General features: G+C 68.7%; 90 protein-coding genes and 4 pseudogenes. 46 read left to right on the top strand and 48 right to left on the bottom strand.

Going from position 1 to position 94449, the window contains the following annotated elements:
• Positions 1 to 100: 100 nt before the first annotated feature.
• Positions 101 to 511 (bottom strand): annotated as a pseudogene (locus ON30_RS33825) (heavy metal-responsive transcriptional regulator); the annotation flags it as partial.
• A gap of 99 nt (positions 512 to 610) precedes the next feature.
• Between ON30_RS33825 and ON30_RS33820 the strand changes: the two are divergent.
• The 6 genes from ON30_RS33820 (at position 611) to ON30_RS33795 (ending at position 6303) form a co-directional block, all read left to right on the top strand.
• Entirely contained in the window at positions 611 to 817 is a 207-nt protein-coding gene (locus ON30_RS33820; RefSeq protein WP_040714345.1) for a heavy-metal-associated domain-containing protein, read from the top strand.
• A gap of 709 nt (positions 818 to 1526) precedes the next feature.
• Positions 1527 to 3992: a heavy metal translocating P-type ATPase gene (locus ON30_RS33815; protein ID WP_082393596.1), complete on the top strand. Its 2466-nt coding sequence runs from the start codon at positions 1527 to 1529 to the stop codon at positions 3990 to 3992.
• On the top strand, positions 3989 to 4405 hold the full coding sequence (locus ON30_RS33810) for a DUF2752 domain-containing protein (RefSeq protein WP_051030372.1): 417 nt from the start codon (positions 3989 to 3991) through the stop codon (positions 4403 to 4405). The genes ON30_RS33815 and ON30_RS33810 overlap by 4 nt, the downstream gene beginning before the upstream one ends.
• Before the next feature lie 32 nt (positions 4406 to 4437).
• Positions 4438 to 5238 (top strand): cytochrome c biogenesis CcdA family protein, encoded by an 801-nt coding sequence (locus ON30_RS33805; RefSeq protein WP_204249190.1) that lies wholly within the window; start codon positions 4438 to 4440, stop codon positions 5236 to 5238.
• Positions 5239 to 5404: 166 nt separating this feature from the next.
• The gene (locus ON30_RS33800) at positions 5405 to 6043 is read left to right on the top strand and encodes a peroxiredoxin family protein (protein WP_204249189.1); all 639 of its coding nucleotides are present in this window, start codon (positions 5405 to 5407) and stop codon (positions 6041 to 6043) included.
• Positions 6040 to 6303, top strand: a complete 264-nt coding sequence (locus ON30_RS33795) for a glutaredoxin family protein (RefSeq protein WP_040714342.1) — start codon at positions 6040 to 6042, stop codon at positions 6301 to 6303. The genes ON30_RS33800 and ON30_RS33795 overlap by 4 nt, the downstream gene beginning before the upstream one ends.
• A gap of 171 nt (positions 6304 to 6474) precedes the next feature.
• On the opposite strand, the gene ON30_RS42480 is transcribed toward ON30_RS33795, so the two are convergent.
• A complete protein-coding gene (locus tag ON30_RS42480; RefSeq protein WP_371852309.1) occupies positions 6475 to 7272 on the bottom strand; it encodes a sterol desaturase family protein in 798 nt (265 codons plus the stop codon).
• Between the two features lie 405 nt (positions 7273 to 7677).
• Between ON30_RS42480 and ON30_RS42645 the strand changes: the two genes are divergently transcribed.
• The 3 genes from ON30_RS42645 (at position 7678) to ON30_RS33780 (ending at position 10610) form a co-directional block, all read left to right on the top strand.
• Positions 7678 to 8115, top strand: coding sequence for a hypothetical protein (locus ON30_RS42645; protein WP_476739090.1), 438 nt, complete (start codon positions 7678 to 7680; stop codon positions 8113 to 8115).
• Positions 8116 to 8202: 87 nt separating this feature from the next.
• Positions 8203 to 9345 (top strand): PLP-dependent cysteine synthase family protein, encoded by a 1143-nt coding sequence (locus ON30_RS33785; protein WP_040714341.1) that lies wholly within the window; start codon positions 8203 to 8205, stop codon positions 9343 to 9345.
• Positions 9342 to 10610, top strand: coding sequence for an MFS transporter (locus ON30_RS33780; RefSeq protein WP_040714340.1), 1269 nt, complete (start codon positions 9342 to 9344; stop codon positions 10608 to 10610). Before ON30_RS33785 ends, ON30_RS33780 begins: the two co-directional genes overlap by 4 nt.
• A 15-nt stretch (positions 10611 to 10625) precedes the next feature.
• Here ON30_RS33780 and ON30_RS36805 read toward each other — a convergent pair whose 3' ends face one another.
• From ON30_RS36805 to ON30_RS33760, 4 genes are all read right to left on the bottom strand, one after another.
• A complete protein-coding gene (locus tag ON30_RS36805) occupies positions 10626 to 11354 on the bottom strand; it encodes a hypothetical protein (protein WP_157184053.1) in 729 nt (242 codons plus the stop codon).
• 418 nt (positions 11355 to 11772) lie between these two features.
• A complete protein-coding gene (locus tag ON30_RS33770) occupies positions 11773 to 12297 on the bottom strand; it encodes a signal peptidase II (RefSeq protein WP_040714338.1) in 525 nt (174 codons plus the stop codon).
• On the bottom strand, positions 12294 to 14258 hold the full coding sequence (locus ON30_RS33765; protein ID WP_040714337.1) for a heavy metal translocating P-type ATPase: 1965 nt from the start codon (positions 14256 to 14258) through the stop codon (positions 12294 to 12296). The genes ON30_RS33770 and ON30_RS33765 overlap by 4 nt, the downstream gene beginning before the upstream one ends.
• Entirely contained in the window at positions 14255 to 14653 is a 399-nt protein-coding gene (locus ON30_RS33760) for an ArsR/SmtB family transcription factor (protein WP_051030369.1), read from the bottom strand. Before ON30_RS33760 ends, ON30_RS33765 begins: the two co-directional genes overlap by 4 nt.
• Positions 14654 to 14815: 162 nt before the next feature.
• Here ON30_RS33760 and ON30_RS38290 point away from each other — a divergent pair.
• Positions 14816 to 15055, top strand: a pseudogene (locus ON30_RS38290) (MMPL family transporter); the annotation flags it as partial.
• A gap of 18 nt (positions 15056 to 15073) precedes the next feature.
• On the opposite strand, the gene ON30_RS42155 reads toward ON30_RS38290, so the two are convergent.
• Entirely contained in the window at positions 15074 to 16195 is a 1122-nt protein-coding gene (locus ON30_RS42155) for an alkylmercury lyase family protein (RefSeq protein ID WP_306307404.1), read from the bottom strand.
• The gene (locus ON30_RS33750) at positions 16192 to 16596 is read right to left on the bottom strand and encodes a MerR family transcriptional regulator (protein WP_040714379.1); all 405 of its coding nucleotides are present in this window, start codon (positions 16594 to 16596) and stop codon (positions 16192 to 16194) included. The genes ON30_RS42155 and ON30_RS33750 overlap by 4 nt, the downstream gene beginning before the upstream one ends.
• A 234-nt stretch (positions 16597 to 16830) precedes the next feature.
• Between ON30_RS33750 and ON30_RS33745 the strand changes: the two genes are divergently transcribed.
• The 5 genes from ON30_RS33745 to ON30_RS39905 all read left to right on the top strand — a co-directional run bounded on the left by ON30_RS33745 (position 16831) and on the right by ON30_RS39905 (position 19252).
• Entirely contained in the window at positions 16831 to 17298 is a 468-nt protein-coding gene (locus ON30_RS33745; RefSeq protein WP_156371420.1) for a hypothetical protein, read from the top strand.
• A gap of 120 nt (positions 17299 to 17418) precedes the next feature.
• Positions 17419 to 18471 (top strand): urease accessory protein UreH domain-containing protein, encoded by a 1053-nt coding sequence (locus ON30_RS33740; protein ID WP_040714332.1) that lies wholly within the window; start codon positions 17419 to 17421, stop codon positions 18469 to 18471.
• Positions 18472 to 18489: 18 nt separating this feature from the next.
• The gene (locus ON30_RS33735) at positions 18490 to 18702 is read left to right on the top strand and encodes a heavy-metal-associated domain-containing protein (RefSeq protein WP_040714331.1); all 213 of its coding nucleotides are present in this window, start codon (positions 18490 to 18492) and stop codon (positions 18700 to 18702) included.
• A gap of 119 nt (positions 18703 to 18821) precedes the next feature.
• Positions 18822 to 19019 (top strand): hypothetical protein, encoded by a 198-nt coding sequence (locus ON30_RS33730; RefSeq protein WP_040714330.1) that lies wholly within the window; start codon positions 18822 to 18824, stop codon positions 19017 to 19019.
• Positions 19016 to 19252, top strand: a complete 237-nt coding sequence (locus ON30_RS39905) for a hypothetical protein (protein WP_054816786.1) — start codon at positions 19016 to 19018, stop codon at positions 19250 to 19252. The genes ON30_RS33730 and ON30_RS39905 overlap by 4 nt, the downstream gene beginning before the upstream one ends.
• Before the next feature lie 410 nt (positions 19253 to 19662).
• Here ON30_RS39905 and ON30_RS41600 read toward each other — a convergent pair whose 3' ends face one another.
• The gene (locus ON30_RS41600; protein WP_239476949.1) at positions 19663 to 21246 is read right to left on the bottom strand and encodes a Tn3 family transposase; all 1584 of its coding nucleotides are present in this window, start codon (positions 21244 to 21246) and stop codon (positions 19663 to 19665) included.
• Complete coding sequence (locus tag ON30_RS41595; protein WP_239476937.1) at positions 21141 to 22712, bottom strand: DUF4158 domain-containing protein; 1572 nt, start codon at positions 22710 to 22712, stop codon at positions 21141 to 21143. The genes ON30_RS41600 and ON30_RS41595 overlap by 106 nt, the downstream gene beginning before the upstream one ends.
• Before the next feature lie 216 nt (positions 22713 to 22928).
• Between ON30_RS41595 and ON30_RS33720 the strand changes: the two are divergent.
• From ON30_RS33720 to ON30_RS33710, 3 genes and pseudogenes are all read left to right on the top strand, one after another.
• A pseudogene (locus ON30_RS33720) lies at positions 22929 to 23312 on the top strand (cadmium-transporting ATPase); the annotation flags it as partial.
• Positions 23313 to 23439: 127 nt separating this feature from the next.
• A complete protein-coding gene (locus ON30_RS33715; protein WP_040714328.1) occupies positions 23440 to 24102 on the top strand; it encodes a class I SAM-dependent methyltransferase in 663 nt (220 codons plus the stop codon).
• Positions 24103 to 24746: 644 nt separating this feature from the next.
• Entirely contained in the window at positions 24747 to 25385 is a 639-nt protein-coding gene (locus tag ON30_RS33710) for a M23 family metallopeptidase (protein ID WP_040714327.1), read from the top strand.
• Positions 25386 to 25450: 65 nt separating this feature from the next.
• Here ON30_RS33710 and ON30_RS33705 read toward each other — a convergent pair whose 3' ends face one another.
• From ON30_RS33705 to ON30_RS33690, 4 genes are all read right to left on the bottom strand, one after another.
• On the bottom strand, positions 25451 to 27475 hold the full coding sequence (locus ON30_RS33705; RefSeq protein ID WP_040714325.1) for a cytochrome c oxidase assembly protein: 2025 nt from the start codon (positions 27473 to 27475) through the stop codon (positions 25451 to 25453).
• A 127-nt stretch (positions 27476 to 27602) separates the two neighbouring features.
• Positions 27603 to 28856, bottom strand: coding sequence for an MFS transporter (locus ON30_RS33700; protein WP_082393594.1), 1254 nt, complete (start codon positions 28854 to 28856; stop codon positions 27603 to 27605).
• Positions 28853 to 29962 carry a PLP-dependent cysteine synthase family protein gene (locus tag ON30_RS33695; RefSeq protein ID WP_051030367.1) on the bottom strand — a complete coding sequence of 370 codons (1110 nt, stop codon included), beginning with the start codon at positions 29960 to 29962 and terminating at the stop codon, positions 28853 to 28855. Before ON30_RS33695 ends, ON30_RS33700 begins: the two co-directional genes overlap by 4 nt.
• Positions 29963 to 30074: 112 nt before the next feature.
• On the bottom strand, positions 30075 to 30500 hold the full coding sequence (locus ON30_RS33690) for a hypothetical protein (protein ID WP_040714323.1): 426 nt from the start codon (positions 30498 to 30500) through the stop codon (positions 30075 to 30077).
• A gap of 692 nt (positions 30501 to 31192) precedes the next feature.
• On the opposite strand from ON30_RS33690, the gene ON30_RS33685 reads away from it, so the two are divergent.
• The gene (locus ON30_RS33685; protein WP_306307403.1) at positions 31193 to 31792 is read left to right on the top strand and encodes a thioredoxin-like domain-containing protein; all 600 of its coding nucleotides are present in this window, start codon (positions 31193 to 31195) and stop codon (positions 31790 to 31792) included.
• Between the two features lie 10 nt (positions 31793 to 31802).
• Positions 31803 to 32531 (top strand): DUF305 domain-containing protein, encoded by a 729-nt coding sequence (locus ON30_RS33680; RefSeq protein WP_040714320.1) that lies wholly within the window; start codon positions 31803 to 31805, stop codon positions 32529 to 32531.
• A gap of 95 nt (positions 32532 to 32626) precedes the next feature.
• On the opposite strand, the gene ON30_RS33675 is transcribed toward ON30_RS33680, so the two are convergent.
• Positions 32627 to 33568 carry a M56 family metallopeptidase gene (locus tag ON30_RS33675; RefSeq protein WP_040714319.1) on the bottom strand — a complete coding sequence of 314 codons (942 nt, stop codon included), beginning with the start codon at positions 33566 to 33568 and terminating at the stop codon, positions 32627 to 32629.
• Positions 33565 to 33930, bottom strand: coding sequence for a BlaI/MecI/CopY family transcriptional regulator (locus tag ON30_RS33670; RefSeq protein ID WP_040714318.1), 366 nt, complete (start codon positions 33928 to 33930; stop codon positions 33565 to 33567). The genes ON30_RS33675 and ON30_RS33670 overlap by 4 nt, the downstream gene beginning before the upstream one ends.
• A 203-nt stretch (positions 33931 to 34133) precedes the next feature.
• Here ON30_RS33670 and ON30_RS33665 point away from each other — a divergent pair, with 203 nt between their 5' ends.
• From ON30_RS33665 to ON30_RS33645, 5 genes are all read left to right on the top strand, one after another.
• On the top strand, positions 34134 to 34700 hold the full coding sequence (locus ON30_RS33665) for a copper resistance CopC family protein (protein WP_040714317.1): 567 nt from the start codon (positions 34134 to 34136) through the stop codon (positions 34698 to 34700).
• 4 nt (positions 34701 to 34704) lie between these two features.
• On the top strand, positions 34705 to 35706 hold the full coding sequence (locus ON30_RS33660) for a cytochrome c oxidase assembly protein (protein WP_040714316.1): 1002 nt from the start codon (positions 34705 to 34707) through the stop codon (positions 35704 to 35706).
• A gap of 81 nt (positions 35707 to 35787) precedes the next feature.
• Positions 35788 to 36702: a cation diffusion facilitator family transporter gene (locus ON30_RS33655; RefSeq protein WP_040714315.1), complete on the top strand. Its 915-nt coding sequence runs from the start codon at positions 35788 to 35790 to the stop codon at positions 36700 to 36702.
• Between the two features lie 239 nt (positions 36703 to 36941).
• Positions 36942 to 39197 carry a SulP family inorganic anion transporter gene (locus tag ON30_RS33650; RefSeq protein ID WP_082393593.1) on the top strand — a complete coding sequence of 752 codons (2256 nt, stop codon included), beginning with the start codon at positions 36942 to 36944 and terminating at the stop codon, positions 39195 to 39197.
• A 122-nt stretch (positions 39198 to 39319) separates the two neighbouring features.
• A complete protein-coding gene (locus tag ON30_RS33645; RefSeq protein WP_040714314.1) occupies positions 39320 to 40606 on the top strand; it encodes an alpha/beta hydrolase in 1287 nt (428 codons plus the stop codon).
• 107 nt (positions 40607 to 40713) lie between these two features.
• On the opposite strand, the gene ON30_RS33640 is transcribed toward ON30_RS33645, so the two are convergent.
• Genes ON30_RS33640 through ON30_RS33630 form a run of 3 tightly spaced genes read right to left on the bottom strand, consistent with a single transcriptional unit; the run spans position 40714 to position 43351 of the window.
• Complete coding sequence (locus ON30_RS33640) at positions 40714 to 41112, bottom strand: QcrA and Rieske domain-containing protein (protein WP_040714313.1); 399 nt, start codon at positions 41110 to 41112, stop codon at positions 40714 to 40716.
• Positions 41109 to 42293, bottom strand: coding sequence for a ZIP family metal transporter (locus ON30_RS33635; protein ID WP_051030365.1), 1185 nt, complete (start codon positions 42291 to 42293; stop codon positions 41109 to 41111). Before ON30_RS33635 ends, ON30_RS33640 begins: the two co-directional genes overlap by 4 nt.
• The gene (locus ON30_RS33630) at positions 42290 to 43351 is read right to left on the bottom strand and encodes a multicopper oxidase domain-containing protein (RefSeq protein ID WP_040714312.1); all 1062 of its coding nucleotides are present in this window, start codon (positions 43349 to 43351) and stop codon (positions 42290 to 42292) included. Before ON30_RS33630 ends, ON30_RS33635 begins: the two co-directional genes overlap by 4 nt.
• 334 nt (positions 43352 to 43685) lie before the next feature.
• Between ON30_RS33630 and ON30_RS33625 the strand changes: the two genes are divergently transcribed.
• The 3 genes from ON30_RS33625 to ON30_RS33615 are packed head-to-tail and all read left to right on the top strand — an operon-like array spanning position 43686 to position 46182.
• The gene (locus ON30_RS33625) at positions 43686 to 44603 is read left to right on the top strand and encodes a cation diffusion facilitator family transporter (RefSeq protein ID WP_239476931.1); all 918 of its coding nucleotides are present in this window, start codon (positions 43686 to 43688) and stop codon (positions 44601 to 44603) included.
• A 32-nt stretch (positions 44604 to 44635) separates the two neighbouring features.
• The gene (locus tag ON30_RS33620; protein ID WP_040714311.1) at positions 44636 to 45289 is read left to right on the top strand and encodes a methyltransferase family protein; all 654 of its coding nucleotides are present in this window, start codon (positions 44636 to 44638) and stop codon (positions 45287 to 45289) included.
• Positions 45286 to 46182, top strand: a complete 897-nt coding sequence (locus ON30_RS33615) for an alpha/beta fold hydrolase (protein ID WP_040714310.1) — start codon at positions 45286 to 45288, stop codon at positions 46180 to 46182. Before ON30_RS33620 ends, ON30_RS33615 begins: the two co-directional genes overlap by 4 nt.
• A 392-nt stretch (positions 46183 to 46574) precedes the next feature.
• On the opposite strand, the gene ON30_RS33610 is transcribed toward ON30_RS33615, so the two are convergent.
• A complete protein-coding gene (locus ON30_RS33610) occupies positions 46575 to 47105 on the bottom strand; it encodes an ArsI/CadI family heavy metal resistance metalloenzyme (protein ID WP_040714309.1) in 531 nt (176 codons plus the stop codon).
• A gap of 98 nt (positions 47106 to 47203) precedes the next feature.
• Between ON30_RS33610 and ON30_RS33605 the strand changes: the two genes are divergently transcribed.
• The gene (locus tag ON30_RS33605; protein WP_040714307.1) at positions 47204 to 47563 is read left to right on the top strand and encodes an Rv2640c family ArsR-like transcriptional regulator; all 360 of its coding nucleotides are present in this window, start codon (positions 47204 to 47206) and stop codon (positions 47561 to 47563) included.
• A gap of 61 nt (positions 47564 to 47624) precedes the next feature.
• On the opposite strand, the gene ON30_RS36800 is transcribed toward ON30_RS33605, so the two are convergent.
• Positions 47625 to 48164, bottom strand: coding sequence for a GNAT family N-acetyltransferase (locus ON30_RS36800; protein ID WP_051030364.1), 540 nt, complete (start codon positions 48162 to 48164; stop codon positions 47625 to 47627).
• Positions 48165 to 48490: 326 nt separating this feature from the next.
• On the opposite strand from ON30_RS36800, the gene ON30_RS33595 reads away from it, so the two are divergent.
• Positions 48491 to 49726 carry an RNA-binding domain-containing protein gene (locus tag ON30_RS33595; RefSeq protein WP_040714305.1) on the top strand — a complete coding sequence of 412 codons (1236 nt, stop codon included), beginning with the start codon at positions 48491 to 48493 and terminating at the stop codon, positions 49724 to 49726.
• 117 nt (positions 49727 to 49843) lie between these two features.
• Here the strand turns inward: ON30_RS33595 and ON30_RS36795 are convergent, their stop codons facing one another.
• The 3 genes from ON30_RS36795 to ON30_RS33580 all read right to left on the bottom strand — a co-directional run bounded on the left by ON30_RS36795 (position 49844) and on the right by ON30_RS33580 (position 54203).
• On the bottom strand, positions 49844 to 51433 hold the full coding sequence (locus tag ON30_RS36795) for a DnaB-like helicase C-terminal domain-containing protein (RefSeq protein WP_063125128.1): 1590 nt from the start codon (positions 51431 to 51433) through the stop codon (positions 49844 to 49846).
• A gap of 193 nt (positions 51434 to 51626) precedes the next feature.
• Positions 51627 to 52835, bottom strand: a complete 1209-nt coding sequence (locus ON30_RS33585) for an MFS transporter (protein ID WP_051030362.1) — start codon at positions 52833 to 52835, stop codon at positions 51627 to 51629.
• Positions 52836 to 52841: 6 nt separating this feature from the next.
• On the bottom strand, positions 52842 to 54203 hold the full coding sequence (locus ON30_RS33580) for an FAD-dependent oxidoreductase (RefSeq protein ID WP_040714303.1): 1362 nt from the start codon (positions 54201 to 54203) through the stop codon (positions 52842 to 52844).
• Between the two features lie 101 nt (positions 54204 to 54304).
• Here ON30_RS33580 and ON30_RS33575 point away from each other — a divergent pair, with 101 nt between their 5' ends.
• Complete coding sequence (locus tag ON30_RS33575; protein WP_040714301.1) at positions 54305 to 55162, top strand: helix-turn-helix domain-containing GNAT family N-acetyltransferase; 858 nt, start codon at positions 54305 to 54307, stop codon at positions 55160 to 55162.
• 75 nt (positions 55163 to 55237) lie between these two features.
• Here ON30_RS33575 and ON30_RS33570 read toward each other — a convergent pair whose 3' ends face one another.
• On the bottom strand, positions 55238 to 55579 hold the full coding sequence (locus tag ON30_RS33570) for a DUF3349 domain-containing protein (protein WP_051030361.1): 342 nt from the start codon (positions 55577 to 55579) through the stop codon (positions 55238 to 55240).
• Between the two features lie 314 nt (positions 55580 to 55893).
• On the opposite strand from ON30_RS33570, the gene ON30_RS33565 reads away from it, so the two are divergent.
• From ON30_RS33565 to ON30_RS33540, 6 genes are all read left to right on the top strand, one after another.
• Positions 55894 to 56262, top strand: a complete 369-nt coding sequence (locus tag ON30_RS33565; RefSeq protein WP_040714300.1) for an ArsR/SmtB family transcription factor — start codon at positions 55894 to 55896, stop codon at positions 56260 to 56262.
• Positions 56259 to 57011 (top strand): aquaporin, encoded by a 753-nt coding sequence (locus tag ON30_RS33560; RefSeq protein WP_040714298.1) that lies wholly within the window; start codon positions 56259 to 56261, stop codon positions 57009 to 57011. The genes ON30_RS33565 and ON30_RS33560 overlap by 4 nt, the downstream gene beginning before the upstream one ends.
• Positions 57012 to 57026: 15 nt before the next feature.
• Positions 57027 to 57437, top strand: a complete 411-nt coding sequence (locus ON30_RS33555; protein ID WP_040714296.1) for an arsenate reductase ArsC — start codon at positions 57027 to 57029, stop codon at positions 57435 to 57437.
• A gap of 121 nt (positions 57438 to 57558) precedes the next feature.
• Positions 57559 to 57915 carry a hypothetical protein gene (locus ON30_RS33550; RefSeq protein ID WP_239476929.1) on the top strand — a complete coding sequence of 119 codons (357 nt, stop codon included), beginning with the start codon at positions 57559 to 57561 and terminating at the stop codon, positions 57913 to 57915.
• The gene (locus tag ON30_RS33545) at positions 57912 to 58376 is read left to right on the top strand and encodes a MerR family transcriptional regulator (protein WP_040714295.1); all 465 of its coding nucleotides are present in this window, start codon (positions 57912 to 57914) and stop codon (positions 58374 to 58376) included. The genes ON30_RS33550 and ON30_RS33545 overlap by 4 nt, the downstream gene beginning before the upstream one ends.
• A 318-nt stretch (positions 58377 to 58694) precedes the next feature.
• The gene (locus ON30_RS33540) at positions 58695 to 59027 is read left to right on the top strand and encodes a YnfA family protein (RefSeq protein WP_040714366.1); all 333 of its coding nucleotides are present in this window, start codon (positions 58695 to 58697) and stop codon (positions 59025 to 59027) included.
• A 51-nt stretch (positions 59028 to 59078) separates the two neighbouring features.
• Here the strand turns inward: ON30_RS33540 and ON30_RS33535 are convergent, their stop codons facing one another.
• Genes ON30_RS33535 through ON30_RS33525 form a run of 3 tightly spaced genes read right to left on the bottom strand, consistent with a single transcriptional unit; the run spans position 59079 to position 61951 of the window.
• On the bottom strand, positions 59079 to 60497 hold the full coding sequence (locus ON30_RS33535; RefSeq protein ID WP_040714294.1) for an FAD-dependent oxidoreductase: 1419 nt from the start codon (positions 60495 to 60497) through the stop codon (positions 59079 to 59081).
• 45 nt (positions 60498 to 60542) lie between these two features.
• Positions 60543 to 61217: an arsenate reductase ArsC gene (locus ON30_RS33530; RefSeq protein ID WP_040714293.1), complete on the bottom strand. Its 675-nt coding sequence runs from the start codon at positions 61215 to 61217 to the stop codon at positions 60543 to 60545.
• Between the two features lie 50 nt (positions 61218 to 61267).
• Entirely contained in the window at positions 61268 to 61951 is a 684-nt protein-coding gene (locus ON30_RS33525) for an arsenate reductase/protein-tyrosine-phosphatase family protein (protein WP_040714292.1), read from the bottom strand.
• A 319-nt stretch (positions 61952 to 62270) separates the two neighbouring features.
• On the opposite strand from ON30_RS33525, the gene ON30_RS33520 reads away from it, so the two are divergent.
• Positions 62271 to 63230, top strand: a complete 960-nt coding sequence (locus tag ON30_RS33520) for a PstS family phosphate ABC transporter substrate-binding protein (RefSeq protein WP_040714290.1) — start codon at positions 62271 to 62273, stop codon at positions 63228 to 63230.
• A gap of 144 nt (positions 63231 to 63374) precedes the next feature.
• A complete protein-coding gene (locus ON30_RS33515; protein WP_275426236.1) occupies positions 63375 to 63791 on the top strand; it encodes an arsenate-mycothiol transferase ArsC in 417 nt (138 codons plus the stop codon).
• Positions 63792 to 64179: 388 nt separating this feature from the next.
• Here ON30_RS33515 and ON30_RS39895 read toward each other — a convergent pair whose 3' ends face one another.
• Positions 64180 to 64581 (bottom strand): hypothetical protein, encoded by a 402-nt coding sequence (locus ON30_RS39895; RefSeq protein ID WP_156371418.1) that lies wholly within the window; start codon positions 64579 to 64581, stop codon positions 64180 to 64182.
• A 93-nt stretch (positions 64582 to 64674) separates the two neighbouring features.
• Here ON30_RS39895 and ON30_RS38280 point away from each other — a divergent pair.
• The 3 genes and pseudogenes from ON30_RS38280 to ON30_RS33495 all read left to right on the top strand — a co-directional run bounded on the left by ON30_RS38280 (position 64675) and on the right by ON30_RS33495 (position 66915).
• Positions 64675 to 65548, top strand: a pseudogene (locus ON30_RS38280) (IS5 family transposase).
• 134 nt (positions 65549 to 65682) lie between these two features.
• Positions 65683 to 66156, top strand: a complete 474-nt coding sequence (locus tag ON30_RS36790; RefSeq protein WP_156371417.1) for a DUF6153 family protein — start codon at positions 65683 to 65685, stop codon at positions 66154 to 66156.
• A gap of 90 nt (positions 66157 to 66246) precedes the next feature.
• On the top strand, positions 66247 to 66915 hold the full coding sequence (locus ON30_RS33495; protein WP_040714288.1) for a DUF305 domain-containing protein: 669 nt from the start codon (positions 66247 to 66249) through the stop codon (positions 66913 to 66915).
• A 70-nt stretch (positions 66916 to 66985) separates the two neighbouring features.
• On the opposite strand, the gene ON30_RS33490 is transcribed toward ON30_RS33495, so the two are convergent.
• Positions 66986 to 67579 carry a TetR/AcrR family transcriptional regulator gene (locus tag ON30_RS33490; RefSeq protein WP_040714287.1) on the bottom strand — a complete coding sequence of 198 codons (594 nt, stop codon included), beginning with the start codon at positions 67577 to 67579 and terminating at the stop codon, positions 66986 to 66988.
• Positions 67580 to 67672: 93 nt separating this feature from the next.
• On the opposite strand from ON30_RS33490, the gene ON30_RS33485 reads away from it, so the two are divergent.
• Positions 67673 to 69091 carry an MFS transporter gene (locus ON30_RS33485; RefSeq protein WP_040714285.1) on the top strand — a complete coding sequence of 473 codons (1419 nt, stop codon included), beginning with the start codon at positions 67673 to 67675 and terminating at the stop codon, positions 69089 to 69091.
• Between the two features lie 149 nt (positions 69092 to 69240).
• Here ON30_RS33485 and ON30_RS33480 read toward each other — a convergent pair whose 3' ends face one another.
• Entirely contained in the window at positions 69241 to 70740 is a 1500-nt protein-coding gene (locus tag ON30_RS33480) for a multicopper oxidase family protein (RefSeq protein ID WP_051030358.1), read from the bottom strand.
• A 164-nt stretch (positions 70741 to 70904) separates the two neighbouring features.
• Here ON30_RS33480 and ON30_RS33475 point away from each other — a divergent pair, with 164 nt between their 5' ends.
• Positions 70905 to 73058 carry a copper-translocating P-type ATPase gene (locus ON30_RS33475; protein WP_082393588.1) on the top strand — a complete coding sequence of 718 codons (2154 nt, stop codon included), beginning with the start codon at positions 70905 to 70907 and terminating at the stop codon, positions 73056 to 73058.
• A gap of 216 nt (positions 73059 to 73274) precedes the next feature.
• Here the strand turns inward: ON30_RS33475 and ON30_RS36785 are convergent, their stop codons facing one another.
• The 3 genes from ON30_RS36785 to ON30_RS33460 all read right to left on the bottom strand — a co-directional run bounded on the left by ON30_RS36785 (position 73275) and on the right by ON30_RS33460 (position 75054).
• A complete protein-coding gene (locus ON30_RS36785) occupies positions 73275 to 73541 on the bottom strand; it encodes an SHOCT domain-containing protein (protein WP_306307402.1) in 267 nt (88 codons plus the stop codon).
• 484 nt (positions 73542 to 74025) lie between these two features.
• Positions 74026 to 74463, bottom strand: coding sequence for a DUF2218 domain-containing protein (locus ON30_RS33465; protein ID WP_082393587.1), 438 nt, complete (start codon positions 74461 to 74463; stop codon positions 74026 to 74028).
• 39 nt (positions 74464 to 74502) lie between these two features.
• Positions 74503 to 75054 carry a hypothetical protein gene (locus ON30_RS33460; protein ID WP_040714282.1) on the bottom strand — a complete coding sequence of 184 codons (552 nt, stop codon included), beginning with the start codon at positions 75052 to 75054 and terminating at the stop codon, positions 74503 to 74505.
• Between the two features lie 259 nt (positions 75055 to 75313).
• On the opposite strand from ON30_RS33460, the gene ON30_RS33455 reads away from it, so the two are divergent.
• On the top strand, positions 75314 to 75889 hold the full coding sequence (locus ON30_RS33455; protein ID WP_040714281.1) for a TetR/AcrR family transcriptional regulator: 576 nt from the start codon (positions 75314 to 75316) through the stop codon (positions 75887 to 75889).
• Between the two features lie 59 nt (positions 75890 to 75948).
• Here the strand turns inward: ON30_RS33455 and ON30_RS36780 are convergent, their stop codons facing one another.
• Entirely contained in the window at positions 75949 to 76254 is a 306-nt protein-coding gene (locus tag ON30_RS36780) for a hypothetical protein (RefSeq protein WP_051030356.1), read from the bottom strand.
• A 102-nt stretch (positions 76255 to 76356) separates the two neighbouring features.
• On the opposite strand from ON30_RS36780, the gene ON30_RS33445 reads away from it, so the two are divergent.
• The gene (locus ON30_RS33445) at positions 76357 to 76953 is read left to right on the top strand and encodes a TetR/AcrR family transcriptional regulator (RefSeq protein WP_040714280.1); all 597 of its coding nucleotides are present in this window, start codon (positions 76357 to 76359) and stop codon (positions 76951 to 76953) included.
• A gap of 27 nt (positions 76954 to 76980) precedes the next feature.
• Here ON30_RS33445 and ON30_RS33440 read toward each other — a convergent pair whose 3' ends face one another.
• From ON30_RS33440 to ON30_RS41910, 13 genes are read right to left on the bottom strand one after another with little or no spacing between them, the layout of a single operon-like run.
• The gene (locus ON30_RS33440) at positions 76981 to 78471 is read right to left on the bottom strand and encodes a class-II fumarase/aspartase family protein (protein ID WP_244892351.1); all 1491 of its coding nucleotides are present in this window, start codon (positions 78469 to 78471) and stop codon (positions 76981 to 76983) included.
• Positions 78459 to 80435, bottom strand: a complete 1977-nt coding sequence (locus ON30_RS33435; RefSeq protein WP_239476925.1) for an FAD/NAD(P)-binding protein — start codon at positions 80433 to 80435, stop codon at positions 78459 to 78461. Before ON30_RS33435 ends, ON30_RS33440 begins: the two co-directional genes overlap by 13 nt.
• Complete coding sequence (locus tag ON30_RS33430; protein ID WP_040714277.1) at positions 80432 to 81046, bottom strand: GNAT family N-acetyltransferase; 615 nt, start codon at positions 81044 to 81046, stop codon at positions 80432 to 80434. Before ON30_RS33430 ends, ON30_RS33435 begins: the two co-directional genes overlap by 4 nt.
• Entirely contained in the window at positions 81043 to 82344 is a 1302-nt protein-coding gene (purB, locus tag ON30_RS33425; protein WP_239476923.1) for an adenylosuccinate lyase, read from the bottom strand. The genes ON30_RS33430 and purB overlap by 4 nt, the downstream gene beginning before the upstream one ends.
• The gene (locus ON30_RS33420) at positions 82341 to 84545 is read right to left on the bottom strand and encodes a penicillin acylase family protein (protein WP_204249188.1); all 2205 of its coding nucleotides are present in this window, start codon (positions 84543 to 84545) and stop codon (positions 82341 to 82343) included. The genes purB and ON30_RS33420 overlap by 4 nt, the downstream gene beginning before the upstream one ends.
• 11 nt (positions 84546 to 84556) lie before the next feature.
• Positions 84557 to 85951, bottom strand: a complete 1395-nt coding sequence (locus ON30_RS33415; RefSeq protein WP_082393586.1) for a cation:proton antiporter domain-containing protein — start codon at positions 85949 to 85951, stop codon at positions 84557 to 84559.
• A gap of 19 nt (positions 85952 to 85970) precedes the next feature.
• Positions 85971 to 87287 carry an NAD(P)/FAD-dependent oxidoreductase gene (locus ON30_RS33410; RefSeq protein ID WP_051030354.1) on the bottom strand — a complete coding sequence of 439 codons (1317 nt, stop codon included), beginning with the start codon at positions 87285 to 87287 and terminating at the stop codon, positions 85971 to 85973.
• On the bottom strand, positions 87284 to 87568 hold the full coding sequence (locus ON30_RS33405; RefSeq protein WP_054816782.1) for a phosphopantetheine-binding protein: 285 nt from the start codon (positions 87566 to 87568) through the stop codon (positions 87284 to 87286). Before ON30_RS33405 ends, ON30_RS33410 begins: the two co-directional genes overlap by 4 nt.
• 34 nt (positions 87569 to 87602) lie before the next feature.
• Entirely contained in the window at positions 87603 to 89204 is a 1602-nt protein-coding gene (locus ON30_RS33400) for a (2,3-dihydroxybenzoyl)adenylate synthase (protein ID WP_040714274.1), read from the bottom strand.
• A gap of 44 nt (positions 89205 to 89248) precedes the next feature.
• Positions 89249 to 90598, bottom strand: coding sequence for a salicylate synthase (locus ON30_RS33395; protein WP_040714273.1), 1350 nt, complete (start codon positions 90596 to 90598; stop codon positions 89249 to 89251).
• A 45-nt stretch (positions 90599 to 90643) separates the two neighbouring features.
• A complete protein-coding gene (locus ON30_RS33390) occupies positions 90644 to 91855 on the bottom strand; it encodes a 3-deoxy-7-phosphoheptulonate synthase (protein ID WP_051030352.1) in 1212 nt (403 codons plus the stop codon).
• An 18-nt stretch (positions 91856 to 91873) separates the two neighbouring features.
• Positions 91874 to 93760 (bottom strand): hypothetical protein, encoded by a 1887-nt coding sequence (locus tag ON30_RS33385; RefSeq protein WP_040714272.1) that lies wholly within the window; start codon positions 93758 to 93760, stop codon positions 91874 to 91876.
• Positions 93757 to 94092, bottom strand: a complete 336-nt coding sequence (locus tag ON30_RS41910) for a 4Fe-4S dicluster domain-containing protein (protein WP_040714271.1) — start codon at positions 94090 to 94092, stop codon at positions 93757 to 93759. The genes ON30_RS33385 and ON30_RS41910 overlap by 4 nt, the downstream gene beginning before the upstream one ends.
• Positions 94093 to 94449: the final 357 nt, after the last annotated feature.

Here is a 94449-nt window from a genome sequence, read left to right as displayed (position 1 = left end):
GTGGTCCATCGCCATCTCGGTTCTCCCGGACAACGGCGTCGACGCCTACGATCGCGGCTTCCATGCCGCGACCTGGCCTTTCAGTGCCGGGCGGCAAGTGGCTCGGGGCCGGGATGTCGGATTCGATGATCCAGCAGACGGCGGAGTCGTCGTGGCTGGTGGGCTGGTCGGCGCGAGCGGTGTCGAGCAGTGTTTGCAGATGGGTTTCGAGGGTGATGAGTTCGGCGATCTGGGCGCGGACCTGGTCCAGGCGCTGGCCGAGCATGGCTCGGACGTGGCCGCAGGGTTGTTCGCCGCGGTCGTGGACCGACAGGATCTGACCGGCTTCGCGCAGGCTCAACCCAGCGGCTTGGGCGCGGCGGATGAACTGCAACCGGGCCAGGTGCTCGGGACCGTAGTCGCGGTAGCCGGTGGGGGTGCGCTCGGGGTCGGGCATCAGGCCCTCGTTCTCGTAGAACCTGATCGTTTTCGCGGTGACCCCGCCGGCTGCGGCCAGTTCGCCGATCTTCACCCAGTCCTCCTCGCACTCTCTCCTTGACATTCCATCGTACTGGAAGGTTCATGCTGGGGTCATCGCGCGGGAAGCGTGTGGATCGACGGAGGTTCTCAGGTGAGCGAGTTCGTGTACACGGTGCGCGGGATGTCATGCGGGCATTGCGCCGACGCGGTCACCCGCGAGGTGGAGGGCATCGAAGGCGTCAAAAGCGTCGCGGTGGACGTCGCGTCCGGTCGGGTGGTGGTCGACGCCGCGCGAGTGCTGACAGTCGAGGAGGTCGCGGCGGCGGTCACCGACGCCGGATACGAGCTGGTCCGATGAGGGTCGCAGCACGGTTGGCCGGCTACGCGCTCATGCTGGCTGCGGTGGCGGCGGCGGGTTGGGTCGGCGGTCGAACCCTCGGACCGGTAGATGCGAATTCGCCCTCACACGAACCCGGACGCCGCGAGTCGTCCGAGCACACCACCGCGATCGGGCCTGCACCGGCGACCGATGATGCGCCGACCTGGACCGCACCCGCGCCAGCCACGGGTGGCCAGACAGTCACCGCGCTCATCGAGGCTGCGTCGGGGCCGGTATCCGGGGTGCCTGTGATGGCTGCGGCGCCAGGACCGGTCCCCTTCGAGAGCGTACTGGCCGACCCGACACGGGACACTCGCTCGGCTGACCCTCGTCGCCTCGCCGATACCGGGCTGCCGATGCCCGCACAAGCGGTCACCGTGGCGACTATGCCCAGCGGCGGTGCGATGGGCTCCCCGACAACTCCCGGCGCCGTGACCACAGGCACCGGTGGCAACGACGCAGGTGCGGCACATCCGGTGGGCGGCACGGTCCCTGCCGAGCGGCCGGACGCCCACGACGATCGGCCCGGACCCGGTGGGCCGGGCAAACCGGGAGGTTCAGCCGGTCAGGCCGGCCTGCCTACCGGAGGAGGCGACACGGGGTCGAAGGCTCCCGGCGGGCCGCCTGCCGCTGCCGGGGAGCACGGAGCGGATACCCACGGTGACAAGCACGGCGGGAAGGTTGGCCGATGAGTGACACCGTCGAGGGTGTGCAGGCGATAGCGTCGCGGCAGTTGGAGCTCGCGATCGGCGGGATGAAGTGCGCGTCGTGCGCGGCCCGGATCGAGCGTCGGCTCAACAAAATGGATGGCGTTGTGGCCACGGTCAATTTCGCCACGGAGAAGGCGCGCGTCGAACTCGATTCCGACACTGCGGATTCGGCAGTGATCCGGGTGATCGAGGACACCGGATACACCGCGCGGATACCACAATCGGAGCGCGCACCCGACAGTGAAACACCCTCCGAGCCTGAGGAATACGACGAACACACCCGCTCGCTGCGCCAACGCATGCGAGTGTCGGTGGCATTGGCGATTCCGGTCGTGTTGCTGGCGATGGTGCCACCGCTGCAGTTCACGAACTGGCAGTGGCTGTCGCTGACCCTGGCCGCGCCGGTGGTGGTATGGGGCGCCTGGCCCTTCCACACGGCAGCGTGGACGAACCTGCGCCACGCCGCCGCGACCATGGACACCCTGATCTCGGTGGGTGCCGGGGCCGCATTCGGGTGGTCGCTGTATGCGCTGTTCTTCGGTGACGCGGGTAAACCCGGTCTGCACCACGGGTTCTCGCTGACCGTCGAACGCGGGATGGCGGGCAGCAACATCTACCTCGAGGTCGCCGCGGTGCTGACCGCAGCGATCCTGGCCGGACGGTTCTTCGAGGCCCGCGCCAAACGCCGCGCCGGCGCGGCCCTTCGAGCACTGCTGGAACTCGGCGCCAAGGACGTCGCCGTGCTACTCAACGGCCGCGAGCAACGCATCCCGATCGACGAGCTGATCGTCGGTGACCTGTTCATGGTGCGCCCGGGAGAGAAGATCGCCACCGACGGTGTTGTCACCGAGGGCAGTTCGGCGGTCGATGCGAGCATGCTGACCGGTGAATCGGTCCCGGTCGAGGTCAGTCCCGGTGACGCGGTGGTCGGTGCCACGGTCAATGCCGGTGGCCGCCTGATAGTGCGTGCCAGCCGGGTCGGCGCCGACACTCAGCTCGCGCAGATGGCACGCCTGGTCGAGGACGCGCAGACCGGCAAGGCGGAAATTCAGCGGCTCGCCGACCGGGTGTCGGCGGTGTTCGTACCGGTGGTGATCGCGTTCGCGGTCGGCACCCTCGCGTTCTGGCTCGGTGCCAGCGTGGGTGCAGCATTCGCGTTCAGCACCGCGGTCGCGGTGCTGATCATCGCCTGCCCGTGCGGGCTCGGATTGGCCACCCCGACAGCGCTTCTGGTCGGCACCGGACGCGGCGCCCAGTTGGGCATCCTGATCAAAGGCCCCGAAGTCCTCGAGTCGACCCGCCGCATCGACACCGTCGTGCTCGACAAGACCGGCACGGTGACCACCGGCAAGATGGCTCTGCTCGGTGTTCAGACCGGCATCGAGGTCGACGAACACACGGTGTTGCGGCTGGCCGGGGCGCTCGAGGACGCCTCCGAACACCCCATCGCCCGCGCGATCACCATCGGCGCGATCGAACGCGTCGGCGATCTCCCCGCGGTTGGGGACTTTCAGAACCTGGAAGGCCTCGGCGTGCGTGGAGTCGTCGAAGGGCGCACGGTGCTGGTGGGCCGCACCTCGCTGCTCACCGAGCACGGCATCGACCTCCCCACCGGACTGCAAGAGCACAAACAACGGGCCGAATCACTGGGCCGCACCGCGGTCGTCGTCGCTTGGGACGGGGTCGCACGCGCGGTAATGGTGGTCGCCGACACCGTGAAACCCACATCGGCGCAAGCGATTCGACACCTGCGTGAGCTCGGCCTGCGTCCGGTACTGCTGACCGGGGACAACGACACCGCCGCCCGCGCGATCGCCGCCGAGGTCGGCATCGACGAGGTCATCGCCGAAGTGCTGCCCAAGGACAAGGTCGAGGTCATCACCCGGTTGCAAGGTGAGGGCCGGGTAGTGGCGATGGTCGGCGACGGCGTCAACGACGCGGCCGCGCTCGCCCAGGCCGACCTCGGATTGGCGATGGGCACCGGTACCGACGTCGCGATCGAAGCCTCCGACCTGACCCTGGTGCGCGGGGATCTGATGGCCGCGATCGACGCGATCCGTTTGGCGCGCCGCACGTTACGCACGATCAAGGGCAACCTGTTCTGGGCCTTCGCCTACAATATCGCGGCCCTGCCCCTGGCAGCGCTCGGGCTGCTGAACCCGCTCATCGCGGGGACCGCGATGGCGTTCTCGAGTGTGTTCGTGGTGTCCAACAGTCTGCGGCTGCGCGGATTCAAGGCGACGCCCGTCACCGAACCGGCCTCCGAGCCCGGCACGGTAGCGGCCGGCGCACCGTTGCGCGGTGTATCCGGCGGGAGTGGGCTCGACGACGGCGAACGCGCCGAACTCGAGCGCCTGCGGGCGGAGAACGCGACGCTGGCCGAGGAACGTGATGCGCTCGAACGCAGCGTCGCGCACTGGGTACGCAAGGCCCACCGCGAATGAACCACATGGGTTTCCGGCACACCGACAGCGTCGTCTGGGCGACCTGGACCGCGGCGGCGCTGCTCGCGGTCGTGGTCGTCCTGGCGGTAGCCGGGGTACCGTCGGCGGATCTGCACGGACCGTTGCACCGGTTCGGGATCATGGACCCTGCGTGCGGTGGCACCCGCTCGGTGTATCTGTTCAGCCATGGCGACCTTGTCCGCGCGCTGCGCTACAACCCGGCCGGGCCGATCGTCGTCCTCGCCGCCGCGCTGCTCGCCGTGCGGGCGGTGGCCGGGCGGCTGACCGGCCGTTGGCTCACCGTCGCAGCACCACGCCACCTGGTACTACTCGTCGCGGGGATCGGGTTGCTGGCGTTGGAGGTCAACCAGCAGGCGCACGCCGATCTGCTCACCAGCTCATGGACCGGATGAGGGCTGGCGATGCGCGAAGGAGGTGAGCGGTCATGAGCGAATTGCTGGTCGGGACAACGTTATTGGCGTCGTTCCTCGGCGGCGTCGTGGCCTTGCTGGCACCGTGTTGCGTGTCTGTGATGCTACCCGCGTACCTGGCCACCGGATTCCGTCATCGGGGAGGGGTCGTCCCAGCGACGCTGGTGTTCGGCGCCGGAGTCGCGACGCTGATCCTGCCGATCGGGCTCGGCGCCAGCGTGTTGAGCCGCCTGTTGTTCGGCGGGCACGCGTGGGTGTTCTCCATCGGTGGCGTGTTGACCATCGTGGGCGGGATCGCGGTGCTGGCCGGGTGGCGCCCGAACCTGCCGATGCCCGGTGCGCGCGCGGCGACCCAGGGCAGTTACCGGTCTGCGTATCTGCTGGGCGTGTTCTCCGGGGCGGCCTCGGCGTGCTGCGCGCCGGTGCTCGCCGGGGTGGCGGTGCTCTCGGGGGCGGCCGCGTCTTTCCCGGTCGCGTTGTCGGTCGGGCTGGCCTACGTCGCGGGCATGGTCGCCCCACTCGCGGTGATCGCCGTGATCTGGGACAGCCGCCACGAACACGCCTCCCGGCTCCTCGGCGACCACACCCTCACCGTGGGATGGCACAAGCATCGGCGCACCCTGTCGCTGGGAACCGCGGCCAGCGGCGCGCTGATGATCGCGATGGGTGCACTGGCGATCGTGCTCGCGTTCACCGGGCCCGGTATGCCCAGCGGCGGCTGGCAAACCGAACTGTCGGCGTGGCTACAACACCTCAGCGCCCTGTGGCACAGGCACTGTCGTGGCTGCCCGGCTGGGGACTCGCCCTCATCCTGATCGGCGCAACCGTCCTCCTCGGCCGGCGCGCGATGCGACCGACCGTTACTCGGACCTCGCGAGATGCAGTGGGCTCCAACGATATCGAGGAGGAATCATGAGCAAACCTCGATCACAGGATTCGGCGCACCGAACCACCGGCTCGAACCGGACTCGAAGGCAATCGGTGACAGGGCCGCGAGGGTCTCACCCGCCTGCGGCCACCGTCGCGGCCGTCGCGCTTGTCGTGGTCGTGGTCGTCGCGGTCCTGTACGTGGTGTTTCGAACCGGTTCGCCTGCCACCGATCCCGGGGCGGGCGCCAGTGGCTACCCGCACGTGGCCGGGGACCCCGGCACCGGAGAAATGGCCCCCGATTTCACCCTGGCATCCGGGGCCGGAACGCCGGTGAGCCTGACCGCCTACCGCGGCCGCAGCGTGCTCCTGTATTTCCAGGAGGGGCTGACCTGTCAGCCGTGCTGGGATCAGATCCGTGACCTCGAACGAAACACAGACGCCTTGACCAGCGCCGGGGTGGACGCGGTCGTCTCGATCACCACCGACCCGGCCGCGCTGATCGGACGCAAGGCCGCCGACGAACACCTCACCACCGTCGTGGCGTCGGATCCAGACCTGAAGGTCTCCCGCGCCTACGACGCCAACTCCTACGGGATGATGGGCCAGATGCGCGACGGGCACAGCTTCGTGCTGGTCGGCCCGGACGGGGTAATCGCCTGGCGCGCCGACTACGATGGCGCACCCCAACACACGATGTACCTGCCGACCGCGAAACTCCTCGCCGACCTGCGCACCGAACGCCGACCATGACCATCGCCATCACCTTGCTCACCCGATCCGACTGCGGGCTGTGCGAGCACGCCAAGCAGGTCCTGGCCCGGGTCGGTCAGGACTATCCGCTGACCGTGACCGAGATCGACCTGCGCACCGAGGACGGACAACGCCTGGCCGCCACCGCCGGGGTATTGTTCGCCCCCGGCGTCCTCGTCGACGGCGAACCGTTCTCCCATGGGAGGGTTTCCGAACGCAAACTGCGCCGCACCTTGGCCCGGCACACCGGACCGGGATGATCACCGGACCCCGTAGCGATGTCGCCCCAGCCCGGCAGCACCAACACCAACCAATACCGACACATCTGTCCCCTCGAGTCCGCGTCCTTCCTGCGCCCCCTCCTCATCGGGGCACCGGAGTAGCTACCGCACCGTCCTCGCACGCAGATCGGTGCCGTTCGCGCAGGAGGTTTACCGGGTTCGGGATTCGGTGGGCGCTGTGTCCGCTGTTTGTGTCGGGAGCTGGAGGGCGGTGGCGGTGAACTGGCAGCCCCCGTGAGCTGTGAACGGTTCGGCGAGTTGGGCCAGGTAGCCGACCGGATAGTCGGGTTTGGCGGCCATGCCGATGTCCTCGCTGCTGAAACGGCGTGCGGGGTCGTAGCTGTAGGTGCGCAGCAGGTGATCCCAGACGAGGGTGAACAGTCCGAAGTTGACGTCGCCGATGCCTGCCCATTTGAGGTGGTGGAAGCGATGGCCTTCGTTGAGGGCCAGCACATATTTGAGCGGACCCACGCGGTAGTCGGCATTGGAATGCTGAAGCAGCAGCTGCACGGCCACGGCGAGCGACAGCGCGGCAGCGACCGGAACGGGGATGCCGAGCAGCAGCAGCGGGGTGACGCCGGCAGTCATCTCGATGGTTTGGTGCAGCGGGTGTTTCATCAGTCCGTCAAGCCGCCATCCGGCGTGGGCGGCCCGGCCTCGATCACGTCGCCCGAACGGGGTGGGCGAGATCAGCGTCGCTGCCGTGAAGGACATCCCGCGCAGCGTGCTCACTGCCTGCCGATCCAGGACCACCAGCGTGTAGGCGTTGACGATCCACTGCAACTCGGTGGTGCTCGCGCCCAAGTCACCCGCCAGCGTCGGCAGCGCGACATTGAGCACCATCAGGTCCAGCCCGACGGTGAGCAGCGCGATGACCAGCGCCGCCAGGCCCGACCAGCGGCGAGTCGCGGACAGCCCGGCCATCGCGTGAGAGTTGATCTCGGACATGGGATCTCCCGAACCAGTGAAACAGGGCGCGAGGTGAACGTGCGTTGCGGCGACTACCATCACCAATCAATCGTGCACAGACGATGTTATCAAAAAATAGTTCTACAATCGGTTTCTATCGATGATTATTCGAGATCCTCCGCTCGCCGCGCAGCACCGTCGGCTGCGCTCTCGAACACGTGACGACACGCCGGCTCTGCATACGCCCTTCGAAGTGTTTCTCCGCGAGGGATTGTGGGGCGCGATTCCTACGGCGGGGCTCGCTCGCCGACTCCCGTCGGCGCTTCGAGACGTCGCCTGGACCGCGTTCCGCATCGTCGTGCGCGCCGACTCCGATGGCTCCGGGCGACGCGTAAGTTGACTGAGAGACATATAAGCGCAGTTCAGTGGGGCTTCGGGTAGAGCGTGCGGGCGCGAACCGGGTATTGCGTGGGCGGCGTACGATCGGCTGCCGTGGCCAGTGGTGTGCGGACATCGAACGTGTGGCCGGTCCTGGTGGCGGCGCTGGCGGGTGTGGTGTTGACGCTCGGTGTCACCGACTGCCGGGTGTTCGGTCCCGGCTCCCCGGTCGCCGCGCCGACCGCGGGTACCACGGTGGTGGCAGGGGCCGCGGGCCCTGCGAATCCAGCCGATAGTTGCACGCACCCGGCCCATGAGGCCGTCTTTGCCGCGACGATCACCTCCCACCGAGACGTCCAGACTCCCGCACATTCCTCGGGTGTCCTGATCCTGGTCGGCGTCACGGGGTGGGCGGCGGCGCGGCCGCGAAGCCCTCCGTCCCGCGCTCTTCGCACCGAGAGCGGTAGCGCTCTTCTCATCCGTTTCGGCATCTGCCGACGCTGACCGGTCAGCGCCAGGCCGACGTGAGCTGCCCGTCTGCCGGTGACCGCTGCCCGGGTCATCGCTGTGCCGAACGGAACGGAGTCCGCCATGAACGACGCTGTGCTCGACACCCTGTGCACCACCCCTACCTCGTCGGTGACCACCGCATACCGCTGTCTGCGGCCCAACGCGCTGGTCGGCAATACACCAGTCCTGCGGATCGGTGCCCCGTTCGCGCCGGGGAACCGGGGATTCTGGGCCAAACTCGAAGCAGCCAATCCCGGCGGGATGAAGGATCGACTCGCCCTGCACATGGTCGAACGCGCTCGCGCGCGGGGCGAGCTGAGGCCGGGTGCCCGGATCGTCGAATCCACCAGCGGCACACTCGGTCTCGGGCTGGCACTGGCCGCATCGGTGTACAGGCATCCGGTCACCCTGGTCACCGACCCGGGCATGGAATCACTGATGCTGCACCTGCTGGCCGCCTACGGCGCGCACGTGGAGCTGGTCACCGAGCCCCATCGCTGCGGCGGCTGGCAGCAGGCCCGCCGTGACCGGGTCGCCCAACTGCTTGCCGCCGACCCGACGGCATGGTGCCCGGACCAGTACAGCAATCCCGACAATGTCGATGCCTACGATCGGCTGGCGTTCGAGTTGCTGGCCCAGCTGGGCCGCGTCGATGTCCTGGTGTGCTCGGTCGGCACCGGCGGGCATTCGGGCGGAATCGCCCGAGTGCTTCGGCGGTTCCATCCCAGGATGCGGTTGATCGGCGTCGACACCGTCGCCTCCACCATCTTCGGTCAACCGGCCGGCACCCGTCTCATGCGCGGCCTGGGATCGAGCATCCACCCCCGCAACGTCGACCATGCCGCCTTCGACGAGGTGCACTGGGTCGCCCCGGCCGAGGCGGTGTGGGCGGCGCGCACCCTGGCCCGCACCCACTACACCACCGGCGGGTGGAGCGTGGGCGCGGTGGCCTTGGTAGCCGGATGGGCTGCCGGGCAGTACCCCGGGCACGCGCGGATCGCCGCGGTATTCCCCGACGGCCCTCACCGCTATTTCGACACCGTCTTCAATGACGACTACTGCGATCGCCATGGCCTGCTGGGCGTCGCAGCACCCATCGAACCCGAGAACATCGCCCATCCGACCGAACACGTGGTGCGGACCTGGACTCGCTGCACGACCGTCGTCGACCCACGAAACCCGCAGGCGCACAACAGGACCACCGCAGCGACGGTCGCACGATGATCGCGGTGGTCACCGCCTACCGCGGCTACACCCTGCCCGCCCGGATATTGATGCTCAACCAGTTCGGCATCAACCTGGGCTTCTACATGCTCATGCCCTATTTGGCCGGATACGTGTCCGGCTCGCTCGGTGTGGCGGGCCTGACAACCGGGATCGTGCTGGGTGTGCGGAATTTCGCCCAGCAGGGCATGTTCCTGCTGGGCGGCACCCTCGCCGACCGGCTCGGCTACAAGCCGCTGATCGTGGCCGGATGCCTGCTGCGCACCGTGGGCTTCGCGCTGCTGGCACTGGCGGACGCCCTGCCGGCGCTACTGATCGCCTCGGCCGCAACAGGGTTCGCGGGGGCGTTGTTCAATCCCGCGGTGCGGGCATATCTCGCCGCCGAGGCCACCGATCGCCGGGTGGAAGCTTTCGCCTTGTTCAACGTCTTCTACCAGGCGGGCATGCTGGCGGGGCCGCTGGTCGGACTCGCGATGATGGCCGTCGATTTCCGGGCGACCGCCGCGGTCGCGGCCACGGTTTTCGCGGTCCTCACCCTCGCCCAACTTGCCGCGCTCCCACCGCACGACCCCGGCCAGGTCTCCAGACGGAGCTCGGTGCTGCACGACTGGCGCACGGTGGTGACCAACCGGCCGTTCGTGTCCTTCTCCGTCGCGATGATCGGTTCGTACGTGTTGTCGTTCCAGGTGTATCTGGCCCTGCCGTTGCAGGCTGCCCGCGTAGCCGGCAAGGCTGACGCCACTGCGACGGTGACCATGCTGTTCATCGTGTACGGCGTCCTCGCGGTCGCCGGGCAGCTGCGCATCACCGACTGGTTCACCCGCCGGTTGGGACGCGACCGTGGTCTGGTTACCGGCGTGGCGATCCTGGCGGCGGCCTTCCTGCCACTGCTGCTGATACCCGGCTCCGGGCCCTTCAGCACCGCAGCCATGTCGGTATCGGCGGCGCTCCTGGCTGTCGGGAGCGCGGCGGTGTTCCCGTTCGAGATGGACACCATCATCGCGTTGACCGGCGAGCGTCTGGTAGCGACCCACTACGGTTTCTACAACACCGTGGTCGGTGTCGGAATCCTGCTCGGCAATCTCGGCACCGGCGCGGCGCTCGACGCCGCCGCCCGCACCGGGCTCGACGGCCTCGCCTGGGCCGCACTGCTCGCCGTCGGAGCGGCCTCGGCCACGGCCTTGTTCGTTTTGCGGCGATCGGGAAAGCTGGGTGACACCGTCGAATCTCCGGCAGCGGCAGCGAACACCCGCCCCGCCCGATGACGGTGACGCCCCTGATCACGAAATGCTTTGCACACCAGCAGAAACGGGCGAGCGTGACACCGTGCCGGGTCGAGCCCCGCTCGGCGGGCGACGTCGGCGGGCGAGGTGCGCAGCAGCCCGCAGTGCCGCAGCGCCGACGATGGTGACGGCCGCGCCGACGCTCGCGCCGACGGCCAGGCTGACCAGGCCGCTGATCGGGTAGGCGGTACCCACATACACACGCGAGAACGCCAACCCGATCGACCAGATCACCGCGAACACCGCCAGGCGCCGGTTCATCGGCATCACCACCGCCGCCACGGCCGCAACGACCGCGATACGGGGATCGGGCATCGTATGGGTTTCACCGGCCATACAGCGCTCGAGAACATACGCTCCCGCCACCGTGCTGCACGGCGGCGGGAGCGCGATCGCCTCGGCAGCGACGCGCGAGACCACAAATGCCAGACCGGCAGCAATCGACACGGTGACCAGCCCACCGATCGCACGACGGTCCGGCCCCGCTCGCCACCACGCCGCCGCGAGAACGGCGGCAAGCACCACGACACCGAAACGTGCATAGACCAGCATGATCGGATGCAACCACGGCGTCTCCGAGGCAATCCGCGTCACCGCCCGGTATATCGTCCCGTCGGCACCCGCCTCGGTCAGCACATGGTGGATCAGGCTGACGACGCGTTGCTCGAATTCCGGTTCGTCACCGCCCCCGCTACTCGCACGCATGAACTCGATGTTCCCAGCCACCCCCACGATTGTCACCGGGTACCACCCGATTCGCCGTTCGACCTCACCTTCCACTGGTTCGCATATCCTTGCAGGCATCGTGATCGCCCCGGTATGCGTTCGGCACGGCCATCACCTGCGGCTCGGCTGGGAGGTCGACCGGGCGCGATCGCCGCCGGGCTCATCGGATCAGCCCCATTCGTCGTGTCAGCCAATCCATTTCGATCCGCAGTCCCGTGGACCAGACTGCCCAGGTGTGTCCGCCGGGTAGCTCGTGGGCATCCTCCTTGCCCTTGCCACCGTGCCGTCCCCGGTGGTCGCGAAGACGCGAGCCGATCATGACCAGAGCGACGGGCCGCCGCGGAGGGTCGCAGTCGACCCCCGGCGGGACCGTGCTCCATTCCCATCAGCATCGCCGCAGGTTCCGGGCCGAGAGTGCTCAGGCGTCGTCGTCGGTTCGGCGCCCATCGGGGCTGCTGCCGAACACGGTGAGAACGCACAGGCCGATGGCGCCGACGACGATGAGGGAGTCGGCGAGGTTGAACGTCGGCCACCAGCCGGTGCGCAGGTAGTCGGTGACCACACCGTCGGGCGCGCGGTCGACGACGTTGGCGATCGCGCCGCCGAGAATCGCGGCGAAACCGGTGCGCCACCACGTGTTGGCCGTGGGTGCCCACCGCCACACGGCCACAGCCATGCAGGCGGTAATCAGGCCCGTCACGGCCAGGACCACCCCGGTGGGCGCGCCCGCTCCCATCGAGAACGCGACACCGGGGTTGAACGCCAGCCGCAGGTCCACGGGCCCCAGTTCGATCGGATTGCCCGCCAATCGGCGCTGGGCCCACACCTTGGCCGCCAGATCGATGCCCGCCATCCCGGCGGCGATCACATACACCGTGACACGGTGCCGGATCGCCGCCCGACCGGTGGCCGGGGAGGGCGTCACTACGGGGTCGATACTCATGATCCGGTGCCGGCCAGCGCGCCGACCTGCGGGGCGGCTCCGACCGGTGCCGGTGCCAGCGGCGTGGTGCGACCGGCGCGCACGCCATTGGCGATGACGACGATCTCGGCGACTTCGTGCACCAGCACGACCGCGGCCAAACCGAGCACCCCGAACAGCGCGAGCGGGATCAGCGCCGTGACGATGGCCAGCGAGAGCCCCACGTTCTGCAGCATGATCGCCCGCGCGCGCCGCGCGTGGTCGAGGGTTTGCGGCAGGTGCCGCAGGTCCTCGCCCATCAGGGCGACATCGGCGGTCTCGATGGCCACGTCGGTGCCCATCGCGCCCATCGCGACGCCCAGGTCGGCGGTGGCCAGGGCAGGCGCGTCGTTCACGCCGTCACCGACCATGGCGGTGAATCGTCGCGTGCGCAGCTCGGCGACGATGCGGGACTTGTCCTCCGGGCGCAGGTCGGCGTGCACGGTGTCGATGCCCGCCTGCGCGGCCAGCGCGGCGGCGGTGCGCTCGTTGTCGCCGGTGAGCATGGCCACCTGGCAACCACTCGCATGCAGCCGCGCCACCACTTCGGCGGCCTCGGGCCGCAACTCGTCACGAACCGCGACAGCGCCGATCAACGCGCCGTCGTCCTCGATCAGCACCGCGGTCGCGCCCGCCTGCTGCATGCGTTCGACCTCACCGGCGAGCGGACCCGCCTCGATCCAGCCGGGTCGGCCCAAACGGACCGGTCGACCCTCGATCCGGCCGGTGAGCCCGGCGCCGGTGACCGCTTCCACCTCGGTGGCCGGTTGCACCGTATCGACGGCGGCGAGAATCGCACGCGCCAAGGGGTGTTCGCTGCGCGCCTCCAACGCGGCGGCCACCGCCAACACCTCGGCCTCGGTCGCACCGTTGATCACGGCGACCTCCACCACGGCGGGCTGGTTGCGGGTGAGGGTGCCGGTCTTGTCCAACGCCACAGCCCGCACCTTGCCCAGCGCCTCGAGCGCCGCACCACCCTTGACCAGCGCGCCGAGCTTGCTGGCCGCGCCGACGGCGGCCACCACCGTGACCGGCACCGCAATCGCCAGCGCGCACGGCGACGCGGCGACCAGCACCACCAGCGCCCGCTCGATCCAGGTCTTCGGATCCCCCAGAATGCTGCCGAGAACGGCGATGACCGCCGCCGCGATCATGATGGCGGGCACCATCGGTTTCGCGATCTTGTCGGCCAGGCGCTGCGCCTCACCCTTGCGGGTCTGCTCGGCCTCCACGATCCGCACGATCCGGGCGAGGGAATTGTCCTGCGCGGTCGTGGTGACCTCGACCTCGAGGACGCCGTTGCCGTTGATCGAACCGGCGAACACCTCGGCGCCGGGACCGACCTCGATCGGCACCGATTCACCGGTGATCGCCGAGGTATCCAGGGCGGTGCGCCCGAAGCGAATGACACCATCGGTGGCGATCCGCTCACCGGGCTTGACCACCATCGTGTCCCCGACCGCCAATTCCGCCGGGGACACTTCGGTCTCCACGCCGTCACGCCATACAGTGGCGCGATCGGGCACCAGCGACAGCAGCGCACGCAACCCGCGACGGGTGCGCGCGATCGAGTACTCCTCGAGTCCTTCGCTGATGGAGAACAGGAACGCCAGCATCGCGGCCTCGCCGACCTCACCGAGGATCACCGCACCGACCGCGGCGATCGTCATCAGCGTCCCGACCCCGATCTTGCCCTTGACCAGGCGCTTCAGCGTCGACGGCACGAAGGTGTACGCGCCGACCGCCAACGCCGCCACCTCGAGCGTCAGCACCACCGGGCGCGACATAGCGGCCCACCCCGCGATCAGCGCCGCGAGCAGCAGCACGCCCGCGACCGCCGCGGCCCGCAGCTCACCGACCTCCCACAGGCGCTGCGGTGCCTGCTCCTCGCCCTCTTCTCCTGTCGTCGGCTCGTCGTGGCCACAACCGCACGCGTCGCTCATCGCCGCCCCTTCCGTCCTGTCGCTTCGCCCGCGGCCGGTGCCTCGGTGCCGTAGTTCGGGCACAGCGCTACCGCGTTACCCGTCGCCGCCAACAGCGTCTCCGCCGAGGCCAGCAGGTCCATCAGTTCCGGGCGGGTCAGGCTGTAGAAGACCTGACGCCCTTCGGGGCGCCCCACCACCAGCCCGCAGTCCCGCAAACACGCCACGTGCGCCGACACCGTCGACTGCGCCAAGCCCAACCCGCTCATCAGGTCGACCACACGCGCCTCCCCGCCCGCCAGCCGCTGCACGATCGCCAACCGCGTCGCATCCGACAGGCTGTGGAACAGCGCCACCGCCGGCTCGAGAGCCCCCTCCCCGGAGGGTGGGCAATCACCCCTACTATTAATCGTCATCAAGCGATGCTAACACCATCAACCGTTGACATCGCGTGAAGACGGTCACCCAGGAGCGGGGCCGGCAACCATCAGTGCTGCGCGTTGTCATCGCCGAATGCCTATGCTGTCGAGGACAGTCGGACCGCAAATGATCACCACCGCACGGTGAGGAACCTGTCGATGGACTACGAGGTGTTCCTCATCCGCCGCATCCGCGAACACTGGGAAACCCACGGCGACAACCGACTCGCCGTCGCCTCCGGTCTCACCCGCACCGCACGACCCATCACCGCGGCGGCCGCCATCATGGTCGTCATCTTCGGCAGCTTCCTCACCGCCAGCACGCTCGAACTCAAACAACTCGGCCTGGCTCTCGGTGCCGCGGTCGCCATCGACGCGATCATCGTGCGACTCGTGCTGGTTCCGGCCCTGATGCAGTTACTGGGCCGATGGAACTGGTGGTTCCCCCGCCGGCGTGGGGGGCGAGTTGTGTCCTTGAAGCAGAATGGGGTCGGGACCACGCGAGCCAACCCCGATCGTCGGCAGCGCAGTCAGACGCGCAGTTGGTTCCCGAAGATGCGGGTGCCCAGCTGCTGGGCGTCGGTGAGGTCCAGGATGATCCCAGCGAGCTGTTGGGTGGGTGTCTGCCCAGTTTTGCGCGGTCTGCCGGTCGCTGAAGAAATTGAGGTAGCCGCAGCAGGTGTCGGCGGACGGGCCGGCAGTTGCCCGTGCGCCGACGAACACAACCGTTGTCTGAGGCTGCGCCGCCACGACCGCGTCGCGGACGGTCACCGTGATCGGTTCGCCCGTCGACGGGTCGACCGATTCGATCAGGACATCGGTGTCGAGCATGGCAGCGATACCCAGGGCATCGACGGCGCACATCGCATAAACCTGCGCCCCGGCCGCGATCCGCACCCGGTGCGGTGTCGGTGAGGCAGAGAACGGGTAAGCCGACTCGACGCTGCCGGACATGCCGAGGCGGATCACATCGGCTGTGTGCAGACGCTCGAGGACCTGCTCCGCCGAAGTATCGTGCTCGGCGGCGACCGCGGTCAGCTCCGCCGCCGCCGGTGCCCGGCCCTCGCTGGCGAAACCACGCAGGATCGCGTGATGAACTGCCCGTTCGGCGGGGTCGGTGGGCTGCGCTGCCGCGCGCCACGCGCTCAACGTCCCCGCCGCCGAAGACTCACCCGATGCCCGAGCGCAGCAATCCACAGCAACACCCGGTGCGTTGCCCGATGTAGTGGAGGAGTCCCCCAAGTGCAGCGCCTCGCGCAGCGCTACCACCGACGGCGCCCCGCTCACCGACCCGGTCTCGGACCGATACAGACGGCACGACACGCTCGGCGCCTGACCCGGTACGGCGAAAGGATCCATGCCGTCGACGAGCAGCGTCGGCGAGCCGGTCATTCCCGCAGCGGCAGCTCCGGCCGCGGTATCGAGCACGCGGTGCACGACCTCCACATCGACCGGCTCGCTGCCGATCGCCTGCCGGATCCGTTGCTCCAACACCGAAACGTTGGGGCAGTCGGGGACCTGCAGAATCTCCAGCTTCATCGTTCGCCTTCCTCATCGTGGAGGGTGTGCAGAAGCGGACAGCTCCGGTCGCTACGCGGGCGTTCACAGGTGGCAACCAGCTCCGAGAGCGACTGCTGCATCCGCTGCAGATCCACGATCCGCTCGGCGAGCTGAACCATCCTGGCTTCGGCCAGCTCCCGGGCCACGTCGCAATCATCCGGTCCGCCATCGGCAAGATCGAGAAGTTCACCGATCTCCTCCAGAGTGAACCCAAGATCCTGGGCGCGCTTGACGAACCTGACCACCGCCACAGCCTCGCTCGGATACGCCCGATACCCCGACGCTGAACGCGGCGGCGACGCCAACAGACCCCGGCGTTCGTAGTACCGAAGCGTCTGCACGTTCACCCCGGCGCAGGTGGCCAGCTCACTGCTACGCATACCAACATTCTCAACCCTGTACTCGAGTACAGAGTCAAGGCCGATCACACAGCGCAACGGCCACAGGGATCGGCCCCGGCCCACCGCTCGGCCACAGAGACTCGGCGGATGCCCTGCAACAGCTCGGTCTTGCGCACCCCTCGAGGGTTCAGCCCTCACCTCTGGCTACCTATCCCCGAACACGTACCCGCCCACACCCGCCGGTGCACGGATGTGACCAGTAGGCTCACTGTCGTGACCAGCGCTACGCCCGCAGTGCGGCGAGCCGGACTTCTCCGGCTCGTCGTCGTGCTGGCGGCGCTGGTCGGGATCGCGCTGATCGGGAGTGGGCACTGCCGGGCCGCTGCGCCGATGGACATGTCCATGACGGCCTCGGCCACGGCGGCCGGTCACTGCGGTCCGGCGCAAACCGGTGCCGACCAGAGCATGAACCACGCCGATCACGATCAGGGTGCGGTGATGGTTAAGGCCAGCGCCGCGTCGGTGACGGCCGGATCGGATCATTCACAGCCCGTGGCCCCGGCCGCAATCGTGATGGCCTGTCTGGCGGTGTTCCTCGCGTTGCTGGCCGGTGTGGCGTTGCTGCGCCACCACGGGCGCGCCCACGCGATCCGTATTCCCCTTCCGCTGGCGGGGCCCGAGCCGCGCACGGTGCTGCTGCGCCCGCCCAGCCTCGCTGAACTCTGCGTGCTGCGGACATAAACCGCAGATGCCGCGGGTCTGTCGCACTGCGACCGACCCGTCCCCCGTCGTGCGTTCGATAAACGCCGCGGGAGCCGTCTGTGTATGTCTCCGTACTTACCTCACGCAGGAGTTCGTTTCGTGAATCTCGTTCCTGTCCTGGCCACCGGCCTGTTCGCTGGCGGCGTCTCGTGTGCCGCCGTCCAAGGCGGTCTGCTGACCGGCGTCATCACCCGTCAGCGCACCGCGACCGCCACAACCAGCAAGACCGCAGCCGTGCAATCCCCGCCGCGGGTGTGGGCCCGCCTCGGTGACGATCTGGCACCGGTCGGTGGTTTCCTCGCCGGAAAACTGCTCTCCCACACCCTGCTCGGTGCCGCGCTCGGCGCCCTCGGCGGCGCCGTGCAGCTGTCGATCGGTACCCGCACCTGGCTCCAGATCGGGGCCGGGCTGCTGATCATCGTGTTCGGCCTCGCCCAACTCGGCGTGCCCGGGTTCCGCGGGATCGTCGTGGAACCACCCGCCTCGTGGATGCGGATCGTGCGCAGCGGCGCCCGCCTGCACACCGCATTCGCGCCCGCGGTGCTCGGTGTGCTGACGATCCTGCTCCCCTGCGGGATCACCCTGTCGGTGGAAGCGCTCGCTCTCGCGTCCGGGTCCCCGTTGTGGGGTGCGGCGGCCATGGCGGTGTTTGTGCTCGGTACCGGACCGTTGTTCGCCGTCCTCGGGTACGCCGCCCGGGTCGCGGCCACCGTCTGGCGCGGCCGGCTGGCCGTGGCGACCGGACTGGTCGTGCTCGGCATGGGCTTCTACACCCTCAACGGCGGTCTCGAACTTGCCGGCTCCCCGTTGGCTGCCGGACGCATCGCCGAAGCATTCGGTGCCAGTCAACCCCCCGCTGACGCCACGGCCGCGACCGTCACCGACGGCGTGCAGCTGGTGACGATCACCGCCCGCACCGGTGCCTACACCCCCGGCAACGTCGAAGCCAAAGCCGGTGTCCCGACCACCCTGGTGGTCAAGACCAACGGCGTCCAGGGCTGCATCCGGTCGCTGGTCATCCCCAGCCTCGGCATCCAGAAGGTCCTGCCGAGCACCGGGGAGACCCGCATCGACCTCGGGGTCCTGCAACCCGGCCGCCTGGATTACACCTGCGGCATGGGCATGTATTCCGGCCTGCTCACCATCGCCTGACGAAAGGATCGAAAACCTATGGCCACACACACTTTTCGGGTCCAGGGCATGCACTGCGGCAGCTGCGCGCTGCTCATCGACGACACCCTGGCCGACCTCCCCGGCGTCCGCAACACCCAAACGTCGATGAAAAGAGCGCGCACCACCGTCGACCTCGACACCGCCACCACCCCCGACGATGTCATCGCGGCCGTCGCTGAACTCGGCTACACCGCCACCGTCGACTCGTAACGACCTGCCCTGTCTGGTGGGTCGGCCGCCCAGCGCAGCCGACCCACCGGGCAGCAGCCCCACAACCTTTGGTGAACCCGGGATTCCTGGTTCACCTCGAGTCGGAAACGGAACGAGAAATGAACTCCGTACTACTCACCCTCGCGGTCCTCGCCTGCCCCATCGGGATGGGCGCGATGATGTTCATGATGATGCGCGGCAACCGCCACGACACCGGCGACGACACCCGCCAGATCGAACTCGACACGCTGCGCGCCGAAATCGAGCGCCTCAAAGCCGACCGCCAACCTGAGCACCGGCCCGGGAATTCGTCGTGACATCCACCTGGTACGCCGCGATCCTGGCCACGGCCGCGGCGACCGTCACCTACGTCACCTGTATCCGGCCGATGCGCCGCCACCGGCGTGCCGAGACCGGCGTCGATGAACAAATCGCGGCACTGACCCGCGAACTAAACACCCTCCGAGCAGGCGATAGGGCCGCCGCCAGGGAAGACCACAGCGCTGGTCCGGTCCAGCGCCGCACCGATGCAGACACAAACAATCAGTGACCCCCGATCTGCCTGGTCAACCGATCACCGGCAACTTACGCGGTTTGACCTTCCATTCGAATGGAAGGTCTAGCATCGCTGCGGTTCACCGGTCAGCCGAGATGCCCTCGGCGGCTCCGCGAACCATGGTGCCGGCGTCAGCAGCAAGTCGCCGATCGCGCCGCTGACGCGTCCCGAACACACCACTGCAAGGGAGGTGATTTACGTGAACCCGCTGAAGATGATCTGCGACTGGATGTGCAGCATGATGGGCCCCTGCTGTCCGGGCATGTGACAGCAAGACAAACCGCGAGCCGGCGGGCGGATCGACCCGCGGAATCACAGCGTCGGTCAGCCCGCCCGCCCCCCGGACTGAGCTTCCCCCGCTTTGCCGGAAGCCCTCCGTGAAAGCGGGGGAAGCTCAGACGGTGTCAGTCGTCATCGTCTGGGACGTCGGGATCCCGCAGCGCCCGGTGGCCTTCGCCGAGCTCGGGCAGGTGGAAGCTGTAATGGCCTTCCAGACGGAGGTGTTTGCGGATGAACGCTGACAACCGGGTGGCATCCTCATCGCGGACCGGGTAGTCCTGGGCGCGCAGCTCATCCAGCGCGCGGTCCAGGTACACCGAATTCCACAGCACGACACAGTTCAAGATCAGGCCGAGTGCTGAGAGCTGGTCTTCCATGCCGTCGAGGTAGGCGCGAGTGATCTCGCCCTTCTTGCCGTGAAAGATGCTGCGGCCCAGGTCGTGACGTCCCTCCTGAAGATTCGCCTGCGCCTTGGCCTCGCGCCGATACGGCTCGTCGTCAGCCAGGCGCAGGATGTGCAGGGTCTTGAAGATGCGCCCGTAGTGTGCGATGGCCAGCCCCAGTGACGTGGGGTTACCGTCGCGGGAGATCATGCGCGTGACCTCGTGCCCGGACACCTCACCACGATGCATCGACACCGCGATCCGGCACATGTCCTGCCAATGCTCACCGATCTTGTCCAGGTCGATGCGGCCGCGCGCGGCCTTGTCCAGGGGCCCGTAGTCGGCGGCCGGGTCGATACGCCACAGCCGCTGGTCAGGCAGGTTCGCCAGCTGCGGCCGATACTTGCGATCCAAGAGATGCAGGATTCCGAACACGATGTCGGAATAGGACCCGCTATCGGTGATGATGTCGTCGGGCACCTTGCTGCCTTCAGGTTGGCGCAGCACCACATCGACGGCGTTGAGCGAATCACGCGGAGTACCCGAAACGACCATCCCGTTCAGTCCGGCGGCCTGGTCGTTGAGCATATTCAGCCAGGTAGCGCCCCGTTTCGGGCCGAAATATTTTCGATTCGGGCGGGCATGGATCGAGCGGACCGGGACGACGAACCGCATCCCGTCCACGCTGGCAACCAGCCCGCCGCCCCACAGCTGCGCCAACGGCAGGTTCGCTTGAGCATTGACCAGCACCGTGTTGGCCGCGGCCATGGTGTCGGCGCGAATGTAGTGCTGGTCGACGTGGCGCGACCGATCCCGCGTCAACGCGTCCGCGCCGGGCGAAACCACCGGTGCCAGACCGACGTTCATCGCCTGCGAGCACAACACCGCAGCGACAGAGACGCCGAGGTCGGCGACTCGGGCGCTGGTGCCGGCGACGTGAGTGAAGGATTCGCCGAACTCCGGAAGCCACGACATCACCTCGAGGACCAGCTCCGGCAGATCCACCCGCGGAATCATCGCCGCCGCGCGGCGCCGCAGATCGGTCAGGCCGGGCGGATCCGGGATCGCGGTCAACGCGGCCACGTGCAGCTTGCCGTCGGAATCCACGGTGGCGGGGGTGTCGTCGCCCAGACGCGCGGCCAGCTCCCGGTAGGCGGCGTCTACGCTCCCGGCCAGCTCGCCCAGCATCGGCCGCGGGTTGTCCGGCAGCCCGAGCGCGTTCATGCCTGAATCACGGGCGGTCTCCCACGCCATCCCCGACAGCAGATGTGCTCGCGGGTCGCGCCATTTGGCGGATTCCTCGGCGAAGATGTTGCGGTAGCGCAGATGCCGCCGGAATTGCTCGAGCACGCACAGCGTGTACGCGGCCCCGTCCACGGTTTCTCCGGCCGCTCCGCCGGATAGACCAGGCGCTGCCAGCCCCCGCCCACCAGATCGTGATCGACACGGCGGGCGTCGAGCCAGCGGGCAGGCCGCCCGCGGTTGCGTTGCGGGGAGATCAGATCGGCCAGGGTGTGCATGGCTTTGAGGACCGGCCCGGCGCCGCCGGTGGCACCGAACTCGATGGTGCGCATCATCGCGGGCAGAAACGCCCGCACCGTGGCGAACCGGCCCGCCAGCTCCTCGAGGCGCTGGGAGTCGAACTCCGGATCCGCCTGCGGCACGAGCTCGTCGATCGCGGCCAGCGCGGCCCACAACTCGGCCTTGGACACGGCGTTCTCGATCAGATCCCACACCAGTTCCAGCGACAGGCCCGGGTCGGCCTCGCTCATCTCCAGCAGCACCCGCACCGCCCGCGCGAGCTTCCCGGCGTTACGCGTCACCCGCGGGTATCGGCGCAGCTTCTCGTCCTTGGACTGGCGTTCGGCCTTCGCCATCAGGTCGGTGACCATGAGCAGGTCGAACAGTTCGAGCACGTCGTCGACCGCTTTGGCCCGCAACGTGAACGCCGTCGCGGTCAACAACGCCAGCAACCGTTCCCGCTGCGACTTCATACGCCGCAGATGCGAGGTCTTGCCGGTGATCCCGTGCGCGGCGAGGGCGATCAACCGTCGCGGCGGCACCTCGGCGATGTCCACCGACGCCGGGACCACCGCGTTCAAGTCCCGCACCCGTGCCAGCGCGTGACGCATGCCCGTCACCGACGGGGTGAAAGCGCCCTTGCGCAGGCGCTCGAGCTCCACCACCTTGCGTCGGCCCTCTTCACGGGTTTCCAGCAGCTCCAATAGGATTCCGGCTTCCCGGCCGGTCAGTTGGGAGGCCAGATGTGTCCACAACCGCGCATCGGTGGCCTGCTTGCCCTCGGCAACGAGGCGTTCCAGGGTCGAGACGCCCGGGAGCAGGGCGGCGCGTTCGCGCAGCCAGCGCACCGCGCCCGCGGTCAGCGCCTTGGGGCCGTCACCGGTCATCCACGCCTGATCGGCGACCCACGCCACCAACTCGGCCTCGATCTGCGCGAACTCGGTCAACCCGTCCGCGCGGACGATCTCGTCCTGATGGTCGTAGCGGGTCTGCTTGCGCTCTGTGTAGGACTTCACGCACGTCGGATCGGCGATCTTGAGCTGTTCGGCCAGGTAGGCGACCACATCGTCGGGGACATCGAGCGGGTCGGGCAGAAACGTGCCCAGGTAGCGCACGGTCACCAGTTGGACAGCGAAGCCGAGGCGATTGCTGTCACGACGCCGCTGCGCGATCAGTTTGCGATCCTCATCGTCGAGATAGAAAAACCGCTCCAAATCGGCCCGCGTCAACACACCGAACCGGCCGTACTCCACGGCCCCCTCATCACGCACAGCCGCACATGAAACCACCAGCGGCACAACCGCGCTCGCTGTTCGACCGAATCAACCAGAATCAAACGCCTCGGTCGGATCCACCGCCTCGACACCCGGCCCGCTCACCTCGATCGGGTCGGATTCCGACGGCAGCCTGGTCTCACGTCACACCTCAGCCCGAGCAGGGAAAATACCGCTAAGCGCGACTTTTCGCGTCACTGGACCCCATATGCCGAAACCGCCGACATCGCCCTCATGGGCACCGACCTGCGACATCTTCCCCAGGCGTTGGCCCATGCGCGCCGCGCCCGGCGCATCATGGTCCAGAACATCGCCCTCTCGGCCGCGATCGTCGCCTCGCTGGTACCACTGGCCGCCTTCGGAGTCCTCGGCCTGGCCACGGTCGTCCTCGTCCACGAAGTCGCCGAGGTCTTCGTCATCGCCAACGGCGTGCGCGCCGGACGACTGCGCGCACTGCCCGGCACACCCGAACCCGAACCCGTATCCCTTCGACAACTCCCGCCCGCCGCGCCGACCGAGTCCGCCGACTGCGCCTGCTGCGCGCCCACCACAATCGGACTGCCCGTCGTCCGCACCGAAACCACCAACCGGTCATGACCGGTCTCGCTGGCCGCGACATCGGCTCACCCACCGGGGGCGCGGGTCACGATATGGGCAGTGCGGGCACAGGTTTCGGGGTTGTCCCTGATGTGGCGGCACGAGCGCGCTGGTTGAGTGGACCGGTGTGACGAGTACACACGCGACCAGCAGGGTCGAACGAGTCTTCGACCGGGTCGCCGCCGGGTACGACCGCCAGATCGCGTGGTCGGAGAAGTTGCTCCTGGGCAACGCCCGCGCCTGGGCAGTGGCGCAGGCATCGGGCACCGTCGTCGAGATCGGCGTCGCCACCGGACTGAACCTGCCCCTCTACGACTCCCAGGTCACCCACGTCACCGCCGTCGACTTATCCCAGCAGATGCTCGATATCGCACGCGACCGAATCCCGGCCACCGACACCGACCGGTTCACCCTGCGCCACGGCGACGTCGAACACCTCGACCTGCCCGACGCCTGCGTCGACACCGTCGTCTCGACCTACACCTTCTGCACCATCCCCGACCCACTCGCCGCCGCCCGCGAAGCGTTCCGGGTCCTACGCCCCGGCGGGCGGTTCGTCCTCGCCGAACACGGCCCCGCCCGAAACCGCCTGGCCAACACCATCATGCGCGCGGCCGAAACGATCACTGTGCGCTTCGCCGCCGACCACCTGACCCGCGACCCCGGCCCCTACCTCAGCGACGCGGGATTCACGCTGGAATCGGTCAACCGCACCGGCCGCGGCGCGATCACATTCCGCATACTGGCGCGAAAACCAGCTACTTCCCTCGCAGTCCAGCCCCAGCCATGATCCTGATGTAGCGATCGGGATCAGATCCTGGACGAGATACAGGCCGATGATGAATCGCTGACGCGCGAGCGATCCCGGCGAACAGATGTCCGGTGGCCGCGCGCGTGGTCCCTGTTCACCGGTGGGTGCCCGACTTGGTCGGCCGGGTCCGGGCAGGTCTGGCCGACGCGGCATCCCGGTCCGACAGTCGCGGCGGCTGGTGGCGCGCACGGGGCAGACCCACGATCCCCGCCGCGCGGCCTGTTCGCAGGGCCGACTCCCGGGTTGTTCAGGCGACACCAAAAAACTATGTTGCATAGTAATATGCTTGTGATCTGCTTCGGCGGGTCCGATATTCACCGGCTGTCACTCTCGATGGAGGATCTCGATTGGCGCGACACCGCAGGCCCGAAGAGCTGGCCGACGAGCATTCCTTCCGAAGGACCATGTCCGAACCTCGCCCGATCGAGCAGTCGCAATGGCCGGTAGCGGGGCCGCCGAGCCCACATCCGCGGCCGGATCGATACCCACCGCCGTATGTCGCCCCACCCGTGTGCGATCCACCGACCGACAGATATCCCGCAGTGACGGTGACTGTGCCTACGCCGAGTCCGGTTCGGAGGCCACGCAGTCATCGGGCTCCGACGAATATTCGCGGACGCGCGATGCTGGCGTCGGTGGCGGCCGGAGCGATCCTCGCCGGGGGAACCTCTACCGCGCACGCCGTGTCCGGTAAAGAGCAGGGTCATGTGCGGGTCACCGACGACGACGGGTCCACGGGCGCCGCGGGCGGCTCGGAAACGGCGATGTTGCTCGAACTTCCGTCGATACCCGACCTCGCCGATTTCGCCGATCGGCTCGCGGGTGCCCGTGATCGTGAGGAGGTGCGCGTCAAGCGTGAGGCCGAGGCCAGGCGGCCTCGAACTCTCGCACCGGTCGCTGGCACCTTGACCTCGAGTTACGGCCCTCGGTGGGGTACGAACCACGACGGACTCGACATCGCCAACGCGATCGGTACACCCATCGTCGCCGTCACCGACGGCACCGTGATCGAAGCAGGCCCCGCGCAAGGATTCGGTCTCTGGATCAGGGTGCTCCAGGACGATGGGACGATCGGCGTCTACGGGCACATGAACGAGATCTTCGTCGCTGCGGGACAACGACTGCGCGCCGGGGAGACCATCGCCACCGTCGGCAACCGCGGCCAATCCACCGGCCCGCATCTGCACTACGAGGTCTGGCGGACCGGCGGCGGCAAGGCCGACCCGCTGGCGTGGTTGCGGGCACGCGGCATCGACATGTGATCGAGGCGGACCCAGCGCGCGTGATCGTCATGGATTCCGCGACAGAGTCTGGCGCAGTGCGGGATTCACGTGCTCGAAGCATGCTGGGCTCGCCGCATTGCGGCGCCGATGTCGGTGCCGGGATCGTGTCCGCTGCGCCTGTCGGTCGGCTCGGCGGGGCGAGCGCGGCCGCGCGCCCATCGGCCGAGAAGCACGAAGACCACGATCACCAGCGGTATCTCCCCCACCGCCCAGGCCGCTCCGCCGCGCACGGTTTGGTCGCCGAGCAGATCGTCGTTCCAGCCCAGCGCGAGGCTGCCGAAGAACCATCCGCCCATCACGGTCGTCGTGGTGATCACGGCCAGACCGGACACCGCGTGTGAGGGCAGCGCGGCCAGAGCCATCGCGAGCCGGGTCGAGGGTGTGATCGGGCGTGGCGTCTCATCGATGCCGACCAGGACCCAGAAGAACAGATACCCGCCGATCAGGAAGTACAGGTTCATCAGCAGGTGCGCGGCGTGCGAATCCACGAAGGCGTGGTAGATCCCGCCGGGGTAGAGAGCGTAGAGCCCTGCGGCGAGAACGACCGAGGCCACGACCGGATGGGTGAGCGCGCGCGAGATCGGGCTACCCATCGCGGCGAGTATCCACTCCCGCGCTCCGGGCACGTCTTGGTGCGCGGCCGGTGCCACTGCCCGCAGGGCCAGGGTGAGCGGTCCGCCGAGGGTCAGCAGGATCGGTGCGAGCGCCGACAACGCCATGATCTGGCCCATGTGCACGCTGAACACCGCGTGCGCGTAGCGGCCCACGCCGGAACTGGTCGCGAGCAACACCACCACGCACCCCGCCAGCCAGGCGATCGTGCGCGCCGAGGGCCATCTCTGTCCACGTGCTCGCAGCCGCCGCACGCCCAGCAGATACACGAGCGCGAGCACCAGCGCCGAGGTCCCGAAGATCAGATCGAAACGCCACTCCACCAGCAGCCGGGCCGCCGACGGGGCTCCGGACAGGGTGTAGCCGAGTTCCACCTCGGCCGGTGTCGGCTCCGCGGTCGGTGGCGGTGGCGGGGTGCGGCCGAGTCCGACCGCCAGGCCCACGGTCACGGCGAATATCAGCACCTCGATGCCGCCGAAACGGATCAGCGCACCGCGGTCGCGCGGATCGGCGGCCAGTGCCGGTAGAGCGGCGCGGCGTTGGACGACGCCGAGGACTCCCGCGAGGGTCAGCGCGGCGATCTTGGCGAGGACCAGTCGCCCGTAGGTCGTGGTGAACAGTTCACCCGGCGCGACTCTGACCCAGGAATTGATCACTCCGCTGCCCGCGACGATCACGAACGCGACGGTCGCGATCGAGGAGAACCGGCGCGCGGCGAGGTCGGTGTGCGCGCCGCCGCGCAGCGCGTGGACCAGGACCGCGAACAGCCCACCCACCCATAGCGCGGCCGAAATCAGGTGCAGGACAAGGCTGTTGGTAGCGAGATCGTGGGCGCCGCCGGAGGAGGAATGCCCGCTCAGCGCCAACGGCATCATGGTCGCCACCGCCGCACCCAGCAACAGCGGCGTCCATCGCCACCGCAGTATCAGTCGAGCGCTCACGGCGAGGAGCGCCGCGAGCACCGCCGTGGTGGCCCACGCCTGCGCCAGCGGGATCTGGCCGGTCGCACGCCACAACACTTCCGGACGCCACACCCGACCGAGTGGCTGGCCGACCGTGTCCGACACCGTCGAGGGCACCAGCAATGCCGCGCAACACGCCCACGTCATCGCCGAGAGCGAGGCGCGTTGCATCGCGCGATATCCGCCGGTATCGAGAAGCCCGCCGGGTTGTGGCGGTGTCAGGAATGCCGCGAACAGCAATGAGCCGATCGTCGCGGCCGCTGACAGGTCGGCGAGCGCGCGCAGGGCGGGCAGCCCGTAGGTCGTCGCCGGTCCCGGATCGGGAAGCCCGAGCAGACTCAACGCCCGCGCCGCCGACACCCCGACGACCAGCGCCGCGACCGTGCCCGCCACGCTCGCGCAGAGGAATGCGAGCGTGGCCGAGCCCGGCGCCGGACGCGATAGGTGTGAGCTCGAGACCTCACGCTCACGGGAAGGCTTCCGGTACCACGACATACTATGCAGCGTAGTTATTCGCGGTGGTGGTGGGCCGATCGGGTGCGACGGCGCCTGCCGCGACCCCGCCCGGTGCGTTGGTCAGGGGGGATGGAGCCACAGCTCGCGGTCGGCGATCGATCACCGGTCAGACCGGGACTCGGTGCGTGTGTGGTGTGTGCGGCTGTGAATGTCGATGCAGCCGTGCGAGTCCGAGGGCGACCAGTGCTCCGGTCGCGCTCAGGCCGATCCATATCCAGCGGGTCGCCCCGTGGGCGGTCGCGGTGCCGAAGACCGCGCCGGTGGCGAGGTTACCGATCAGGATGCCGATACCGACGACGGTGTTGTAGAACCCGTAGTGGGTGGCCACGAGCCTTCCGTCGGTCAGTGAGACGACGGTGTCCATTTCGAAGGGGAACACCGCGGCGGTGCCGATCGCGAGCACGACGGCGGTGAGCAGCAGCGCCGCACACGCCGCGACGAACCCGAACGGTTCGGCGGTGGGTACCAAGGCCAGGGGCACGAACGCCACCGCCATCACCGACATCCCCGCGACCAGCGCCGTGCCGGTGGTGAACCGGGCGGCCAATGCGGCGGTGATGCGCAGTTGCCCGGCGATGGCGACGACGCCGGAGACCACGAAGATCGCCGAGACCAGCCACTTCTCGTCGCTGCCCGCCAGGGTCCGGGCGTGCAGGGGCAGGGCCAGATACACCTGGAACGACAGCACGTAGGAGCCGGTCATCGCGACGGCGAACCACACGAAGCGCCGGTTGCCCAGGACGGCGCGCCAGTCCTGGGCGACCGAGGTCGCCTCGGTGACGGCCTCGCGCGGCCTGCCCGGCAGGGCGAACAACTGCGCCACGGTCAGCGCGGCGAACACGACCGCGGCGACACCGGCGGCGAGCCGGAAGTCCACGGCCATCAGGGCCAGACCGGCCAGCGGTCCGGCCAGGATGCCCGCCTGGTAGAAGATGTTGAACACCGCGAAGGCTTCCAGGCGGCGCGATCCTGCGTCGGCGGCGAGGTAGGCGCGCACCGCCGGGTTGAACAAGGCTCCGGCGAATCCGGTGGCCGCCGAGGCGACCAGCAGCCACGGCAGCGAGGTCGCGAACACCAGCAGCGCGAATCCCGCGGTGCGCAGCAGGCATCCGGCGACGATGAGGGGTTTGTAGCCGAAGCGGTCGGCGAGGGTGCCCCCGAGCAGGAACATGCCCTGCTGGGAGAAGTTGCGCACCCCGAGCACGAGCCCGACCGTCCACGCCGCCAGCGCCAGCGATCCGGACAGATATCCGGCGAGGTAGGGCATGAGCATGTAGAAGCCGAGGTTGATGCCGAACTGGTTGATCATCAACAGTCGCGCGGGCCGGTCGAATCCGCGGAACCGGTGCCAGATGCTCACGCGTGGGCCTCCGGTCCGGCGGTGCGGGGATCCACGACGGTCGTGCACCGGGTCCAGGTGGTGACGACATGGCGGTGGGGATGGTCGATGGTGTCGGGTTCGACCGGGGGCGGCGCGTCGAGCAGGCCGTGCTCGTCGCAGTAGGCGTTGTTGTAGACGGTGTCGAAGTAGCGGTGCGGTCCGTCGGGGAAGACCGCGGCGATACGCGTGGTCGGGTCGTGGACTCGGGCGGCCCATCCGGCGACCAGGGCGACCGCGCCGACGCTCCAGCCTCCGCTGGCGTAGTGGGTGGCCGCCAGGGTGCGCGCGGCCCACACCGCTTCGGCGGGGGCGACCCAGTGGACTTCGTCGAAGGCGGGGTAGTCGACGTTGCGGGGGTGGATGCTCGAGCCGAGTCCGCGCATCAGCCGCGGCGCGGCGGGTTGCCCGAAGATCGTCGAGTCCACCGTGTCCACGCCGATGAGCCGCAGATCGGGGCAGAACCTGCGCAGTTCCCGCGCCACGCCCGCGGAGTGCCCGCCGGTGCCGACCGCGCAGACCAGCACGTCGACCCGGCCCAGTTGCGCCAGCAGCTCCAGGGCCAGGCGCCGGTAGCCCTCGGCGTTGTCGGGGTTGGCGTACTGGTCCGGGCACCACCCGTCGGGGTGGGCGGCCAGCAGTTCGGTGACACGGTCGCGGCGGGCCTGCTGCCATCCTCCGACCGGATGGGGCTCGGTGACGGTGTCCACGCGCGCGCCGTAGGCCCCCAACATCCGCGCCACGATCGGTTCCAGGCCGGGATCGGTCACCACCGTCACCGGATGCGCACACACCATCCCGGCCATGGCCAGCCCCAGGCCCATTGTGCCGCTGCTGGATTCGATGATCGGCGCGCCCTCGGCGAGGTCGCCGCGCTCGCGCGCGCGGCGCACCATGTGCAGGGCGGGGCGATCCTTCATCCCACCGGGATTGGCTCCTTCGAGTTTGGCCCAGAACCCGCGCCCGGCCGGGGCCAGCGGCGCTCCGATCCACAACACCGGGGTGTTGCCGATCAGCGCGTGTGGTTCTCGGGTGACCAGTTGCGGGGTCCGCAGACCCGCGGGGGAATCGAGCACGACATTGTCCATGAGGTGTCGCTTTCTGTATCCGGGACCACCGCGCACTCGCGGGCGGTCCGAGGCCGGGTGGACAGCGCTCACCGGCCGGGCAACCAGCACACCCCGGCCTGACGCCGGCCCCTCAGCGCCGCTGGATACAGAGACGAACCAGGATCTGCCGCCCTCCCCGCGCGGGTGATGCCGCCGTGGGCGGGCCGTGACAGCGCGGCACCGCCGATGTGGTGTCGTCGTCGGGGCCGGGCAGCGCGGCGGCCGGTATCGGCACCGCGCGCCCGAGAGCGTCGTGCTCGTGGCGGGCCGGTCCCGGCAACGCGGTGAAGTGCCCGGCATGGGGCACGCGGCCGTCGGTGTTCACATCGCCGGGGCCGTCCAGGCACATCGGCGACGCGGATTGCGATGTCGAGACCGACTCCGGGTCCGGTGCGGATCGGGCATGGCGATCGTCACAGCCGATGAGCGAGAACGCGAGCAGCAGCAGGGCGCACAGTGCGCCGAGCGCCGCGTCGGCCCCGCGAACCCGCTGCCCCACACCCACACCCACACCCACACCCCAGACTGTAGTAGCCGAAAGCTATGAATTGCCGCGTCGATCCCGCGCGTTCACCTCGACGATTCGATCACCGGGACCGCCGCGGCGAGCGTCTCGTCACGCCGCCGCGGATCTCGGCGTCGGGTGCCGGCCCGACGCCGAGTCCGAGGGGGCCGCGCCGGACGGGCCCAACATTCCCGCCCGGCGCGGCGGATGTGCTCGAGAAACCTGATGAGGGGATTCCTTGCACGAAGGGCAAGGTAGCCATCGCCGCCGCGACGCACCGTGATCGACACCACATTCGCGTGGATTCTCAGTGTCTTCTAAGTAAAAACTATGTCACATAGTACGAAATGGCTCCGTAGATATAGCTGCGCGAGAGTTCGAATCCTGTTGCGTCATCGAGCGGAGCGCACACCGCCTCCTCTCGAACAACGAAAAACTATGTAGCCTCGTATTTGACTCGGCCGGTTTCGGGCGGCGAAGTGTCATGGCGCGGGTTCGCGCTCGGAAGAGAGTGTGAGGTCACGATGAGGATTGCGTGGTCGCCGGGGCGGCGCGGCGCGGCGCGTGCTTCCCGGCGACGGGCACCGATACCGCGGGCGCTCGAACCGCGGCGCGGTCCGTCCTGGCCGCTCGTGCTGGGAGCGGTCTGCGTGCTCGCGCTCGTCGGCGTGCTCGTTTACCACATGGTTCCCAAGTATCAGGATATGGCGGAGCGGGCGCGCTACCTCCCCGATTCCGATACCCCGGATCCGTCGGTGGGAATCGAGGGGGTCGAACGCGCCGAGTACGCGCCGGGCAAGCACGTGCGCAGCCCGCAGCGGGTCGCCTACGATCGCAGCCCGCCCATGGGCGGGCCCCACGACCAGTACTGGGCCGCGTGCGGCGGGATGGTCTACACGGTGGCGTTGCGCACGGAGAACGCGGTACACGCCCTCGAACACGGCGCGGTCTGGATCACCTACGATCCGTGCGGGCTCTCGGCGCAGGAGATCGCCGTCCTCGAGGGCAAGGTGCGTGGGCAGGGCTACATGCTGATGTCGCCGTATCCGGGGCAGCCGACGCGGGTGAGTCTGCAATCGTGGGGCCGCCAGCTGCGCGTGGACCGGGTCGAGGACCGCCGAATCGACCAGTTCGTCGCCGCGCTGCGTCAGAACCCGAACACCCATCCCGAACCGGGCGCCAGCTGTTCGGTCGTGGGCGGCTTCGACCCGGACGACCCGCCGCCGTTCCAACCTGATCCGCCAGGCCCCGACGCGGTACCCGTCGACACAGCACCCGCGCCATCCACCACCCCGACTCCGTGAAAGACCACAGATGACCCTCGATGCCCCGGTCCCGGACAACGACGCTCGACCCGATCCGCCGTCGGTGTCGCGGTGGAGCAGGCCCCGGCTGCCGGTGCGTCCGGCGTTGCTCGCGGCGCTGGCGGCGGCGGTGATGCTCGGTGTCGGTGTCGGGTGGCAGATCAGTCCCCGCCCGGATCTGCGCGAGCACACGGTCGTCGATGTCGGATTCGCCCAGGACATGTCGGCCCATCACGGACAGGCGGTGGAGATGTCGGCGCTGGCGATGGCGCGCACCGACGATCCGGAGATCCGAACGCTGGCCTACGACGTGGTCACCACCCAGCAGAGCCAGATCGGGACGATGCAGGGGTGGCTGTCGCTGTGGGAGCAACCGGCGAGCGCGCCCGGCGCGGTGATGACGTGGATGCGAGCCCGGGAATCCGGGCCCTCACCCTCGACCCACGACATGGCGAACATGACCGCGACCGCGGCCTCGGCGATGCCGGGCATGGCCGGCCCCGAGGAACTGCGCAGGCTGCGTCAGTCCTCGGGCCCGGCCGCCGACGTGCTGTACCTGCAACTGCTGCTGCGCCATCACCAAGGCGGGCTGGCGATGGCCCGCTACGCCCGCGACAACGCCGGACTCGCCGCCGTCGCCCGCCTCGCCGAGACCATCCTGACCACCCAGACCGCCGAGTCCGACACCATCGGCCAACTCCTCGACCAGCGCGGCACCACCCCGCTCCCGGCGAACTGACACCCAGCACCGCCACCGGAACACCGACAGCGGTGTCGTCGCGGGTGCCGCCCGGAACGCGAGCCCCCGCGTCACCGAGGTGGCTCCGCTCTTCGTCAGGGCAGTCCCAGGCAGGCCGCGAGGGCGACCAGACCGACCGCCAGGCAGGCCACCAGCATCCCGGCCGCGATCGCCCCCGCGCCCGCGAGCACCGCGGGCAGTGCCGAGACCGCGGGAGCGCCGGGGGCCAGCCGACGGCATCGGCGCTCGAGCGACTCGTCGACCAGCGGCATGTCGAGCCCGCCGGCGTTCGATCCGGCCGCTACCGCCTCCAGCGCGGTGCGCATCGAGGCGGGATCGGTCAGCCGCGCCGCGCGGCGGTCGGCGGCCAGTTCGACCAGGGCCGCCACCGCCGTCGGCGCGGCGGCGAACAGCGGTATCCGAGGAAAGGCGGCGGCCAGGACCCGGCACACGCCGAGGATCTGGTGGTGGAATCCGCGCAGGTGGGCGTGCTCGTGCGCGAGTACCGCGCTGCGCTGGAGCGGTGTCAGCCGCCGGGCCAGTCCGTCGGTGGCCACGATGTAGCCGCGCCTGCCCGCGACGCTGAACGCCAGCGGCACCGGATGCTCGAGCCAGATCAGCCGTGCCTGCCGCGGATCGGCGCGCCCCAGCAACCGCACCACCTCGGTGTGGTGGCGGATCGAGCGGCCGCGCGCGCGGACATCGCGGGCGCCGACCACCACCAGCCGCGCGCTCACCGCGAGCCCCGCGCCCAGCGCGGCCGTCCACAGGAAACCTCGCGCCGAGGCCGGTGTCAGATGCTCCACCGTGCTCAGGCAGGTCAGCAGGGTCTCCAGGGGCCGCTCGCCGGGAGCGTGACCGGGCCAGAGCCCGAATGCCACCGCGGCCAGGGTCAGCACGAGGACCGTCGTGATGGCTCCCAGCCATGCCGCGATCGTGGCCACCGGCGCGGCCACCGACTCCACCGCACGCAGCACCGACGGCGCCGCGATCGCCGACACCGCCGCCGCGATCGCCAAGCCCAGCGCCAGGATCACCGATCGCCGCTCTCGGCCAGCCCCCGACGCAGCGCCTCGATCTCGCGGGCGGAAGCGGTGCGGGCCAGATGCAACAACACCGCGGGCGCGTCCGGAGTGGTGTCGAGAATTCCGCGCAGCACCTCGGTCGTCGCCTCGGCACGGCTGCGGCGGGGACGGTAACGGTAGGCGCGGCTGACCTTCTCCCGCAGCACCCACTCCTTCTCCCACAGGTGGGTCACCACCGTCAGCACCGTGGTGTAGGCGGGTGGACGCCTGCCGGGTTCGGCCAGACCCTCCACCAGGTCGTGGACCGACAACGGCTCGTCGCTGTCCCACAGCAGGTCCATCACCCGAGCCTCGAGTGCGCCCAGTCCTTTCACCGCTCTCCTCGCGTTCTCCCCGTCCCGATTGTGCCGCACCACGCCGCCCGCGACCGGCACCGCACACCGTCGCCGACCTCCACGCGACCCCGCCACCCGCGTCGCGGTCGGGGCCGCAACCCGCGGCACCGAACCCCAGATACTATGTTGCATAGTATTTAGGTGGCGGGCGCCGACCGGACCCGCCGGTCGAGGAGGATCGGATGATTCGAACAGCGACGGCAGTCGCGCTGATCGCGGCCGCGCTGGCATCCACAGGCGCCACCGCTTCGGCCCACAGTGAGCTGGAGGGCTCCGACCCGGCCCCCAGCGCGGTCCTGGACACGACGCCGACAGCGGTGACGCTGACGTTCAACCAGCGCATCGCCCAGCAGTTCGCCACGGTGTCGGTGATGGGCGGGCCGGCCGACGAGCAGTGGGTCGCGCAGGGCGTGACCGTCGACGGGCCCACGGTGCGCGCCACACTGCGGCCGGGACTGCCCGCCGGGCAGTTCACCGTCGGCTACCGGGTGGTCTCGGCCGACGGACACCCGATCACCGGCTCCTACGGTTTCACCGTCACCGCGCTCGCCGCGCCCTCGCCCTCGGCGGGCGCCGCCGCGCTCGACACCGCCGCCGCCCCACCCCCCGCCCCGGCGACCGCGGACACGAAGACCGACACCGACACCGGGTTCCCGATCCTGTGGGTGCTGGCGTTGGCGGGCGTGCTGATCGCGGCGGGGCTGGCCGTGGTCCTGCGAGGCGGGCGACCCAAGCCCCGCGACCGATAAGCCGATGCCGCTCACGGCCCTGGCCACCGCGGTCCACCTGCCCGAGGCCGCGCCGTCGCTGACGGCCTTTCTCGGCTGGGCCCCGCAGCCGGTCCCGGTCCTGCCGGTGACCGGGCTCGTGCTCGCGGCCTGCTACGGGTGGGGTGTGGTCCGGGTGCGGCGCGCGGGGCGGCGGTGGCCGTGGTGGCGCACCGTGTCGTTCACGACCGGATGCGCGATCCTCGTCGCGGTCACCGGCCTGGGGATCGAGGGGTACGGGTACCGGCTGTTCAGCGTGTGGATGTTCCAGCATCTGACCCTGTCGATCCTGATACCGCCGCTGTGGGTCCTCGGCAGCCCCGGAGTGCTGCTGCTGCGCTCGGCCGCCCACCACGGCGGTGGCCGGATCCTGCTGAGCCTGGCACTGGGGGGACTGCGCAGCCGCCTCGCGCGCGCGGCGCTGCATCCGGCCTGCACCATCCCGGTATTCCTGGTCGGCTACTACGGGCTCTATCTCACCCCGCTCATGGACATCCTCGGTGCCAGTGCGGTCGGCCATCTCGGCCTCGAGGTGTTCTTCCTGGCCAGCGGCTTGCTGTTCATCGTCCCGGTCCTGTCCACCGGCCCGCTGCCGATCCGCCGGACCAACCTCGGCCGGTTCTTCGACATCTTCGTCGAAATGCCGCTGCACGTCTTCCTCGGCGTCGTGCTCATGATGGCGACCTCGCCGATGATCACCCTGTTCGCGACACCACCACCGCGCTGGAGCATCGACCCCCTGGCCGATCAGAACGCCGCGGGCGCTCTGGCCTGGTCCTACGGCGAACCGGTGGCGCTGATCGTCGTCACGATCTTCGCGATCCGCTGGCATCGCGACGAACACCGCGCCAACACCGTCGCCGAGCGCTACACCACCAGCGAGGACCCCGAACTGCTCGCCTACAACGACTACCTGCGCCACCTGCACGGGCGGACACCGCCCGGCGCGCCCGCGGCCACCGCGCACGCCGCGCCCCGCGACCGATGACCCCCGCGCGACACGGAAGATCACACCCGATACTTTGTCATATGCGAATGTGACTATATTATAGCTGGGAGGTTCACAACGATGGGACATCAACACTCACACGCACCGGCCGGGGCCAGCGCGTCCAGCCGCCACGTCGGCAAACTGTGGATCGCGGCCGGCCTGGGCCTGGTCACGGTCGTCGCGCAGGTGGCCGTCGGGTTGACGACCTCGTCGCTGGCGCTGCTGTCGGATTCGGCGCACGTGTTCACCGACGTGTTCGGCATCCTGATGGCCCTGGCCGCGATCATGGCCGCCCAGCGCGCCACGGCACGGCCCGACCGCACCTTCGGCCTGCACCGCGTCGAGGTCTTCGCCGCGCTGCTCAACGCGGTCCTGCTGTTCGCGGTCGCGGGATGGGTCGGCTACGAGGCGATCGAACGCTTCCAGTCCCCGCCCGAGGTCCCCGGACTGCCGGTGACCATCGTCGCGCTGGTCGGCCTGGCGATGAACGTGGCGGCCTTCCTGTTGCTGCGCTCGGGAGCCAAGGAGAGCCTCAACGTGCGCGGCGCCTACCTTGAGGTCATGTCCGACATGCTCGGCTCCATCGGCGTGCTGGCCAGCGGCATCGTCACCCTGGTGTTCGGCTGGCGCTACGCCGACCCGGCCATCGGCGTGGCGATCGCGCTGTTCGTGCTGCCGCGCGCGTTCAACCTGGGACGCCAAGCGGTCAGGATCCTGCTCCAGCACGCCCCCGAGGCCCTCGACATCGACGCGATCACCCTGGCGCTGACCGCGCTGCCCGGCGTCCGCGACGCCCACGACCTGCACGTCTGGACGGTCACCAGCGGCATGGAAGTCGCCTCGGTCCACCTCACGGCCGCCTCCGACGCCGACCCCGCCGCGGTGTTGGGGCAAGCGCAGCAACTGCTGTCCCACCAGTTCGGGCTCGCGCACGCCACCATCCAGATCGAACCCGAGGCCGCCCGCAAGCACTGCGAGGAGATCTCGTGGTGAATCCGATGTCTCGACACGGCATCACCGCGCCGATCCACGCCGCACCGAAATACTATGTGACATAGTATTTCTCTGAGAATCCGCTGATAAATGCCGTGATCTGTGACTGCGGTCACTGTCGTTGCCGACGATAGGTCCGTAGAGTCGCGCCGTGCCGAGCGGTCACCGCGACGCTCGAGTCCACATCGGTCCCTTCCCTTTTCGTGCCTGCCGGGGCACGGGTCTCGAACTCGACAAGGATGCCCATGTCCACAGACCCCTCCGCCGGCATGCCCGCTCACACCCTCGACCGCCTCCGCGCGGTCGCGCGCCACGATCTGCCCGCCTCGATCGTGGTGTTCCTCGTCGCGTTGCCGCTGTCGCTGGGCATCGCGATCGCCTCGGACGCCCCCGTCATGGCCGGGCTCATCGCCGCGGCCGCCGGCGGCATCGTGGCCGGGCTACTCGGCGGCTCACCGCTGCTGGCCAGCGGCCCCGCCGCGGGGCTCACCGTCGTGGTGGCCGAGTTGGTGGGGCGTTTCGGCTGGAAGGTGACCTGCGCGATCACCGTGGCCGCCGGGCTGGTGCAGATCCTGCTCGGCCTGAGCCGGGTGGCCAGGGCGGCACTGGCGATCTCACCGGTCGTGGTACACGCCATGCTCGCCGGAATCGGCGCGATCATCGCGCTGCAACAGGTCCACGTCCTGCTCGGTGGATCCTCGCGCAGTTCGGTGTGGCAGAACATCACCCGGCTCCCCGAGCAACTCGGGTCGCTGCACGGCGGTGACCTGCTGGTGGGGCTGACGGTGGTCGCGGTGCTGTTCGGCTGGAAATACGTGCCCGCGCCGCTGTCGCGGGTGCCCGCCGCGCTCGTCGGTGTACTCGGCGCCACCGTCGTGTCGCTGGTCTTTCCCCTCGGTGTGGAACGGGTCGTGATGGACGGTTCCATCCTCGACGCGATCGCCGTGCCCGCGCTGCCCGACGGCGCGTGGGGCGCGTTCCTGGGCGGTGTGCTGACGATGGCGCTCATCGCGAGCGTGGAGAGCCTGCTCTCGGCGGTGGCGGTGGACAAGATGCACACCGGGCCGCGCTCGGATCTGAACCGGGAGATGATCGGCCAGGGCGCGGCCAACATGGTCTCGGGAATGCTGGGCGGACTGCCGGTCACCGGGGTGATCGTGCGCTCGGCGACCAACGTCACCGCGGGCGCCCGGACCCGCGCCTCCACCATCCTGCACGGGGTGTGGATCCTCGTGTTCTCCCTCGCGCTGGCCGGGCTCGTGCAGCAGATCCCCAAATCCGCGCTGGCCGGGCTGCTGATCGTCATCGGGATCCAGCTGATCAAGATCGCCCACATCCGCCTGGCACGGCGCACCGGAGACCTGCCGGTCTACCTCACCACCATCGCCGGGGTCATGTTGCTGAACCTGCTCGAAGGTGTGCTGCTCGGGTTGCTGCTCGCGGTGGTCCTGGTGTTGTGGCGTTCGGTGCGCGCGTCGGTGCACGCCGAACCGGTGGGCACACTGCCCACGCGCCGATGGCGGGTGACCATCGAGGGCACGTGCAGTTTCCTGTCCCTGCCGCGCCTTACCCGAGTGCTGGCCGCCGTGCCCGCCGACAGCCACGTCACCGTCGAGATCACCGCCGACTTCCTCGACCACGCCGTCGCCGAGGCGATCGGGGAATGGGTGCGCCGCCATCGCGGCGCGGGCGGCATCGTCCTCATCGACGAGATCGGCTCGGCCGCGCTCGCCGCGGCGGCGCAGCGCAGCCCGCAACGGCACCCGGCCGCGTCGCTGATCCGCGGGCTCGCACCCTGGAAAGCGCGCCAGCGCCACGACCCGGACCGCGGCGGCGCGCTGGCGCCGGTGATCGACGGTGTCGACCACTACCACCGCCACCACGCCCCCCTGCTGCGTGAACACCTCCACGATCTGCGCGAAGGTCAGCAGCCGCACTCGCTGCTGCTGACCTGCGCCGATTCGCGGATCGTGCCGAACGTCATCACCGGCAGCGGCCCCGGAGACCTGTTCACCGTTCGTAACGTCGGAAACCTCGTCGCCCCCGACGAACTCGACACCTCCCTGGAAGCCGCGCTCACCTTCGCCGTCACCGAACTGGGAGTCAACACCGTCATCGTGTGCGGTCACTCCGGATGCGGCGCGATGAAGGCACTGGCCGACACCGGCGCCGGACACCACCCCCGAACCGATCCCGTCTCCACGTGGCTGACCCACGCCGCCACCACCCGCGAGGCGTTCCTGGGCGGGCACTCCGTCGGTCGCGCCGCCGCCGCGGCCGGATTCGACGAGATCGACCAGCTCGGCATGGTCAACGTCGCCGTCGGGGTCCACGCCCTGCGCACCGGCCATCCCACCGTCGCGCCCGCGGTCGGCACCGGCGCGCTGGAAGTGGTCGGGCTGTTCTTCGACATCGCTTCCGCGCGCGTGCTGCACATCAGCGACACCGACATCGCCGAGTTCACGCCCGCGCTCACGCAACCGGCCACGCTGTGAACGGATGCATGCATCGACGCCGGGCGTGGCCCGTACCACCCCCGACGCGGGTGCGCGCTGCCCCGTCCGAGGCGGTCTCGGCGCGGACGATGCCCCTGCCGGTGTGACGCGGAGACGGTGCGGTGTTGGACCTGCCGTTGCTGGCCGGGCCCGTCCCGACGCTCCTGTCGGTCGTTGCGATGGCGGCCCTGGCGTGGTTGCTGGTCCGACCGGTACCCGCGCGCCGGGTATCGGTCACAGGCTGCCTCGTGATCGCGGCCGCCTCCACGGCGGTGGCGGGTCGGCTCGTCACCGATGTGTGGGAGCTGTTCCCCGCCGAGGACCTCGAACCCGAGACCTACTTCTGGTCCGGGTTCGCGGTGTTCGCGATCGTTCTCGCCACGACCCGCATCCCCGTGCGACCACGGGGCCGGACGCTGACCGTGCTCGCCGCGACGATCGTGGTCGCGGCGAGCGCGAACCAGATCAACACCGAGTTCCAGGCGTATCCGACTCTGCGCGCGGCGATCCGATCACCCCACCCCAGCGAGATCGCCTTCGACCGGATCACCTCCGCGGCGTCGCTGCCCCGCACCGAGGGCCCGGTCGAGACTCGATGGCAGCCGCCGCCGGACCTGCCCGCCGCCGGACGGATCACCCACGCGCGAATACCCGGCACCCGCTCGGGATTTCGTGCCAGAACCGCCGAAATCTATCTACCTCCCGCATATTTCACCGACCCGCGCCCGCTGCTGCCGGTCCTGGTGCTGCTGCCCGGCCAGCCCGGCTCCCCGCAGGACTGGCTCGTGTCCGGGAGCCTGGTGTCGACGATGGACACCTTCGCCGCCCGCCATCGCGGCTTGGCCCCGATCGTGGTCGTCGCCGACGGCACGGGCGGACTGTGGAACAACCCCCTGTGCGCCGACACGCGGCGAGCCCGCGCGGCCACCTACCTCGGTGTCGATGTCCCCGACTGGATCCGTGCCAATCTCGCCGTCGACCCGGATCCCGCCGCGTGGGCGGTCGCGGGAGCCTCCTACGGCGCGACCTGCGCGATCCAGCTCGCGCTGACCGCACCCGAGACCTACCCGACCTTCCTGAGCATGTCCGGCGAATCCCGCCCCAGCCTCGGCAGCCCCACCCGCACCCTGGAAGAAGGCTTCGACGGCGACACCGCGGCCTTCGCCCGCGCCGACCCACTCGCGCTGCTGCGCACACGCCCCTACCCCCGCACCGCCGGTGTCGTCGCCGTCGGCGACCAGGACACCGACACGATCCCCGAATCACGCACCATCGCCACGGCCCTCACCGCCGCGGGCGCACAGATCCGCTACCGACAACCACCCGGCGGACACGACTGGCGCGTCTGGTCGAACACCCTGCGACTCGAACTACCCTGGCTCGCCCGACGAACCGGCCTGACCTCCTGAACCACGGCCCCGCCGAACACTGATCCGCCCAGCGTCGATCTGTCCTCACCGACGCGATGAACACACCTATTCCGGAACAGGTCCGCACTCGGCCCGACTCGGCGAGGTCAGCGCACGACGATCTCGCCGGCCTCGACCGCGGCGGTACGGACGCTCAGGGGCTCGCGGGCGGGTCCGCGCAGTACCGATCCGTCGGTGGGGCTGAATCTGCTTCCGTGGCAGGCGCACTCGATGGCCACGGCGTCGACCTTGCTCACGAGGCAGCCCTGGTGCGGGCAGGTCGCGGAGAAGACGTGGATCTCACCGGGAGCGGGTCGGGTCACGACCACTTTCTGCTGCGGGTAGACGCGCCCGCCACCGACGGGGATCTCGGCCACCGGTATGCGCAGCGGTTCGGGATCGGCGTTGCTGTCGGCGCACCCGGTGACCGCGACGGCCGCGACCGCCCCGGCGGTGAGCAGCATCGCGCGGCGGGTGCACCCCGCGCACAGGGAGTGTTCGGTCATCCGGTGACCAGCAGTCCGGTGGCGTACATGACCAGGATCCCCGCGGCGATCCCGGCGAGGGTGAGCGCGCTGGGTCTGCCGTGGTGGTGTTCGCGCAGGCTGGGGGCGATCTGGACGATGACCTGGATGATGGCCCCGACCCCGATGCCGAGGAGCAGCGCGGAGAGTTCGGCGTTGTTGACCGTGGCGCCGAGGACCGCGCCCGCGATGGCGGGGGCTCCGGCGATCAGTCCGAGGCCGAGCAGGACCGGGACAGAGGGGCGGCGGTGGGTGAGCGGGGCGACGACGGCCAGGCCCTCGGTGGTGTTCTGGACGGTGAACCCGATGACCAGGAAGGCGCCGAGTGCGAGTTCGCCGATGGCGTAGGCGGATCCGATGGCCAAGCCTTCGCCGAGATTGTGCAGTCCGATCCCGACCGCGATCATCACCGCCAGCCTCAGCCCGGAACCAGCGGCACCGTCGGTATCGGGTCGGCGGTGGTGCAGCCATTGGTTGATCGCGGTGAGGCCGAGGAAGGCCAGGCCCGCGCCGAGCACGACCACGCCGGTGCCGCCGAACGCGCCGCCGCCGCGCTCGGCGAGTTCGAATCCTTCACGGATGCCTTCCCAAGCGAGGAAGCCCAGCAGACCGACCGTCGCGGCGAGCAGCACCCGCACGACGCGCCCGCCCGCGGCCCGCAGCACGGGCAGGAACAGCATGCCCAGCACGACCGGGACGATGCCGACGTAGGTGCCCAGCAGCGCCATCAATCCGAAGAACGAGGCGTCCGGGCGCGGGGTGGTGACCGCGACGGGGATGTCGTGGGTGATCACCAGCCCGGTCGAGGTGAGCATCGAGACCGTGTAGGGCTGACCGTCCTGCCAGGGATAGTCCAGCCGCAGTCGTGCCGAGGAGAGCCGTCCGATCGGGTCGGTGGGCCCGGTGAAGTCGACGTAGGCGTCGTTGACGAAGATCTGGGCGATCGTGACCTGGTCGGGTCCGGTGTTGCGCACCCGCAATTCGATCGTGCCCGCCTCGAGCACGGTGTGTTCGACCGCGATCTGCTCCACGGGCGGGCCGGAGCGTTCGGGCAGCGACCGCCCGCCCAGCAGGGCGAGCCCGGTCAGCGCGGCAGCGACGATCGCGAGGACCGCCCCTCCGAGCAGCCAGGGTTTGCCGGGGGTGGAGGTGGCGTCGGTCATGACCGCGCCACCACCTCGAACATGCCCATCCAGCCGAGTTCGGCGAACTCGGTCTTGTGGGCGTGGAACATGTACTGGCCCGGGTGGGGGAACCGCAGCTCGCAGATGCCGCGCTGGCCTTGCCCTTGCACGATCGTGTCGGTGTATTCGGCAGGCTGCAAACGGGTTCCGGTCGGGTAGTAGTCGAAGAAGTTCCCGTGCACGTGGAAGCTGTTGATCGGGTCGTATTCCAGCACGTTGACCAGGTAGATCCGCACGAGCTCGCCCTGGGTGACACGGATGGGTTCGTGCATGTAGTGGAACGGGATGCCGTTGACCGCGTAGAGCTGGTTGCCCTCACCGTCGAAGGTGGTGTTGTAGCCGTGCTGGACCATCACCATCTCGTCGGCGGCCGGGCGCGGCTGGGGCGGGTCGACGATGAACGTGCCGTACATACCACGCGCGATGTGCTCGGCCAAAGGGCCTACATGGCAGTGGAACAGGTGCAGGCCGAACGGTGTCGCGTCGAACTCGTAGGTGAAACTCTCACCCGGCGCGATGACACCGCGACCGACGTCGGGGACACCGTCCATCTCGGCCGGGTGGATACCGTGGAAATGCAGGGTGTGCGGATGCTTCGACCCGTTGGTGAAATTCACCCGCAGCAGATCACCCTCCCGGCAACGCAGGGTGGGGCCGGGAATTCGCGAATTCAGTGTCCACGCCGGGAATCGGACACCCGGCGCGATCTCGATGTCCTCGTCACTGGCGAAGACGTCCCACTCGCGCAGCGTCCGGCCGTCGGGTCGGGTCGTGGTCCGGCCGTAGTCGAAGTCGCGCAGGACATCGGTCGGGTTGAACCCGTTGCGACGGTGGTCGACCGTCGATCCCTTGCGGAAGGTCGGACCGCTGACACCACCGTGCCCGCCCGAGCGGTTGTCGGTATGCGATCCGGGGGAGCCCGGTGTCTGCGCCGTGGCGGGACCGGACTCGCCGACCGGTAGCGCGGCCAGGGCCAGACCGGTCGATGCCGCTACCGCACCGCCGAGCATGTACCGGCGCCCCATCGAAGAAGTCATCCCAGCCTCGTGATTCAGGTTGAACTATCAGCATAGTTTGGCATCCCGAACAAATTCTTTCAATTGCCCAAAGTGCGGCCCGTGTCGCTTCTTGCACGAAGATCCGCTCCGGACGTGGCGCGGCTGGACCCGAGTCAGGGCGCCGGGTCCAGCCGGCTTCGCCCCGCTCGTCGTCGGGCTGCGAGTAACCCGCCTGTCCATTGCATATATAGTAATGTATGCATATGATTTGGCGGAACCGTCGATTCAGGAGGAGGACTGGAGATGGGTGCAGGGCACGGGGGCAACGGATCTCACGGACATGCCCAGGCGCGAGTGTCGACAGTGACAAGCGGTGTGGCTGTCGGGCGCATTGGCGGTGCTGGTGGCGTTTCTACTCGGCGAGGTGGTCGTTGGCGTGATCGCCGGATCGCTGGCGTTGCTGTCGGATGCCGCGCACATGCTCACCGACGCGGCCTCGATCATGTTGGCGCTGTCGGCGATCCGGCTAGCCGCGCGCCCCGCGGCCGGTGCGATGACCTATGGGTGGCGGCGGGCGGAGATCCTGTCCGCCCAAGCCAACGGCCTGACCCTGCTCGGGTTGGCTGGTTGGCTGGGCTACGAGGCGATCCGGCGACTGTTCGAGCCGCCGGAGGTCCACGGGACGCTGGTGTTCGTCACCGCGCTGGTCGGTGTTGTGGTCAATATCGCCGCGACCTGGATGATCAGCCGCGCCAACCGCACCAGCCTCAACGTCGAGGGCGCGTTCCAGCACATCCTCAACGACCTCTACGCCTTCATCGCCACGGCCCTGGCCAGCCTGATCGTCATGACCACCGGATACGCCCGCGCCGACACCATCGCCAGCCTGATCGTGGTCGCGCTCATGATCAAAGCCGGGTTCGGCCTGGTCTTCGCCTCCGGGCGCGTGTTCCTCGAAGCCGCACCGCCGGACCTCGACCCGACCGAGATCGGAGCGGCGATGGCCGCGATCGACACCGTGGTCGAGGTACACGACCTGCACATCTGGGAGATCACCTCCGGACAGCCCGCCTTGTCGGCACATGTGCTAGTCGAACCGGGCGCCGACTGCCACACGACCCGCGCCGCGGTCGCCGACGTGCTCGACCAGCACTACCACTTGCACCACGTCACCCTCCAGATCGACCACGCCCCACCCGAACTCCTGTACATCGGCGCAGTCGAGCAGAACGCACATTGCGAACACTCCCACGGCCCCGCCCATCACAGTCCCGCCCTCAGCCGTCGATAGCCCGAAATCCAGCTCAGAAAGGAATCCCTGGCATGGCAACCCTCGCTCTGCTCCTCTACCTCGTCTTCGGCGCACTGGGCTTCGGGTGGCGCAGTTGGCAACAGCGCCGGCGGACCGGGTCCAGCGGATTCCGCGGCATCAGCGGACGTCCCGGCTCGCTGGAATGGTGCGCCGGAGCCGGATTCGTCGTCGCGATCATCGTCGGTGTGGCCGCCCCGGTCGTGCAACTGGTCGGGACCGTCTCACCCGTCGAGGTGCTCGACACCGGCTGGATCCAGTGGTTCGGTGTCGTGGTAGCGGTCACCGGGATCGGGGCGACCCTCTACGCGCAGAACGACATGGGCGAGTCGTGGCGCATCGGCGTCGACGCGGGCGAATCCACCACCCTGGTGCGTGACGGCGTCTTCGCGATGGTGCGCAACCCGATCTTCACCGCCATGCTGGTCTTCGGCGCCGGTGTCACCCTCATGATTGCGAATCCGGTCGCGATCGCCGCGTTCTTGCTGCTGCTGGCAACGATCGAACTCCAGGTCCGCGTGGTCGAGGAACCCTACCTCACCGGCAGCCACGGCGAAGACTACCGCGACTACACCCGCACCATCGGTCGTTTCCTGCCCGGCATCGGCCGTGCCAGAGCAACCGGCATCGACCCGAATTCTGTCCACCCGAAAGGCAAGTCGTCATGACATCCGTTCTCGGCCGTGCCGCGGTGTTCGACCGCGACCACGAGAAGAAGACCCTGCCGGTAGCGGGCCACGAGTGGACCTACTACCTCGGCGGTGACGGCACACCGGTACTGCTGCTGCCCGGAGGTGCGGGGATCGCCAGCGGCTGGCTCGACCTCACCCCCGCCCTGCACCCCGGCTATCGCGTCCTGGCCGTCGACTACCCGCCCGGTCCCACCACCCTCGACGAACTCGCCGACGGCCTGATCGCCATCCTCGACGCCGAGCACATCGACACCACTCACGTCGTCGGACAATCCGCTGGAGGCATGCTCGCCGAAATCCTGTCCCAACGCGCACCCACCAGGGTGTGGTCCCTGGCCCTCACCAGCACCGGCCTCTACGGCCCCGAGGACCTCGACCGCCTGCGCGCCTCGCTCGAACGCACCCGCGACACCCCCTGGGAGAACACCCTCACCGCGATCGCCGCATCACTGCGCAACACCTGGAAAGACGCCGCCGACGCCGACTTCTGGATCGAACGCGTCGACACCGCCACCCGCATCGGCGGACACGACGGTGCGATCAACTCCTACCAGCGCCTGCTCGACGCGGCGGAGAAGATGGACCGATGGCACGCTGGAACAGCCTGGCACGGACCGGTCCTGATCGTCCGCGCCGACGACGACCCCCTCATCACCCCCGCCCACACCCAACGACTACGGGACCTGCACCCCGACGCCGAATACCACGTTTTCCCCGACGGCGGACACTCACTGCTGCTCGCCCGCCCCGACGACTACATCGCCGTCGTCACCGAATTCCTTCACCGCCAACGACCAACCGAAATACTGAGTCAGCGCCAGGTGCTGCGGTTTCCGACCTGCACAAGCGATCATCGGCATCATGTGTGACGCACCACCGTGAGCCGAAATCGGGACCGAAGGTCGATCTCGGGCAATGTCGGCGATGGGTCGTGGTGCGGAGGCGAACGCGATGATGACGATGGCGGCGGCGATGGCGAGTCCGGTCAGGACGAGGTCGGTGTTGGCGTAGCTGTCGGTTGCGGCCGACAGGGCGGTCCCTGCCCAGGGGGCCGATGCCATGAAGATATGGGATCTCGGTGGCGACCGGTCGCAGGTTGTTCGGGTTCGTCGAAGCCGGTCCGCAGGGGAGGCGGGTGTACTCGTGTCATACCCGTCGAATAGACGCAGAGCAGAGGGCCCCTCGCTGTCGTGAAGTGGCAAACCTCGGTACCGGGACCGGTGCTGACAGCGCATCCGGGGGGCCGCGCGGTGTTCGATGTTCAGTTGCAGCAGGTGGCGCCCGAGGCCAGCGCCTTCTGCTTGGCGTCGCTGCCGCAGCACGCGCCCTCGGCCGCGGCCTGTTCGGCGGTGCCGCAGCACACCCCACCGGCACGCTTATCGCCGACCGGTTCGCTGGCGGCCAGGGTGGGTGCGGTGCCGAAGGTTTCGGAGTCGGCGAGGACGGTGTAGACCTCCCACCGTTCGGTGTCCGGCGCGGTGACCCACACCTTGTCCTGGGTGGCGAAACAACAGGTGGTCGCGATCTGCTCCTCGGTGAACAACCCGCCTTCCGACAGCCGGGCGATCTCGCCGTGCACCTGCTCAGAGGTCTCGACTTCGACGCCGAGGTGGTTGAGGCTGCCGCCGAGGCCGGGGTTCTCGATCAGCACCAGTTTCAGCGGGGGTTCGGTCACGGCGAAGTTGGCGTAGCCGGGCTTGCGCTTGGCGGGTTCGACACCGAACAGGGTCGTATAGAAAGTGACCGCTTGGTCGAGATCGTCGACGTTGAGGGCGAGCTGGATGCGGGACATGACCGAACCTCCACTTGTGAGACATATGTCGAAAGCCTTGCGGTGTCGAGTCTGCCACCTTTTCGACATAAGTCAACAGGGTGGGTAGAGTGATCCGTATGCCCAAGGCGCTACCCGTGATCGACATGTCCGCCCCGGTCTGCTGTGCGCCGGTAGCCGCAGGCCCGGTCGGCGACGCCGCCGCGCTCGAGGTCGCGTTACGGCTGAAGGCACTCGCCGATCCGGTACGGGTCAAGCTGCTGTCTCTGCTGCTGGCCAGCCCGGCGGGCGAGGAGAACGGGGGCGACCTGGCCGAGAAGGTGAGCCTGTCGGAGTCCACGGTCTCCCATCATCTAGGGCAACTGCGAAAAGCTGGGATCATCGAGACGGAGCGCCGCGGGATGAACACCTTCCATCGCGCACGCCGTGACGCCTTGTCTGCACTGTGTGCAGTCCTCGATCCGAACTGCTGCACCTGATTCGATCGAACGACGATCGACAGCTTCTGAAGCTGCGGATGTACGTGTGCTGGTTGTCGTTTCAGATCGGGCGGTGATGCACGTAGGTGAGCATACGGCGGCGCCTTCTCCGTTCTGGCCGAGGTTCTGGTTGCTTCACGAAGCCGACCCTTCGGGCGATTCGCCTGCTCGCGAGGTTGCGGACCGCGATTCCGCAGCGGAACTCGGCGACGTCGATGAGCTCGGGATGATCGATCGCGGCCTGTAGCATCGCGGTGCCGATCCCGCCGTCGTGGCGGTGGGGGTCGACAGCGTAGAGCAATGTCGCGTAGTAGGGGCCACGTACTGTCCAGCTGTTGGTGGTGTCACCGACGCCGTAGACGGTCGCAACGACGCAGCCGACGGGCGGCTCGCCGTCACGGCCGAGTTCGCGCACTGCCAGTTTGTGCATTCTCGCTACGTATCCGGGACCGTTGGGGTCTCTTCGGACGTCTTGCATGTAGCTGGTTCTCATGATTTGGATGCCACCGAGCCACCGGCGGACTCGGCCGTCGCGTAGCCAGGACTCGACGGCTTCCAGGTCGGCGATCGTGGCCGTGGTGAGGCGGACCGTTCGTTTCATCGGATCGCAGCGAAATCGGAGTTGCCGAGATCGGGCACGCTGGCAGATGCGTGGCTATCGGAGATCACGAGGTCAGCCTATCCCCGTGACGAGTGGTCGCGGCTTCGGATGGCAGACCGCAGAAGCAGACGGCTACCACGGGATCGCCGCGAGGCGATTACCCTGACGACCACTGGTTTCGCTTGGGTGGCACTGCGCCTGAGCGTGTGGAGATTCGCTCCACGCTGATCTGAGGTCTACTGGTCGCCAGGGCAGGAGGGCCGATCCACAGGTCTGCGCTGCTCGAATATCGCCACATCGACTTGCTTGGGTGGCAACATCCTGGTATGGAATTCACGGCCCTGCACCGGGCGTTGGGACTGTCGGCCGGACCGCTCGTCGACCGGCTGATCAATGACGCTGTCGCTGCGCAGCTCGCCGAGACCGATGATCTGGACTTCAAGCGGAAACTGCCCGCCGCCAAGGAACTCGCGACCTCGGACTATCCGAAGGACGTCGCGGCGATGGCCAACAGCGGCGGCGGGACGATCGTGTTCGGTGTGGCGGAGACGAACAAGCTGGCATCGGGCCGAGTCGATGTGGGTGAAGTCGATGAGAACTACCAGCGCACCCTGGTGCGCGTTCCGGTGGCCTCGATCCATCCACCGGTGTTCGGGGTGAAGGTCTACCCGCTGGGCGACCCGAGCATGCGGGCCGCAGTGGTCGTCGTTCCGGCCAGCATCGACGGGCCTCATCTGATCTATCGGGGTGAGTGCTTCGGGGCTCCGGTCCGCAACGACGCCGATACCGAGTGGATGAAGGAACGCCAGATCGAGGCGATGTATCGGGCTCGCTTCGATGAGCGCCGCCACATCGCCGAGAGGCTGACCACCCTCTATGACGAACTGGCCCAAGCACGGGACACGACCGAGCGCGCATGGTTGATCGCCGTGGCGCATCCACGCATCCCCGCCCAGACCTCCGAACGAATCGACCGCCAATACGCACGCGACCTGTTCGACAAGGCGGCGGACCAGTCCCTGGTCTACGCGGGCCGAAATCAAGGCACCCACATCTTCGAGACGATCGATCGCCACAATCCCCGTCCAGGACTGCGCCGTTGGATCGCACCCACCACGACCGATCGAGCCCGCTGGGGAGAAGCCCAGGCCAGCATCCATCACGACGGATCGATATCGGTCGCGGCCGCTGTGGGCGGTCACCGCGGCTATCCCAACGGCGAGACACGGCCGGGCTCGGTGGTCTATTCCTACAATCTCGAATGCATGATCGCGGATCTGTTCGCCTTGATCAGGGTCGCGCACCGACACCGCGGAACGACGGAGTACGAGGTGCGCGTCGGGATCGAATGGTCCGGGACAGAGCCGTTGCTGGTCCAGACCACCGACCAGCACGGCTTCGACTTCGCGGGCAACTCCCACCCGCTCACGCGGTACGTGCCCGTCGACGCCACGATCGACGCTGGCGCCGACGATCAGCGGTTCGGCGAGCAGCTACGCGATTTCGCCCAGGACTGCGTCAACCAGGGTGGGGTGAGCCTGCTGAAGGCGATAGGCGTGTGAACTCACCGTGACGGGTTCCCCCGCGCCTGTTCGCGTGCGGCTCGTCTCGGTTCGTGGACGAGGAGTGCACGTCAGGCGGGTGGATCTCAGACCCGGCTGTCATCGAGGCGACGGCGTTCAGCCTCCTGCTGATCGAAACCTCGCCGATGCCTTCGTGCGAGATGGTGCCCCGTGTGGCCTCGGCCCTATGGGATGCCGTGGTCGAGCGGCGTTACTGATCTGGACAGGTCGTTCGGTTTGACTCAACGGGAGGGCGTTGGTTGGTCTGACCGGCCCGACCATGTCGATGAAGCGACCGAGGTGGAGTTGGTGGGCCACGGTGGTGATCGCGGTAGGGCCGAGCCGGTGTTTGGCGAGGATCAGGTCGGCCTCTCCGCCACGGGAGTCGTCGCGGTCGTAGGCATCGGGCCGGTGAATGAGCAGGATATTGTCGGCGACTTGGGAGAGGGTGTCGGAATCACGCAGATCCGTGACAAGTGGCCGTTTGTCCGTTCGTGCCTCGACTCCGCGCCCGAGTTCTGCGGTCACCACGATGGGGATGTTGAGTTCGAGGGCCAGAAGCTTGAGCCGCCGCGTGATGACCGACAGTTCTCGTTCGCGGCTTGCGTCGAGGCCGAGGTTGGCGTCGATCAGGTTGATGGGATCGATCGCGATCAGATACAGCTGCTCGGCGCGATCGAGCTCGTTCACGTGCTCGCAGAACTCGTCGAGCGTTGGACCGGGAGTGGAGTTGACGAGCAATGGTGCATCCGATATTTCGGCCATGCGATGAGCCAGCCGTGACCAATCCTCATCGGACATCCGCCCGGTACGAAGGTCCCACCGTTTGATTTTCGACTCGGCGCAGAGCATTTGGGATATCACGTCGGTCACCGGGCGATCCAGGCAGAACACTGCGGTGCGCAGTTGGTGCTTTATCGCCGCGCACCGCGCGAAATCAAGTAGCAGCGTCGAAGACCCGACGCCGGGTCGGCTGGCGATGACGGTGAGCGAACCGCTGGACAGCCCGCCGGTGAGCTCGTCCAACTCTGTGAATCCCGTCGGCACACCGACTGAATAGCCGCTGGCTGTCGTGTCGATCTCCTCCATCGTGTCCTGAAGGATGTCGTCCAATCGGTGAGTCGGCAGCATCGTCCGGCCGGGCTTGCTGCGACGGCGTCGCAGCGATGTCGACGCGCGGCCAGACAACAGCAGCCGGGTCTCTTCGCTGACCGCGGTACTGCCGGGTCGGTCACGGAAGGCTTCGATGCCTCGAAGTACGGCCGCGACTATCTCCGACTCGGCGGGATCGCGGGAGTCGAGGACCACCGACGCCTCGTGGTTGGAACGCATTCCGCCCATCGTCAGATTGGGCGAACCGATGAGCGCTTCGGCATGTCCGTCGGCGAAGCTCGCGTGGTAGGTTTTCGCGTTCTGAAATTCGTCGGGTTGCACGACAACGCGCAGGGCGGCGTGCGGATACGGTTGAAGCAATGCGCCAAGAGCGATCAGTGCGTCGGGATCGGCTTGATCCGGTGCGCCACCGGCGACGATCAAGAGACTCCCCCCACGGTCGAGGAAACCAGTCATCGATTTCCTGACCTGCTCGACCGCTGGAGATGTGAGGAATCCTGTTCTGATCGCGATCGATTCAGCGCTGTCGAACTGGCTGCGGAGCCACTGCTCGAGTCGCGGCTGGTCCCCGAGAACGCTGTCGAGGTAACGCATTGAACGACTTCCTCCCACAGGTACAACGCTGGAGGTAGGCGCTGAGCACTCTCCGAGCGACTTCACGCAGATTAGCCGGTCAGAGCTTCTACGCGGGGATCTTTCAAGGTGTTCGCAGTAGTGATCGATCGCTCGATGATCGACCCGCATGCTGGCAGCAACGCTTCTCACCGCATCGTTCGCCGAGCGACGTTCAGGATTCGCCGGATGTGGGGACGAACACGACAATTGCAGCGACGATGGCGAGTCCAGCCAAGACGAGGTACGAGCGAGCGAAGCTGCCGGTCGCTGTGGCCAGAGCCGTGCCCATCCACGGCGCGAGGGCCATGACGATGGCCACGGGTGCGGACAGGAGTCCGTTGAGGCGTCCGTAGTGTGTTGCGCCCCAGCGTTCGGTGATCGCGGTGGCTTGGATCAGGGTCATGATCCCGCGCACCAGCCCGGCCCCGATCGAGACCCCGATCAGGACCGCGACGGTGGTGCCGAGCCCGAGCAACGCGGTGGTGATCGCGGTGGCGGCGAAGGCCACGACGATCCGGACGCGGGGGCCAGTGGCGGCGGCGAGTGGCAGGCAGCCGATGCGGCCCAGGACTTGCCCGGCTCCGCCCAGGCCGAGAGTGAGCGCGGCCAGGGAAGGGGAGAATCCGCGTTCGAGCAGTAGAGGTACGAGGTTGAACACTCCGGCGAACGCGGTGAACGCCCCCAGACTCAACCCGAGGACCAGAGCGAGGAAGGCGGGGCTACGGGCGATGGCGGTGTGGTCGTCGTGGAAGTCGCTGATTGGTGCCGGTGGCGGCGGCCAGTCCCCTCGTAGCCCGAACCAGTGTGCGGGGATGGTGACCACGGCGAGGACCGCGGTGAGGGCGAGATAGGTTGCCCGCCAATCGGTGTGCTGTACCAGCGCTGCGGTCAAGGGCGCGAAGACGGTGCTGGCCAGTCCGGCGGCGAGAGTCAGGATCATCAGCGCCTTGACGTGGGTGTCGCCGTACCAGCGGGTCAGCGCGGCGAAGGCGGGCGGGTAGAGCACCGCGCCCATCGCGATCCCCGCGGTCAGCCAGCCGAGGAAGAACACGACCGGGTTCGGCGCGAGCGCTACCGCGAGCAGTGACGGGACGGCGAGGATGGAGCCGCCGGTCATGATGGCGCGGGGGCCGGTGCGGTCGAGCAGGCGTCCGACGGGGATGCCGGTGAGCGCGGCGGCGAGCTGGCCGAGGGAGAACGCGGCGGTGATGGTCGAGGCGGACCAGCCGGTGTCGGTGGTGATGGATACGGACAGGACGGGGAAGGCGTAGTAGAGGATTCCCCAGCTGGTGATCTCGGTCAGACACAGGATCACCAGCACTCGCCGCAGACCGACGGCGGTGAGGCCGCCGGTCTGCGGGGTGAGGATGGTCTCGCTCAACGGTTTCTACACCCGCGCGGGAGCGGTGAGGGTGATGAATTCCGGCTCGGGTTGCGATTGCGACGGTGCGCCGCAGCAGCCGCCGCCGCTAGCGGCGTCTGCGGTGGTGTCGGGGTCGTCGAAGACTCCGGCGCCGCCGCAGACTCCGGTGTCGGGCAGGGTGAGTTCGACGCGGGTGGCGGCTTCGTGGTCGCCCGCGAGGGCGGCGGCGATGGAGCGGACCTGTTCGTAGCCGGTCATGGCGAGGAAGGTCGGTGCGCGGCCGTAGCTTTTCATCCCGGCCAGGAACACGTCGGGTTCGGGGTGGGACAGTTCGGTGACGCCGTGGGGGTAGACGGTGCCGCAGGAGTGCACGTTCGGGTCGATCAACGGGGCGAGCTGGGTGGGGGCTTGCAGGACGGGGTCGAGGCCGAGGCGGATTTCCGACAGCCAGGACAGGTCGGGCCGGAATCCGGTCAGCACCACGACCCGGTCGACGTCTTCGAGGCGTTGCCCGCCATCGGAGATGAGGGTGTGCCGGTCGCTGGTGTCGGATTCGATGGCGGCGGTGCGGAATCCGGTCACCACCCGCAGATGTCCGGCCTCGACGGCGGCCTTGGCGCGTTGTCCGAGTGCGCCGCGGGCGGGCAGTTGGTCGGAGTCGCCGCCGCCGAAGGTGTTGGTGGTGTCGCCTCGGCGCAGGACCCAGCTGATCAGGGTGTCCGGCTCCTTCTCGGCGAGTCCGGCCAAGGCGATGATGGCGGTGAGTGCGGAGTGCCCGCTGCCCGCGATGACGATGTGGCGTCCGGCGTAGCGGGCGCGCACCTGCGGATCGTCGAGGTCGGGGACCCGGTACTCGATCACCTCGGCGGCGGCGGATTCACCGAGCGCGGGAAGTCCTTCGCCGCCGAGGGGGTTGGGAGTGCCCCAGGTGCCGGAGGCGTCGATCACCGCGCGGGCGAGGACGCGGTCTTCGGTGCCGTCGGCGCGGCGCAGGTGCACCGAGAGGGGTTCGGTGTCGCGGCCGGAGTCCACGACGCGGCCGCGGCCGCGGCGGGCGACGCCGACGACCTCGGTGCCGAGGCGGACGGTATCGCCGAGCGCATCCGCCAGGGGGATCAGGTAGTCGCGGGTCCAGTCCTGCCCGGTCGGGTAGGCGTCGGGGTTGGGGGTGCTCCAGCCGGTGGTGTCGAGGAGGCGGCGTGCGGCGGGGTCGATGAGTTCGCCCCAGCGGGAGAACACACGGACGTGGTTCCACTGCGCCACCGCCGCACCGGCGGTGGCGCCGCGTTCGAACACGAGGACGGGGACGTCGCGTTCGCGCAGTTGGGCGGCGGCGGCCAGGCCGATCGGTCCGGCTCCTACGACAACGACGGGCAGCTCGTTCATAACCCAGGTTCCTTTCATCGACAGTCATCGATCAATCACTCGAACTGTATCGACGTTCATCGATGAATGCAACCATCGATGAACGCCGATATAATCGTGTGATGACCGATCTCGAGATGCCCGTCCTGCGCACCGAGCGCGTCGATGTGCTCTCGACCGCCGACGCGACGACCTACGCGGCGTGGTTCGCGTGCCTGGCCGATCCGACCAGGGTGCGGCTGTTGCACCAGGTCGCGACCCGTCCGGCCGGGATCACCGTCGGCGAGCTCGCCGAAGCCCTCGGCATCGGCCAGCCCACGGTCTCCCACCACGTCCGCAAACTCGCCGATGTCGGGTTCGTCAGCCTCCACAAGGACCGCACCTCGACCGTGGTCATGGTCAACCCCGCCTGCTGCACGGGCCTGCCGCACGCCGCCGACGCGGTCATGGGCGTGCTGACCCAACGCCCGTGCTGCCCCAGCGACCTGCCCGAGGACGTCGCGATCCGCGCCATGACGGATGCGGACTGGCAGGCGGTGCTGCGGATCTACGGAGAGGGCATCGCGACCGGCGATGCCACCTTCGCCACCGAGGTCCCCGACCGCGACGCTCTCGAGGCCCAGTGGCTGCCCGAGCACCGGTGGGTCGCCGAGATCGAGGGCACCGTGGTCGGATGGGCCGCACTGAGCCCGGTCTCGGGGCGCGACTGCTACCAGGGCGTGGCGGAGAACTCGGTCTATGTCGCCGAGGACATGCGCGGACGCGGTGTGGGAAAGGCGTTGCTGCACAAGCAGGTCATCGCCGCCGACGACGCCGGGCTGTGGACGTTGCAGACCTCGATCTTCCCGGAGAACCGCGCCAGCATCGCCCTGCACCACTCCGCCGGATACCGCACCATCGGCCTGCGCGAACGCATCGCCCAGCATCATGGCGTGTGGCGTGACACCGTCCTGCTCGAACGCCGCAGCCCCGTGAACTGACCCGTCCGATTCGCCTGTCGGCGCGGGTAATACGTCACCTTCTGCCGGGGGGGCCATCGTGCCCGCGGCCGCCATTCACCGCGCATGCCTTCGGCGATCCCCGAGAAGTTTGGCGACGGTGTCGATGTCGGTCGCGTCGGGTAGCGAATCGGCGTGTTCGAGAATGACGCGCTGGATCTGGAAGTCGGTGACCACAGCCGGACCGGCCGCGAGAACCTCGACGGCGGCGGCGATCTCGGCCGCCGACAGGCCGGGCCGCGAACACAGTGCGAGCAGCGGAACATATCCGGTGCGCGGCGCGTCGCCGGGATAGCCCGCGCGCAGCCAGCGCAGCAGGGTCCGCGCGCACCTGTCCGCGCTTTCCAGCCACCGCGTGCTGCCGACACGGTCGCCGCCGGTCGCGTCGGCGGATCTCACCGTGCCCGCCGACGGGGATGGCGGCGGGCCCGGCACGACGGCGCCCGAACAACGGGCGCGGGAGGCGGGGCCGCCTCGACCGGATATCGCGACATCGCGGGGGTGGTCTGTCCCGCTGATTTCGGTAGTGACATGTTCGGCGCCACCCTCCTCGACCGGCCCTTGACTCAGCGATTATTGACTCAATGATGGTTGTACTAATATGAGTCGTCGTCAAGCGGGCGGCCGTGCAGGAATCGGCGCCGACGTCTACCGCGAGCGTGTTCACTCGTTGTTTGCTTGCGGTCGAGTTAGATGGTGGTGAATATCGACGTATGTCTAAGTCGCTGTCCGCGGTCGCGCCGGTCCAGGAATGCGCGGCCTCCCCGCTGGTGCGGGAACCGCTCTCGGGTGAGGCCGCCGCAGGGTTGGCGGGGGTGTTCAAGGCGTTGTCGGACCCGGTGCGGTTGCGGGTGTTGAGCGCGGTCGCGGCGCGGGCGAACCACGAGGCGTGCGTGTGTGACCTGTCGGAGGGCATCGACGTGACCCAGCCGACGATCTCTCACCACCTGAAGGTGTTGCGCGAGACCGGGTTGCTCAGCAGCGAGCGGCGTGCGTCCTGGGTCTACTACCGCATCGAGCCTGCGGTGTTGCGGCAGGTGTCGGGGTTCCTGACCGTGGTGACTCCGCAGGACGCGCGGTGAGCGCGCTGGCGCGGCGGCTGGTCGCGGAGTTTGTGGGCAGTGCGTTGCTGGTCGCGGTGGTGGTCGGTTCGGGGATCGCCGCTCAGCAGTTGTCTCCCGGCGATATCGGGTTGCAGTTGCTGGAGAACTCGACTGCGACGGTGTTCGGGCTGGCGGTGTTGATCCTGGTGTTCGGGCCGGTGTCGGGCGCGCACTTCAACCCAGTTGTCTCGCTCGCGGATTGGTGGCTCGGTCGGCGTAGCGGGACCGGACTGAGCGCGATGGAGCTGGGGGCCTATATCGGTGCGCAGGTCGCGGGGTGTTCGGCGGGTGCGGTGCTGGCGAATGTGATGTTCGAGGTCGGCGCGTTCCAGGTCTCGGTCCACGACCGGGTCAGCGACGGCCACATCGTCGGCGAGGTCGTGGCGACGGCAGGTCTGCTGGCGGTGATCTTCGCCCTCGCGCGGACGGGACGCGCGGGGATGTCGGCGGCCGCGGTGGGGGCCTATATCGGTGCGGCGTATTGGTTCACCAGCTCGACCTCGTTCGCCAATCCGGCGGTGACGGTGGGGCGGATGTTCTCCGACACCTTCGCCGGGATCGCGCCGGGCTCGGTTCCGGCGTTCGTCGGCGCGCAGCTGCTCGGCGCGGTGCTCGGGTTGGGGTTGAGCGTGTGGCTCTACCCCGGCAGTGCCGCCGCCTCGGCGGACAATGTCGTGGTGCCGCACGAGGCTCCCACCGTCGACGCCGACAATCTGTCTGCTCGTTGAAAGGACTTTCGTCTCATGGCATCCAAGCCCAGTGTGTTGTTCGTCTGTGTCCACAACGCCGGTCGTTCGCAGATGGCCGCCGGTTTCCTGACCCACCTGGCCGGGGACGAGATCGAGGTCCGCTCGGCGGGCAGCGCCCCGGCCGACTCCCTGAACCCCGCCGCCGTCGCGGCGATGGACGAACTCGGCATCGACATCACCGCCCAGTTCCCGAAGGTCCTCACCTACGACGCGGTGGAGACCTCCGACGTGGTGATCACGATGGGCTGCGGTGACACCTGCCCGGTCCTGCCGGGAGTGAGCTACCGCGACTGGGAACTCGACGACCCGGCAGGGCGAGGTGTGGAGGCGGTGCGCCCGATCCGCGACGAGATCCGGACACGGGTCGAGGCGCTGATCACCCAACTCCTGCCCACGCGGACCTGAAGCACCTCACGCCCTGCGTACCGGCCGTTCGTGGACACCGGTCCGACCGGTGCGATCTGTTGTGGTGTTCGGCGGATTCGGGGTTGCATCCGGTACCGGGGTACAGGCTTACCGTGAATCCATGACCGATGACGACCTGCGCGAACAGATGATGAACCTGTCCGCGTGTACCCTGCCCACCACCGAACGCCCGACCCGGCTGGCCGAGTTCGACCAGTTCTTCACCGACGCCGTGACCGCGACCGCCCGTCCGAACCCGACCCGGCTCGAGTTGCACCTCACCGGCGAGGGCGACGCCGAGCGGGTCGGACGGGATCTGGCTGCCCGCGAGTCGGCGTGCTGTTCGTTCTTCACCTTCACCTTCGCCCCGGCACCCGCGGGAACCCTCATGCGGATCGAGGTTCCCGCTCTCCATGTCGAGGTGCTCGATACTCTCGCCGCGCGCGCCGACGCCGCTGTTGGGCGGGCGGGTCGATGACTACCGGGTTACGTAGCGGGCAATTGGCGGCAGCGGCGGGAGTGAACGCGCAGACGTTGCGCTACTACGAACGGCGCGGGCTGCTGGCCGAGCCGGATCGCTCCCTGGGCGGGCACCGGCTCTATCCGAAGCAGGCGGTGACGGTGCTGCGGGTGATCAAGGCCGCCCAGGGGCTCGGGTTCACCCTCGATGAGGTCGCGGAGTTGTTGGAGGCCACCCGCTACGGCCATCCCCGTGCCGATGCCGGGTTGGCGGCCCGCGCTGCTGTCAAACTCGCCGAGGTCGACGCCAAACTCGCCGAGCTCACCGCCGTCCGCGACACCCTGCGCGCGGCGTTGGCCGCCGGTTGTGACGACCTGCTCGAGTGCAGCGAAAGCCCCTGCTGCCCGGTCCCGTTCGACCGCGACGGTCGCGACCTCCCGATCATCGCCACCGAGACGAGTGGTCGCTGTCGCTGCTGACCCCGCCGGCACCGGCCGCCGCTGGTGGGCGCCGATCGGGCTCGGCGCGGCGGTGTGCGTGGCGTGCTGTCTGGCTCCGATTCTCATCGCTGCTGGGGTAATCGGCGGTGGAGCGCTGCTGGTCGGCCTGTCGTGGCTGGAACCCCTCGGCTTCATCCTCTTGGGGGTCGGCGTGGCCGGGCTGATCTGGTCACGTACTCGCCGCCGAGGCGACACCTGCGGCGCGGGCAGCGACGCCGAGGTGGGGTGCGAGAGCGCGGGATGTGGCTGCGCCACCGCGACGACCTCGGCGGGATCGGCACCGTAGGCTGCCCGACCATGACCGTTGCCCGTTCTGTCCTGTTGTTCGTCTTGGCTGCGGTCGCCGAGATCGGCGGCGCGTGGCTGGTGTGGCAAGGCGTGCGCGAGCATCGCGGCTGGGCGTGGATCGGGGCCGGGGTGATCGCGCTCGGGCTCTACGGATTCGTGGCCACGCTGCAACTGGACGCGCATTTCGGGCGCATCCTGGCTGCCTACGGTGGGGTGTTCGTGGCCGGATCGCTGTTGTGGGGAATGGCCTTCGACGGTTTCCGGCCCGACCGCCACGACCTCACCGGCGCGCTGCTGTGCCTGGCCGGGGTGGCGGTCATCATGTACGCACCCCGCCGGTGACCCCGCCCCCGGCGCGGATCTGATGCCGATCTTCGCGCCGAGAGCGGATGGTCAGATGGTCAGGGACTGACGGTCGGCGGTGAGCCGGTGTTCGCGGACCCAGGCTTGTGCAGCGATTTGTGTGGCGTCCCAGGGTGATCCCAGGGGCGGGGTGTAGGACAGGTCGAGTTCGCTCACGGCCTCGACGGTCATGTCGTGGAACAGGGCGGTGGCGTAGGTGTCGACGCGTTTGGCGATCTCGGCGCCGCGGCGGCCGACGAGTTGTGCGCCGAGCAGTCGTCCGGTGCGGGTGTCGCCGGTGATGCGGATGGTGATCGGGGTGGCGCCGGGGTAGTACGCCTTGTGGTCATCGGGTGTGGAGGTCGTGGAGGCGGGATGCCAGCCACGGTCGGCGGTGTGGGCTTCGTGCTCGCGCAGGCCGGTGCGGGCGGCGACGAGGTCGAAGACCTTGACCACCTGGGTGCCGAGGCTTCCGGCGAAGCGGGCGTTGCCGCCGACGGCGTTCTCTCCGGCGACGCGGCCCTGCTTGTGCGCGGTGGTGCCCAGGGGCAGCCAGGTCGGGCCGAGCAGGCGGTGGTGGGTGAGCACGCAGTCCCCGGCGGCGAACACACCCGCGAGGTTGGTGCGCATCCCCTCGTCCACCACGATCGCCCCGCGCGCGGTGCGCTCGACCCCGGCCGCGGCCGCCAGCTCGGTGTCCGGCCGGACGCCGACGACCACGAGCACGAGATCGGTGGTGCGGGTGAAGGGTTCACCCTCGTGGACGGTGGTGACCACGAGTTCGCCGGTATCGCTGCGTGACTCGATCGCGGTGACGGTGGTGTCGGTGATGACCTCGACACCGTGGGATTGGAGTTCGGTGCGGACGAGTGCGCCGAGTTCGGGGTCCACGGTGGGCAGTACCTCGGGCAGGGCTTCGATCTGGGTCACCGCGATACCGCAGGTGGTGAGTCCTTCGGCCATCTCGAGGCCGATGTAGCCCGCGCCGATGATGATCGCCCGCTTCGGATCTCGGTTGTCGAGGCTGGCGGTCAGGGCGTGGGTGTCGCCCATCGAGTGCAGCAGGTGCACCCCGTCGCCGGGACCCAGGACATCGAGTCCGGTGATGGACGGGCGGTCCGAGACCGCGCCGGTGCCGACGATCAGCGCGTCGTAGTCCAGGCTGCGGGTCTGCCCGGTCGGGTCGAGGACGGTCAGTGTCTGGTTGGCGGGGTCGATGTGGGTGGCGCGGGTGTCGGTGAGCACGGTCATGCCGGTGGCGGCCAGATCGGCGGCGCTGCGGTGGGCGAGGTCGCGCCAGTGGGTGACCTCGCCGGAGATGTAGTAGGGGATGCCGCAGATCGAGAAGTTCGGGTAGTTGTCGGCCACCACGACCGTGACGTTCGTGGCGGGGTCGAGTTCGCGGGCGCGCAACGCCGCGCTGATACCGGCATCGCTGCCACCTATCGCGATGACATGGCGATCGGACACGGGCGGATACTCCTCAGCTGGTGAGAGACGCGGACAGGAGAAAGGTCAGCCGACCGTGGTGATTTCGAGTTCGGCCAGCAGGCGCCGGACTCGTTCCTCGATCTCGTCGCGGATGGGGCGTACCGCCTCGACGTCGTGGCCCGCAGGGTCTTCCAGGACCCATTCCTCGTAGCGGCGCCCCGGATAGACCGGGCAGGCGTCCCCGCAGCCCATCGTGATGATCACATCCGCAGCCTGGACGATCTCCTCGGTCCAGGGCTTCGGGAATTCGCCGGTGATGTCGATACCGGCCTCGGCCATCGCCTCGACGGCGGCGGGGTTGATGGAGTCACCGGGCTCGGAGCCCCCTGACCAGGCCACCGCCTGCTCACCGGCGAGGTGGGTGAAGAACCCGAGTGCCATCTGGGAGCGTCCGGCGTTATGGGTGCACACGAACAACACCGTGGGCTTGCTGTCGACGATCTTGCCCTCCACCCGCGCCAGGGCGCGCAGGCGTTGGCGGGCGAAGCGCTCGGCCAGCAGCGGTAGGTAGTTGACCACGGTCGCGCGCCCGGCGAACTGGTCGTAGGAGGAATGCAAGAACCGTTCGATCGTCTCCACCCCGAAGGTGTCGGTGAACTCGGTCTGCAACCGGGTGGCAGCGGTCTTGAGCGCCAACTGCTGATCGATGGTCAGATCCTCTCGCGCGTAGGTGGTGCGGGCCAGAGGCGTTTCGGGCATGGCAGGACTCCAAACATGCAGCAGTGAAAGTGTTTTCGGATGAGGTCGGGTCAGGCGGGGTCGGTGGTGACGGTGACCGCGATGCGGTCGATGCGTTGACGGAGTTGATCCAGGGCGAGGTCGAAGGCGTCCTCGGTTCCGGCGGGGACCGGGTCGGGGATCGACCAGTGCAGACGTGCGAGGTCGGCGGGCAGCTCCTCGTGGGCGTTGTCGCAGACCGCGATCACCAGATCCCCCGGCCGCACCAGCCCCTCGACAGACTGCGGGGATCGGGGACGCAGGGGGATGCGGTGACGGCGCGCGGCGGCGACCGCGCCCGGATGCACCCGTTCGGCGGGATGGGTGCCCGCCGAGGTGGCCGGGACCTGGCTGCGTTGGGCCCAGGCGGCGACCGCCAGTTGTGAGCGCGCGGTGTTGCGCGAACACACGAATACCACCCGTTGGGCGGGGATCACGCTGCGCGGCAGCAGATTCGCGCCGAAGTCGGTGACCAGGCGCAGGTAGCTGCGGCGACGGTCCCCCTCGGAGCGGTCGCGGCGCACCAGCCCGGCGCGTTCGAGGACCTGGACGTGGTGGGCCAGCAGGTTGGTCGACAGGCCCAGCCGGGCGCACAGCTCCGAGGACGCCATGTCGCCGGTGGCCAGTATGTCCACGATCTGTATCCGCGTGATGTCGGCGAGCGCGGCGTGCACCTCGGCCCGCCGCGCCACCGACCATAGTTCCTCAGTAGTCATTGACTCAATGATCGCTGATCCAATATCGTGGGTCAAGCGCACGGGGGAAGGCTCGGAAAAAGACATCCGGTCCGTCGTCGAGCCGACCGGCCCGCACCGCCCGAACGCACACGCCTCCACGGAACGAGCATGGCGAAATCCGCAGAGGCGCAACCGGAATCGATCACCGACAACCGGCCGGATCGGCCGTCCCCTCGCGCTGTCGTTGCGACCGCAGCGCCCTGCCACGCCCGCAAATCTTCGACCTACATTCTGTCCCCCCGAGCTCGGCCGCCTGTGGCCGGCCGGTGCGGGACCGATCAGGAAGGCTCTCCTCGTCATGACTGTCCGCCAGGCCCGCCGCCTGCGTGTTCCCGCGCTCGCCCTGCTCACCGCGCTGACCCTGACCGCCTGCGGAGGCGGCGATCCGCAGCCGGAGGTGATGTTGTCGGGGCCGGTGGTGATCGATGGATCGAGCACGGTCGAACCGCTGTCGGTGGCCGCGGGCAAACTCTTCACCGCCGAACACCCGCAGGTACAGGTCGAGGTCACCGCCTCCGGTACCGGTGGCGGGTTCAAGAAGTTCTGCGCCGGACAGATCGACATCTCCGATGCCTCACGGCCGATGAGCGGTGCCGAATCCACCGCGTGCGGGCAGCACGGGGTGATCTTCAGCGCGTTGCAGGTCGCCAACGACGCGCTCACCGTCGTGGTCAACAAGGACAACACCTGGGCCACCTGCCTGACCGTCGCGCAGCTGAAGAAGATGTGGGAGCCCGGCTCGACGGTCAGGAACTGGAACGAGATCGACCCAGCCTTCCCGAACGAGCCGCTGAGCCTGTTCGGCGCGGGCATCGACTCGGGCACCTTCGACTACTTCACCCAGGCCATCACCGGCACAGACGGCGCCAGCCGCACCGACTACCAGGCCACCGAGGACGACAACGTCACCGTCGCGGGCGTCGCCGCGGCCAAGGGCGCGCTCGGCTACTTCGGCTACTCCTACTTCGAGGACAACACCGACAAGCTGCGCGCGGTCGCGATCGACAACGGCAAAGGCTGCATCGCACCGTCGGTGCCCACCGCTCAGGACGGCAGCTACAAGCCCCTCGCCCGGCCGCTGTTCATCTACCTCACCGACACCGCGCTGAAGAAGCCGCAGGTGGAGAAGTTCGCCGAGTTCTACATCAACAGCAACGCCAAGATCGTCGACACTGCGGGGTTCATCCCGATGACCAGCCCGCAACTGTCCCAGGCCCGCGCCGAACTGGCCGACATCGTCGAAACCGCCGGACAGTAACCCGCACCCCCGCCCCGCCCCGCCCCGCTCGGTGACGGCGCGGAGTGGGGCGCAGTGTCCCCTGTTCGCATCGTCTCGGGGGTATCGCCTATCGCCGATACCCACAGGGCAACAACGACTTCAACCGAAAGGGCCACGAGAGCAGTGAGCACGAAACCGGCAGTGTTGTTCGTGTGCGTGAAGAACGGCGGCAAGTCACAGATGGCCGCCGGGCTGATGCGCAAGGCCGCGGGCGACCGGGTCGACATCTACTCCGCGGGCACTCGCCCCGGCACCGCACTCAACGAGATGTCGGTGCAATCGCTGCACGAAGTCGAGGTCGACTTGAGCCAGGAATCCCCCAAGCCGATCGATCCGCGCCTGCTGCGCGCGGTCGATGTAGTCGTCACCCTCGGCCGCGAAGCCCACATCGACCCGGTCGAAGGCGTTCGGATCGTCAACTGGGACACCGACGAACCCTTCGAACGCGGCATCGAGGGCATCGAGCGCATGCGCCTGGTCCGCGACGACGTCGCCGCCCGCATCCACGACCTCCTCACCGAACTCAGCACACTCCACTGATCGCCCAAGGACGACTGGGCACGAGCTCGGCCGCAAGACTTATCCAATCAGGTTCTCGGTCCGAGTGCACGTTGAGATCGCCGCTATGGCTGAGCGAATCGGTGTTGCCCGGACCTATAGGCGCCTTCAGCCCGTAGCACGCTTCGAACCTGACCGAGCCTGAGCTGCGACTCGTTGCTAAGACCTACCCCGCACGAGCGGATCTCAGTTTCTATAGGCGGCCACCGGGGAGGACGACGGCGAGCACCCTGCCAGGGCTCAGTTGCCGGAATCCGGGTTGGCGGGTGGTGGGTGCGGCTGGCCAGATACGGCACGAACGTCCTGTGAGTTGATGATTCGTTTGTCAACGGAGACCGATGGCAGGTCGCGGGGGTGAAGACTCCGTTCGTCACGGCGTGTTCGACGGTTGTGAACCACCCGCGCCGGGATTTTCATGACGCCGGGGCGCGCGGCGCGGAGGGCGATGCGCCGCGATCACCGACGCAGTACCGCCCTTGGAGGCAATGACGTCGGCGGACGGCAACGTGAGCCGTTGAGCGAGCGCCCGACCTGCCTCCGACGGCTTGACGACGAGCTGCGCCTGCTGCGTGACCGCGACGGCTGATCTGGCCGTGTTCGGGCGGCGGCCGAGGGGGCGGCCCGAGACGGTGACGATGAATCCGTGGTATTCCCTTTTCCGGGAGTGTTTTTCGGCGACAGATGAGGTCGAGGCGGCCGCGGTCGCAGCCACGTTTGCGGTTGGGTCATCGGGATCGGCTGCCGGTGCGAGCGGACTGGTCAGCGGATACATCAGCGAGCAGCTGCGGCTGGCGCTGCCTGAACGAGGACTGCGCTAGAGCCTGTCCTCAAAGTGATTGTGGCTGGTGTGGTTTGATGCTCGGTCGTGGTGCGTAGGCATGAGTTGACCGAGGATCAGTGGCGGGTGGTGGAGCCGTTGTTGCCGGTCTCGGGTGCGAAGGGTCGTCCTCGGGTGGATGACCGGCGGGTGATCAACGGCATGTTGTACAAGGCGAGGACGGGGGTGGCCTGGCGGGATCTGCCGCAGCGGTATGGACCGTGGAAGACGGTCTACAACCGGTTCTGGCGGTGGTCGCGTAACGGCACCCTGGCGGTGCTGGTGGCGAGGGTGCGGGTGGTCGCCGACGCGGTGGCCGAGCTCGATCGTGAGGTGTCGGTGGATTCCACGATCGTGCGGGTTCATCAGCACGGTGCGGGCGCGCGGGTCGTGCTCGCCGGTGGGGAGAGGGTTTTACGACGCCGTTGACGAACCGGTCGATCATGGGATCGGCCGGTCGCGTGGTGGCCTGTCCACGAAGATCCATCTGGCTTGCGACGGTCTGGGTCGTCCGGTCTCGGTGGTGTTGACCGGCGGCAATGTCAACGATTGCACGGTGTTCGTTCGGGTCTTGGCCGGGATCAGGATGCCGCGTCCGGGATGTGGTCGGCCATGGACGCGGCCCCGCAGGGTGTTGGCCGACAAGGGCTATTCGACGCGCGCGATTCGGGAGTACCTGCGCCGCCGCGGTATCGCCGCGACGATTCCCGAGCGTATCGACCAGCAAGCGCATCGACGCCGCCGCGGAACTGCCGGTGGACGACCACCGAGGTTCGACAGAAACATCTACCGCCGCCGTAATGTCGTCGAACGCTGCTTCAACCGGCTCAAACAGTATCGAGCCATCGCTACCCGCTACGACAAGACCGCCGTCTCCTACCGAGGGATGCTCGACCTCGCGACCCTCCTCATCTGGCTTTGAGGACACGCCCTAGGCCCTGGGAGTCACCGTTGTCGCCACCACCGCGCTCTACATTCTGCCATCCCGGTGAGCCCACCCCGTGCGGCAGTGATCACCGCGACGACGCGCGGGTCGGCGCTGCTAGATTTGGAGGTGTGCTGTTCGGCTGTACGAGGGCGTTGGCGCGTCCACTGCTGATGGTCGCCTTGGTGGTGGCCGTGCTGGGCATGCATCACCTGATGTTTTCGGTAGCCGAGAGTCCTGCGCACGGGATGGGCTCCCATCATGCCTGGTCTGCCGACGCCACGGCGACCTCGGATCCGACTCTCATCGAAGCCGGAACGCGCGGGGCTTGCTGTGCTGCGCCGACGGTCGTGCTCGGTGAAGACCGGGCGGGCGGTGCAGGTCATACTCCCGTGGGTGAGCACGGCGGTCACGATCTGTTGCACCTGTGTCTGGCGATCATGGCCGCACTAGCGGGTGTGGCGCTGGTGTTGGTCGCGGTGATCTGGCCGTCTTCTGTGGGGATCAGGCGGGAGCGGTGGCCCTCAGGTGCGGGGGCCGCCGCGCGTCCGCCGCCGGGGCCGACGTTGCGGCGCCTGGCTGTTCTGTGCGTGCTGCGGCAGTGATCGACGTCCGCCGGACCGGTGAGTTCCCTCCCCCGGTCGCGGCGCTGACCCGTCACGTCCCTTCACTGCTCGAGAACTTCAGGAGTATCGATGTCCAAGAAGACCCTTGCCTCGGCCGTGCTGGCGATCCTCGCCTCGGCCGCTGTGCTGTCCGGATGTAGCGACGACGATTCCGCTGGTGGCCACAACGGGCACACCGACACCGCGGCCACCGCCACCGCGCCCGCGTCGACCGGCAGCGGCACGGTCACCGGTGCGCACAACGACGCCGATGTCGCCTTCGCTCGGGAGATGATTCCGCATCACCGCCAGGCGGTGGAGATGGCGGCGATGGCGCCGTCGCGTTCGACCAACCCGGAGGTGTTGGAGTTGGCCGCGCAGATCCAGGCTGCCCAGGACCCCGAGATCGCGACCATGACCGGCTGGTTGCAGTCCTGGGGAGCATCGGCGACCCCCACCACCGGTGGGGGAATGGATCACGGCGGTATGCCGATGACACCCGGTTCCATGCCGATGACCTCCGGTGCGATGCCGGGAATGATGAGCGATGAGCAGATGGCGCAGATGCGTGGCGCTACCGGCGCCGAGTTCGACCGTATGTGGCTGACGGCGATGATCGCTCACCATCAAGGGGCGATCGAGATGGCGCGCACCGAATTGGGGGCGGGAGCCGATCCGGAGGCGAAGGCGCTGGCCCAGCGGATCATCGACGCTCAGCAGAGCGAGATCACCCGAATGCAGGGCCTGCTGGCGGGCTGAGCTCGCGGTCGATCCGGTGGCCCTGCCTCGATGACGTCGGGGCGGGGCCGCGTTCGTTCGCCCGAAGGGGTCAGGGGCGGGTGTGGTCGGGGCGCAGCGCGGAGCGGATGGTGGCGGTGACCACACCGGGGACCTGGTCGGCGGTCAGCCGTCCGGCGCGCAGTTCGGTGGCCGCGCCGTGCAGGACGTAGTGCACGAGGTTGACCAGCCATTCCACGGGGAGATCGGTGCGCACGACGCCCTGAGCTCGGCCTCGGTCGAGCAGAGCGGTGAGCCGCTGCGCGGGGACGGCGTGCAGGTCCCTGACCCGGTCGGGTCCCAGGGTCGCTTGCACGGCGGTGAGCAGCGCCGCCGATTCGGCGACCAGTGCCCAGCTCGAGGTCAGCAGGGTGGTCAGGGCGTGGTCGGCGTCGCCGTCGAGATCCAGTACGGCGAGGGCCTTCTCGCCCTCGGCGAGGGCATCGGTGAGGGCGGCGTCGACGAGGTCGGCGCGCGTGCGGAAATGCCCGTAGAGGGTCTGGCGGCCGACCCCGGCGGCGCGGGCGATGTCCTCGACGCCGGCCTCGGGATCGGCGCTCAGTTGCGCGCGGGCGGCGGCCACGATCGCGGCGATGCTGCGCTGGGCGTCGGCGCGGCGGCGTGGACGGGCGTCGGCGGTGGTCACACCACATCCTATCTCGTACAGGTATGTACGGGTTGCGCCTTCCGGTGATATAACTCGTACAGTCATGTACGAGTTATCCGGTTGGAGGTAGTGATGACGGACCGCGAAGTCGAGCCCGTGCGGTCGGAGGGTGCGGCCGGGCCGGAGCCGGGAGGTGGGCACCCGCTGCGGTGGCGAATCCTGGCGTTGCTGGGATTGGGGCAGTTGATGCTGATCCTCGACGTGACCGTGGTGGCGTTGGCGTTACCGCACATAGGGCAGGATCTGGGGCTGGGTCGTGAGGCGCTCACCTGGACGGTGTCGGCGTACACGCTGACCTTCGGCGGATTGATGCTGCTGGGCGGGCGGGTCACCGATCTGTTCGGGTCCAAACCGGTGGTGCTGGCCGGTCTGTCGGTGTTCACCGTGGCCTCGTTGTCGGCGGGGTTGGGGGATTCGGCGCTGACGCTGTTGGGTGGGCGGATCGGTCAGGGTGTGGGGGCGGCGCTGTTGTCACCGGCGGCGCTGTCGCTGGTGGTGACCCTGTTCGAGGGCGTCGAGCGCAACAGGGCGCTGGGGGTGTGGTCGGCGCTGGGTGGCGGCGGCGCGGCGATCGGGGTCCTGGCGGGCGGTTTGCTGACCGCCGGGCCGGGCTGGCCGTGGGTGTTCTACGTCAACGTCCCCATCGGTGTGGTGGTCGCGGTGGCGCTGGCGGTGCTGTTGCCCGCCTCCGCACGCCCGCACCCTCGTCCTCGGCTGGATGTTCTCGGGGCGGTGCTGGTCACCGCTTCCTCGGCGACCCTGATCTACGCGCTGGTCGGGGCCGGTGATCGTGGCTGGGTCGATGCGCTCACCGCTGTGCTGGTGGGTGTGGCCGCGCTCGGATACCTGGGGTTCGTGGCATGGCAGCGCCACAACGCATCGCCGTTGATGGATATCCGGCTGCTGGTGCGCCGCCCCGTGGCCACGGGCACGTTCCTTATCCTGATGGCGACGGTGCTGATGATCACGGTGTTCTTCCTGGGCACCTTCTATTTCCAGAACCACCACGGCTACAACGCCGCCCACACCGGGCTGCTGTTCCTACCGGTGGCACTGGCCACGATGGCCGGTGCCGACCTCACCGGCCGCGCGCTGGCCTCGATCGAGGCCAGCCGACTTGCGGTCGCGGGTCTGCTGGTGGCCGCGGTGGGTTTGACGATCCCGGCGATCTGGCTGGGATCGGTACCGGTCGTGGTCGGAGTGGCCGTGGCCGGAGCCGGGACGGGCGCGTTGTTCGTGGTCGCCTCGGCCACCGCCCTCGGACAGGTTGCTCCACACGAGGCCGGGATCGCCTCGGGCATCGTGAGCACCTTCCACGAATTCGGTGCCTCCCTCGGCGCGGCGGTCACCTCCAGCGTCGCCGCCGCCAGCCTCGTCGGCACCACCACCACCGGATACACCCGCGGTTTCGTCGTGGCGGCCGTTGTCGCGGCTCTGGCTGCGATACCGATCATGGTGCTGGCGGTTCGCGGTGCGGCCGATGCGGTTTGAGCGCACCGCGACTGCGCGGGGCCCGATGTTCGCACGCCGTCCCTCCGCCTCCGCGCTACGGCGATGATCGGCTGTGCGCGCTGTCGCTCCAGGAGCGCGCCACCGGTGTGGGTCAGAGGTGTGGACGCACCCGGCCAGGCAGCGGTGGGTCAATGCCGGTAGGACAGCACGCTCATCATCCCGGCTTCGCCGTGATAGGCGTTGTGGCAGTGCAGCATCCACTGCCCCGGATTGGCTGCGTCGAAGTCGACGTCGACGGTGGCGGAGGGGCCTACGATCACGGTGTCCTTGCGTGCCCCGTTGCCGGTGCCGTCGGCCAGGGCGAAGGTGTGTCCGTGCAGATGCATCGGATGGAACATGGTGGTGGCGTTGGCGAAGCGCAACCGAACCCGTTGGCCTTGGGTCACTTCGAACACGGTGTGGGTGTTCTGGTGGACCGCGCCGTCGAGGGGCGCGTGGTCGTTGATGGTCCACACGTACCGGCTGACGTCGGCTCCCAGTCGCACGTCGAGTACTCGCTCGGGCGCACGCGCGGGCAGGCGCGCGCGGTCCTCGGCGCGTAGGCGGGTCGCGGTCAGCGGCGCGGTGGCCAGCTCCCGCACGCGCACCTGCGGGTCCGGTGCCTGGCCGGGGCCGGTGCGGATCAGTGCCAGCGCTCGACCGGTTTTGCCTTCCGCGGCGGCGATCAGGGGGAACACGCCCTCGTCGAGATCGATGATGACGTCGTAGCGTTCGCCCATGCCGATCAGCAACGAGTCGGTCGTGACCGCGAAGACGGGGTAGCCGTCGGACTGGACGACGCGCATCCGGTGTCGGCCGAGCGCGAAGCGGAAGGCGGTGTCGGCGGCGGCGTTGATGATCCGCAACCGTATCCGCTGACCGGGGCGGGCGGTGAAGGTGACCGGATCGGCGGGGACGCGACCGTTGATCAGATACAGGGGGTGCTCGACGTCGCCGCCGTGCTCGCCCAGCGGCGTGGTCTGTGCGGCACCGTGACCGCCGTGGCCACCGTGCCCGCCTGCCGTGTCGGGGTGGGCGTCCATGTCGTGCATTCCGGCCGCGCGTAGCCGCGCCAGTTCGGTGTCGGGGTCGCGTCCGTCGATCCCGTCGAGCCAGTCGTCCAGGACGACCACGGCTTCGAGGTCGTAGTCGTCGCCGTCGTCGGGGTCCTCCACGATCAGCGGGGCGTAGAGTCCGCGATCGAGTTGCACGCCGGTGTGCGGGTGCAGCCAGTAGGTTCCCCCGTCGGGGACGGTGAACTCGTAGTCGTAGCCGGACCCGGCCGGGATCGGCGCCTGGGTCAGGCCGGGGACACCGTCCATGTCCGCGCGCAGCGCCAACCCGTGCCAGTGCACCGTGGTGGGCTGGGCGAGCGCGTTGTCCAGGCGCACCGCGGCGACCTCACCGCGCGCGAGCCGGATCTCGGCGCCGGGCAGGCGACCACCGTAGGTCCAGGTCGGCACCTGCACCCCGCCCAGGTCCACCACCGACGCCTCGGCGCGCAACCCGAACCGCCGCACCACGGCCGTCGCGGCGCGGCGTCGCGCCTCGGCCACCCGCACGGCCTCGGAATCCACCGCCACCGCGGTCGTGGGGTCCGGACCGCCCGAGCAGCCCGCCACGGCCGCGGCCGCCGCAGCGAGGCCCATTCTCAGCACGCCGCGCCGCGACCAGCCGTCATTGTGTCCCGTCACGCGCGCAAGCCTAACTACCCCCACCCCGTATCCATACACCCGATTCGATCCGGCGCCGGATTGAGCGGGCACGCGACCCGGACCTTTACATATACCCCCATGGGGTATATTGTCCGGGTATGTCCAGCGATCAGAACTCCGCAGGCGGCCACGACCACCACACCCAGCCCGGCACCGGTACGCAGACCGCCCCGGACATCCACGCCGCGCACGGTGAACACGCTGGGCACGCGAGCCACGACACGCGCGAGAGACAACACGGACACCGGGACCACGGTGGCGGCCATGCCGGTCACGACGTGGGGATGTTCCGGCGGCTGTTCTGGGTGATGCTGGTGCTGGCGGTGCCGGTGGTGGGGACCTCGATGATGTTCGCCGACCTGCTCGGCTACAGCGTCCCCGACACCCTGTCCTGGGTTTCGCCTCTCGGCGGCACGATCATGTTCTTCTGGGGCGGGCGCCCGTTCCTGACCGGAGCGCTGCGCGAGATCCGTGCCCGGCGACCGGGCATGATGCTGCTGATCGCGCTCGCGATCACGGTCGCCTTCGTCGCCTCGTGGGGCGCCACCCTCGACCTCCTGGCCCACGACCTGGACTTCTGGTGGGAACTGGCGTTGCTGATCGTGATCATGCTGCTCGGGCACTGGATCGAGATGCGTTCGCTCGGCCAGGCTTCCAGCGCCCTGGAATCGCTGGCCGCTCTGCTGCCCGATGAAGCCGAACTCCTCGGCGAGGGCGGGGCGGTCACGACCGTGGCCGTGAGCGAGTTACAGGCCGGGGATCTGGTCGTGGCGCGGCCGGGCGGGCGCGTTCCGGCCGACGGCACCGTGGAGTCCGGCACCGCCGACCTCGACGAGTCCATGATCACCGGAGAGTCCAAACCGGTGCGGCGCGCACCCGGTGACAGGGTCGTGGCCGGAACCATCACCACCGATTCCGCTCTGCGGGTGCGGGTCACCGCGGTCGGCGAGGACACCGCCCTGGCCGGAATCCGGCGGTTGGTCGCCGAAGCCCAGAACTCCAGCTCACGCGCCCAGGTGCTGGCCGACCGCGCCGCCGCGTTGCTGTTCTGGTTCGCCACGGCCTGCGCCGCGATCACCGCGACGGTGTGGCTGCTGCTCGGCGAACCCGAATCCGCGATCAGCCGCACCATCACCGTGCTCGTCATCGCCTGCCCCCACGCCCTCGGGCTGGCCATCCCCCTGGTGATCGCCATCGCCACCGAACGCGCCGCCCGAGCCGGGGTACTGATCACCGACCGCCGCGCCCTGGAAGCCATGCGCACCGTCGACGCGGTCCTGTTCGACAAGACCGGCACCCTCACCCGCGGCGAACCCGCACTCACCGACGCCGCCGCGGTCGCGCACAGCACCGCAGGCGAGGTCGTCGCGCTCGCCGCGGCTGTGGAGGCCGACAGCGAACACCCCCTCGGACGCGCCATCGTGGCCGCCGCCACCGACCGTCACCTGACGGTGCCGACCGCGTCGGATTTCCTCGCGCGTAACGGCATCGGTGTCACCGCCGTCGTCGGCGGCGCCACCGTCTCTGTCGGCGGCCCCGGCATGCTCGCCGAACACCAGCTCACCGCCCTGCCCGAGACCCACCACTGGGCCGAACAGGGCTCCACCGTCCTGCACGTCGTGCGCGACGGTCAGATCCTGGGCGCGCTTGCCCTGGCCGACGAGATCCGCCTCGAATCCGCCCGAGCCGTCCAGGCCCTGCACGAGCGAGGGATACACGTCGCGATGATCACCGGCGACGCCGAACCCGTCGCCCGCACCGTCGCCGCGAGCCTGAACATCGACGAAGTCTTCGCCGGTGTCCTGCCCCAGGACAAGGGCAGCAAGGTCCACGCCCTGCAACAGGCCGGGCGCACCGTTGCGATGGTGGGTGACGGCGTCAACGACGCCCCCGCGCTGGCCCGCGCCGATGTCGGTATCGCGATCGGCGCGGGCACCGACGTCGCGATCGCCTCCGCCGGTGTCGTGCTCGCCAGCGACGACCCCCGCTCGGTCCTGTCGATCATCGCCCTGTCGAAAGCCACCTACCGCAAGATGATCCAGAACCTGACCTGGGCAGCCGGATACAACATCATCGCCGTCCCCCTGGCCGCCGGAATCCTCGCCCACTGGAACATCACCCTCCCGATGGAAATAGGCGCACTCCTGATGTCGGCCTCCACCGTCGTCGTCGCCCTCAACGCCCAACTCCTACGACGACTCGACCTGCACCCCGACACGATCGCACCCGCCCTGAATGTCGTCTCGCGCTGAGATTCCTCCGGTCGACCGGGCGTGTCGGCGCAGCCACCACGGTGTCCGGTCGCCGCGCTCCGCTCGGCGTGTTCGTCGAACTCGGGGTCGTCTCGGTGCCGAGCATCGTGATGACCGGCTGTGTCGGGCCGTGCGGAGACTCATGGCTCCGACGACGCTCGCCCGTGCGCGTCCGGACTGTTGCATGCGTGTGGCGGTCGATGGGTCTGCACGAGATCACGGTGTCCGGTCCGGTGGGGCCGAGGGCCTGTCCTTGCCGAGGACAGTACTGGTCGATCCGGTCGGGTCGCGCAGGGTGCGTACGCGGTCGCGGTATTCCTGGTGGTCGATTTCGCCTCGGGCGAACCGTTCGGCGAGCAGTTGCTCGGATGTCGGACGCCCGGCGGAGTAGTCGTCCACCGGGCGGGCTCGCCCCGCATACCGGAACAACGCGACGCCGCCGACGACGAGCAACGCCCAGAACACGATCATATTGACCGACATGAGCGCATATCCCCAACCACTCATGTCGGTATCACTCCAGTACATCATCGAGCAGTCCTACCTTTCCACGTCCGGCCCGTCCGGTATCGGCGTCGCCATCTCTGCCGAGTGCGGTCACGGTGATCGTTCGCCAGGGCACGGCGGCATCGTTGTGTCGAGACCGGTGCCGACGCACGGGCAGTGCGACCTGTCTCGACTGTGCTCCGGCTCGCCGGGTTTCGTCATGGGACAGTGTCGTGCGCAGCGGTGACCGAGGACCTTTCCTCGTCCGCCGAAGGGTTCTACCGATCGCGGTATCGACGCGACACGATCGCGAAGGTGTTCTCCACGCGCAGCGGTGTCCTTGCCCAGTTGCCGCGGTGGCGCTGGTAGAGCGGTAGATCGGGCACCGCCGCGCACGATGATCACGAAGTCGAACCGTGGTGGCGAGCACGGCCGACCCAGCCGCCACCGGACGGTGTCGCGAGGGTCTCTCAGGGAATGCTCACGGGTCGGGGAGGGGAGTGTCGGCGCCTGTAGTGTCGGCGCCTGTGTCGTCGGCGGGGAGCCATTCGACGGTGAGTTGACCACGACCGAAGCGATCGAAATCGCGGGTGACGATCTCGCGGATCCTCGACAGCACGGCCGCGTCCGCGGCTTCGATGCGTACCATCAGAGCCTGATCTTCGGTGTCGAGGACACAGCGCCCCAGCTCACCGAAGGTGACCGACCCCGAGGTCTGCGCCCAGACCGATTCGACACGTATCCCTTCGGCCCCGAGCGGGCGCGCGCGCTCGGGCGGGGCGTCGTGATGCTCGTCGCGGCGTCGCAGCGGCCGGGCGCCGCGCGCGCGGCGCTCGCCCATCGCGGCGGCGTGTTTGCAGAACTGGGTCAGATAGCGCGACGGACGGTCGGTGGCGATGCGCGCTCGGATCACTGGCATTGCGGAGACGTCCTCACCGATTCGGGGGGACCGATCCCGTCATCGCGCCGCGATGACGGGATCGGCGGCGGGTTCGCGTTGCGAGACGCGTTGTGCGCGGCGCTGACCGTAGCCGGTCATGCCCTTGGGTTTGTACACCGACAGCACCGCCGCGGCGGTCAGGATCACCAACCCGCCGATCGAGTGCACCAGATGGGTCGGGTTGCGCAGTGCGCCCACGGGTTCGGACGCGGAGATCGAGGAGGCCAGGTCGGCGAAGTAGTCGATACTGTTGGTGTAGAGGACCAGCACCGTGACCGCGACGAGGTTGAGCACCAGCTTGAAGATCACCCAGTAGTGGCGCACCAGTCCCCAACTGGTTCCCAGGCTGACGACCAGACCGGTGAGCAGCGACAGCGCGGCCAGCGGCACGATGACATACCAGATACCGATCCGCATCGAGGTCAACGCCCCCCGCACCACCATCGGATCGTTGTCGGCGACCACGGAGACGGCCAGGGCGATGTAGAGCGCGATCGCGCCCATCCATCCGACCGAGGACACGATGTGAACCAACACGGCGAAACGCCGCGAGCGCGGTGCGAGGGACATCGGGGATCGCTTTCTCGTTCATAGGATTGAAAAATACAAAGCGTCGGTACTGATACGGAGTGTATCGCAAAATGTGGGGGGTGGGCACCCGTGTCCGGCCCCCTTGGCTGCGCTGCTCGCGCACAGGTGGGCGCGCGTGTTTCGCGACAACCCGTTGTGTCCGGTTCGGTGTGTCGGGATGCGAAACGGTGGTCACCGCCCGGTCGGTTCGTCGCCGTTGCGGCCGAGATCCGCCACGAGGACTCGATATAATCCGACGGTGCCCAAACTGTGGAACGAGACCGTCAGCGCGCATCGCCGGGCCGTGCGTGACGCGCTGATGGATTCGACGGCCGAGCTCGTGGCCGAGCACGGTCTGGCCGCGGTGACCATGACCCAGATCGCCGAGACCACCGGTATCGGCCGGGCCACGCTGTACAAGTACTTCCCGGATGTCGAGTCGATCCTCACCGCCTGGCACGAACGTCGCATCGGTAACCATCTCGAGCAGTTGGTCGCGATCGCGTCGCGTGCGGGGAGTGTCCGACAACGCTTGGAGAAGGTGCTCGACGCCTACGCCATGATCGACCACACCCACCACGGCGGCGAAGTGGCGGCCGCGCTGCACCAGGGCGCGCACGCCGTCCACGCCCAACGGCATGTGCAGGCACTGCTGCGGGATCTGCTCGCCGAAGCAGCGACGGCGGGCCACGTCCGCGCGGACGTGCCGGCCGAGGAACTGGCACAGTACTGCGTGTCGGCGCTGTCGGCCTCGAACATGTTGCGCTCCAAAGCCGCTGTGCGCCGACTGGTCGCGGTCACCGTCGCGGGCCTGCGAGTCCCCGGCGCCGAGTAGCGCGCGGGGCGCGGGCGCCGCGTACTCGTGTTCGACACACGCCGGTGACGGCTTGCCGATCAGTTGTGCGCGCCCGAGTGCGTCGGCGGCGCGCCGGTCGTCGCGGTATCGGTCGAGGGCGCGGGGACCGCCGCGGAGGTCTGCGGCGCGGCGCCTGGCTGATGCCCTCCGGAGGGGGGTACGTGGCTGGTGTGGCTGCCCCCGTTCTGGGTGTGCCTACCGGGACCGTGTTGTCCGCCGCCGGCGAGCATCATGACCACGACGGCGATCACGAGGACCGCGACCGCGACGGCGCTGATCACCACCCAGCGGGGGATGGCGCCGCGGCGGGTGGGTGGTGCTTGTCGTGTGGGCTTGTCGGTCATGTCGCCTCCTGGTGGTCGGGGTGTACCCGGCCATCTTTTTCTATACAAGTTGTCTCTGTCAATACATATCGTTGTCACATGGTCGGTTCGTATACTGGGGGTATGCCCAGGGTGTGGAACGAGACGGTCGAGGCCCATAGGCGTGGGGTTCGCGAGGCGATCCTCGATGCCGCGTGGACGCTGGTGAACGAGCGCGGTCCGGCGTCGGTGACGATGTCGGAGATCGCGGAGCGGGCCGGGATCGGGCGTGCGACGCTGTACAAGTACTTCGCCGATGTGGAGATGGTCCTGGCCGCTTGGCATCATCGCCACATCACCGACTACCTCGATCATCTGATCGCGACCCGTGACCGGGCCGGTGATGGCGTGGATCGGCTGTGTGCGGTGTTCGTGGCCTACTGTCGCCATCACCGTGAGCGTGCCCGCCACGAGCGACATCAGCCGCACGGCGCGGAGCTGGCGATCCTGCTGCATCGCGCCGATGCGCAGGTGCACGCGGCTCAGCAGCAGTTGCACGCGTTGATCCGGGACCTGGTGGCGGATGCGGCGAACGCCGGGCTGGTGCGCGAGGACGTCGGTGCCGGTGAGTTGGCGACCTATTGTCTGCATGCGTTGAGCGCGGCGGATGCATTGGACGGCGACGCCGCTATCGATCGGTTGGTGCGGGTCGTCGTGGACGGGTTGCACCCCCGCAGCTGAGCCTCCGGCGGGTGTTCGTGACTGCGGTCAGGGCGTGGTGGATGTGGCGGCGTGGTCGATTCCGGGCGCGGCGAGGGTGCGGTCGTGGCGTTGGAGTACCAGGTCCACGATCGTGGGGGCGGCGCCCAGATAGTCCTGCGGTCGGAGCAGACACTCGATGTCCTCGATGCTCAGATGTCGACGGATCTCGGGGTCGGCGGCCAGGATCGCGGTCAGCGGTCGTGCGGTGGCGGCGGCGTCGAACGCGGCGGCCTGCAACCTGGTCTTGGCGAGTTTCTTGCCCAGCAGTGGTGTCAGCACGGCGGTGGTTCGCTCGCTGACGATCTGGCCGTTGGTCAGGGCCAGGTTGGCGCGCATGCGGTCGGGGTCGACGATCAGGCCGCCGGTGAGTTCGACCGCGGTCGCGGCGGCGCCGCCGACCAGCAGCAGGCAGTCGCGCAGCGGCTGCCATTCCGAGTGCCAGGCACCCGCGGGGCGTTCGTGTTCGGCGAGCAGGCACAGGTGCAGTGTCGAAGCGGGCGCCGGTATTTGCAGCGCCGCGGAGCGGATGAGGGTGCTGAGGGTGGGATTGCGTTTCTGGGGCATGGCCGAGGACTCACCGCGCCCGGCGGCGACGGGTTCGCTCAGCTCCGCGATCTCGGTGCGGGACAGGTCCATGACGTCGATCGCGATCTTTCCCAGAGCGCCGCAGGTGGCGACCAGCGCGGCGACGATGTCCACGATCGGGGTGCGGTTGGTGTGCCAGGGGACGGCCGGCGCGGTCAAGGAGAGCTCGGCGGCGAATTCGGTGGTCAACGCGCCACACAGTTGCCGCGTGTCGATGTCGGCCCCTGCGTGGATGGAGGACCGTGCGCTTTGCAGGTAGGCGGCCAGCGTGCCTGCCGCGCCGCCGAGTTGGACCGGCAGTGCCCCGTGTGCCAGTGGCGCGATGCGGTCGCGGGCGTCGAGGACGGCGCTGAGCCAGGCGGCGGTCTTGGCGCCGAAGGTGGTCGGTACGGCGTGCATGCCCAGGGTCCGGCCCGCCATGGGGGTGTCGCGGTGTCGGCGAGCCGTCGAGGCCAAGGCGGCGGCTATGTGGTCGAGGTCGGTGAGAACGGCGCGGCAGGCGCGGGTGGTGATCAGCATGGTGGCGGTGTCGAGGATGTCCTGGCTGGTCGACCCGCGGTGGACGTAGTTGGCGAGCTCGGGATCGGTCGCGGCGACCGCGGCGGTGAGCTCCTCGACGAGGGCGACGACCGGGTTGGCCGCGCCACGCGAGGCCACCGCGAGCGCGGCGACGTCGAAACGGTGTTGCCTGGCGACCGTGGTGATGGCCGCGGCGGCGGTTTCGGGGATCATGCCCACTCGCGATTGTGCGCGGGCGAGGGCGATTTCGGCGTCGAGCATGGCGGTGACCCAGGCGTCGTCGTCGAGGTGAGAGGTGATGATCTGCCCGGCTCGCACCGGGGTGAACAGTCCTGTGTCGCGCATGAAGGTGTCCCGATCGTCGGTGGGAGTGAAAGCGGTCAGGTAGGGCATCCGAGGCAGGCGGCGGGTTCCAGCGGAACCGAGGCCGAGGCGAGCATCGAGCGGGCCACGTGGTCGGCGTCGGCGAAGGTCACCGAGTTCACTCCGGGGCGTGGCCCGGCGGCGGTGACCCATCGGACCTTCTCGGTCGGCACGCCGAGGGCGAAGCGCCGTGGATGGGCGCGGCCCGAGTGATCGACCACCCGGTGGCCGGTGGTGACCTCGAGACCACCGGTGCGGTAGTCGCGGCCGGTGGGGTCGGGCACGGTGTAGCAGCGGGATTCCCCGCGCCCCAACAGGCTTCGCATGAGCGGATCGTCGGTGCGCCGGATATCGGGTTCGGGCAGGCGGGCCTCGATCAGACATCGCGCCGAGACCCGTGAGCCGCCGACGGTCGGTGAGTCGGCGACGAACCGGTCGTCCTCGCGTCGGACGCGGAGGCCGGGGCCGATCAGGACGAGGATTCCGGCGCGGATCAGCGCCGCCATTTCGGCGATGCGGTGTGCGGGCGGCCCGATGGACAGGAAGGCGTTCATCGGGGTGTACCAGCGGTCGAGGTCTTCGCGGTAGGAGGACCCGGTGATCCCGGCGTGGTCGACCACGAGGCGGACTTCGTTGCGCAGGTCGCGCAGCACGTCCAGGGCCGCTTTGACCGGGCCGTCGAGGTTGCCCTGTCGGGCCATTCGGACGTCGTCGTCCAAGTGGTGCAACAGCCACTGCTGGAACGCGTTCGGATCGGCGAAGCGCCGCCCGCGAGCCGGATCGATGACCCGTTCCCAGTGCCAGCGCCACTCGGCGGGGACAGCGGTCCGGTTCAGCAGATCGATGGTGTCGGGGCTGTTCCACGGCGCGCGCAGGAACTCGGCGCGGAAGCTGTGCAGGGCCGTGGCATCGAGGCGCTCGTGCAGCAGGCGGGTGTAGTAGACGGTCTCGACCTCGGTCGCGATCAGGGGCCAGATGTCGCGCCGGAATTCCAGATCGCCGCGCCGCAGGGCGCGCTCGCGGAACTCGAGGATCCGGGCAGGGGTCAACAGCAGCGGTGTGTGCCGAGCGCTGACACCCTTCTGGTTCTCTCCGCGCGCCTGGTAGGGCACACCTCGTCGGGAACCGGCGAGGATGAGCGGTTCCCGTCCCGAGGGCGTGTATCGCAGTCCGGCGTCGTCCTCGACGAACCTGCCGCCGCGGCCCTCGGTCAGCAACGCGAGGTGATCGAAGAAGCACAGCCCGAGTCCGCGCACGATCACCGCTTCACCGGCGGCGACCTCGCCCAGGGGCAGATCGGCCGGGTTGCCCGGACCCAGGCGTCGGGTTCGGGGGCCGTGCTCGCCGGACTCGGGCTCCGGGGGCGGCTCGTCCTGCGTCGCGGGCAGATGCCCTTGGGACAGGAGCACCGCGTCGAGGCCGCCGATGCGGCGCCCGTCGCGTAGTCGGATCTGCTGGGCACCGTCCTCGTCGACGATGTCCACCACGGTCTGCTGGATTTCGGTGACCTCGAGAAAACCGCGTGAGAGCCGTCGCAGGTGCTGATAGGACCACAGCAGATAGTGGCCGAAGAACGCGCGGGTCGGGTAGGAATCGGGGGTCAAGCGCGCGGCTTCGGTTCGCACCGGGCGCGGCGGGAGTTCGGATTCGCCGCCGTCGCGGATGTAGCGGGCCCAGTCGTAGAGACTCGGGCCGAGCTGGACGGGGCCGCACATGTCCACCGATTCGTCGGTGAACACACTGATCTGGGAGGCGACGGTGTTCATCAGCAAGTGCCGGGGCTGATCGACACGCCAGACACCGCCGGTGCCGATCCGGACCGCGTCGACGAGCACGACCTCCACCGTGGTGCCGTCCGGGGTGCGGCGCAGGTTGGCGCACAAGCGTTCGAAGACGGTCAGCCCGCGCGGGCCCATCCCGATGATGGCCAACCGTGGACGGCGCCCACGCGCCGAGACATCGTTGGACGCGGTGACCAGTGCGGCTCCTGTCACCGGTGCAGTCGCTTGGTGAGGGTGTCGCGCACGGTGGGCCAGTCGTCGTTGATGACGGCGTACTGGACGGTGTCGCGCCAGCTGCGGTCGGCGCGGCGCTTGTGTTTGCGCAGTACGCCTTCGCGTTCGGCGCCGAGATCGGCGATGGCCTGTTGGGCGCGGGTGTTGCGGATATCGGTGTGCCATACCACCCGCACGGCGCCGAGTTCGTCGAAGGCGTGCTGCATGAGCAGCAGTTTCGCTTCGACGTTGATGCCGGTGCGCCACCAGTCGCGGCCCAGCCAGGTGTAGCCGATGGCGAGCGATCCGGTGGCGGGGTTGATCTCGTAGTAGGAGGTGGTGCCGGCCAACCGAGGGGCCGCGCTGTCGCGGATGTCGATCTGGGCCAGGCACACTCGCCCGCCGGGGACGTCGGGGGCGGTCATGGTCTCGACCATGCGCGCGGCCTGCTCGATCGTGCGGGGTCGTGGACTGGTCATGTGTTCGAAGACCTCGTCGTCGGCGATGGCCAGCAGCGCTTCGGTGTGGGCGCTGGTCAACGGTTCGAGCCGGACACGGCTGCCGGTCAGGGTGATCGGGGCGAACCAGTCTTTCGCGTCGGCGGTGCTCATGAGATGTTTTCTCCTGTGTCGGCGAGTGTTTTCAGTCGTTGCAGGACCACGTCGTGGCGGGTGAGGAATCGGTGCGGGTCCAGGCCGTCGACCTCGATCCCTTGGTCGGCCAGGACTTCTTCGAAGCGTGCGTTGCCGGCGTCGTCGGTGGTGGCGGCGGCGGTTTGCAGCAGGCGGTAGGCGTGCTCGCGTTCGACGCCGTCGGCGAGCAGTCGCGCGAGGACCAGGGAGCTGTACACGGTTCCGGCGGTGTGGTCGATGTTGGCGCGCATCCGATCGGGTGAGACCTCGAGGGTCGCGACGACGTCGGTGGCCAGGGTGAGTTGGTAGTGGGCCACACCGAGGACCTGGGGCAGCGCGAGGCGTTCGACAGCGGCGTGGGCGAGGTCGCGTTCGTGCCAGAGCGCGACGTTCTCCAGGAAGGGCCCGATGTGTCCGCGCAGCACTCGTGCCAGCCCGCACAGCCGTTCGCTGGCGGTGGGGTTGCGTTTGTGTGGCATGGCGCTCGAGCCCTGGTAGGCGGATTTGCGTCGTTCCGCCACCTCGCCGACCTCGCTGCGTTGCAGCAGCCGCAGTTCCAGGGCGATGGCTTCCACGCAGGCCGCGAGTGTGGCGACGGCGCAGACCAGCTCGGCGTGCCGGTCGCGGGCAACGACCTGGGTGGGGACCGGTTCGACACCCAGGCCCAGTTCCCGGCACACGTACTGCTCGATGAACGGGTCGATGAGCGAGTAGGTGCCCACCGCGCCGGAGATGGTGCCGACCGCCACGGCCTGACGCGCGGTCGAAAGGCGGGCGATGCCGCGGTCGATCGCGAACCCGAATCCGGCGAGTTTGTGTCCGAAGGTCGTCGGTTCGGCGTGGATGCCGTGAGTTCGCCCGATACAGACGGTGTCCCAGTACCGCAACGCGCCCTCGACCAGCACGCGCAGCAGTGCTCGCGCGCTGTCCAGGAGCAGATCGCTCGCGGTCGCCAGTGTCGCGCCCAGCGCGGTGTCGACCAGGTCGTAGCTGGTCATTCCGAGGTGGACCCAGCGTGCGGCGTCGTCGGGGATCGTTTCGCAGTAGGCGGCCAGGAATGCCAGGACCTCGTGGTCGCGTTCTGCTTCCAATCGCGCGACCCGCGCCGCGCTCGGCGGTGGCGCCGAGCGGATGTGGTGCAGTGCCGCGGCGGGCACTGTGCCCAGGCGCGACTGTGCTTCGGTGACCAGGACCTCGACCCGGGTCCAGGTGTCGTAGCGGTTCTGCTCGGACCACAACTGTGCCATCTCGGGTGTGCAGAAGCGGGTGATCGTCACTGGGGGGCCTTCGCCTCGAGTCGGATGCGGTGGGTGGTGTGGCGTTCGACCGCGGGCCGGGTGTAGAGCAGGGGGACGTATCCGCCTCGCGCCCAGGTGTCGAGCAGGTCGCGGTAGTGGGGGCTGCGGGGATCCCCGGATTGGCCGGGTGTGTTGACACACAGGCTGTTGTCCCATCCGCCGACGTCGATGATCATGCGGAAGGAGGCGCCCAGGAACGGGGAGAAGTCCTGCGGCCAGTAAGCGCCGGAGGCGACCGTCGTGTTCGAGCCGCCGATCGGTATCGAGCCGACGTCGAAGGCGTGCTCGAGGTGGCCGAGGAGGTGGGGTTGGGTGTTGCGGTGCAGCGCCCCCCAACTCCAGGTGCGCGGGTCCGGGCCCAGCCGGGTGGTGAGGTCGTCGAACGCGGTTGCGAGGGTGGTGTGCAGCAGTCGGTCGCGGTGGCCGGTGGTGGGTGGGTGGCGCAGCCAGTGATGGACAGCGCCCGGGTCGGGGTAGGCGATGAGCGCGGCGGCCTGCGGTGAGGTCGCCGCCCGCAGGACCGCCGGTCCCAGATGGTGAGTCGACCAGAGTTCGAACAAGGCCGCGGCGGCGGAGTCCGCGGTTTCGACCGCATCCCATGGCTCGAGCAGTTCCCGGGCGGCGGCGGCGGGGGTGTCGTTGTCGGGTGGCGGTGTCGCGCGCAGGAGTTCAATGATGCTGCGGGCGCTGACCGACAGCAGATCGTTCTGGAGTGTGGCGCTGTCGGTGAGTGTGTGGGATCGCTGCTGGGCGAGGACTTCGACGATGCGGGTGTGGCGGTCGGGGCCGGGCCATTCGTAGCTCGGTAGCGGGTAGCCGTCGGGGACGTTGAATTCGTTGGCGCTGGCGATGAATCCGGTGGGTGGGTCGAGCGTGGTGGCGAACTCGTCGGGGGCGAGGAACCCGTTCCAGCGGTAGCGGGGATCGGCGGGCACGGGCAGCAAGCCGTCGTAGCCGACGCGGCGGGGTACCAGTCCCGCGCTGCGGGAGGCGATCGTGCCGTGGATGTCGGCGTAGACGTGGTTCTCTCCCGGTGCCCGCCAGTGTTGGAGCGCGGCGTCGAACCGCGGCCACGTCGTGGCCGTCATGGACTCCAGACTGCCCAGGTAGGGGGCGGTGCCGGGCTGGAACCAGGTGGAGCGCAACACATAGGCGTTGCCGTGGTGGTGGTCGACGTGCAGAACCGGACCGTGCCTGGTGAACTGCAATTCGACCTGCGCCGGGTCGCCGCCGCGCACGGGGATGGTTTCGGTGACCGTGTCCAGGTGTTCGGTGCCCAGATCGCACACCACGAGATCCTCGGTGTCGATCGGGCACACCGTGAACCCGAAGGCGGCGGTGCCGTTGTGGCCCAACGCGATACCGGGGGTGTGGGGTTCACCCGCGCCGATGACGTCCAGGCCCGGCGCGCACAGGTGCACGATGTAGCGCAGGGAGGGGGTGGCGTAGCCGCGATGGGGATCCCCGGCCAGGACAGGTCGGCCGGTGGCGGTCCTGTCCGCGGCCACTGCCCAGCAGTTGCTGCCCTCCACCACGTCTTTCGGTACCGGCACCGACGTTCGGCCGGTGGCCAGCAGATACGGGGCGAGTACCTGCGCGGGTAGATCCGGGTCGATGCCCTCGGGCATACCGGCGCGGTGCTCGCGGGCCAGCCCTTGGCGCAGGGTGTCGGCGTCCAGGTCGGCGACCGCGGCGACCCTGGCGCGGTGGACCTGGGACATCAGGTTGAACACCGGGGCGTGGGCGCGTGGGCGTACCACGTCCTCGGGTGCCCACCGCGCGGGCCGATGGCCGGTGAGCGCGAATTCCGGGGGCAGGTCCTCGGGATGGGTGTCGAGTCGGTCGATGTAGGCGTTGATCCCGGCCACGAACCGGGTGACCGCGGTGCGGGTGGTGTCGCCGTAGGCGTCCCATTCGGTGTCGAGGTCACCGCGGTAGGCCAGCAGGCGGGCCGCGCGGTCGTGGTCGATGTAGGTGGGACCGAACGCTTCGGCCATCAGTCCCAGACCGCGGCGGCGCCACAGGTCGAGCTGGAACAGGCGTTCGCGGGCGGCGTTGTAGCCCTGGGCGAAGAACACGTCCTCGGTCGATGCCGCGTAGATGTGGGCGATCCCCCAGGTGTCGATGAGGATCTCCACGGGCTCGTCGAGTCCGTGCACAGGGTGAACCGTTGTCGACACGAGCGCTCCGTTCACTGCGAGAGATCGGCTGTGGCGGACGGGGAGAGTGGTTTCGGGGCGCTGTGGCTGCGGGTCACCGCGCGCAGCAGCGGACCGGTCAGACCCGTGGTGACCACAGCCATGACGACGAATATCGCGAACAGGGTGGAATTGAGGATGCCCAGTTGCCGGCCGAGGTTGAGCACGATGAGCTCGGTCAAGCCCCGGCAGTTCATCATGATTCCCAGCGCGAGCGCGTCACGACGCTGTTCACCGACCACCAGGGCCGCACCGGCGGCGCCGATCACCTTGGTGGCCACGGCGACGGTGATGATCACCGCCGTGGCCAGGATCGTGGAGGTGCCCACGGCAAGCCCCAGATCGGTGCGGACACCGACCACGACGAAGAACAGCGGCAGCAGCACCCACATCGTGACACCGTGCAGCTTGGTGGCCAGACCGGTCACCAACGCCGAATCGCGCGGCATCACGATTCCGGCGAGGAAGGCGCCGAAGATGGCGTGCACACCGATCGCTTCGGTGGCCAGCGCGGCGGCCAGCACGAAACACACCAATCCCGCGTATATCGCGACCGGGGGTTGCTCGGATCGCTCGATGCGTGCCAGCAGCCGCGCCAACAGGGCGCGCACGAGGGTGAGCATGGCCACGGTGAACACGACCGCCAACACCACCGACCGCACCGCCGGCAGCACCGAACTCTGGTGTGCGATGGTGACCACGACCGCCAGCAGCGACCACGCGGTGAGATCGCATATCCCCGCCGCGCCCATGCCGATACTGCCCAGCCGCGTCCTCATCAGGTTCTGCTCGTCGAGGATTCTTGCCAGCACCGGGAATGCGGTGACCGCGAAGCACAATCCGATGAACAGCGCGAACGCGGTCGTGCCCGGTTGATCGGGCCGATAGCGCGTGTACAACCACCAGGACAGGACCACCCCGCCGAAGAACGGTAGTGCGATGGCCGAATGCCCGATGGCCATGCTGGTCGCACCCGCGCGACGCAGATCGTTGAGCGAGACCTCGAGCCCGACCAGGAACATGAACAAGGCGACACCGAGTTGGGCCATGGAGTCCAGGTGGGTCAATACCATCGACGGGAACAGCCACCCCTGCGCCTGCGGAGCCAGCGCCCCGAGCGCGGTCGGCCCCATCAACAGGCCGGTGATCAGTTCACCGAAAACTCTGGGCTGTCCGAGTTTTTCGGCGACCGCGCCACCGAGCGCGGCCGCTCCGACGACGACGACGACCGCGAGCAGCAGATGCGGCAACAGCGAAGCCGGCCTGCTCCCTGTGGCCGTGCCGGCGCCCAGCACGGCATGGCCGATCGGCACCAGCAGCAGCGCTGCCGCGGCCGCGGCGACGGGCAGTGCCACTACCAGAAGATAGGCCAGGACCACTCGTCTCATCGGTGACCTCGGTTCGTGTTCACGCGACGGGCAGGCGCAGCGGGGGGCCGTCCACTCCGTAGACCGGGCACCCGAGTTCGAGTTCGAACGGCGCGAACAGCGAATACTCGGAGTGTTCGCGCAGTCGTTTCACCAGCCGGTTCGAGTCGGTCCAGAAGTCACCGTTCAGGGTCAGGACCCGGTCCTTCTCCTCGAGTCCTTCGGCGGTCAACAAGGTCCGGATGTAGGTGCCCATGGTGCCGACGCGGGTGTCGTACACGGCGCGGATGAGCCGGTAGTAGGTCTCGTACCCGGTCTTGAAGAAGTTCGCGTAGCGGCGCTGGGCCTCGGCTTCACCGGCCTCGTTCTCGAGTATCCGGCGGGTCTGTTTGGCGGCTGCGCGGCCGGTGGCCAGCGCGAGATAGACACCGGCGGAGAACACCGGGTCGGTGAAGCAGCCCGAGTCGCCCACGACGAAGAACCCCGGTCCCGACACGGTATCGGAGTGGTATTCGAAATTGCGTTCGCCGCGAATGTCGTGCCACACACTGGTTCCCGTGAGACGTTCGCCGATGCGGGGCAGACGCGCCAGACTGCGGTCGAAGATCTCCTCGGCGGTGGAGGCGCGAAGGAGTGACACAGGTGTCATCGCCCCGACGCTGATGATGTCGTCTCGGATCGGGATCGCCCACATCCAGCCCTCGGCGTGCACACCGATCTGGGTGTCGCCCTCACGGGTCGGGTTGTAGCGTTCGTCGAGCCCTTCGAAGTGCTTGAACACCGCGGCCATCTTGAGGGTGTTGTCGGTGGAGCGCAGGCCCAACTGTCGGGGGATGACCCCCGCGCGGCCGCTGGCGTCGACGACGAAGCGCGCGGTGGCGGTCTCGGTGACGCCGTCGTGTTCGAATCGGACGCCGCTGATGCGTTCGCCGGTGAACAGCAGTTCCTTGACCGGGGTCTCTTGCAGGACGGTGACGCCGGGCGATTCGGCGGCGGCGTCGAGCAGGATCTGATCGAATCGGGCGCGCTCGACCTGATAGGTCCAGGTCCGGTAGCCGTCGGCGCCGGTGACCTCGAGATCGACCAAGCGGTTGCCCTCGGGCAGGATCAGATCCAAGCCGCGCTTGACCGGGAATCCGTGGCCGGACATCCGATCCAGCACACCGAGCAGCTCCAGCATGTCGGCGGTGTAGGGCAGCAGCGATTCACCGATGTGGAAGCGCGGGAAACGGTCCTTCTCCAGCAGCAGAACCGAGCGCCCGCCCTGCGACATGGTGATCGCGTAAGCGGCCCCGGCGGGGCCGCCGCCGATGACGATGGCATCGTATTCGCTGCGCAGGATCTCGTGCGGTGTCATGGTGTCCTCGTTTCGAGTTCGTGTGCGGGACCGTCGGTGGATGTGCGGGTATGGCGGGCCCACGCGGCCAGGGTGGGTTCGGCGGTGAAATCCTCGAGCGCCATGCGGATCCCGGCACGGCGCCACAGATTGATCACCCGCAGCATCCCCAGCGAATCCAGACCGAGATCGAGCAGATCGGCGTTCTCGGGAATCTGCTCGGGTTCGCGTTGCAGGACGGCGGCGAGGGTGGCGCGCACTTCGTCGAGGGTGGGTGGTCGGCCGGGTGGACGTAGCGACATGGTTTTCTCGGATCTGCTCGAAGAGGGCGGGATTTCAAGAGGATGCGGCCGCGGCGATCAATGCCTTCTTGTCGACCTTGCCCAGACCGGTCAGAGGCAGTTCGGTGACCACCTCGAGGCGATCAGGCAGTTTGTAGTCGGCGATACCGCGCTCCTGCAACGCTTTCCGCAGCTGTGACAGCGTGGGTGCGGTGTCGGTGGCTCGGATGTAGGCGCAGATGCGTTCTCCCACATAGGGGTCGGGGATCGGTATCACCGCGACCTGGTCGACGAGGGGATGGTCGAGAAGATAGCCCTCGATCTCGGCGGCCGAGACCTTGTTGCCGCCGCGTATGATCACGTCCTTGCGGCGGCCCTGCACGATCAGCTCTCGGGTGAAGGTGAGGCGTGCGAGGTCTCCGGTGCGGTAGAAGCCGTCGGCGGTGAACGCGGTGGCGTTGTGCTCGGCGGCGCGGTAGTAGCCGCGCAGAGTGTAGGGGCCTCGGGTCCACAGTTCCCCGGTCATTCCCGGGTCGAGGTCGGCTCCGTTGTCGTCGACGATGCGGATCTCGTCGTCGGGGGAGAGCGCGCGCCCTTGGGTACCCACGACGATGTCGTCGGGGTCGGTGTCGCGGGTCATGGTGATCAGGCCCTCGGCCATGCCGAATACTTGTTGGAGTCGCGCTCCGAACGCGGGGCCGACGGCGGCGGCGAGGTCGTGGTGCAGCGGCGCTCCGCCGATCTGGATCGTGCGCAGACTGCTCAGGTCCGAGGTGTCGTCGGTGACGGTGTCCAGCCACATCTTGGCCACGGCCGGGACCAGGGCGGTGACGGTGACGTGTTCGGCTTCGATGAGTTCGAAGCAGTCGGCGGGGACCGGATCCTGCGCGAACACCACCGTGCCGCCGACTCGGAGCGTGCCCAGGACTCCCGGGCAGCCCCAGGTGAAGTTGAACGCCACCGGCAGTGCCGTGAGATAGACATCGGTTCTGCTCAGCCCGGTCACCGCGGCCGCGGCCCGGGTCTGGTAGGCGTAGTCGTGGTGGGTGCGGGGGATCAGTTTCGGCAGGGCGGTGGTGCCTCCCGACAGCAGGAAGAACGCGACATCGCCGGGGTCGAGCGCCGGGCTCGCCGCCGGTTCGGCCTCGAGGCGTGCCAGTTCGACAGCGCCGTCGGGGATGTCCTCGCCGTGGACGAACAGGCGCAGGCCGGGGTGTTCGGCGGCCATCGTGGCAGCCAGGTGGGTGTAGTCGAATCCGTGGCTGTGGTCGGCCACGATGTAGGCGACCGCGTCGGTCATCGCGAGCAGATGGCGGATCTCGGTGGCCCGATGCGCCGCCAGCGCGAAGACCGGTTTGACGTCGATGCTGATCAGGGCGAAGAAGGTGATCACGAATTCGGGGATGTTCGGTAGCTGGAGCACCACCCGATCCCCCGCGACGAGCCCGTGTGCTCGCAGGCCCGCCGCGCGGCGGCGAACGAGCAGATCCATTTCGGTGTAGGAGATTCGGTGATCGCCGTGGACCAGCGCGGTGCGCTCACGATGGCGTCGCGCCCAGTCGCCGGGAAGATCGGCCAAGGTCTCACCGCTCCAGTGGCCGTGGTCGCGGTAGCGGGTCGCGACGTCGGCGGGCCAAGGGGTGCAGCCGTCGAGCATGAGAGGTTTGCTCCGTTCGATCGGTGGGCGGGTGTGGTCGGCGCTCAGCCGGCGGTGGCGGGGACCGGGGCGGCGGCGGGGACCAGGAAACGGGCGACGCTGTCGAGCTTTTCGCAGGTTTCCTCGAACTCGCGCTCGGGCCGGGACTCGCCCACGATGCCGGCGCCGGCCTGGAGCCAGGTCCGACCGCCGCGTCGATAGACCGCGCGCAGGACCAGGGCCGCGTCCATGCCGCCGTCGTCGTCGACGGTGAGGATCGCACCGCTGTAGAGTCCCCGCGGATGCGACTCGTGGGCGCGGATACCGGCGTAGGCGGCGGGCTTGGGGACACCGGAGGCGGTGACCGCGGGGAATACCGCGGCGAAGGCGTCCCAGGCGTGGCGTCCGGGAGCCAGATGCCCGGCTACCCGGGAGGCCAGGTGTTGGACGGTGCCGCGTTCGCGCACGGCCATGAATTCCTCGACGGTCAACGTGTCGTGGTCGCAGACGTCGCGCAGTTCGTCGTGGGCGATCTTCACCGAGATGGCGTGTTCGTAGATCTCCTTCGGATTGGACAACAACTCAGCGCGCAGACGCCGGTTGCGGGCGGGATCCTCGGTCAAGGCGCGAGTACCGGCCAGGGGTTGGCTGATGACTCTGCCCTTCGCGTCCACCGCCACGACGACCTCCGGGCTGAATCCCGCCGCCTCGATTCCTCCCAGGCACAGCAGAAACGAGCGGGCCGGAGTGTTGCCGCGGCGTCCGCGGTGATAGGTCGCGACGAAGTCGATGTCGCCGTCCACCTCGAAGGTGCGCGAGAGGATCACCTTCTGCAATTCCTCGGCGCCGATCGCGGCCACGGCCTCGGCGACGGCCCGACGGTAGTGGGCTCCGTCGGCACGGACATCGAGCGGGCGGGTGGGGGCGGCGACCGGTTCGCTCGCGGCGCTCAAGCACGCGGCCACCGCCTCCACGCCCGCTTCGTCGGCGCTGCGCACCAGCACACCGCGCTCATCGATGCGGACCTCGGTGTGCGGCACGACCAGGTGCAGCAGGCGCTGGTCCTGGATCGACGAGAGGTCGCCGTCCTTGGCGTAGGCGAGCTCGAACGCCGCCCACCCGTAAGCGCGCCACCCCGCCACCTCTATCCGGGCCAGCAGAGCACGGACCGCGTCGAGGGGCCGCCCGTCCCACTCCAAATGCACCCGGGTGGTGCCGCTGGTCAGGTGGGCGCCGGATCGGTCCAGGTGTATCTCGGCGCGGGCGCCGCCTGCGTAGCACCACTGGTGGGGCCGTTCGTAGACGATGTGCTCGCGATGCAAGCCGGCGGCGGCCAGACTCGTCACGGCGGTGAGCGGATCGACTGCCAGGGTGAAGTGTCGTTCGAGGTAGGGGCGCGCGGGTGTGCTCGTCATATCGGAGAGTCCTTGTCGCAGACGGGGAGTCCTTGTCGCCGGGTGTCAGGCGGTGACGGCCTCGGCGAAGTGGTCGATGATCTGTGCGGCCTGGGCGGGATTGAGCCGGGGGTCGCACGGCGGCGCGGGACTGGACGCACTGCTCGATTCCGGGGTCTCGTGGCATTCGGCGACGTCGTCGGGGCTGACCTCGAGGTGCAGGCCCGCGGGGTGGGCGCCCGCGGCGCGCAGCGTGTGCGCGAATCCGGTGATCTCGGCGCGCAGATCCGGCAGCAGACGGGTTTTACGGCCCCCGATGACGCGGGTGTTGGCGTGCATGGGATCGCACTGCCACAACACCGGGGCGCGGGACTCGGTGACGATACGCAGCAGCGGATCGAGCCGTGCCGCGATCGTGTCGGCGCCCAACCGGGTGATCAGGCTCAGCCGCCCCGGCTGGTGGCGGGGGTCCAGCGCGCGGGCCAGATCGAATACGTCGTATCCGGTGGCGGTGGGACCGATCTTCACCGCGACCGGGTTCGTGATCGAGGCGGCCCACTGGATGTGCCAATTCCACAGTCGCCGTGTCCGATCCCCGATCCACACCAGATGCCCGGTACCGGCGTAGGCCGTGGCCCCGCACTGGGTCAACGGCGCTTCGTAGTCGCGTAGCAGCGCCTCGTGGGAGACGAACGCCGTCCGGTCACCCTCGGCGGTGAGTGCCTCGAGGTCGGCGAGGGTGTCCAGGGAGTGGCGATAGGCCGACAGCAGGCGATGGGGATCGGGTCGTCGCGCTATCGCGTCGGGGTCGCGGTCGTTGACGGCGTCGCCGCGGTAGGTCAGCATCTGGGTGCCGTCGTCGGCCGCTTCGACTGCCTGACTGCGCGGTTTGGCGTATTGTCCCGCCATTCTCGTCACGAGTACCACCTCGCGGCCGGTTCGTTCGGCGAGGCGATCGGCCAGACTGCGATACAGTTCCCAGCGTCGTGCGATATGTCCGGTACCGGCCATGTCGAAGGTCTCGGCGCATTCCCCGATGTGCAGCACATGCGCGTGCCCGGCTTGGGCGCGAGCCAGCTCCCCGCACAGCGCGTCGATCCCGGCGGGCCGAACCAGGGGCGGCAGTTGCGCGAGATCGGTTCGCACCGCACCGATATCGCTGCGAGGGTCCCAGGGCGGCTGGTGTTCGGCGGGCAGATTCGCCAGCCCGGCCAGACGTGCGGCCGCCGGGCCCGTGGCGGTGCTGACCTCGACGTGATCGGAGAGTCGGCGCAGCATGAGGTTCCTTTGCTCGGACTAGCGGGGGAAGGAGGCGACGGCGGGGGTGGCGATCGTGGCCCAGTGCCAGGCCGGATCGAAGGCGGCGACCCGAATCTGCCGGCGCGCCGACAGACTCGCGGCGTGGCCGGTGGCGGCGGCGATGAATCCCGAGGTGCGGTGCGCTGCCAGCAGTTCGGGTTCGGTGAAGGGGTCGCTTTCACAGCGCAGCAGTCGCAGGTCGACGAATCCGCCGAAACGGTGCCCGTCGATCGTGACCGGTTGGGGGCTGCGGATGCTGAAACGCACCCGCGCGGCGACGTGGCCGTGGTGGTGTTGGTCGGAGTAGTAGGCGATGTCGGGGACGCCCGGCGCGACGAAGTAGTCGCGCGCGAGCACTTCGTCGGTCTTGGGTAGGTTGCCGGCCAGGAAGTGCCAGGAGTTGTACTGCATGCGCGCCGACATCGACCAGGCGATGTCGGCCAACGCCGCGGAGTCGTCGCCGAAGAAGCGGCGCGCGCGGGGGTCGGGCACGACACAGCAGAAGTACTCCGGCAGCTCCCACCCGACGATCGTGGGCCAGTCCTGGACCCGCATGGCCTCGATCAGAGCGCTCAGTCCGCGCAGTCCGCGGCTCATGGCGAAGTCGACCGCGAAACCCTCGCGGGCCGCGGCGACGGTTTCGTAGATCAACGATTCCAGTCCGGTGCCGAAATCACCGTGCGGCTGGATCAGCCACTGCGGGGCGGCGGCGAGGCTGTGACCGAGTTCGATGAACGTCTCGCCCTCGAGAGGCAGACATTCGCGCAGGCGTGAGCACAGCGCCGCTTCGAGGTCTCGGGTGCGTGTGGTGGGCGCGGCGGCCACGCGTTCGATCTTGTGCATCAAGGGCCCGTAGATCTCGCGGTAGAGCTGCACCGATCCGGTCAGTTCGCCACGGCGGGTGCGCAATTGCTGTGCCAAGGTGTGCAATGCTGCGATCCGCGGGGCCGTCACCGCCGGGATCGGGGTGGCGCCGGGCACCGCGTTGTAGCTGCGGCGGGTCCGGTCGAGCAGCTCCGCGAGGTTGCCCGCGTCGATCTGGGTTCCGTTGACTTCCTCGATCCGTGCGTAGCCACCGGATCCGATCAGCAGGCTCAGGCAGACCACCACCATCGCCTCGGCGTCGGACCAGTCCGGAAGCGGGGTCGCGCGAAGAGCGCTGAGCACGCAGTCGGGGTGGCCGGCGAACAGCGTCTTGCCCGCGAGGTTGTTGCGTTCACGGAAATTGGTGTAAAGCTGATCTTCTCGGTACAGCACGAACGGCGCGGTGCGGCGGGCGGCGTCGATGAGTTCGTCGAGCAGTTGCTCGCGGCCGTGCGAGCCTGCGGCCGCCAACCAGGCTCGACATTCACTCACCGACTCGCGGTCCTCGATCGCGGCGCGCTCGGCGAGGTCTCGGTATGCCTCGACATCGGCGGCGGCCCACCGCAGATGGAACACGCCGTCGACGAGGTCGTCGCGCTCGGCGACGCCGGGGCCGTCGGGAACCCCGACCACGACCCGACCCGTCGTCGTCAGCCCGAGCGCACCGAGAAACCCCGATGCCTGTGCCGATCGCTGTCGATCGGCGATGTCCCAGCCCAGTCCGCGTGTCACCTGCAACGCCGCCCGCTCCGCGGCCGGCAGCGCCCGCAGCCCGATGTCGGCGGGAACCCGACGGTCCAGAGTCAACAACGTCGATACCGCGGCGTCGACATCGGCCGCCGCGGCGGCGGACTTCCACACCGACGCCAGCAAGGTCGGGAACCCCGCCGAACGGTCCAGGACACGGTCGGGGACCGGCGTGACGCCCGCTTGACGTTGCAGACGGCTTGGGCGGCGACTGCGGCGGGCCAGCGCCATCGCCTCGCGTCGCGACAGCCCGTCGTGGGTGTCCTCGCTCATCGCGCGGTCCCGCTGCTCGCGGCGACGAAGTCCCACATGTCCTGGCCGGTCTGTTCGTAGTCCTCGTCGAGGTAGATGCAGTCGACCGGGCAGACAGCGACGCATTTCGGGCAGCCCGAGCAGAGTTCGGGCACGATCACGACCCGCAGACCACTGTCGAATATCGCGCCGAACTCGGCGGGACAGCTACGCACGCAACTGTCGCAGGTGATGCATTCCGCGGACTCGATCCGCCGTGGCGGTTTCTTCCACGCGGAATTCCTCGACCTCGATTCGATTCGTTCCGATCGAAGAGCAGTGGATTCGGGAAAATCTTTCGGCGGATTGGACAATTCCGGTCTCCCTGGCGCGCGATTCTCAACTATTTCGGGCGGCGCATTCAGCGGTCATCGACGATGCGTCGGAGAATATGACGTAAGCCGTCGGCGGCGACAGCTCCGTGATCACAGAATCTGACAACCGGAGGGCCACCGTCAAGCAATCGCCGGCGAGCATTCCCGAACAATACGTCGATGCGGGATCGGTACCGTCCGAGTGAAGAATGTCGCAGTTGAACAGTTCGACCGGAGAATTTCACAGTTGAACGGAACCGTGGCCGTGCAGGTGTTCGGGTCGGGTGGTGGTGATATCGGAAGGTAGCGGCCTACCATTCGCGGGAAACCGTGCGCTTCGGGAAAGGAATGCGATCG

The sequence above is a fragment of the Nocardia takedensis NBRC 100417 genome, from assembly GCF_000308695.1.
GTDB lineage: Bacteria > Actinomycetota > Actinomycetes > Mycobacteriales > Mycobacteriaceae > Nocardia > Nocardia takedensis.
The sequence above is the reverse complement of the archived record's forward strand: the minus strand, read 5'-3'. Positions and strand labels throughout refer to the sequence as shown.

Excerpts from the sequence above, each read along its gene's own strand:
- ON30_RS33445 (WP_040714280.1), top strand. The coding sequence starts at position 76,357 with ATGCCCAGGGTGTGGAACGAGACGGTCGAGGCCCATAGGCGTGGGGTT.
- ON30_RS36795 (WP_063125128.1), bottom strand. The coding sequence starts at position 51,433 with ATGCGTTACCTCGACAGCGTTCTCGGGGACCAGCCGCGACTCGAGCAG.
- ON30_RS33760 (WP_051030369.1), bottom strand. The coding sequence starts at position 14,653 with ATGACGATTAATAGTAGGGGTGATTGCCCACCCTCCGGGGAGGGGGCT.
- ON30_RS33405 (WP_054816782.1), bottom strand. The coding sequence starts at position 87,568 with ATGTCGCTACGTCCACCCGGCCGACCACCCACCCTCGACGAAGTGCGC.
- ON30_RS33605 (WP_040714307.1), top strand. The coding sequence starts at position 47,204 with ATGCCCAAGGCGCTACCCGTGATCGACATGTCCGCCCCGGTCTGCTGT.
- ON30_RS36785 (WP_306307402.1), bottom strand. The coding sequence starts at position 73,541 with ATGTCGGTCAATATGATCGTGTTCTGGGCGTTGCTCGTCGTCGGCGGC.
- ON30_RS33705 (WP_040714325.1), bottom strand. The coding sequence starts at position 27,475 with ATGTCGTGGTACCGGAAGCCTTCCCGTGAGCGTGAGGTCTCGAGCTCA.
- ON30_RS33430 (WP_040714277.1), bottom strand. The coding sequence starts at position 81,046 with ATGAGCACCGCCGACGCGAAAGACTGGTTCGCCCCGATCACCCTGACC.
- ON30_RS33780 (WP_040714340.1), top strand. The coding sequence starts at position 9,342 with ATGATCGCGGTGGTCACCGCCTACCGCGGCTACACCCTGCCCGCCCGG.
- ON30_RS33540 (WP_040714366.1), top strand. The coding sequence starts at position 58,695 with ATGACCGTTGCCCGTTCTGTCCTGTTGTTCGTCTTGGCTGCGGTCGCC.
- ON30_RS33650 (WP_082393593.1), top strand. The coding sequence starts at position 36,942 with ATGCCCATGTCCACAGACCCCTCCGCCGGCATGCCCGCTCACACCCTC.
- ON30_RS33495 (WP_040714288.1), top strand. The coding sequence starts at position 66,247 with ATGTCCAAGAAGACCCTTGCCTCGGCCGTGCTGGCGATCCTCGCCTCG.
- ON30_RS33410 (WP_051030354.1), bottom strand. The coding sequence starts at position 87,287 with ATGACACCGCACGAGATCCTGCGCAGCGAATACGATGCCATCGTCATC.
- ON30_RS33615 (WP_040714310.1), top strand. The coding sequence starts at position 45,286 with ATGACATCCGTTCTCGGCCGTGCCGCGGTGTTCGACCGCGACCACGAG.
- ON30_RS36780 (WP_051030356.1), bottom strand. The coding sequence starts at position 76,254 with ATGACCGACAAGCCCACACGACAAGCACCACCCACCCGCCGCGGCGCC.
- ON30_RS33710 (WP_040714327.1), top strand. The coding sequence starts at position 24,747 with ATGCTGGCGTCGGTGGCGGCCGGAGCGATCCTCGCCGGGGGAACCTCT.
- ON30_RS33565 (WP_040714300.1), top strand. The coding sequence starts at position 55,894 with ATGTCTAAGTCGCTGTCCGCGGTCGCGCCGGTCCAGGAATGCGCGGCC.
- ON30_RS33395 (WP_040714273.1), bottom strand. The coding sequence starts at position 90,598 with ATGACGAGCACACCCGCGCGCCCCTACCTCGAACGACACTTCACCCTG.
- ON30_RS33485 (WP_040714285.1), top strand. The coding sequence starts at position 67,673 with ATGACGGACCGCGAAGTCGAGCCCGTGCGGTCGGAGGGTGCGGCCGGG.
- ON30_RS33640 (WP_040714313.1), bottom strand. The coding sequence starts at position 41,112 with ATGACCGAACACTCCCTGTGCGCGGGGTGCACCCGCCGCGCGATGCTG.
- ON30_RS42480 (WP_371852309.1), bottom strand. The coding sequence starts at position 7,272 with ATGTCCGAGATCAACTCTCACGCGATGGCCGGGCTGTCCGCGACTCGC.
- ON30_RS33520 (WP_040714290.1), top strand. The coding sequence starts at position 62,271 with ATGACTGTCCGCCAGGCCCGCCGCCTGCGTGTTCCCGCGCTCGCCCTG.
- ON30_RS33580 (WP_040714303.1), bottom strand. The coding sequence starts at position 54,203 with ATGAACGAGCTGCCCGTCGTTGTCGTAGGAGCCGGACCGATCGGCCTG.
- ON30_RS33680 (WP_040714320.1), top strand. The coding sequence starts at position 31,803 with ATGACCCTCGATGCCCCGGTCCCGGACAACGACGCTCGACCCGATCCG.
- ON30_RS33530 (WP_040714293.1), bottom strand. The coding sequence starts at position 61,217 with ATGCCCGAAACGCCTCTGGCCCGCACCACCTACGCGCGAGAGGATCTG.
- ON30_RS33630 (WP_040714312.1), bottom strand. The coding sequence starts at position 43,351 with ATGACTTCTTCGATGGGGCGCCGGTACATGCTCGGCGGTGCGGTAGCG.
- ON30_RS33550 (WP_239476929.1), top strand. The coding sequence starts at position 57,559 with ATGACCGATGACGACCTGCGCGAACAGATGATGAACCTGTCCGCGTGT.
- ON30_RS33805 (WP_204249190.1), top strand. The coding sequence starts at position 4,438 with ATGAGCGAATTGCTGGTCGGGACAACGTTATTGGCGTCGTTCCTCGGC.
- ON30_RS33795 (WP_040714342.1), top strand. The coding sequence starts at position 6,040 with ATGACCATCGCCATCACCTTGCTCACCCGATCCGACTGCGGGCTGTGC.
- ON30_RS36800 (WP_051030364.1), bottom strand. The coding sequence starts at position 48,164 with ATGAAACGAACGGTCCGCCTCACCACGGCCACGATCGCCGACCTGGAA.
- ON30_RS33465 (WP_082393587.1), bottom strand. The coding sequence starts at position 74,463 with ATGCCAGTGATCCGAGCGCGCATCGCCACCGACCGTCCGTCGCGCTAT.
- ON30_RS33475 (WP_082393588.1), top strand. The coding sequence starts at position 70,905 with ATGTCCAGCGATCAGAACTCCGCAGGCGGCCACGACCACCACACCCAG.
- ON30_RS33620 (WP_040714311.1), top strand. The coding sequence starts at position 44,636 with ATGGCAACCCTCGCTCTGCTCCTCTACCTCGTCTTCGGCGCACTGGGC.
- ON30_RS33390 (WP_051030352.1), bottom strand. The coding sequence starts at position 91,855 with ATGCTGCGCCGACTCTCCGATCACGTCGAGGTCAGCACCGCCACGGGC.
- ON30_RS33480 (WP_051030358.1), bottom strand. The coding sequence starts at position 70,740 with ATGGGCCTCGCTGCGGCGGCCGCGGCCGTGGCGGGCTGCTCGGGCGGT.
- ON30_RS33545 (WP_040714295.1), top strand. The coding sequence starts at position 57,912 with ATGACTACCGGGTTACGTAGCGGGCAATTGGCGGCAGCGGCGGGAGTG.
- ON30_RS33610 (WP_040714309.1), bottom strand. The coding sequence starts at position 47,105 with ATGTCCCGCATCCAGCTCGCCCTCAACGTCGACGATCTCGACCAAGCG.
- ON30_RS33635 (WP_051030365.1), bottom strand. The coding sequence starts at position 42,293 with ATGACCGACGCCACCTCCACCCCCGGCAAACCCTGGCTGCTCGGAGGG.
- ON30_RS33575 (WP_040714301.1), top strand. The coding sequence starts at position 54,305 with ATGACCGATCTCGAGATGCCCGTCCTGCGCACCGAGCGCGTCGATGTG.
- ON30_RS39895 (WP_156371418.1), bottom strand. The coding sequence starts at position 64,581 with ATGTATCCGCTGACCAGTCCGCTCGCACCGGCAGCCGATCCCGATGAC.
- ON30_RS33525 (WP_040714292.1), bottom strand. The coding sequence starts at position 61,951 with ATGACTACTGAGGAACTATGGTCGGTGGCGCGGCGGGCCGAGGTGCAC.
- ON30_RS33810 (WP_051030372.1), top strand. The coding sequence starts at position 3,989 with ATGAACCACATGGGTTTCCGGCACACCGACAGCGTCGTCTGGGCGACC.
- ON30_RS33765 (WP_040714337.1), bottom strand. The coding sequence starts at position 14,258 with ATGAGCGACGCGTGCGGTTGTGGCCACGACGAGCCGACGACAGGAGAA.
- ON30_RS33400 (WP_040714274.1), bottom strand. The coding sequence starts at position 89,204 with ATGCTCGACGGCTGCACCCCTTGGCCCGCCGACGTCGCGACCCGCTAC.
- ON30_RS33815 (WP_082393596.1), top strand. The coding sequence starts at position 1,527 with ATGAGTGACACCGTCGAGGGTGTGCAGGCGATAGCGTCGCGGCAGTTG.
- ON30_RS33655 (WP_040714315.1), top strand. The coding sequence starts at position 35,788 with ATGGGACATCAACACTCACACGCACCGGCCGGGGCCAGCGCGTCCAGC.
- ON30_RS33730 (WP_040714330.1), top strand. The coding sequence starts at position 18,822 with ATGAACTCCGTACTACTCACCCTCGCGGTCCTCGCCTGCCCCATCGGG.
- ON30_RS42155 (WP_306307404.1), bottom strand. The coding sequence starts at position 16,195 with ATGAAGCTGGAGATTCTGCAGGTCCCCGACTGCCCCAACGTTTCGGTG.
- ON30_RS33750 (WP_040714379.1), bottom strand. The coding sequence starts at position 16,596 with ATGCGTAGCAGTGAGCTGGCCACCTGCGCCGGGGTGAACGTGCAGACG.
- ON30_RS33415 (WP_082393586.1), bottom strand. The coding sequence starts at position 85,951 with ATGAGACGAGTGGTCCTGGCCTATCTTCTGGTAGTGGCACTGCCCGTC.
- ON30_RS33695 (WP_051030367.1), bottom strand. The coding sequence starts at position 29,962 with ATGGACAATGTCGTGCTCGATTCCCCCGCGGGTCTGCGGACCCCGCAA.
- ON30_RS33785 (WP_040714341.1), top strand. The coding sequence starts at position 8,203 with ATGAACGACGCTGTGCTCGACACCCTGTGCACCACCCCTACCTCGTCG.
- ON30_RS33460 (WP_040714282.1), bottom strand. The coding sequence starts at position 75,054 with ATGTCCCTCGCACCGCGCTCGCGGCGTTTCGCCGTGTTGGTTCACATC.
- ON30_RS33660 (WP_040714316.1), top strand. The coding sequence starts at position 34,705 with ATGCCGCTCACGGCCCTGGCCACCGCGGTCCACCTGCCCGAGGCCGCG.
- ON30_RS33440 (WP_244892351.1), bottom strand. The coding sequence starts at position 78,471 with ATGCCCTACCTGACCGCTTTCACTCCCACCGACGATCGGGACACCTTC.
- ON30_RS33595 (WP_040714305.1), top strand. The coding sequence starts at position 48,491 with ATGGAATTCACGGCCCTGCACCGGGCGTTGGGACTGTCGGCCGGACCG.
- ON30_RS33555 (WP_040714296.1), top strand. The coding sequence starts at position 57,027 with ATGGCATCCAAGCCCAGTGTGTTGTTCGTCTGTGTCCACAACGCCGGT.
- ON30_RS33665 (WP_040714317.1), top strand. The coding sequence starts at position 34,134 with ATGATTCGAACAGCGACGGCAGTCGCGCTGATCGCGGCCGCGCTGGCA.
- ON30_RS33770 (WP_040714338.1), bottom strand. The coding sequence starts at position 12,297 with ATGAGTATCGACCCCGTAGTGACGCCCTCCCCGGCCACCGGTCGGGCG.
- ON30_RS33685 (WP_306307403.1), top strand. The coding sequence starts at position 31,193 with ATGGCGGAGCGGGCGCGCTACCTCCCCGATTCCGATACCCCGGATCCG.
- ON30_RS33385 (WP_040714272.1), bottom strand. The coding sequence starts at position 93,760 with ATGAGCGAGGACACCCACGACGGGCTGTCGCGACGCGAGGCGATGGCG.
- ON30_RS33735 (WP_040714331.1), top strand. The coding sequence starts at position 18,490 with ATGGCCACACACACTTTTCGGGTCCAGGGCATGCACTGCGGCAGCTGC.